This window comes from Actinosynnema sp. NPDC020468, from assembly GCF_040642015.1.
GTDB lineage: Bacteria > Actinomycetota > Actinomycetes > Mycobacteriales > Pseudonocardiaceae > Actinosynnema.
This window is the reverse complement of record NZ_JBFAEO010000039.1, coordinates 1-86,117: the sequence shown is the minus strand read 5'-3', so window position 1 is coordinate 86,117 and position 86,117 is coordinate 1. Positions and strand designations below refer to the sequence as shown.

Annotated in this window: 78 protein-coding genes; 49 read left to right on the top strand and 29 right to left on the bottom strand. The window is 71.9% G+C overall.

Going from position 1 to position 86,117, the window contains the following annotated elements:
• Window positions 1-78: 78 nt before the first annotated feature.
• The 4 genes from glgB to AB0G50_RS25715 form a co-directional block, all read right to left on the bottom strand.
• The gene (gene glgB / locus AB0G50_RS25730; protein ID WP_360113032.1) at window positions 79-2,238 is read right to left on the bottom strand and encodes a 1,4-alpha-glucan branching protein GlgB; all 2,160 of its coding nucleotides are present in this window, start codon (window positions 2,236-2,238) and stop codon (window positions 79-81) included.
• Window position 2,239: 1 nt separating this feature from the next.
• Window positions 2,240-3,568 (bottom strand): aminoglycoside phosphotransferase, encoded by a 1,329-nt coding sequence (locus AB0G50_RS25725; protein ID WP_360113030.1) that lies wholly within the window; start codon window positions 3,566-3,568, stop codon window positions 2,240-2,242.
• Between the two features lie 5 nt (window positions 3,569-3,573).
• Entirely contained in the window at window positions 3,574-5,382 is a 1,809-nt protein-coding gene (gene treS, locus AB0G50_RS25720) for a maltose alpha-D-glucosyltransferase (RefSeq protein WP_360113028.1), read from the bottom strand.
• 97 nt (window positions 5,383-5,479) lie between these two features.
• Entirely contained in the window at window positions 5,480-7,459 is a 1,980-nt protein-coding gene (locus tag AB0G50_RS25715; RefSeq protein ID WP_360113026.1) for a maltotransferase domain-containing protein, read from the bottom strand.
• Window positions 7,460-7,691: 232 nt separating this feature from the next.
• Between AB0G50_RS25715 and AB0G50_RS25710 the strand changes: the two genes are divergently transcribed.
• The 3 genes from AB0G50_RS25710 to glgP all read left to right on the top strand — a co-directional run bounded on the left by AB0G50_RS25710 (window position 7,692) and on the right by glgP (window position 15,181).
• On the top strand, window positions 7,692-9,923 hold the full coding sequence (locus AB0G50_RS25710; RefSeq protein ID WP_360113024.1) for an NACHT domain-containing protein: 2,232 nt from the start codon (window positions 7,692-7,694) through the stop codon (window positions 9,921-9,923).
• A 52-nt stretch (window positions 9,924-9,975) separates the two neighbouring features.
• Complete coding sequence (locus AB0G50_RS25705) at window positions 9,976-12,495, top strand: NACHT domain-containing protein (protein WP_360113022.1); 2,520 nt, start codon at window positions 9,976-9,978, stop codon at window positions 12,493-12,495.
• Window positions 12,496-12,622: 127 nt separating this feature from the next.
• Window positions 12,623-15,181 carry an alpha-glucan family phosphorylase gene (gene glgP, locus AB0G50_RS25700; protein ID WP_360113020.1) on the top strand — a complete coding sequence of 853 codons (2,559 nt, stop codon included), beginning with the start codon at window positions 12,623-12,625 and terminating at the stop codon, window positions 15,179-15,181.
• A 48-nt stretch (window positions 15,182-15,229) separates the two neighbouring features.
• Here glgP and AB0G50_RS25695 read toward each other — a convergent pair whose 3' ends face one another.
• From AB0G50_RS25695 to glgX, 4 genes are all read right to left on the bottom strand, one after another.
• A complete protein-coding gene (locus AB0G50_RS25695; RefSeq protein ID WP_360113018.1) occupies window positions 15,230-16,342 on the bottom strand; it encodes a hypothetical protein in 1,113 nt (370 codons plus the stop codon).
• A 35-nt stretch (window positions 16,343-16,377) separates the two neighbouring features.
• Window positions 16,378-16,767: a rhodanese-like domain-containing protein gene (locus AB0G50_RS25690; RefSeq protein ID WP_360113016.1), complete on the bottom strand. Its 390-nt coding sequence runs from the start codon at window positions 16,765-16,767 to the stop codon at window positions 16,378-16,380.
• Window positions 16,768-16,769: 2 nt separating this feature from the next.
• Window positions 16,770-17,354 (bottom strand): cysteine dioxygenase family protein, encoded by a 585-nt coding sequence (locus AB0G50_RS25685; RefSeq protein ID WP_360113014.1) that lies wholly within the window; start codon window positions 17,352-17,354, stop codon window positions 16,770-16,772.
• A gap of 270 nt (window positions 17,355-17,624) precedes the next feature.
• Window positions 17,625-19,763 (bottom strand): glycogen debranching protein GlgX, encoded by a 2,139-nt coding sequence (gene glgX, locus AB0G50_RS25680; protein WP_360113012.1) that lies wholly within the window; start codon window positions 19,761-19,763, stop codon window positions 17,625-17,627.
• A gap of 186 nt (window positions 19,764-19,949) precedes the next feature.
• Between glgX and AB0G50_RS25675 the strand changes: the two genes are divergently transcribed.
• The 4 genes from AB0G50_RS25675 to AB0G50_RS25660 are packed head-to-tail and all read left to right on the top strand — an operon-like array spanning window position 19,950 to window position 23,654.
• Window positions 19,950-20,732, top strand: a complete 783-nt coding sequence (locus AB0G50_RS25675; RefSeq protein ID WP_360113040.1) for an ABC transporter ATP-binding protein — start codon at window positions 19,950-19,952, stop codon at window positions 20,730-20,732.
• Between the two features lie 32 nt (window positions 20,733-20,764).
• Complete coding sequence (locus tag AB0G50_RS25670; protein WP_360113010.1) at window positions 20,765-21,544, top strand: enoyl-CoA hydratase-related protein; 780 nt, start codon at window positions 20,765-20,767, stop codon at window positions 21,542-21,544.
• The gene (locus tag AB0G50_RS25665) at window positions 21,534-22,499 is read left to right on the top strand and encodes a class I SAM-dependent methyltransferase (RefSeq protein WP_360113008.1); all 966 of its coding nucleotides are present in this window, start codon (window positions 21,534-21,536) and stop codon (window positions 22,497-22,499) included. The genes AB0G50_RS25670 and AB0G50_RS25665 overlap by 11 nt, the downstream gene beginning before the upstream one ends.
• Complete coding sequence (locus tag AB0G50_RS25660; protein WP_360113006.1) at window positions 22,500-23,654, top strand: class I SAM-dependent methyltransferase; 1,155 nt, start codon at window positions 22,500-22,502, stop codon at window positions 23,652-23,654.
• Here AB0G50_RS25660 and AB0G50_RS25655 read toward each other — a convergent pair.
• A complete protein-coding gene (locus AB0G50_RS25655; RefSeq protein ID WP_360113004.1) occupies window positions 23,651-24,598 on the bottom strand; it encodes a nucleoside hydrolase in 948 nt (315 codons plus the stop codon). The genes AB0G50_RS25660 and AB0G50_RS25655 overlap by 4 nt on opposite strands.
• Window positions 24,599-24,671: 73 nt before the next feature.
• On the opposite strand from AB0G50_RS25655, the gene AB0G50_RS25650 reads away from it, so the two are divergent.
• From AB0G50_RS25650 to AB0G50_RS25640, 3 genes are all read left to right on the top strand, one after another.
• On the top strand, window positions 24,672-25,103 hold the full coding sequence (locus tag AB0G50_RS25650; protein WP_360113002.1) for a GNAT family N-acetyltransferase: 432 nt from the start codon (window positions 24,672-24,674) through the stop codon (window positions 25,101-25,103).
• The gene (locus AB0G50_RS25645) at window positions 25,100-25,840 is read left to right on the top strand and encodes an acyltransferase (protein WP_360113000.1); all 741 of its coding nucleotides are present in this window, start codon (window positions 25,100-25,102) and stop codon (window positions 25,838-25,840) included. Before AB0G50_RS25650 ends, AB0G50_RS25645 begins: the two co-directional genes overlap by 4 nt.
• An 80-nt stretch (window positions 25,841-25,920) precedes the next feature.
• Complete coding sequence (locus AB0G50_RS25640; RefSeq protein WP_360112998.1) at window positions 25,921-26,589, top strand: hypothetical protein; 669 nt, start codon at window positions 25,921-25,923, stop codon at window positions 26,587-26,589.
• 1,227 nt (window positions 26,590-27,816) lie between these two features.
• On the opposite strand, the gene AB0G50_RS25635 is transcribed toward AB0G50_RS25640, so the two are convergent.
• The 3 genes from AB0G50_RS25635 to AB0G50_RS25625 are packed head-to-tail and all read right to left on the bottom strand — an operon-like array spanning window position 27,817 to window position 31,305.
• The gene (locus AB0G50_RS25635; RefSeq protein WP_360112996.1) at window positions 27,817-29,061 is read right to left on the bottom strand and encodes a glycosyltransferase family 4 protein; all 1,245 of its coding nucleotides are present in this window, start codon (window positions 29,059-29,061) and stop codon (window positions 27,817-27,819) included.
• 40 nt (window positions 29,062-29,101) lie between these two features.
• On the bottom strand, window positions 29,102-30,562 hold the full coding sequence (locus AB0G50_RS25630; RefSeq protein ID WP_360112994.1) for a glycoside hydrolase family 57 protein: 1,461 nt from the start codon (window positions 30,560-30,562) through the stop codon (window positions 29,102-29,104).
• Window positions 30,559-31,305, bottom strand: a complete 747-nt coding sequence (locus AB0G50_RS25625) for a class I SAM-dependent methyltransferase (RefSeq protein ID WP_360112992.1) — start codon at window positions 31,303-31,305, stop codon at window positions 30,559-30,561. The genes AB0G50_RS25630 and AB0G50_RS25625 overlap by 4 nt, the downstream gene beginning before the upstream one ends.
• Before the next feature lie 317 nt (window positions 31,306-31,622).
• Between AB0G50_RS25625 and AB0G50_RS25620 the strand changes: the two genes are divergently transcribed.
• Both AB0G50_RS25620 and AB0G50_RS25615 read left to right on the top strand, forming a co-directional pair.
• Complete coding sequence (locus tag AB0G50_RS25620; protein ID WP_360112990.1) at window positions 31,623-34,175, top strand: hypothetical protein; 2,553 nt, start codon at window positions 31,623-31,625, stop codon at window positions 34,173-34,175.
• Window positions 34,176-34,197: 22 nt separating this feature from the next.
• Entirely contained in the window at window positions 34,198-34,623 is a 426-nt protein-coding gene (locus AB0G50_RS25615) for a hypothetical protein (RefSeq protein WP_360112988.1), read from the top strand.
• 5 nt (window positions 34,624-34,628) lie between these two features.
• Here the strand turns inward: AB0G50_RS25615 and AB0G50_RS25610 are convergent, their stop codons facing one another.
• Together AB0G50_RS25610 and AB0G50_RS25605 are read right to left on the bottom strand one after the other, a co-directional pair.
• On the bottom strand, window positions 34,629-34,772 hold the full coding sequence (locus AB0G50_RS25610) for a hypothetical protein (protein WP_360112987.1): 144 nt from the start codon (window positions 34,770-34,772) through the stop codon (window positions 34,629-34,631).
• Window positions 34,773-34,821: 49 nt separating this feature from the next.
• Window positions 34,822-35,664, bottom strand: a complete 843-nt coding sequence (locus tag AB0G50_RS25605; RefSeq protein ID WP_360112985.1) for a DegV family protein — start codon at window positions 35,662-35,664, stop codon at window positions 34,822-34,824.
• A 277-nt stretch (window positions 35,665-35,941) separates the two neighbouring features.
• On the opposite strand from AB0G50_RS25605, the gene AB0G50_RS25600 reads away from it, so the two are divergent.
• From AB0G50_RS25600 to AB0G50_RS25565, 8 genes are all read left to right on the top strand, one after another.
• Window positions 35,942-36,724 carry an electron transfer flavoprotein subunit beta/FixA family protein gene (locus tag AB0G50_RS25600; protein WP_360112984.1) on the top strand — a complete coding sequence of 261 codons (783 nt, stop codon included), beginning with the start codon at window positions 35,942-35,944 and terminating at the stop codon, window positions 36,722-36,724.
• Window positions 36,725-36,741: 17 nt separating this feature from the next.
• Entirely contained in the window at window positions 36,742-37,701 is a 960-nt protein-coding gene (locus tag AB0G50_RS25595) for an electron transfer flavoprotein subunit alpha/FixB family protein (protein ID WP_360112982.1), read from the top strand.
• A 344-nt stretch (window positions 37,702-38,045) separates the two neighbouring features.
• Window positions 38,046-38,816: a GNAT family N-acyltransferase gene (locus tag AB0G50_RS25590; RefSeq protein ID WP_360112980.1), complete on the top strand. Its 771-nt coding sequence runs from the start codon at window positions 38,046-38,048 to the stop codon at window positions 38,814-38,816.
• Window positions 38,813-39,682 carry a lysophospholipid acyltransferase family protein gene (locus tag AB0G50_RS25585; RefSeq protein ID WP_360112978.1) on the top strand — a complete coding sequence of 290 codons (870 nt, stop codon included), beginning with the start codon at window positions 38,813-38,815 and terminating at the stop codon, window positions 39,680-39,682. The genes AB0G50_RS25590 and AB0G50_RS25585 overlap by 4 nt, the downstream gene beginning before the upstream one ends.
• 11 nt (window positions 39,683-39,693) lie before the next feature.
• Window positions 39,694-41,061 carry an MFS transporter gene (locus AB0G50_RS25580; protein ID WP_360112976.1) on the top strand — a complete coding sequence of 456 codons (1,368 nt, stop codon included), beginning with the start codon at window positions 39,694-39,696 and terminating at the stop codon, window positions 41,059-41,061.
• Window positions 41,061-42,236 (top strand): cysteine desulfurase family protein, encoded by a 1,176-nt coding sequence (locus AB0G50_RS25575; protein WP_360112974.1) that lies wholly within the window; start codon window positions 41,061-41,063, stop codon window positions 42,234-42,236. Before AB0G50_RS25580 ends, AB0G50_RS25575 begins: the two co-directional genes overlap by 1 nt.
• Before the next feature lie 5 nt (window positions 42,237-42,241).
• Window positions 42,242-43,324 carry a tRNA 2-thiouridine(34) synthase MnmA gene (gene mnmA, locus AB0G50_RS25570; protein ID WP_360112972.1) on the top strand — a complete coding sequence of 361 codons (1,083 nt, stop codon included), beginning with the start codon at window positions 42,242-42,244 and terminating at the stop codon, window positions 43,322-43,324.
• Between the two features lie 63 nt (window positions 43,325-43,387).
• Window positions 43,388-43,675, top strand: coding sequence for a hypothetical protein (locus tag AB0G50_RS25565; RefSeq protein WP_360112970.1), 288 nt, complete (start codon window positions 43,388-43,390; stop codon window positions 43,673-43,675).
• Here AB0G50_RS25565 and AB0G50_RS25560 read toward each other — a convergent pair whose 3' ends face one another.
• From AB0G50_RS25560 to AB0G50_RS25545, 4 genes are all read right to left on the bottom strand, one after another.
• Entirely contained in the window at window positions 43,676-44,338 is a 663-nt protein-coding gene (locus AB0G50_RS25560) for a hypothetical protein (protein WP_360112968.1), read from the bottom strand.
• 84 nt (window positions 44,339-44,422) lie between these two features.
• Window positions 44,423-44,728 carry a hypothetical protein gene (locus tag AB0G50_RS25555; RefSeq protein WP_360112966.1) on the bottom strand — a complete coding sequence of 102 codons (306 nt, stop codon included), beginning with the start codon at window positions 44,726-44,728 and terminating at the stop codon, window positions 44,423-44,425.
• A 10-nt stretch (window positions 44,729-44,738) separates the two neighbouring features.
• Entirely contained in the window at window positions 44,739-45,605 is an 867-nt protein-coding gene (locus AB0G50_RS25550; protein ID WP_360112964.1) for a serine/threonine dehydratase, read from the bottom strand.
• A 7-nt stretch (window positions 45,606-45,612) separates the two neighbouring features.
• Complete coding sequence (locus AB0G50_RS25545; protein WP_360112962.1) at window positions 45,613-46,113, bottom strand: DUF6584 family protein; 501 nt, start codon at window positions 46,111-46,113, stop codon at window positions 45,613-45,615.
• A 367-nt stretch (window positions 46,114-46,480) separates the two neighbouring features.
• Here AB0G50_RS25545 and AB0G50_RS25540 point away from each other — a divergent pair, with 367 nt between their 5' ends.
• Complete coding sequence (locus tag AB0G50_RS25540; RefSeq protein ID WP_360112960.1) at window positions 46,481-47,134, top strand: phosphotransferase; 654 nt, start codon at window positions 46,481-46,483, stop codon at window positions 47,132-47,134.
• Here the strand turns inward: AB0G50_RS25540 and paaI are convergent.
• Window positions 47,131-47,523 (bottom strand): hydroxyphenylacetyl-CoA thioesterase PaaI, encoded by a 393-nt coding sequence (gene paaI / locus AB0G50_RS25535; RefSeq protein ID WP_360112958.1) that lies wholly within the window; start codon window positions 47,521-47,523, stop codon window positions 47,131-47,133. The genes AB0G50_RS25540 and paaI overlap by 4 nt on opposite strands.
• A 25-nt stretch (window positions 47,524-47,548) precedes the next feature.
• On the opposite strand from paaI, the gene AB0G50_RS25530 reads away from it, so the two are divergent.
• The gene (locus tag AB0G50_RS25530) at window positions 47,549-48,097 is read left to right on the top strand and encodes a cadmium resistance transporter (protein ID WP_360112956.1); all 549 of its coding nucleotides are present in this window, start codon (window positions 47,549-47,551) and stop codon (window positions 48,095-48,097) included.
• Window positions 48,098-49,032: 935 nt separating this feature from the next.
• The gene (locus AB0G50_RS25525; protein ID WP_360112954.1) at window positions 49,033-50,427 is read left to right on the top strand and encodes a hypothetical protein; all 1,395 of its coding nucleotides are present in this window, start codon (window positions 49,033-49,035) and stop codon (window positions 50,425-50,427) included.
• 117 nt (window positions 50,428-50,544) lie between these two features.
• On the opposite strand, the gene AB0G50_RS25520 is transcribed toward AB0G50_RS25525, so the two are convergent.
• Together AB0G50_RS25520 and AB0G50_RS25515 are read right to left on the bottom strand one after the other, a co-directional pair.
• On the bottom strand, window positions 50,545-51,033 hold the full coding sequence (locus AB0G50_RS25520; protein WP_360113038.1) for an HAD-IA family hydrolase: 489 nt from the start codon (window positions 51,031-51,033) through the stop codon (window positions 50,545-50,547).
• A gap of 209 nt (window positions 51,034-51,242) precedes the next feature.
• Complete coding sequence (locus tag AB0G50_RS25515) at window positions 51,243-52,085, bottom strand: GntR family transcriptional regulator (protein ID WP_360112952.1); 843 nt, start codon at window positions 52,083-52,085, stop codon at window positions 51,243-51,245.
• A 219-nt stretch (window positions 52,086-52,304) separates the two neighbouring features.
• Between AB0G50_RS25515 and AB0G50_RS25510 the strand changes: the two genes are divergently transcribed.
• From AB0G50_RS25510 to AB0G50_RS25470, 9 genes are all read left to right on the top strand, one after another.
• Entirely contained in the window at window positions 52,305-52,769 is a 465-nt protein-coding gene (locus AB0G50_RS25510) for a hypothetical protein (protein ID WP_360112950.1), read from the top strand.
• 22 nt (window positions 52,770-52,791) lie between these two features.
• Window positions 52,792-53,040: a hypothetical protein gene (locus AB0G50_RS25505; protein ID WP_360112948.1), complete on the top strand. Its 249-nt coding sequence runs from the start codon at window positions 52,792-52,794 to the stop codon at window positions 53,038-53,040.
• The gene (locus AB0G50_RS25500) at window positions 52,950-53,306 is read left to right on the top strand and encodes an AMED_5909 family protein (protein ID WP_360112946.1); all 357 of its coding nucleotides are present in this window, start codon (window positions 52,950-52,952) and stop codon (window positions 53,304-53,306) included. Before AB0G50_RS25505 ends, AB0G50_RS25500 begins: the two co-directional genes overlap by 91 nt.
• Window positions 53,303-53,542, top strand: coding sequence for a transcriptional regulator (locus AB0G50_RS25495; RefSeq protein ID WP_360112944.1), 240 nt, complete (start codon window positions 53,303-53,305; stop codon window positions 53,540-53,542). Before AB0G50_RS25500 ends, AB0G50_RS25495 begins: the two co-directional genes overlap by 4 nt.
• Before the next feature lie 41 nt (window positions 53,543-53,583).
• Complete coding sequence (locus tag AB0G50_RS25490; protein ID WP_360112942.1) at window positions 53,584-54,435, top strand: helix-turn-helix transcriptional regulator; 852 nt, start codon at window positions 53,584-53,586, stop codon at window positions 54,433-54,435.
• 306 nt (window positions 54,436-54,741) lie between these two features.
• Window positions 54,742-56,130 carry an FtsK/SpoIIIE domain-containing protein gene (locus AB0G50_RS25485; protein WP_360112940.1) on the top strand — a complete coding sequence of 463 codons (1,389 nt, stop codon included), beginning with the start codon at window positions 54,742-54,744 and terminating at the stop codon, window positions 56,128-56,130.
• A gap of 23 nt (window positions 56,131-56,153) precedes the next feature.
• Entirely contained in the window at window positions 56,154-57,743 is a 1,590-nt protein-coding gene (locus AB0G50_RS25480) for a replication initiator (RefSeq protein ID WP_360113036.1), read from the top strand.
• 63 nt (window positions 57,744-57,806) lie between these two features.
• Entirely contained in the window at window positions 57,807-57,977 is a 171-nt protein-coding gene (locus AB0G50_RS25475; protein WP_360112938.1) for a helix-turn-helix domain-containing protein, read from the top strand.
• Window positions 57,978-58,023: 46 nt separating this feature from the next.
• A complete protein-coding gene (locus tag AB0G50_RS25470; protein WP_360112936.1) occupies window positions 58,024-59,325 on the top strand; it encodes a tyrosine-type recombinase/integrase in 1,302 nt (433 codons plus the stop codon).
• Here AB0G50_RS25470 and AB0G50_RS25465 read toward each other — a convergent pair.
• Window positions 59,286-60,692 (bottom strand): cellulose binding domain-containing protein, encoded by a 1,407-nt coding sequence (locus AB0G50_RS25465; protein ID WP_360112934.1) that lies wholly within the window; start codon window positions 60,690-60,692, stop codon window positions 59,286-59,288. The two genes, AB0G50_RS25470 and AB0G50_RS25465, sit on opposite strands and share 40 nt — an antisense overlap.
• Before the next feature lie 200 nt (window positions 60,693-60,892).
• Here AB0G50_RS25465 and AB0G50_RS25460 point away from each other — a divergent pair, with 200 nt between their 5' ends.
• On the top strand, window positions 60,893-61,918 hold the full coding sequence (locus AB0G50_RS25460) for a methionine synthase (protein WP_360112932.1): 1,026 nt from the start codon (window positions 60,893-60,895) through the stop codon (window positions 61,916-61,918).
• A gap of 1 nt (window position 61,919) precedes the next feature.
• Here AB0G50_RS25460 and AB0G50_RS25455 read toward each other — a convergent pair whose 3' ends face one another.
• Complete coding sequence (locus AB0G50_RS25455; protein WP_360112930.1) at window positions 61,920-62,411, bottom strand: N-acetyltransferase; 492 nt, start codon at window positions 62,409-62,411, stop codon at window positions 61,920-61,922.
• Window positions 62,412-62,422: 11 nt separating this feature from the next.
• Complete coding sequence (locus tag AB0G50_RS25450) at window positions 62,423-63,328, bottom strand: LysR family transcriptional regulator (RefSeq protein WP_360112928.1); 906 nt, start codon at window positions 63,326-63,328, stop codon at window positions 62,423-62,425.
• Window positions 63,329-63,401: 73 nt separating this feature from the next.
• On the opposite strand from AB0G50_RS25450, the gene AB0G50_RS25445 reads away from it, so the two are divergent.
• From AB0G50_RS25445 to AB0G50_RS25435, 3 genes are read left to right on the top strand one after another with little or no spacing between them, the layout of a single operon-like run.
• Complete coding sequence (locus AB0G50_RS25445; protein ID WP_360112926.1) at window positions 63,402-64,025, top strand: succinate dehydrogenase cytochrome b subunit; 624 nt, start codon at window positions 63,402-63,404, stop codon at window positions 64,023-64,025.
• Between the two features lies 1 nt (window position 64,026).
• Window positions 64,027-65,937: a fumarate reductase/succinate dehydrogenase flavoprotein subunit gene (locus tag AB0G50_RS25440; protein ID WP_360112925.1), complete on the top strand. Its 1,911-nt coding sequence runs from the start codon at window positions 64,027-64,029 to the stop codon at window positions 65,935-65,937.
• The gene (locus tag AB0G50_RS25435) at window positions 65,934-66,680 is read left to right on the top strand and encodes a succinate dehydrogenase/fumarate reductase iron-sulfur subunit (protein ID WP_360112923.1); all 747 of its coding nucleotides are present in this window, start codon (window positions 65,934-65,936) and stop codon (window positions 66,678-66,680) included. Before AB0G50_RS25440 ends, AB0G50_RS25435 begins: the two co-directional genes overlap by 4 nt.
• On the opposite strand, the gene AB0G50_RS25430 is transcribed toward AB0G50_RS25435, so the two are convergent.
• On the bottom strand, window positions 66,656-67,507 hold the full coding sequence (locus AB0G50_RS25430) for a putative sulfate exporter family transporter (protein WP_360112922.1): 852 nt from the start codon (window positions 67,505-67,507) through the stop codon (window positions 66,656-66,658). The two genes, AB0G50_RS25435 and AB0G50_RS25430, sit on opposite strands and share 25 nt — an antisense overlap.
• Before the next feature lie 11 nt (window positions 67,508-67,518).
• On the opposite strand from AB0G50_RS25430, the gene AB0G50_RS25425 reads away from it, so the two are divergent.
• The 4 genes from AB0G50_RS25425 (at window position 67,519) to AB0G50_RS25410 (ending at window position 72,682) form a co-directional block, all read left to right on the top strand.
• Window positions 67,519-68,430, top strand: a complete 912-nt coding sequence (locus tag AB0G50_RS25425) for a LysR substrate-binding domain-containing protein (protein ID WP_360112920.1) — start codon at window positions 67,519-67,521, stop codon at window positions 68,428-68,430.
• A 4-nt stretch (window positions 68,431-68,434) separates the two neighbouring features.
• Complete coding sequence (locus AB0G50_RS25420; RefSeq protein ID WP_360112918.1) at window positions 68,435-69,082, top strand: hypothetical protein; 648 nt, start codon at window positions 68,435-68,437, stop codon at window positions 69,080-69,082.
• A 31-nt stretch (window positions 69,083-69,113) separates the two neighbouring features.
• On the top strand, window positions 69,114-71,423 hold the full coding sequence (ligA, locus tag AB0G50_RS25415; protein WP_360112916.1) for an NAD-dependent DNA ligase LigA: 2,310 nt from the start codon (window positions 69,114-69,116) through the stop codon (window positions 71,421-71,423).
• 776 nt (window positions 71,424-72,199) lie between these two features.
• Entirely contained in the window at window positions 72,200-72,682 is a 483-nt protein-coding gene (locus tag AB0G50_RS25410; RefSeq protein ID WP_360112914.1) for an MBL fold metallo-hydrolase, read from the top strand.
• Window positions 72,683-72,692: 10 nt separating this feature from the next.
• Here AB0G50_RS25410 and AB0G50_RS25405 read toward each other — a convergent pair whose 3' ends face one another.
• The gene (locus AB0G50_RS25405; protein ID WP_360112912.1) at window positions 72,693-73,100 is read right to left on the bottom strand and encodes a protein-tyrosine phosphatase family protein; all 408 of its coding nucleotides are present in this window, start codon (window positions 73,098-73,100) and stop codon (window positions 72,693-72,695) included.
• Window positions 73,101-73,205: 105 nt separating this feature from the next.
• Between AB0G50_RS25405 and AB0G50_RS25400 the strand changes: the two genes are divergently transcribed.
• Complete coding sequence (locus AB0G50_RS25400; protein WP_360112910.1) at window positions 73,206-73,904, top strand: 3-keto-5-aminohexanoate cleavage protein; 699 nt, start codon at window positions 73,206-73,208, stop codon at window positions 73,902-73,904.
• 276 nt (window positions 73,905-74,180) lie between these two features.
• Here the strand turns inward: AB0G50_RS25400 and AB0G50_RS25395 are convergent, their stop codons facing one another.
• The gene (locus AB0G50_RS25395) at window positions 74,181-74,834 is read right to left on the bottom strand and encodes an amino acid-binding protein (protein ID WP_360113034.1); all 654 of its coding nucleotides are present in this window, start codon (window positions 74,832-74,834) and stop codon (window positions 74,181-74,183) included.
• A gap of 241 nt (window positions 74,835-75,075) precedes the next feature.
• Between AB0G50_RS25395 and gatC the strand changes: the two genes are divergently transcribed.
• From gatC to AB0G50_RS25365, 6 genes are all read left to right on the top strand, one after another.
• Window positions 75,076-75,375 (top strand): Asp-tRNA(Asn)/Glu-tRNA(Gln) amidotransferase subunit GatC, encoded by a 300-nt coding sequence (gene gatC, locus AB0G50_RS25390; RefSeq protein WP_360112908.1) that lies wholly within the window; start codon window positions 75,076-75,078, stop codon window positions 75,373-75,375.
• A gap of 34 nt (window positions 75,376-75,409) precedes the next feature.
• Window positions 75,410-76,903: an Asp-tRNA(Asn)/Glu-tRNA(Gln) amidotransferase subunit GatA gene (gene gatA / locus AB0G50_RS25385; RefSeq protein ID WP_360112906.1), complete on the top strand. Its 1,494-nt coding sequence runs from the start codon at window positions 75,410-75,412 to the stop codon at window positions 76,901-76,903.
• The gene (locus AB0G50_RS25380; RefSeq protein ID WP_360112904.1) at window positions 76,903-77,094 is read left to right on the top strand and encodes a hypothetical protein; all 192 of its coding nucleotides are present in this window, start codon (window positions 76,903-76,905) and stop codon (window positions 77,092-77,094) included. Before gatA ends, AB0G50_RS25380 begins: the two co-directional genes overlap by 1 nt.
• Entirely contained in the window at window positions 77,091-78,593 is a 1,503-nt protein-coding gene (gene gatB, locus AB0G50_RS25375) for an Asp-tRNA(Asn)/Glu-tRNA(Gln) amidotransferase subunit GatB (protein ID WP_360112902.1), read from the top strand. Before AB0G50_RS25380 ends, gatB begins: the two co-directional genes overlap by 4 nt.
• Window positions 78,594-79,111: 518 nt before the next feature.
• The gene (locus AB0G50_RS25370; protein WP_360112900.1) at window positions 79,112-79,381 is read left to right on the top strand and encodes a hypothetical protein; all 270 of its coding nucleotides are present in this window, start codon (window positions 79,112-79,114) and stop codon (window positions 79,379-79,381) included.
• A gap of 85 nt (window positions 79,382-79,466) precedes the next feature.
• Window positions 79,467-82,082 (top strand): CHAT domain-containing protein, encoded by a 2,616-nt coding sequence (locus AB0G50_RS25365; RefSeq protein WP_360112898.1) that lies wholly within the window; start codon window positions 79,467-79,469, stop codon window positions 82,080-82,082.
• Between the two features lie 125 nt (window positions 82,083-82,207).
• Here the strand turns inward: AB0G50_RS25365 and AB0G50_RS25360 are convergent, their stop codons facing one another.
• Together AB0G50_RS25360 and AB0G50_RS25355 are read right to left on the bottom strand one after the other, a co-directional pair.
• Window positions 82,208-83,392 (bottom strand): PQQ-dependent sugar dehydrogenase, encoded by a 1,185-nt coding sequence (locus AB0G50_RS25360; RefSeq protein WP_360112896.1) that lies wholly within the window; start codon window positions 83,390-83,392, stop codon window positions 82,208-82,210.
• Between the two features lie 11 nt (window positions 83,393-83,403).
• Window positions 83,404-84,249 (bottom strand): alpha/beta hydrolase, encoded by an 846-nt coding sequence (locus AB0G50_RS25355; RefSeq protein ID WP_360112894.1) that lies wholly within the window; start codon window positions 84,247-84,249, stop codon window positions 83,404-83,406.
• On the opposite strand from AB0G50_RS25355, the gene AB0G50_RS25350 reads away from it, so the two are divergent.
• Together AB0G50_RS25350 and AB0G50_RS25345 are read left to right on the top strand one after the other, a co-directional pair.
• Window positions 84,248-85,195 (top strand): 2-hydroxyacid dehydrogenase, encoded by a 948-nt coding sequence (locus AB0G50_RS25350; RefSeq protein WP_360112892.1) that lies wholly within the window; start codon window positions 84,248-84,250, stop codon window positions 85,193-85,195. The two genes, AB0G50_RS25355 and AB0G50_RS25350, sit on opposite strands and share 2 nt — an antisense overlap.
• A gap of 107 nt (window positions 85,196-85,302) precedes the next feature.
• On the top strand, window positions 85,303-85,977 hold the full coding sequence (locus AB0G50_RS25345) for a DoxX family membrane protein (protein WP_360112890.1): 675 nt from the start codon (window positions 85,303-85,305) through the stop codon (window positions 85,975-85,977).
• Window positions 85,978-86,117 lie beyond the last annotated feature (140 nt).

Here is an 86,117-nt window from a genome sequence, read left to right as displayed (position 1 = left end):
CCGTCCACGAAGGACGGGCGCAGCGGCCGGTCGATCAGCCGGCAGGTCAGGATCGCGTCCCCACCGCCGACCGGACGGTCAGGCGGTCGGGGTCAGCCAGAGGACGCCCGACGGGGGGAGTTGGAGCAGGGCCGAGGCCGGTCGGCCGTGCCACGGGGTGGGCTCGGCGGTGACCGAGCCCTGGTTGCCGACACCCGAGCCGCCGTAGGTGGTGGAGTCGGTGTTCAGGGACTCGTGCCAGGTGCCGGCCCGGGGCAGGCCCACGCGGTAGTCGTGGTGGGGCGAGCCGGAGAAGTTGGCGACGCACACCAGCACCGAGCCGTCCTCGCCCACCCGCAGGAAGCTCAGCACGTTGCCGCCCGAGTCGTTCGCGTCGATCCACTCGAAACCCTCGGGCCTGCCGTCCGCGCTGTAGAGGGCGGGCGAAGCGGTGTACACCCCGTTCAGGTCCTTCACCAGCGAGCGCACGCCGGAGTGGAACGGCGAGTCGAGCAGGTGCCAGTCCAGCGACCGGGACTCCGACCACTCGCCCTGCTGGCCGAACTCGCCGCCCATGAACAGCAGCTGCTTGCCCGGGTGCGCCCACATGAACGCCAGCAGCGAGCGCAGCCCGGCCGCCTTGTTCCAGTCGTCACCGGGCATCCGCTGCCACAGCGAACCCTTGCCGTGCACCACCTCGTCGTGCGACAGCGGCAGCACGAAGTTCTCGCTCCACGCGTACACCAGCGAGAAGGTGATCTCGTTGTGGTGGTAGGACCGGTGGATCGGCTCGCGCGACAGGTAGTGCAGCGTGTCGTGCATCCAGCCCATGTTCCACTTGAACCCGAAACCCAGGCCGCCCAGGTGCGTCGGCCGCGTCACGCCCGGCCACGCCGTCGACTCCTCGGCCACCATCACCACGCCGGGGTGTCGCTTGTAGACGGTCGCGTTGAGCTCCTGGAGGAACCGCACCGCGTCCAGGTTCTCCCGGCCGCCGTACTGGTTGGGCAGCCACTGCCCCTCCTGGCGCGAGTAGTCCAGGTACAGCATCGAGGCCACCGCGTCGACCCGCAGGCCGTCGATGTGGAACTCCTCGATCCAGTACAGCGCGTTCGCCACCAGGAAGTTGCGCACCTCGTTGCGCCCGAAGTCGAACACCAGCGTGCCCCAGTCCGGGTGCTCGCCCCGGCGCGGGTCCGCGTGCTCGTACAGCGCGGTGCCGTCGAACTTCGCGAGCGCCCACGAGTCCTTCGGGAAGTGCGCGGGCACCCAGTCCATGATCACGCCGATGCCGCGGCCGTGCAGCACGTCCACGAAGTGCCGGAAGTCGTCCGGCGAGCCGAACCGCGACGTCGGCGCGTAGTACGACGTCACCTGGTAGCCCCACGACCCGCCGAACGGGTGCTCGGCCACCGGCATCAGCTCGACGTGGGTGAATCCGGTCTCCACCACGTAGTCGGCCAGCTCCCGCGCCAACTCCCGGTAGCCCAGACCCGGCTTCCACGAGCCCAGGTGCACCTCGTAGACCGACATCGGCGCGTTGACCCACACCGTCGCGTCCCGCCGCGCCTCCCACTCCGCGTCCGCCCACTCGTGCGCGGACGCGGTGACCACCGACGCGGTCTGCGGGGGAGTCTCGGTGGCGAACGCCATCGGGTCGGCCTTCTCGTGCCACGCCCCGTCCCGGCCCAGGATGCGGAACTTGTACCGCGCGCCCACGTCGACGCCCGGCACGAACACCTCCCACACGCCCGACGAGCCGAGCGAGCGCAGCGGGGTGGCGCGGCCGTCCCAGCCGTCGAAGTCGCCGGTCACCCGGACACCGCGCGCGGTCGGCGCCCACACCGCGAACGACACGCCCTCGACCGCGCCGGTCGCCGTCTCGTAGATCCGCCGGTGCGCGCCCAGCACGTCCCACAGCCGCTCGTGCCGGCCCTCGCCGATCAGGTGCAGGTCCAGCTCGCCCACCGTCGGCAGCCAGCGGTACGGGTCGTCCAGCTCCACGACCGCCGCGCCGTAGACGACCTCCAACCGGTAGTCGCCGGGGTGCTCGGGCAACTCGCCCGCGAACAGCCCGTCCGCGACCCGGTCCAGCGGGAAGCTCTTGTCGCCGGCCACGACCGACACCGCCGACGCGCCCGGTCGGAACGCGCGCGCCACCACCCCGTCGGGCACGTGGTGCACACCGAGCACCGAGTGCGGGTCGTGGTGCGCGCCGGCCAGCAGCCGGTCGACGTCCTCGGGCGGGATGGCGTTCACGTCAGGCTCCCTCTCCAGTGATCCGGGCGATCGACGACAGCGGCACCGTCAACCACTCCGGCCGGTTCGCGTACTCGTAGGAGACCTCGTACACGGCCTTGTCCAGTTCGAACGCGCGCAGCAGGTACCCGCGCCGCCGCGGGTCGCCCACCGCCTCGGACGCCGCCTCCGCGTACCCCTCGGTGAACGCCGCCCGGTTGCGCCTGGCCCACTCCAGCGCCCGCACCGCGAGCTGGTGGTCCTCGGGTCGACCGACCAGCAGCTGGTGCGCCGCGTAGTCGAACGACCGCAGCATGCCCGCGACATCGCGCAACGGCGAGCGCAGCGAGGTCCGCTCGGCCATCGGCGCGCCGGGCTCGCCCTCGAAGTCGATCAGCAGCCAGCCGTGCACGGTCCGCAGCACCTGACCCAGGTGCAGGTCGCCGTGGATGTGCTGGATCGCGATGCCGCCCTCGGTCTCCCGGGCCGCGTCGAACGCCTCGCGCAGCGCGGGCGCGTACGGCAGCAGCGCCGGCACCACCTCGGCCACCTCGTCCAGCCGCGCCCGCATGGCGCGCACCGTCCGCTCGATGTCGTCGTCGTCCGCGAGCTGACCGCCGAGCGCGCGCTCCAGGTCCGCGTGCACCGTCGCCACCGCGTGACCCAGCCGCTGCGCCTCGCCCGCGAAGTCGCCGCCCACCTCGTCGGCGTGCAGGTCCCGCTCGGTCATCAGGTCGCGCACGCTCGTCGTCGCCATCGCCCAGCCCTCGACCGCGTCGGGCTGGAACTGCTGGAGCATGCCGATCGTCGTGGTGCGGCCGTCGAGCTCGCCGGTGATCGAACCCTGCGGCCGCGCGATGTGCTCGCAGCCGACCCTGGCGAGCGCGCGGTGCAGCACCAGGTCCGGGTTCTCGCCCGTCGTCAGCTTCCGGAACAGCTTGAGGATGTGCTGGCTGCCGAACACCAGCGAGGTGTTCGACTGCTCGGCGCCCACCGGCCGGCCGCGCAGGCCCTTCTGCACCTCCACGTCCGGCTCGCGGGCGAACACCAGCCCGTCGACCTCCGCGCCGTCCGCGATCAGGTCCAGCAGCAGGCCGGTCAGCTCGGCGTCGCCGGTCGCGTCGTAGTCGTCCACGCGGTCGGTCACCAGCAGTTGGTACGGCGCGCTGCGGCCGGGTTGGACGACCTCCACCACCACGTGCACCAGCACCGGGTCGTCGTGCAGCACGGTCGTGCGCACCGCGCGCACCGAGGTGACGGGCCGGTCCTTGCCGCCGAACCACCGCCGGTCCGGCAGCTGCGCGGGCAGCTCGGACAGCACCTTGTCCACCAGGTCTTGCGGGTCGGTCACGTCGCTCACCTCGTCTCGCCGTCGTCGCCCGCTTCCACGAGCTGGAACCAGTAGAACCCGTGCCCGGGCAGCGTGAGCAGGTAGGACAGCTCGCCGATGGCCGGGAACCGGACACCGCCGGTCAGCTCGACCGGCCTGCTGCCCCGGTGCTCGGACAGGTCGAGCTCCACCGGCTGCGGGAAGCGGGACAGGTTGTTCACGCACAGCACGATGTCCTCGTGACCGTCGGGTCGCCGCCAGCGCCGCCGGTAGGCCAGCACGCTCGGGTTCGACCCGCCGAGATCGCTGAAGTCGCCCTCCGCGAACGCGTGGTGCTGCTTGCGCACCTCGATCATCCGCCGGGTCCAGTGCAACAGCGAGGACTGGTTGTTCAGCTGCGCCTCCACGTTGAGGCCCTGGTAGCCGTAGACCGGGTCCATGATCACCGGCAGGTAGATCCGGCCCGGGTCGCACGAGGAGAAGCCCGCGTTCCGGTCCGGCGTCCACTGCATCGGCGTGCGCACGGCGTCCCGGTCGCCGAGCCAGATGTTGTCGCCCATCCCGATCTCGTCACCGTAGTACAGGACGGGCGAGCCCGGCAGCGACAGCAGCATCGCGGTGAACAGCTCCTGCTGGTTGCGGTCGTTCTCCAGCAGCGGCGCCAGTCGGCGGCGGATGCCGATGTTCGCCTTCATCCGCGGGTCCTTGGCGTACTCCGCGTACATGTAGTCGCGCTCTTCGTCGGTGACCATCTCCAGCGTCAACTCGTCGTGGTTGCGCAGGAAGATGCCCCACTGGGTGCCCGACGGGATCTCCGGCGTCTGCGCCAGGATCTCCGAGATCGGGAACCGCGACTCGCGCCGCACGGCCATGAAGATGCGCGGCATCAGCGGGAAGTGGAACGCCATGTGGCACTCGTCGCCGCCCACGGCCGGGTCGCCGAAGTACTCCACCACGTCGGAGGGCCACTGGTTCGCCTCGGCCAGCAGGATCCGACCCGGGTACTCGTCGTCGACCACCTTGCGGCAGCGCTTGAGGAAGTCGTGCGTGCGCGGCAGGTTCTCGCAGTTGGTGCCCTCCTGCTCGAACAGGTACGGCACCGCGTCCAGCCGGAACCCGTCGATGCCCAGGTCCAGCCAGAACCGCAGCACGTCCAGCATGGCCTCCTGGACGTCGCCGTTCTCGTAGTTCAGGTCGGGCTGGTGGGCGAAGAAGCGGTGCCAGTAGAACTGGCCGCGCACCGGGTCGTAGGTCCAGTTGGACGACTCGGTGTCCACGAAGATGATCCGCGCGTCGGCGTAGCGCTGGTCGTCGTCGCTCCACACGTAGTAGTCGCCGTACGGGCCGTCCGGGTCCTGCCGGGACGCCTGGAACCACGGGTGCGCGTCCGAGGTGTGGTTCAGCACCAGGTCGGTGATGACCCGGATGCCGCGCCGGTGCGCCTCGTCCAGCAGGTACACGAAGTCCTCGACGGTGCCGAACTCCGGCAGCACGGCGCGGAAGTCGGAGATGTCGTAGCCGCCGTCGCGCAGCGGCGAGGCGTAGAACGGCGGCAGCCACAGGCAGTCCACGCCGAGCCACTCCAGGTAGTCCAACCGGGACGCCAGCCCGCGCAGGTCGCCGGTGCCGTCGCCGTTCGAGTCGCTGAACGCCCGGACCAGGACCTCGTAGAACACCGCGCCCTTGAACCAGTCCGGTTGCCGCGGCGGCATCGCCGCCGACCGGAAGTCCTCGGCCTGGGGCTCCACCAGCAGTCCGTCGGCGCCCACCGCCTCGCCTGTGTGCGGGATTCCGTCGAGTCCCAGCGCGGAGTCGGGTCGTGGGTCTTCGTGCATGTGCTCCACCTTCGTCCCACCTCGTCGGGGGTGCGTTCGATCGCCCCTCCGCGCCGGCGGGCGCGTGGGGTGGCTCCGGTGTCTCCTTCGGGAGGGTCTAGCTCGTGAACCGGCGCTGCAAACCCACGACGTGCGCCGCGGCACGCCAGGGCTCGAGCCGGACGTAGTTCGACCGGCCCCAGTCCCAGGTTTCCCCGGTGACCTCGTCGTGCGCGATCAGCCGGTCGTGCCACTCGTGGCCGAGCACGGGCAGGTCCAGCCACAGCGTGCCGTCCTGGGCCTGCTGCGGGTCGAGGTTCACGATCACCACGACGGTGTCACCGCTGCCCGGGTCCTGCTTCGAGTACGCGATCAGCGCCGGGTTGTCGACGTGGTGGAACCGCAGCGTCCGCATCTGCCGCAGCGCGGGGTGCGCGCGGCGGATGGCGTTGAGCCTGGTCAACCACGGCTCGAGCGACCGGCCGTCGGCCAGCGCGCCCGCGAAGTCCCGCGGTCGCAGCTGGAACTTCTCGGTGTTCAGGTACTCCTCGCTGCCCGGCTTGAGCGCCTCGTGCTCGAACAGCTCGTAGCCCGAGTACACGCCCCAGGTCGGCGCCAGCGTCGCGGCGAGCGCGGCGCGCAGCGCGAACATGCCCGGACCGCCGTGCTGCAACGACTCGTGCAGGATGTCCGGCGTGTTGACGAACAGGTTCGGCCTGGCCTCGTGCCAGTGCGCGACGAGTTCCTCGCCGAACTGGGTCAGCTCCTCCTTCGAGGTGCGCCAGGTGAAGTAGGTGTAGCTCTGGGTGAACCCGAGCTTCGCCAACCCGTAGAGCCGGGCGGGCCGGGTGAACGCCTCGGACAGGAACAGCACGTCCGGGTGGCGGTCCTTGACCGCCCAGATCAGCCACGCCCAGAAGTCCGGCGGCTTGGTGTGCGGGTTGTCGACCCGGAAGATCCGCACTCCGTGGTCGACCCAGTGCAGCACCACGCGCAACGACTCGTTGTAGATGCCCTGCGGGTCGTTGTCGAAGTTGATCGGGTAGATGTCCTGGTACTTCTTGGGCGGGTTCTCCGCGTACGCGATCGTCCCGTCCGGACGGGTGGTGAAGAACTCCGGGTTCTTCAGCACCCACGGGTGGTCCGGCGCGGCCTGGAGCGCGAAGTCCAGCGCGATCTCCAGCCCCAGCTCGCGGGCGCGCGCCACGAACGCGTCGAAGTCCTCGATCGTGCCCAGCTCGGGGTGCACCGCGTCGTGCCCGCCCTCGTCCGCGCCGATCGCCCACGGCGAGCCGCAGTCGTCCTCGCTCGCGACCAGGGTGTTGTTGGGGCCCTTGCGGTTCACCCGGCCGATGGGATGGATCGGCGGCAGGTAGGCCACGTCGAAGCCCATCGCGGCGATCCGGTCGAGCGACCTGGTCGCCGTGGCGAACGTGCCGTGCACCGGCACGCCCGACTCGTCGAGGCCGCCAGTCGAGCGGGGGAAGAACTCGTACCAGGAGCCGAAGGCGGCGCGCTCGCGGTCCACCCAGATCCGCTGCTGCCTGCCCTTGGTCACCAGCTCGCGCACCGGGTGCTCGTGCATGACCTGCCGCACCTCGGGCGTGAGCGCGGGCGCGACCCGTTCGGGCAGCGACCGGTCCTCGTCGCGCAGCGCGGCGGCCGCGGTCGCGAGCAGCGGCTTCTCCCGGCGCCGGTCCGGCCGGCGGGACACCCGCTCCAGCAGCCGCGCGCCGGTCTCCAGGTCGTTCGCCAGCTCGTGCGCGCCCTGGCCGGCCGCGATCTTGACCTCCACGGCGTGCAGCCAGGTGGCCCACGGGTCGCTCCATGCGTCCACTCGGAACGTCCACGAGCCCTCGGTGTCCGGCACGACGGTCGCGGCCCAGCGGTCGATGCCGACGCCCACGGAGGACATCCGTGTTTGTCTCGCGACCCGGTCGTTCGGTCCGCGCCACGCGATCGTGGCGGCCACGGCGTCGTGGCCCTCTCGCCACACCGTGGCCTCGACCGGGACGTGTTCGCCCACCACGGCCTTGGCCGGGTACCGGCCACAGCTCACGGTGGGGGAAACGTCGTCGATACCGAGTCGTCCGCTCATCGGCAGCGCCCTTCTCGCCAGTGGATGACGCTTGCACGGTCAAGTTTGCCCGGTGGGACGCGGTCTCTGCTCACCGGGAGTACCACCTTCGTGTCGGTACCCCGTCTGGTTGGATCGCACACTCGAAGGTGGTCGCGATCTCGCGATGAGAGACGAATTCCCACTGCGAAGCCACGTTGTCACACGTCCGGGCGAGTGTGTGTTACCGCGATGTGGCGGTTGACTCGCGAAGGTGAACTTCGCGTGGCTGCGCGGTGTGACGGGCTTCGGCCGGCACTACCGCGCCTACCTGCTGCACAGCCTGCGCTACATCGACCTCAAAGGACTCGCGGTCGTCGGCTTCCACACGCCCGAGTTCGAGGACGTGTTCGTGCACGTGTCGCTGTCGCCGCAGACCCCGCACAACGCGCCCGCCGACCTGCTCGGCCGGGTCGACGGCGCCGCGCGGCACGCGGTGACCGACTTCCTCGACCGGCCCGCGCCCGAGGTGCTCGCGATCATCGGGGTGCCCGGAAGTGGGAAGACGACGTTGTTGCGGCACCTCGCGGTGTCCGTGTGCCGGCGTCCCGGGCGGCGGTGGGTGCCCGTGCTGCTGTACCTGCGCGACCACGTGGCGGCGATCAAGGACGGCGCGTCACTGCCCTCATTGGTGCGCGCGCGGGTGGCCAAGCACGGGCCGACCGAGCCGTCCGGCTGGTTCGAGAAGCGGCTGTCCGACGGCGAGTGCGTGGTGCTGCTGGACGGGCTGGACGAGGTCGCCGACCACGCCGACCGGCGCGCCGTGTCCGCGTGGGTCGAGCGGCAGAAGAACGAATTCCCGGCGAACGACTTCGTGCTCACGTCCCGGCCGCACGGGTACCGCACCGCGCCGGTCGAGGGTGCGAAAGTCCTTCAGGTCCGCGGTTTCACCGACGCGCAGGTCGCCCGGTTCCTGCGCGGCTGGTACCTCGCGATCGAGCGGTTGAGCACCCGGGAGACCGGCGAGCCGGTGCGGCTGCGGGCCGAAAAGGCCTCGGGTGAACTCCTGGCGAAACTTCAGGCCAACCCGAACCTCAACGACCTCACGGTGAACCCGCTGCTGCTGACGATGGTCGCGAACGTGCACCGGTTCGGCGGTCGGCTGCCGGACAGCCGCGCCGAGCTGTACCGGGAGATCTGCGAGGTCATGCTGTGGCGCCGGCACGAGGCCAAGAACCTGCCCGCGCTGCTCACCGGCGACCGCAAGGAGATCCTGCTGCGCGCGCTGGCGTTCACCATGATGGGCCGCCGGGTGCACGACCTGCCGCGCGCCGACGTGCTGGAGGTGTTCGAGCCCGGGCTGCGGCGGATGGGCAGCGCGCTGGCCGAGGACGAACTGCTCGCCGACCTCGCGTCCAACGGCCTGCTGGTGGAGCGGGAGAGCGGGGTGTTCTCGTTCGCGCACCAGACCTTCCGCGAGTACCTGGCGGCCGGGCACGTGCGCGACAAGGGCCGCGTCGACGTGCTCGCGGCCCGCGTCGAGGACGACTGGTGGCGCGAGACGACCATCCTCTACACCGCCAAGTCCGATGCCGACCCGGTCGTCGCGGCGTGCCTGGAGTCCGGGACGGTCCCGGCCGTGTCGCTGGCCCTGGACTGCGCCGAGCACGCCGCCGACCTGTCGCCCGAGCTGCGCGCCGCGCTGGACGACCTCGTCGCCTCGGCCGACCGCGACCCGGCCGTGCGCCGGCTGGTGGCGGCGGTGCTGCTCAACCGGCACCTGCGCCACGGCGTGGAGGTGGCCGACGTGCTGCTGTCCGCACCGGTCACCCCCGCGCTGCTGGCCGCCTACCGCCGGGACACGAGCGCCTCCTCGGCACCCGGTTTCGGCGTCACGTCGGCCGACGCGGCGGGTTTCGTCGCGTGGGCCGCCGCGCTGGGCGCGCGCCCGTGCCGCCTGCCGACCCGGTCCGAACTGGACCACCCGCGCGCCCGCCGCGCGTTCGCCGACGTGTCGGTGTGGTCGTCGGACGACCTGTGGGTCCCCGAGGGCGTGCCGCACCCGCACGTGGTCACCAGCACCGAGGACACCGAGCAGACCCTGTTGCAGTACAGCGGCGTCCCGCTGTGGCCGGCCGGCGGCAGCGTCGTGCGGCAGTGGAAGATCTCGCCGGAGGCGCTGGTGGACGAGGTGACCCGGGCGTCCAACCACCGGCAGGCGATGTTCGCGGCCCAGCTGTCGGTGGAGGGCGAACGCGCGTCGGCGGCGCTGCACCGCGTGCTCGACCAGGTGCTCACCGGCCGCCGCCGGCTGACCCGGCCCATGGCGACCGAGCTCAGCCGCCAGGCCCTCGCCCTGGCCCGCGAGGCCGAACGCCGCGAGGTGCCCGGCCTGATCGGCCACTACCGCAGGCTCGCGGCCGGCGTCACGCTGCTGGACCACCGGATCGCGGGCGAGGCGCCGACCACGGAGTCGATCGTCCTGGTCTCCGACCGACCGCGCTGATCACACGTCCGGGCTAGTGCGCGGTGACTCCGCGCGGCGTTGACTCGCCCGCGTGAACCTGGGTTGGTTACGGGGCTACGGCGGCCACCACCGAAAGCACCTGCTGAACACCCTCCGCTTCATCGACCTCAAGGGCCTCGCGGTGGTCGGCTTCCACACCCCGGAGTTCCAGGACGTCTTCGTGGACGTCAGCCTGCGCCGGCAGACCCCGCACAACGCGCCCTCGGACCTGCTCTCCCGCGCCGACGCGGTCGAACGCCACTCGGTCACCGACTTCCTGGACCACGCGGAGCCGGCCGTGCTGGCGATCATCGGCGTGCCGGGCAGCGGCAAGACCACCCTCCTGCGCCACCTGGCCGGGTCCGTGTGCCGCTCACCGGGCCGTCGCCGGGTGCCGGTGCTGCTGTACCTGCGCGACCACGTCGCCGCGATCACCGCCGACACCCCGCTGGCGACCGTCATCCGCACCGGCCTGAGCCGCCAGGGTCCGCGCGAACCGGACGGCTGGTGGGAGAAGCGGCTGGCCGCGGGCGAGTGCCTGGTGCTGCTGGACGGCCTGGACGAGGTCGCCGACGCCGAGGACCGCCGCCGCGTGTCGGCCTGGGTGGAGCGCCGGATCGAGGACCACCCGGCCAACGACTTCGTCCTCACCTCCCGCCCCCACGGCTACCGCGCCGCCCCGATCACCGGCGCCAAGGTCCTCCAGGTCTGCGACTTCACCGACACCCAGGTCCGCCGCTTCGTGCACGGCTGGTACGCCGCGATGGAAAGGCTCAGCACCGCGAAAACGGGCGAGGCCGTCACCCTCCGCGCCGAATCCGCCGCCGAGGAACTGCTGGCCCGCGTGGACGCCAACCCGACCCTGCGCGACCTGACCGTGAACCCGCTGCTGCTGACCATGATCGCCAACGTGCACCGCTTCGGCACCAAGGTCCCGGACAACCGCGCCGAGCTCTACCGCGAGATCTGCGAGGTCGTGCTGTGGAGGCGGCACGAGGCGAAAAACCTCCCGGTGCGCCTCAGCGGCCCGCGCAAAGAGGCGATCCTCCGCGGCCTGGCCTTCACCATGATGGCCCGCCGGGTTCGGGACCTGCCCCGTGACGAAGTGCTGGCCGTCTTCGAACCGGGTCTCAAGCGCACCTCGAGCCGGATGTCCGAGGAGGAATTCCTGGCCGACGTGACCGCGTCGGGAATGCTGGTCGAACGCGAGAACGAGGTCTTCTCGTTCGCCCACCTGACTTTCCAGGAATACCTCGCGGCGGCCCACCTCAAGGACCAGGGCCGGGTGCAGGTGCTGGTCGAACGAGTGGAGGACGACTGGTGGCGCGACACCACCCTGCTCTACGCGGCGATCGCCGACGCGGACCCGATCGTGCGGGCGTGCCTGGACACCGGCACCGCGCCGGCGTTCACCCTGGCCGCCGACTGCCAGGAGGTGGACACCGTCCTGTCACCGGACCTGCGCGAGTACTTGAACACCCTGCTCCTGGACGTCGCGGGTACCCCGGGTGACGAGGACGGAGTGCTGCTGGAGGTGCTGATCCGGCGCCACCTCCGGGAATCGGTCGCCGTCGGCGACCGCGAACTGGTGGCGAAACCCGTGAGCGGAGCGCTCTACAACGCGTTCCGCGCCGAGTGCGAGCCGGGTTCGCCCCACGTCGCCCGGGCGGAACCGGTCACCGGTGTGGACCACGGGGAGGCGACCCGGTTCGCCCGGTGGATCACCGGGAAGGCGGGCGGTCGGGTGTACGTCCTGCCCCGTGCCGGCGACTTCGAGCACGAGAACGCACGGCGGCTGCTCGAGCGGACCGGCCGCCCGGTGCGGCTGGACGACGGCCGCCCGCTCGTGCCGCCCGGAATACCGCACCCGTACCGCCTGGCACTGTCGGACGTGGTCCGGTGCCTGGTCAAGGATATGTTGCTGACCACCGGGGGGCGGAGGTTGCAGGTTCCCGCGGAGTGGGTCAGGCTGGTTTTCACCGAATACCTGCCACAGGTGGTGAGCGCCCTGCCCAAGGGGTTCCAGGGCTTGGTCGAAATCGTCGGCAAACCGGACCTGATCTCGCCGGAAACGCGCGAGATGTTCGCGCTGGGAGCGTCGGCCCGAATCGACCCGGCAGCTCGACCCGCGCCCTTCGACCACGAATCCGGCGTGTCGGTCGAGCGGTGGATGACGCGGTGCGCGAGTTCGTTGGCGGAGCACCTCGACACCATTCCTCCCGACCTGTACTCGAATCCTCCCGGATTGTTCGGACTCTGGATCTCGGCTCACGAACTGCGGCGTGCCGAGGGCCGACGACCGGCCTGGGAGGTGCGCACGACGGAGCACCTCGACCGGATCCTGCCGTCCATGCTGAGCCTCGGTGTAGGCCCCGACGACCTGCCGACCGCCCGGGCGCGCATCGATCTGTGGCGGCTGGCGGCGGAGGAGGACGAGGCGGGATTCGGCGCGGCGTGCCGGGCCGTGGCACTCGGTCTCACGCTCCTGGAACTGCGCGCCGCCGGCTCCATCCACTCCACCGACGTGATCCTCCTGGCCACTGATCGGAGGACGGCTCCACCGGTCCGGTGACCGTCGTCCGGTGGTGTGGCGAAATCGCTCCGCGGGCCTGTCTTCGCTGGTGGAGCTGTATCGGTCCCTGCATCGGTTCGGGTGATCGTTGTCCGACACCGCTGGATGGAGGATAAGGTCCGACGCCATGCGAGCACTTCGCCGGTTCACCGTCCGAGCCAGTCTGCCCGAGCCCCTCCAGGGGTTGGGCACCCTCGCCACGAACCTGCGCTGGACGTGGCACCCGCCCACACAGGACCTGTTCGCCACCGTCGACCCGGACACCTGGGCCGAGGTCGGCGACCCGCTGCGACTGCTGTCGGTGGTCGCGCCCGAACGGCTGGACGCACTCGCCCGGGACGAGGAGTTCCTCTCCCACGCCACCGCCCTCGCCGACGACCTGCACCGCTACACCACCGGGCAGCGCTGGTTCCAGCGCCGCCAGGACGAGTTGCGGGCCCGGCGCGACGAGGGGCACTCCGACGCCACCGCGCTGCCGTCCGCGATCGCCTACTTCTCGATGGAGTTCGGCGTCACCGAGGCACTCCCGAACTACTCGGGCGGGCTCGGGGTGCTCGCCGGCGACCACCTCAAGGCGGCGTCCGACCTCGGCGTGCCGCTGATCGCGGTGGGCCTGCTCTACCGGTCCGGGTACTTCCGGCAGGCGCTCTCGCTCGACGGCTGGCAGATCGAGCACTACCCGGTGCTCGACCCGCGCGGCCTGCCGCTCCAGCTGCTCACCGACCCGACCGGCGCGCCGATCCTGGTCCACGTCGCCATGCCCGGCGACCGCGTGCTGCGCGCGAAGGTGTGGAAGGCCCAGGTCGGCCGCATCCCGCTGCTGCTGCTCGACTCCGACGTCGAGGAGAACGACGAGGACCTGCGCGGTGTCACCGACCGGCTCTACGGCGGCGACCAGGACCACCGCATCCGGCAGGAGATCCTGGCGGGCGTCGGCGGCGTCCGGGCGGTGCGCACGTTCTGCGAGCTGACCGGCCACCCGAGCCCCGAGGTCTTTCACACCAACGAGGGACACGCGGGCTTCCTGGGCCTGGAGCGGATCCGGGAGCTGACGACCGGGCAGGGCCTGGACTTCGACCAGGCGCTGGCCGCGGTCCGCGCCGGCACCGTGTTCACCACGCACACCCCGGTGCCCGCGGGCATCGACCGGTTCCCCGTCGACCTCGTGCAGCACTACTTCGGCTCCGAGGCGCTGCTGCCCGGCGTGAGCACGCAGCGGGTGCTGGCACTGGGCGCGGAGGAGAACCCGGGCCTGTTCAACATGGCGCACATGGGCCTGCGCCTGGCCCAGCGCGCGAACGGCGTGTCCAAGCTGCACGGCACGGTCAGCCGCGACATGTTCCGCGGCCTGTGGCCGGGCTTCGACGTCACGGAGGTGCCGATCGGCTCGGTCACCAACGGCGTGCACGGCCCGACGTGGGCGGCCGACGAGATGTCCCGGCTGGTCGGCGACACCGAGACGAGCGCCGAGCCGGTCACCGACGCGACGCTGTGGTCGCTGCGCAACGACCTGCGCGCCAAGCTCGTCCACGAGGTGCGCCGCCGCACCCGCGCGTCCTGGCTGCAACGCGGCGCGTCCGCCCTCGAACTGGGCTGGACCGACTCGGTGTTCGACCCGGACGTGCTGACCGTCGGGTTCGCCCGGCGGGTGCCGACCTACAAGCGGCTCACCCTGATGCTGCGCGACGCCGAGCGCCTGCGGGCCCTGCTGCTGCACCCGGAACGCCCGGTGCAGCTGGTCGTCGCGGGCAAGTCGCACCCGGCCGACGACGGCGGCAAGGCGCTGATCCAGCAGATCGTGCGGTTCGCCGACGACGCGGGCGTGCGCCACCGGATCGTGTTCCTGCCGGACTACGACATGTCCATGGCCCGGTACCTGTACTGGGGCTGCGACGTGTGGCTGAACAACCCGATGCGCCCGCTGGAGGCGTGCGGCACGTCCGGCATGAAGTCCGCGCTCAACGGCGGCCTCAACCTGTCCATCCGGGACGGTTGGTGGGACGAGCTCTACGACGGCAGCAACGGCTGGGCCATCCCGACCGCCGACGGCGTCACCGACCCGACCCGGCGCGACGACCTGGAGGCGGCGGCGCTCTACGACCTGCTGGGCAACCAGGTCGCGCCGCTGTTCTACGACCGGGGCGCGGACGGCGTGCCGACCGACTGGCTCGCGATGGTCCGGCACACCCTGGCCTCGCTCGGCCCGGCCGTGCAGGCGTCGCGGATGGTCCGCGAGTACGTGGAGTCCCTCTACGCGCCGGCCGCCGCGTCCGCGTCGTCGGTGGTGGGCGAGGGCTTCCGGGGCGCGAAGGAGTTGGCCGCCTACCGCCAGCGGCTGCGCGCCGCGTGGACCCGGGTCCGGGTGCTCGACTCGGAGCTGACCCTGGACAACTCGGCCGTGCCGCCGCTGGGCTCGCCGGTCACCGTGCGGGCCCGCGTCGAGCCCGCCGGCCTCGAACCGTCCGAGGTGGACGTCCAGGTGGTGCTCGGCAAGGTCGGCGACTCGGACGAGCTGTACGACGTCGTCACGCACGTCATGACCTACACCGGCGACGGGAACTACGAGGCCGAGGTGCCCCTGCCGCACGCCGGCGCGGTCGGCTACACGGTCCGCGTCCTGCCGCGGCACGACCTGCTGGCCTCACCGGCCGAACTGGGTCGCGTCGTGCTGGCCAACCCCGCCTAGCACCCGGCGGGACCCGAGGGCGTCCCCCGAGGTCGGGGGACGCCCTCGTCACGTCACGTTCAACCGCGCGCTGGTCTCGGCGACCCGGGGCGCCCAGCCGGCCAGCGCCTCCGCCTCGCCCAACGTCTCCCGGGCCGCGGCGTTGTCACCGCCGAGCATCTGGGCCCGGGCCACGGTCGCGAGCGCGTCGGCCCGGCCGAGCCCGTTCTCGCTGGAGTGCTTGGCCTGGGTGCCCAGCTCCAGCGCCTTGGCCGCGTCACCCTCGACCAGCGCGAGCTGCGCCAACGTCCCGTTCGCCCGGTGCCTGGGGTACCCGAGCTGGATCGCGCCGTCGATCGCCCGGTGCGCCGCGCCGAGCCCGATCTCCACCGGCAGCTGACCGGCTTCCAGCGCGTTGGCCGTGGAACTGGCCATCTGCGCCATCACGAACGCCATGTCGCGCGGGGTGAGGTCGGTACGCCCGACGAGTTGGCTCACGGTGTGCAACGCCTCGGCGTGCCGGCCGCGCATGGTCAGCACCCCGACGTGGGACCCGATGGCGACCAGTAGCGTGGGGTGCGCCGCGAGCAGCCGGCCCGCGATCTCCTCGGCCCGGTCCAGCTCGCCGACCGCGACCGCGTCGGACACCTCGTTGACCATCGGCGTCGCGTCCATCTCCGCCGCCGCCCGACCCGTCAGCCGCGGCAGCGCGAACAGGAACCACCCCGGCGTGGTCACCCCGGCGCCCCGGCGCGGCACCAGCGAGTCGACCACCACGGCGAGCCCGGCCACCGCCACACCGCGCGGGAACGCCGCGTCGAGGTGGAACCAGGCAGTGGCGAGGGCGCCGACCGTCAGCAGCACCGCCACCAGCGAGGCCGCCCACAGCCGCGGTCGCACGGGCGCGCGCACGGACGTGAGCCCCACGGACAGCACCACCGGCACGCTCCGGACCACGACCCGCAGGTGCGGCCGGGTCCACGTGCGCAGTTCACCGCCGACGCCGACGACCACCAGCGACACCCGGACCCGGCAGACCAGGGCCCCGACCAGCAGTCCGACCTGGAGCGCCGCCGCGGTGCCGAGCCCGCCGACGACCGCACCGCCCAGCGAGGGGAGCGCGGCTCCCGGCTCCCAGGCGACCAGCACGAGGACGACGAGAGCCGTCAGCACCTTCCACACGAGGGGCAGACGCTACCGCCGGCCGGCCGGTTCCCTCACGTGACGGCGGGCGTACCGCCGTCGCGCACCGGGAACCCGGCCGCCGCGTACGCCCGGAACCCGCCGACGAGGTCGGTGGCGTTGGCCAGCCCGACCCTTTGCAGGTCCCGCGCGGCGAACGACGACGCGTAGCCCTCGTTGCACAGCACGACCACCGTGGTGCCGGCGTCGAACCCGGGGATCCGGTGGTCGCCGTCGGGGTCGAGCCGCCACTCCAGCACGATCCGCTCGATGGGCACCGAACCGGGGATCTCGCCCTCGGCGAGCCGGTTGTGCACCGGCCGGATGTCCACGACGAACGCGTCCTCCAGCCCCACCAGCTCCTGCGCCGTCACCCGGCGCAACCCGCTCCGGGCCTCCGCCAGCACTCCGTCGAGCACGCTCACCGTCACGGTCCTTCCTGGTCGGCCAGCACCCGCAGTCGGTCCAGCGGCAGCCGCTGCGCGGGCAGCGGCGGGATCTCGTCGGGGATGTCCGCCAGGCTCGCGTACTCGCGCGTCGGCACCAGCGGCGGCGAGTAGGCGTGCACCGAGGAGGCGGGCAGCAGTCCCTTGTTCAGCACTTGATGAGCACGTCCCGACCCGAACCCGATGGCCGCGCCGACCTCGCGGGTCGCGGACCGCACCGGACCGCCCGGGTACCGGTAGTCCTCGGCGAGCTCGCCGGTCAGCACGGTGAACGAGCCGGCCGCGCCGCCGTGGTCGTGCGGCTCGGTGCCCTGGCCGGGCAGCCAGGACAGCAGCCACAGCTCGACGCCCTCGGTGAGGCCGAGCCGGGCCCACCAGCGCTGCGAGGCGTCGAACTGCAACACCTCGAGCAGCGGGGTCGTCAGCTCGCCGGCGACGAGCGAGGTCAGGTCGCGCAACTCCCGGGGCGTCCACAGCTCCCGCTCGGGGTGGATGTGGTCGCGCAGGAGGGGCACGTCGAGCAGCGGGTGGAGATCGGCACGCGCGGAGGACAGAGAGGCCGTCACTGGAACACTCCTTGATGGCTACGAAGACCGGGACCGGTAGCGATCAAGACGCGGCGGGGGGAACGCGAATCGCGCGCTCAGCACCGACCCGGCCGCGTCGGCCTACACCGACACGACGCCACCAGGAGGAGGTCGATCGTGCGGTCACGCCAAGTGAACAACGGACGAGCCACGGGTCGATGGTGCCACGGGGGCCTCGGCCCGCGCACCCCCTCCCACCAGGAGGGATTGTCTCGCAAGCAGACTAAAACCCGTAGTCACGGCGGGTGTTCAGTCCACAGCGGACAGTGTTGGCGAAGGGCGGCGGGGGATCCGGAGCAGCAGCAACGACCGTGCCGTGAGGACGACGGGCGACCCGGCCGCGCGGGGCTCCGAAGTCGACGGCGCGCCGTCCGGTTCGGTCGTGTCGAGCACCGGCAGGTACGTCTCCCCGTACTCGACGCCGGGCAGCGTCACGGTCAGCTCCGCGTCGCCGGAGTGCAGGAGCAGCAGCCACGAGTCGTCCGACATCAGCTCGCCGTCCCGCGACCGCGACAGCGAGGTGGACCCGTCGATCCACATCCCGAGGAACCTCCTGCCCTCGTCGAACCAGTCGGTTTCGGCCATCTCCTCGCCGTCGTGGCGGAACCACACCAGGTCCGGCTCGCCGGTCGGGGTCCGCCTGCCGTCGAAGAACTCGGGTTGCCGCAGCGCGGGCGAGGACGCGCGCAGCGAGATCACCCGGCGGGCGAACCCCAGCATCGCCTCGCCCTCGGGCGTCTGCTCCCACGACACCCACGAGGTGGGGTCGTCCAGGCAGTAGGCGTTGTTGTTGCCGCCCTGGGTGCGCCACTGCTCGTCGCCCGCGGTCATCATCGGCGTGCCGGTGGACAGCAGCACCGTGGCGAACAGGTTCCGGGCCTGCCTGGCCCGCAGCGCCAGCACGCCCGGATCGGTCGTCCCGCCCTCGACCCCGCAGTTCCAGGACCGGTTGTCGTCGGTGCCGTCCCGGTTGTCCTCGCCGTTGGCCTCGTTGTGCTTCCCGTTGTAGGACACCAGGTCCCGCAGCGTGAACCCGTCGTGCGCGGTCACGAAGTTGATCGACTGCCAGGGCCGCCGGAGGTCGTCCGCGTAGAGGTCCGAGGACCCCGACAGCCGGTAGGCCAGGTCCCGGACCCCGGTCGCGCCGCGCCAGAAGTCCCGGACGGTGTCCCGGTACCGGCCGTTCCACTCGGCCCACTGCACCCCGAAGTCGCCGACCTTGTACCCGTCGCCGGTGGCGTCCCAGGGTTCGGCGATCAGCTTGCACCGGGACAGCACCGGGTCGGTGGTGATCGCGGTCAGCAGCGCCGAGGCCCGGTCGAACCGGCCGCCGCCGGGCCTGCCCAGCGTGGACGCGAGGTCGAACCGGAACCCGTCGACGCCCATCTCCGCGGTCCAGTACCGCAGCGAGTCGGTCACCATCCGCACCACCGACGGCGAACCGGACTCCAGCGTGTTGCCGCACCCGGTGATGTCCAGCGTGCCGCCGCCCGGGATGTGCAGGTAGTAGCCGGGCGCGTCGAACCCGCGCCAGGACACGTGCGGCCCGTCCGGCCCGCCCTCGCAGGTGTGGTTGTAGACCACGTCGAGGATCACCTCGATGCCGGCGGAGTGCAGCGCGGCCACCATGGTCCGGAACTCCTCCACCTCCCGGCCGGGCTCGCTCGCGTAGCCGGGGTGCGGCGCGAAGTAGGACAGCGGCGAGTAGCCCCAGTAGTTGCGCCGGCCGGCCCGGATCAGCGACGGCTCGTCGTGGAACGCCTGCACCGGCAGCAGTTCCACCGACGTCACGCCCAGCCGGACCAGGTGCTCCAGCACGGCGGGGTGGGCGAGCCCCAGGTAGGTGCCGCGCAGGTGCGGCGGCACGCCGGGGTGCGTCCGGGTGAACCCGCGGACGTGCAGCTCGTAGATCACCGCCTCCTCGAACGGCACCTCGGGCCGGACGCCGGTGTCCGGCCCGCCGGGCGAGGTCACGACCGACAGCGGCACCGAACCCAGGGAGTCGACCGGCGAGGGTCCGCCGGTCATCGGGTCCCCGACCCACCCGAGCGCCGCGTCCAGCGACGTGATCGCGCCGGACACCCGGGTCGCGTACGGGTCCAGCAGCAGCTTGGCCGGGTTGGACCGCAGACCGCGCGCCGGGTCCCAGGCGCCGTGCACCCGGTACCCGTACCGCCTGCCGGGCGTGACGCCGGAGACCAGCCCGTGCCACACCCCGAACGTGCGCTGGGTCAGCTCGATCCGCTCCTCGCTCCCGTCGTCGCCGATCAGGCACACCTCGACGGCGTCGGCGGGCGGCGCGGACACCGCGAACCGCACGCCGCCCGCCTCGGGGTGCGCCCCGAGCGGGAACGGTCGGCCCGCGAGCAGGATCGAGTCGGCAGCCATACCGCGATCCTCCCAGCACGCACCCGCCGTCGGGGGATGAGCACCTCGCGTGACGACTTCGTCACAGCACGCCGCGCCGACGCCAACCCCACCCCCCACCCCACGAGGCGGTTGCAGAACAATGACGCCAACGGCTTCGACGGGGCGAGGGTTAAGAGCGTGGAAAACGAAGATCTGGTCATCCACATGCAGGGTGTGTCGGTTCGACGGGGCAAGACCACGCTGGTGGGCGACGTCGACTGGAGCGTCGAGCTGGACGAGCGCTGGGTCGTCCTCGGCCCGAACGGCGCCGGCAAGACGACGTTGCTCCGGCTGGCCGGCGCCGAGCTGCACCCCACCAAGGGCAAGCTGCACGTCCTGGGCGAGCGGATCGGCAAGACCGACCTGTTCGAGCTGCGCCCACGCATCGGCCTGTCCTCGGCCGCCCTGGCGGGTCGGATCCCGCCGGAGGAGAAGGTCGTCGACCTGGTCGTGAGCGCCGGGTACGCGGTCGTCGGCCGGTGGCGCGAGGAGTACGACGGCCAGGACACCGGCCGGGCCGCGGCGCTGCTCGACCAGTTCGGCATCGCGCACCTCGCCGACCGCACCTACGGCACGCTGTCCGAGGGCGAGCGCAAGCGGACGCTGATCGCCCGGGCGCTGATGACGGACCCGGAGATGCTGCTGCTGGACGAGCCGGCCGCGGGGTTGGACCTGGGCGGTCGCGAGGACCTGGTGGCCCGGCTGTCCGCGCTGGCGCTGGACCCGGACGCGCCGGCGACGGTGCTGGTCACCCACCACGTCGAGGAGATCCCGCCGGGCTTCACGCACGCGCTGCTGCTGCGCGAGGGCGGCGTGGTGGCGCAGGGTCTGCTCCGGGACGTGCTGACCGAGGAGAACCTGACCAGGACGTTCGACCAGCCGCTGGAGCTGCAACGGTCGGGTGACCGCTGGTTCGCCCGCCGCAAGAATGCCGCTACCGACAGGTAACGTGCGAGGCACGCGAGGGTCGAGGAGGACCTGTGGCTGAGTTCGTGAGGCTCGAAGTCGAGGACGGCATCGGCACCATCCGGCTGGAGCGCCCGCCGATGAACGCCCTCAACAGGCAGGTCCAGGAGGAGATCCGCGCGGCCGCCCACGAGGCGGCCGACCGCGCCGACGTGTGGTCGGTGATCGTCTACGGCGGCCCCAAGGTGTTCGCGGCCGGCGCGGACATCAAGGAGATGGCCGAGCTGTCCTACGCCGAGATGGCGGCCCGCGCGGGCTCGTTCACCTCGGCGCTGCGCGCGGTCGAGGAGATCCCCAAGCCGACCGTCGCCGCGATCACCGGCTACGCGCTGGGCGGCGGGTTCGAGTTGGCGCTGTGCGCCGACCGGCGGATCGCGGGCGACAACGCCAAGGTCGGCCAGCCGGAGATCCTGCTCGGCGTCATCCCGGGCATGGGCGGCACGCAGCGCCTGCCCCGGCTGATCGGCGTGTCCAGGGCCAAGGACCTGATCTACACCGGCCGGTTCGTCGGCGCCGAGGAGGCGCTGCGGATCGGCATGGTGGACGAGGTCGTCGCGCCGGACGACGTGTACGAGGCCGCGAAGCGCTGGGCCGGGCAGTTCGTGAACGGCCCGGTGCGCGCGTACGCGGCCGCGAAGGCCGCGATCGACGGCGGCCTGGACACCGACTTGGGCAACGGCCTCAGGCTGGAGACCCAGCTGTTCGCCGCGATGTTCGCCACCGAGGACCAGAAGGCCGGCATGGCGTCGTTCATCGAGAACGGGCCGGGGAAGGCGAAGTTCAGTGGCCGCTGACCCGTCCGTCGACCCCAAGCCGCACCCGCACGCCACGGCCGAGGAGGTCCAGGCCGCTTACCGGGACCCCAAGTTGGCCAACGTCCTGTACCACGACTGGGAGGCGGGCACGTACGACGAGAAGTGGTCGATCTCGTACGACGAGCGCTGCATCACCTACGCCAAGGACCGGTTCCGGGCCGTCTCCGGCGGCGTCGGCCCGTACGGCCACGCGCTGGAACTGGGCTGCGGCACGGGTTTCTTCCTGCTGAACCTGATGCAGGGCGGGGTGATCGAGAAGGGCTCCGTCACCGACCTGTCGCCCGGCATGGTCGAGGTCGCGCTGCGCAACGCGGCGAACCTGGACCTGGACGTGGACGGCCGGGTCGCCGACGCCGAGCGGATCCCGTACGACGACGACACGTTCGACCTCGTCGTCGGGCACGCGGTGCTGCACCACATCCCGGACGTGCCCTCGGCGATGCGCGAGGTGCTGCGGGTGCTCAAGCCCGGCGGCCGGTTCGTGTTCGCGGGCGACCCCACGGACATCGGCAACTTCTACGCCCGCAAGCTCGGTCAGCTGACCTGGTGGCTCACCACCACCGTCACGAAGCTCGACCCGCTGTCGTCGTGGCGGCGGCCGCAGGAGGAGCTGGACGAGTCCTCGCGCGCGGCGGCGCTGGAAGCCGTGGTGGACCTGCACACGTTCGACCCGTCGGACCTGGAGCGCACCGCGCGCGGTGCCGGCGCGGTCGAGGTGAAGGCGGTCACCGAGGAGCTGTCGGCGGCGCTGTTCGGCTGGCCGGTGCGCACGTTCGAGGCGGCGGTGCCCCGGGAGAAGCTGGGCTTCGGCTGGGCGATGTTCGCCTACCGCACGTGGCAGCGACTGTCCTGGGTGGACGACAACGTGCTGGCGAAGGTGTTGCCGCGCGAGGTCTTCTACAACGTCTCCGTGACGGGCCGCAAGCCGGTCTAGGTGGGGTACGGGTTCTCGCTCGACGACGTGGCGCACCTGCGGTCGCAGGCCGGGTGCGCCGCGTTGTCGGCGTTGGCGGACCTGCCGCTGACGCCCGACTCGCGGCTGGCGGACGTGGCCGCCGCGCGCAAGGTCGCGCCCGACCACTTCGCCGCGGTGCTGGAAACCGTGCTGCTGCGCCGGCGTGCGGCCGACCGGCTCGACCTGGTCGACGGGCTGTTCACCGCCGACGCGCTCCAGCAGGCGACCGCGCACCGGGTCGCCGAGCACCGCGCCCGCCGGTTCGCGGGCCGGATCGCGCACGACGTCACGTGCTCGATCGGCGCGGACCTGGCGAAGCTGCCCGAGGGCTCGTTCGGCTCGGACCTCGACCCGGTGCGGCTGGCCATGGCGCGCCACAACCTGCGCGGCTCGCACGAGGTGCTGCGGGCCGACGCGCTGCGCCCGGTGTCGCGCGACGTCGCGGTGGTCGCCGACCCGGCGCGACGGGACTCGGCGGGTCGCCGCACGTGGCGCCCCGAGGACTTCCTGCCACCGCTGGACGATCTCGCCGCGGCCTACCCCGGGCGGGACCTGGCGGTGAAGTGCGCGCCGGGCGTGGACTTCGCGGTCGCGCCGTGGGCGGACGAGGTCGAGCTGGTGTCGCTGGACGGCTCGGTGCGCGAAGCCTGTTTGTGGACAAGGGGTTTGGCCACGCCGGGTGTGACGCGGCGGGCCACCGTGCTGCGGTCGGACAGTCCGGAGTGGACGATCACCGCCGCGGAACCCGACGACTGCCCGGTGACGCCGCCCGACGCGTGGCTGGTCGACCCGGACGGCGCGGTGGTGCGGGCGGGCCTCGTCCGGCACTACGCGCACCGGCACGGCCTGGCGCAGCTGGACGAGCGGATCGCCTACCTCACCGGCCCTGTGCCGCCGCCGGGGATCCGGGCGTTCCGGGTGCTCGACCACGGCCACTACACCGAGAAGGCGCTCCGCGCGGTGCTGCGCGCGCACGACGTCGGCCGGCTGGAGATCCTGGTGCGCGGCCTCGACGTGGACCCGAACCCGTTGCGGCGCAGGCTGAAGCCGGCCGGCTCGGCCGAGGCGACGGTGGTGCTGACCAGGATCGGCCGCACCCCGACGTGGGTGCTCGCCCGGGCCGAGCGCACCTAGTCTGCCTGCCCGAGCGCGCCCAGCCGGTCGAACACGAACTCCCGCAACCCCTCCACGTGGGTTTCCAGCGCGATGTCGACGCCCAGGTGCTCGCGCGACTCCAACCTGCGGTCCACCACGAGCGCGCCGCGCGCCGGCCCGAACGAGCACTCCACGTCGACCGGGAACCGCGTCGACTTCAGGATTCCCGGCCGCACCGCCTCGGCCACCGCGACCGCGTCGTGCAGCACCATGCCGTCCCAGCCGAGGAACCTCCGGTAGGTGGCCAGGTAGTCCGGCGTCAACCCGACGAGCTTCGCGCCCACCTCGGAGGTCTCGGCCAGCGCGGTCAGCCACTGCGCGCTCACCGCGCACCGCCCCGTCAGGTCCATCGGCACGACGGTGACCGGCACGTCCTCCTCGACCAGCACCCGGCGCGCGGCCTCCGGGTCGCACCACAGGTTGAACTCGGCGGCCGGGGTGATGTTGCCGCCGTCCAACCCGCCGCCCATGACCACGATCCGGCCGATCCGGGACCGCAGCGACGGGTGCGCGGCGAGCAGCAGCGCGACGTTGGTCAGCGGGCCGACGGCGGCGATCGTCACCGGCCGGTCGGCGGCCACCAGCACGTCCCGCATCAGCGTCACGGCGTCCCTCGGGTCGACCTCGCGGGTCGGCTCGGGCAGCGTGTGGGCGAACCCGGACAGCCCGTCCGAGCCGTGCGCGCTGGACAGCCGGGCCTGCGGGTGCACCAGCGGTCGGGCGGCGCCGGCGGCCACCGGCACGTCCTCCCGGCCGAGCAGGGCCAGCAGGCGCAGCGCGTTGGCGGTCGTGCTGCCCAGCGAGACGTTGCCGAACACCGTCGTCACCCCGACGAGCGACACTTCGGGGCTCGCCACCGCCAGGGCGAGGGCGAACGCGTCGTCCACGCCGGGGTCGGTGTCGAGGATCAGGGGAATCGTCACCCGGCCGATACTGCCGCACCGGAACCTGGGAGATCGTCCGCCTGTCGGGGTCGAGTTGAGCCATCCTTGTGGCGTGGTGGAACTGAGAGTCCTCGACGTCGACGAGTGGAACCTGTGGCGCGACCTGCGCCTGGCCGCGCTGGAGGAGTCGCCGGACGCGTTCGGCGCGACCTACGCGAGCTGGGTCGACGCCGACGAGGGGCGGTGGCGCAAGCGCTTGGCCAAGCCGTCGTTCAACGTGGTCGCGCTGCTCGAGGGCGAGTACGCGGGCATGGTCAGCGGCCTGCCGGGCGAGGAGCGCGTCGACCTGATGTCGCTGTGGGTGGCGCCGTTCGCCCGCGGCATCGGGGTGGGTGACGCGCTGGTGCGGCGGGTGGTCGAGTGGGCCGCGCCGAAGCCGGTCGCGCTGCGGGTGAACGCGGGCCAGGAGCACGCGAACGCGCTGTACCTGCGCAACGGGTTCGTCGAGGTGGCCGACGGGTTGCTGGTTAAAGTGCCCGGGTGACGAGCATGTGGGGCGCGCCGGTGTGGGCGCGGTGGCGGTCGCGCCGGGACCCGGCCCAGGCGCGGTTCCTGACTCTGGCGTCGCTGCGGTGGGTGTTCCGGCACCGCGCGTACACGCCGTGGTACCTGGTCCGGTACTGGCGCCTGCTGCGCTTCCGGCTGGCCAACCCGCACGTGGTGCTGCGCGGGATGGTCTTCCTCGGCCGCAAGGTCGAACTCCACTGCCGGCCCGGCTACGGGCGGCTCGAGATCGGCCGTTGGGTGCACATCGGCGACGGCAACGCCATCCGCTGCCACGAGGGTTCGCTGCGGATCGGCGACAAGGCCGTGTTCGGCAAGGACAACACGGTGAACTGCTACCTGGACGTGGAGATCGGCGCGGCCACCCTGGTCGCGGACTGGGTGTACATCTGCGACTTCGACCACGTGACGGCGGACGTGCACCTGCCCATCAAGGACCAGGGCATCGTGAAGTCGCCGGTCCGCATCGGTCCGGACTGCTGGTTGGGCGCCAAGGTCACCGTCACCCGGGGCACCCGCGTGGGTCGCGGGTGCGTGCTGGGCGCGCACGCGGTGGTGCGCGGCGACGTGCCGGACTACAAGATCGCGGTGGGCATCCCGGCCCGGGTGGTCAAGGACCGGCGCGAGGACTACGAGGCGGACGCCACCCGCCGGGCCGCGGTGGCCGACATGGCCCGCAAGGCCCGCGAAGCCCTGGAGAAGTCCCGGAACGGCTAGGGGCCCGGTTCAGCCTTCAGGGGGTACCCGGTCGCGTTTCGGGAGGCGGTGGGGGCGGCCCGGCCCTACCGTGCGGACCGATGCGCTGGTTCCTACTGGTGGTGCTGCTGGCCGGGTGCGGGTCGACTCCGCCACCGCCGCCTGTGCTGCGCGCCGACGAGGCCACCACGGCGTCCGCGACCAGGGCCACGATCACGGCCGGCGACCTCGGCCCGTCGTGGACCGCGGACCTGCCACCCCGCGAGTCCGAACCCGTCGCGGCCGACGACTGCGCGGCCGGGACGCTCTACGCGACCCTGCCCCCGGGCGCCCGCCAGACCGGAACCAGGTTCCGCTACGGCGGCACGTCCTGGTACGCCTCCAGCGCCGCCGCGGTGTTCCCGGACGAGCCCGGAGCGCGCGGCTGGGTGGAGATCCGCAAGTCGAGCGAGTACGTCGAGTGCCGCCGGGCCGAACTCGAACGCTCCCAGCGCGCCGCGGACGACCACCTCTCGGTGGCCACCCGCGAAACCACCACCGGCGGCCTGGGAGTCGGCGGCTACCAGGCATATTCGCTCTACCAGGTGAGATCGGCGGGCCAGGACGCAAACGGCACCTTCGCCCGCCACGTCTACCGCGTGGGACGCACGGTCGTCTCGGTATCGGTCGACATCACCGCCGCCCCGTCGGACCCGCCCAACCTGGGCGCCACCGTCTCCTCGGACCTGGGCCACGCCCTGGCCGCCGTCTACGCCCGCACGACCTACTGACCTTCCCATCGTTCAACAATCCCACAATACCCTGCAAGCATTGTTCAACAATAAAATCGTTGAACAATCAGACGAACCACCGACCACAGAGCAACCAGAGAAAAGGCCCTGCCACCCGCAGCCGCCTAGCGGCCAAGTGCCGCGACCCGCCGCCCACTGCCCGCCGCCCACTGCCCACTGCCGAGTACGGCTGCCCGCAGCCAAGGTCCGCCCTCAAGACCTGCCTGATCGCCCCCGCCGCCCACCTCGCCACGCCCGCCGCCTGCCTAGTCGCGCCTCGTACCCAGCCGCGCCCGCCCAGCCGAGTCTGTCGCCCGCCCAGCCGAGCCTGTCGCCCGCCCGGCCACGCCTGCCGCCTGCCCAGCCACGCCTGCCTGCGGCCGTGCCCGCCGCCTTCCTGGTCGCGCCTGTCGGTTGCATGGCTGCACCTCCAGACCCCGTAGTCCAAGCCTGCGTGCCGCCCGCCTACCCGCCTCGGTGGTCCACCCTCCAACGCACTAACCGCCCAACCACACTCACTGACCGCTTGAGTCGAACCCGCCGCCCGCCAACTGCCCGCCGACCGCCTGCGGGTCGCCCGCCGCCCGCTGCCCGCCCGCAGACTGCCTGTCGACCGTCCGCCCGCCTGGCTGTTGTGCGCCTGGGCGCTGCCCGCCCGACCACCGTCTGCCCGCCCGTGCGCCGCCCGCCGTCCGAGCACTGCCCCCACCTGGTTGTTGTCCGCCTGGCCACCCATCCGCCCGACCGCCGCCTGCCGGCCCGCAAGCCCGCCGTCCACCCGACTGCCCGCCCGACCGCCCGACCGCCCGACCGCTGCCGGCCTACCCGCTGTCCGCCTACCCGCCACCCGCCGGGCCGAGGCCCGCCCGCCTGACCGCCGCCTGGCCTGCCGCCTGTCCGACCGCTGCCCGGCTGCGCGCTGCGGGTCCGACCGCCGCCCGCTGTCCGCCTACCCGCTGTCCGCCTGCGTGCTGCCTGCCGGACCGCTGCCTGCCTGGCCGCCGCTGGCCGCGCCCTGCACCTTGATCGACACCTGGGCGTCGCTGACTGTCTGGCTCGGGGGGTGGGTTGTGGGATTGTTGGGTTGTTCGATTGTTCAACGATTCGGCAATCCAGCAATCCAGCAATCCAGCAATCCGGTGGTCCGGCAGCCTGGCGGTTCAGGGAGGCGGGGATGGGGATTGTTGGATGATGGGGTTGTTGAACAATGGGACGAAGTGGTGGAAGTTAGAGGAAAGCGTTGCCGGTTGCGATTTTGGGGCGGCCCAAGGGGTTGTGGTCCTTGACGGCGGCGCGGTGGTAGACGGCGGCGGTGGCTTGGGCGATGGTGGTCCAGTCGAAGTCGGTTGCCAGGCGGGCTTTTGCGGCCTTGGCGCGGCGGGTGGCGGACGGGCGGTCGTCCAGGACCGAGCGGACGGCGCGGGTCAGGCCGTCGACGTCGGACGGTGGGAAGGACAGGCCGGTGACCCCGTCCCGCACGACCTCGCCCAACCCGCCCGCCGTGGACGCGACCAGGGGCGCACCCGCGGCCGCCGCCTCCAGCGCCACGATCCCGAACGGCTCGTAGCGGCTCGGCAGGACCACCGCGTCCACCGCCGCCAACAACGCGGCCAGGTCGCGATCCGGCAGGTGCCCGACGAACTCCACCGCCCGCCACACCCGGTGCTTGCGCGCCTGCTCCTCCAACCACTCCCGGTGCGTCCCGGTCCCGGCCACCACGACCCGCGTCCCCCGGTGCGTCCGCCGGATCCGGGGCAGGGCCGCGATCAGGTCCTGGACGCCCTTCTCCCACTCCAACCGCCCGAAGAACAACAGCAGCGGCTCACCGGAGGGTGAATATTCCGCACGGGCCGCGGCCACGTCCGCGCTCCGCACCCGCCACCGCCGAGGCTCGATCCCGTTGTGCAGCACGGTCGCCCCGTCCACCTCGAACAGGTGCGCCACCTCGGTCGCCATCGCCGCCGAACACGTGATCAACGCGTCCGCCCGGTTCGCCAACCACCACTCCACCGAGTGAACCTGCTGGTTGAGCGTCTGCGACAACCACCCGCTGTGCCGCCCGGCCTCGGTCGCGTGCACGGTCGCCACCAGCGGCGCACCGGACGCCTCCGCCAGCGCGATCGCCGGGTGCGTCACCAACCAGTCGTGCGCGTGCACGACCTCCGGTCGCCACCCGCGCAGCACCGCGAGCCCGGCCCGCGTCATCGCGTGCCCCATGGCCAACGTCCACGCCACGAGGTCGCGCTCGAACACCAGGTGCGCCGGGTCCTCCGCGACCCGCACCACCCGCACGCCCTCGACCACGACGTCCTCGGTCGGGTGGGTGACGGCGTCGGTGCCGGTCGGCTGCCGGCACAGCACCACCACGTCGTGCCCCGCCTCGGCCAACCGGGCGGCGAGCGCGTGCACGTGCCGGCCCAACCCCCCGACGACGACCGGCGGGTACTCCCACGACAACATCAACACGCGCATGGGTGATTCTCGCATTCGTCGGGTGCGGGAAGGCCCGCCATCACAGGCCCCTCGCGTCGAGGTGTCCGAACGGCCCGTCCACCGACCGCAGCGAGGCCGCCCGGTCCGCGCCGCGCCCGGCCCGCAGCGCCGCGGCCAGTTCGGCGAACCGGTCGGCGTGCGTCTTGGCCCGGTGCCGGGCGTAGTCGGCCGCCGAGTCCTTGGTGACCATGAACGCCCAGTCGCTGGACAGCGCGAGCAGCGCCTCCCGCACCGCCTGGTCCGCGACCGGGTTCCGGGCGCCGCCGCGCAGGTCGAGCTCCAGCAGCTCGCGCAGCACCTCCTCGTTGCCCCGCACCACGTCCGCGACCTGCGGCCCGTTCCACACGTGCCAGTCCTTGCCCGCGCCCCACGACGACGGGTGGATCGTCACCGGCTCGCCCACGTGCCCGGCCTCGACCGCGCCGCGCAACGTCGTCACCCGCACCCCGGCCTCGGGCAACGCCCGCAGCACGGCCTCCAGCCACCGCGGCCCCTCGTGCCACCAGTGCCCGTACAACTCGGTGTCGTAGGCGGCGACGACCAGCGCCGGCGCGCCGGTCCGCCGCTCCAGCTCGGCGAACCGGTTCAGCACGTGCCCGACGAAGTCCTCCGCGTCCCGCGCGACCGCTCGCGCGGCGAGGGCCGGGTCGTAGGGCAGCTTGTCCTCGGGCGCGACGTCCAACCCGGTCACCCGGGCCGGCTTGAGCCCGCTGGCGTGGTCGTAGGTGTGGAAGTCGCGGTACACCGGGTCGCCCGGGTAGCCGACCTTCGGCGACCACACCCGGTAGGACACCTCCAGGTCGCGCCCGAAGCACAGCACGTCCGAGTCGCCGACGGGGCGCGCCCGCGCGGTGTCGTGGCGCAGCGACGGCCCGTCCACCAGGAACCGCCGCACGCCGGCCCGCGCGTACTCCTCCTCCATGCCGGGCGCGTACGCGCATTCCGGCGCCCAGATGCCCTCCGGGCGGGAGCCGATCCGCAGTGCCGTGTCGTCCAGCCCGGTGCGCAGCGCGAACGCCCGGACCCGCGGGTCGAGCAGCGGTTGGAACGGGTGGGTTGCCGGTCCGCCGAGCAGCTCGATCGTCCGACTGTCCACAAGGGACCGAAGAATCGGCGAGAACCCGTGCCGCCACCGGGTTTCGAACGTCTCCAGCGCCCACGCCGAGGCCCGGTGCTCGCGCCGGCCCAGTTCGGGCAGCCGGCGGGCCGCGTCGTGCGCGCGCAGCTGCCAGTTGCCGAGCCACTCGTGGGTGGCGCGCAGGCAGTACGGGTCGTCCAGCTGCGCGGCCAGCACCGGCGTGACGCCGAGGGTCAGCACGTCCTCGCGACCCTCCCGGGCGAACCGCTCCAGCAGGTCGACCACCGGCAGGTACGAGTGCGCCCACGCCTGGTGCAGCCACTCCTCGCCGACCGGCCACGTGCCGTGGTGCGCGAGCCAGGGCAGGTGGCTGTGCAGCACCAGGCAGAACGTGCCCTTCACCGGCGCACCGCCACGGCCACCAGGTCGAGGCTCGCGTCCGGCTCGTCGGTGGTGATGGTGAAGTCCGCGCTGGTCACGCCCGCCACGGCGGCCAGCAGGTCGGCGGGCCAGGCGTCGCCCTCCACCACGACCCGCACCTGGGCGTCGATGATCGACCCGCCGAACGCGGCGTCCAGCTCGCGCAGCCGGGGCCCGTGGTGGAGTCCGGCGAGCAGTTCGAGGTCCAGTCCGGACCCGGTGACCAGGTCGGCGAGCTCGGCGGGCGCGAGTTCCCTGGTGTGGAACGGGTTCAGGGGCGTGTCGCGGCCGGGGGAGAAGGTGATCCGGTTCGGGGTGGTGATCAGCAGCCGGCCGCCGGGGCGCAGCACGCGGGCGCACTCGCGCAGGAAGCCCTCCTGGTCCCACAGGTGTTCGATCACCTGGAGGTTGGCGACGACGTCCACGCTCGCGTCGCGCAGCGGCAACGAGGCGAGGTTGCCGCGCAGCACGGCGAGGTTCGGGTAGGCGCGGTGCGCGTGGGCGGCGGTGAGCTCGTCGTAGTCGAGCGCGATGACGCGGGTGGCGTGCTCGGCGATCAGCGCGGCGCCGTAGCCCTCGCCGCAGCCGGCCTCCAGGACGACCGCGCCGGCGCAGTGGTGGACGAGGTCGAGGTAGGCCGCCTCGTGCCTCCGGAACCAGTAATTTTCTTCGACTATCCCGGGCACGGTGCGTTCGCCGGTGAGGGGTAGCGGCTCCACGGTCACGCCGTCAGGGTAGTTGCTCGTTACTCGTGGGTAGCCAGCGCCTGGGTGTATCGGGTGTCACCTGGTCGTGTGTATTTATCGGGGGTAATTACCAACAGGTGATGTGGTGGTCCATTGTGCAGTCGTGAGCCGTTACTCGAAAAATGACACCATCGGGTGACGCCGGTCAGGTTAAGTTGATCTTGAGGTGGGTTGTTTCGCCTGCAAGAAGCCTTTTTCCGGACTGTCTTCAAGGTTTCCCGATGAGTCCGCTCGTGCTGGTTGCGCCGACCGGTGGTCGGTAGTCTCGGCGAATCTTCGACCGAGTGGGGCGGGCCATGGGTGCGAAAGAGACGGACATTGTTCCGCTGCACGCGGGTTTCGACGTCGTCTACCGGGGCTTCCACCGCCGACAGGTCTCCGAGCACATCGAGGGTTTGGAAGAGCGGTTGAGGCACGCCGGCGTGGACCGGGCGGAGGCGTTGGCGCAGGCGGGCGAACTGGGTCGGCTGCTGGAGCGGACGCGGGCCGAGTTGGAGGGCACGCGCGAGCGCGCGGACCGGCTGGAACACGCGCCGGACACGGTGACGGGCGCGACGGACCGGTTGCACCGGATGCTCGTGCTGGCCGAGGACGAGGCGGCGGAGCTGACCGCGCGGGCCGCGCGCGAGGCGGAGGCGTTGCGCCGGCACACCGAGGCGGAGGCGGCCGAGCGCCGTCGGGAGTTGGACGAGGAGATCGCCCTGGTGCACGCCGAGGCCGACGCCGCCGCACGCCGGGTGCGCGAGTCGGCGTCCCTGCGCGCGGCCGAGCTGGACCACCGCGAGGTGGACCTGGAGCGGCGGCGGGCCGAGGTCGACCACTACCTGCGCACCAGGGCCGACCACCTGGAGGTGGAAGGCCGGACCGTGCTCGCCGAGGCTCGCGCGCGGGCGCGGGCGATGCTGGAGCAGACCCGGGCCGAGGTCGAGCGCCTGGCCACCGAGGCGGCGGCGGACCACGCGCGGGTCGAAGCCGAGGGCCGCGCGCTGGTCGACACGGCCCGCGCGGAGGCCTCGGCCCTGGTGGTCGCGGCCCGCGCGGACGCGGACGCCGCGGGCCGGACGGTGCTCGCGCAGGCCCGGGCCGAGGCGGACCAGGTGGCGTCGGCGCTGGTGGCGGACGCCCGGGCCGAGGCGGCGGACGCCGTCCGGTCGGCGCTGGCCCAGGCCCGTGCGGAGTCCGACGCCCTGCTGGCGGCGGCCGCGGTCGAGGCCGACGAACTCGCGGCCGGCTCGGCCGGTCGGGCGTTGCTCGCGGAGGCCCGCGCCGAGGCCGAGTCGGTGGAGGAGTCGGCGCGGGTCGTGCTGGTCGAGGCGCGGGAGGCGGCGAACGCGCTGGTCGCGGCCGCGAGGACGGGTGCGGACGACACGACCCGGGCACTGCTCGCCGACGCCCGCGCGAAGGCGGACGCGGTGACCGCCGGGGCGGCGGAGCGGGCGCGGGTGGTGCTGGCCGACGCCCGTGCCGAGGCGGACGCGGTGGTGCGGGCCGCGACGACCGGGTTCGAGGCGACACGACGGGAACTCGCCGCCGCGCGGGCCGAGGTGGACGCCCTGCTGACCGCCGCCACCGAGGCGGAGGACGCGGCGCGGGCACTGCTCACCGGGGCACGGGCGGAGGCGGAGGAGTCGGTGCGGGTGCTGCTGGCCGGTGCGCGAGCGGAGGCCGACGCCGTGCTGGTGGCGGCGACCGCCGAGGCCGAGGCGACGCGAGCCGGGACCGACGAGGCGGCGCGGGTGGTGCTGGCCGACGCGCGGGCCGAGGCGGAGGAGGCGGCCCGGGTGCTGGTGGCGGGTGCTCGGGACCAGGCCGAGGTGGTGACGGCTCGGGCTCGGGCCGAAGCCGACGAGGTGGTCGCCTCCGCCGTCGCCGCGGGTGAGGCGGCTCGGGCCGAGGCGGAGGAGGCGGCCCGGGTGGTGTTGGCCGGTGCCCGGGTCGAGGCCGACGGGTTCGTCGCGGCGGCGGTGGCCGAGGCCGACGCGGCCCGGGAGCGGGTGGCGGAGGTGGTGGCCGCGGTGGCGGCCGTGCGGGCGGAGGTCGAGGTGGTCGCGCGGGACGTGGTGGGCGCGGCGAAGGCGCGGGCGGAGGCGTTGGTGGGCAGGGCTCGGGTGGAGGCGGAACAGGTGGCCGGTGAGGCGCAGGCCGGGGGTGAGGCCGTGGTGGCGCAGGCACGGGCCGAGGCCGCCCGGGTGGTGGACGACGCGGTGCGGCGGGCGGCCGGGATCGAGGCGGCCGGGCGGGCCGCGGCCGAGGTGGTGAAGGACGAGTGCGTCGCGGTGCTGGAGGCGGCGCGGGCCCGGGCCCAGGAGGTCGTCGAGCGGGCCGACGAGGAGGCCGCGCTGGTGCGCGGTGAGGCGGCGCAGCGGTTGGCGGGCGCCGAACTCGGTGCGCGGCAGGTGGTCTCCGAGGCGCTCGCGCGGCGGGCCGAGGTCGAGGCCGAGGGCGTGGTGATGGTGGAACGGGCCAGGGTCGAGGCCGACCGGGTGGCCGCCGAGGTGGCCGAGCGGGTGGCGGAGGCCGAGCGCGAGGCGGACGCCCGGCTCGTCGCGGCGCGGGACGAGTGCGCGGCGCTGCTCAGGGAGGCCCGCGAGGAGGCGGACGAGGTCGAGCGGTTGGCCTGTACGCAGTCCGGGCTGCTGGTCGCGGTCGCGGCGGGCGAGGCGCGCCGGCGGATCGCCGAGGTGAAGTGGTGCACCGACGAGCTGGTCGGGTTGCGGCAGGCCGTGCTGACCGAGCTGGCCGCCGCGCGCTCCGCGTTGGACGCGGCGCTCGACCGGGTGCCGGCGATCCCGGTGCAGGCCGACGGCCAGGGCGGTCGGCAGGCCGAGGGTCTGCGGGTCGACGCATGACCCCGGTCCACTCCCCGGAGCCGTGCCGGTGACCGGCGGCGCGGTCGCGTTCGTGCTGGGGCTCTGCGCCCTGTCGTTCGCGCTCGGCTGCGTGGTCACCGCCTACATGCTCCGCCGCCCGGAACCCGTGTGGGAGGACGTCGAGGACGCCGACCGGCTGGAGCTCACCTCCGGCGCGGGCCGCGCCGACGCGCCGGGCAAGGCCGCGCTGGAACTCGTGCCCGACCCGTCGCCCGAGCAGGACCACGTGGTCGAGCTGCGCGCCCGCACCCTGATGGCGAGGCTCGCCGAGCACGAGGCCGCGGCGAGGCTCGCCGAGCAGGGCGCGGACGAGGAGTGCCGGGTGGTGTCGTTGCCGGTGCAACCCGACCCCGAGCACTCCTCGCCCACCCGCTTGCCGAAGCAGTCCGAGCCGGTGGCCACCGAGCAGCCCAAACCGGCCGGTTGAGAGCTCTAGCGCCGGCGGAACCGGCGCAGTGCCTCCTGCGCCTTGGCGCGGTTGCGCGGGTCGCGGGCGGCGGTGCGGACCTGGTCGGTGACCCGGCGGCCCTGGGGGCTCCGGAGGAATGCGGCGATCTTGCCGAAGAACGAGGCCATGGACATCTCCTTCCCGCCCCGTCCAACGCGCAAACCCGAAGCAGGGTTCCTAAACGGGCGAAACGGTCACGCCGACCGCGCCGGGGCCGAGGTGCGCCCCGAGGGCCGAGCTGACCTGGGTGATCATGAACCGGCGGACCGACGGCACCTTGCGGCGCAACTGCTCCAGCACGCCCGCCGCCTTCTCCGGCGCGTCGAAGTGCTCGACCGCGAGGTCCACCGCGCCACCGCCCGCCCGCCGCACGGACAGGTCGACCAGCTTGCGCATCGCGCGGTCCGCGCCCAGCACCTTCTCGACCGCGGTGATCCGGCCGTCCACCATGCTCAGCAGGGGTTTCATCGACAGCGCCGAGCCCAGCAGGGCCGCCGCCGAGCTGATCCGACCGCCGCGCCGCAGGAACTCCAGCGTGTCCACGTAGATCAGCTCCGTGCTGCGGTCGTACGCGTGCCGCGCCGCCGTCAGCACCCGTTGCGCGTCGCCGCCCGCGCCGGCCACGGTCGCCGCCGCCACGACCGCGTACCCGAGCGACATGCCGCACGTCTTGGTGTCCACCACGTGCACCGGCACCCGCACCTGGCGCGCCGCCTCGGAGGCCGCCTCGACCGTGCGGGACAGCTCGTTCGACACGTGCAGCGACACCACCGCCTCGACGCCCGCGGTCGCCAACTCCTGGTAGGCCCAGAAGAACGCGCCCGGGTCCGGTGGCACGGTGACCACCTCGACGTCGTCCCGCAGCGCGTCGACCAGCTTCGGGACGGGCACCCTGGCCTCGTCGTCCACGTAGTCGCCGATGCGCACCTGGATCTGGGCGACGGTGACGCCCAGTTTCTCGGTGAGCTGCGCGGGGAGGCAGGCGGTGGAATCGGTGACTACCGCTACTCGCCTATGCATGCCCTGCAACCTAGCGCGATGTCGTAATCGAAACGCAACCGTTCGGAGATCTTGCTGTTCACAGTGATCGCCGGGTGAGCATCGTCACGCGCCACGCCGCACTGATGACGTTTGCCCTGCTGCTACTGGTGGGTAACATAGGCGTGGCTAACACCACCATGCCAACGCGTCCACCGCGTGGCAGGGTCCTACAACACACTGGAACACCCGGCGACCGGTCGAAGCCAACCGCGCCGCCCGCACTCGCCGCCCGTCCGCAGGAGGTCGAAGAGGACCCATGAACATTGTCGTCCTGGTCAAGCAGGTGCCAGACACCTGGTCCGAGCGCAAGCTCTCCGACGCCGACCACACCCTCGACCGCGACTCCGCGGACGCCGTGCTCGACGAGATCAACGAGCGCGCAGTCGAAGAGGCGCTGCTGCTCCAGGAGGCGCACGGCGGCGAGGTGACCGTCCTCGCCATGGGTCCGGACCGCGCCACCGACGCGATCCGCAAGGCGCTCTCCATGGGCGCCGACAAGGCGATCCACGTCTCCGACGCGGCGCTGCACGGCTCCGACGTGCTCACCACCGCGAAGGTGCTGGCGAAGGCCATCGGCACCGTCGACGGCTTCGACCTGGTGATCGCGGGCAACGAGGCCACCGACGGCCGCGCCGGCGCGATCCCGGCGATCCTGGCCGAGCTGCTGGGTCTCCCGCAGGTCACCCAGGTCCGCAAGGTCACCGTCGAGGGCACGACCGTCAAGGCCGAGCGCGAGACCGACGAGGGCGTCGCGCACCTGGAGGCGACGCTGCCCGCCGTGGTGAGCGTGACGGAGAAGATCAACGAGCCGCGCTACCCCTCGTTCAAGGGGATCATGGCCGCGAAGAAGAAGCCCGTGACGACGCTGACGATCGGCGACCTCGGGCTGGACGCGGGCGAGGTCGGCCTCGGCGGCGCGTGGTCGCAGGTGCTGGAGGCGGCCCCGAAGCCGCCGCGCTCGGCCGGTCAGCGCGTCGAGGACGAGGGCGACGGCGGCGCGAAGATCGCCGAGTACCTCGTCGGCCAGAAGCTCATCTGAGACGGGGAGAGGGAAACATGTCCGAAGTCCTGGTCCTCGTCGATCACGTCGACGGCGAGGTCAAGAAGGTCACGTTCGAACTGCTGTCGGCCGCGCGCCGGCTCGGCGAGCCCGCCGCGGTCGTCGTCGGCTCGCCCGGCACCGCGGGCAAGGTCCGCGAGGCGCTCGGCCGTTACGGCGCGACCAAGGTCTACGCCGTCGAGTCCGACGACGCGGCCACCTACCTGGTGACGCCCAAGGTGGACGCGCTCGCGGCCGTCGCCGGCACCGCCTCGCCCGCCGCCGTGCTGGTCTCGGCGACGTTGGAGGGCAAGGAGGTCGCGGGCCGGCTGGCCGTGCGGCTCGGCTCGGGTCTGCTCTACGACCTGGTCGACCTGGACGCCGACGGCACCGGCACGCAGTCGATCTTCGGCGGCGCGTACGTGGTCAAGGCCAAGGTCAGCAGCGGCACCCCGGTGATCGCGGTGCGCCCCGGCGGCATCGACGCCGAGGAGTCACCGGCGGACGCGGTCGAGGAGACCGTGGAACTGCCCGCCACCGACGCGGCCAAGGCCACCCGGGTCACCGGCCGCGAGCCGATCGTGGGCGGCGACCGCCCCGAGCTGACCGAGGCGTCGGTCGTCGTGTCCGGTGGACGCGGCGTCGGCAGCGCGGAGAAGTTCGACGTGGTCGAGAAGCTGGCGGACAGCCTCGGCGCGGCCGTCGGCGCCTCTCGCGCGGCGGTCGACTCCGGCTACTACCCGCACCAGTTCCAGGTCGGCCAGACGGGCAAGACCGTCGCGCCGCAGCTCTACATCGCGCTGGGCATCTCGGGCGCGATCCAGCACCGCGCCGGCATGCAGACGTCGAAGACGATCATCGCCGTCAACAAGGACGCGGAGGCCCCGATCTTCGAGATCGCGGACTTCGGCGTCGTGGGCGACCTGTTCGCCGTCGCACCGCAGCTGACCGACGAGGTCGGCAAGCGCAAGGGCTGAGCACGCACGTCGCGCGGAGGCCGCTTCCCCTTGGGGGAGGCGGCCTCCGTCGTCGTCGGGGCCGGTGATCGCGCTACCAGTCGCGCGGTGGTCGCGCCACCCGGTGACGACGGCGGCCCGCCGGGCCCGCACGGCCGCGCCCGGCGGGTAAGCACTGGTCGGACCACCGCCCCGAGCACCGGCCGGTCCGGTCGGACGCACCCGCCGGCCTCCGTCGAACCCACCTCCGGGTGATCCGGTCGATCTTGGCCCGAACAGGGCGAACCGGCGCTTAACCGACCAGCCATTGACGTGTCATCGGAATAACCCTCTCCGCGTTTCCAAGCGGTCGGTACACCAGACGCATGACGCAGCCGCAACTGCTTGTCAGCACCGGGGACGACACGGCCGACGCGCCGCGGTACTCCCTCCTCGTCGCCCGCGACAGCGCCGAGGTGGTCGCCGCGCAGAGACTCCGGCACCAGGTGTTCGCGCAGGAGATGGGCGCGACGCTGCACAGCGCCGTCGCCGGTCACGACGTCGACGCGTTCGACGAGTTCTGCGACCACCTCGTCGTGCGCGACGACAACACCGGCGAGATCGTCGGCACCTACCGGATGCTCCCGCCCGAGCGGGCGGCGCAGGCCGGGCGGCTGTACTCCGACACCGAGTTCGACCTGGGCAACCTGGCCGCGCTGCGGCCGAGCGTGGTCGAGACCGGTCGGTCCTGCGTGCACCCCGACCACCGCAACGGCGCGGTCGTGAGCCTCGTGTGGGCGGGCATCGCGCGCTACATGCTGCTGTCCGGCCACTCCTGGCTGGTCGGCTGCGCCTCGGTGCCCCTGCACGACGGCGGCTCCTACGCGGCCGGCGTGTGGGACCAGGTGCGCGCCAAGCACTACGCGCCCGAGGAGTACCGGGTGCACCCGCACACGCCGTGGGACGTCGACGGCGTCGAGCGGCCCGCGAAGACGGTGATCCCGCCGCTGCTCAAGGGCTACCTGCGGCTGGGCGCGTGGGTCTGCGGCCGACCCGCCCTGGACACCGACTTCGGCGTCGCGGACCTGTTCATCCTGCTCGGCATGGACCGGGTGGACCAGCGCTACCTGAAGTTCTTCCTCGGGGAGACATCGTGAGCCACGCCTGGATGCCGTCCTCGCCGTGCGGCGACGGCTGTGTCGACCACACCTCGGCGACCGTGGGCCGGACCCGGGCCGTGCTGCGCGCCCTCGCCGCCGCGACCGTGATGCTCGGCGGCGTGCTGCTGCTCCTGGGCGTCCTGGTGACCCGCGGCCGGGCTCGCCGCGACCTGCTGAAGTCGTGGTTCCGGTTGCTGCTGCGGGCGTTCGGCGTCCGGCTCAAGGTCGTCGGCGCGCCGCTGTTCCAGGCCACGCCCGGTCGTGGCGTGCTCGTGGTGAGCAACCACGTGTCGTGGCTGGACGAACTCGCGATCGACGCCGTGCAGCCGATCCGGCTGGTCGCCAAGAGCGAGATCCGGAGTTGGCCGGTGCTGGGCGCGCTGATCACCGGCGCCCGCACGGTCTACCTCGACCGCGAGCGGCTGTCGCTGCTGCCCGGCACGGTGGCCGAGCTGGCCTCCGCGCTGCGGGACGGCGCGGCGGTCGGCATCCACGCCGAGGGCACCACGTGGTGCGGGCTCGCGTCGGGCCGCTACCGGCCGGCGCTCTTCCAGGCCGCGCTCGACGCCGGTGTGCCGGTGCGCCCGGTCGTGCTGCGGTACCGGCAGGACGACGGCGCGACCACGCGGCCCGCGTTCATCGGCTCCGACACCCTGGTCGCCTCGATGCGCCGGGTGCTGTCGCTGCGCCGGCTGGTGATCGAGGTGCACGTGCTCGACGAGGTCGCCCCGGGTCGCGCGGACAACCGCCGGGACCTCGCCGCACTCGTCCAGAACGATTCAGAACGCGCCCTCTACGGCGACGTTTCCGTTCCCTCCCAACGGGTTCACGCCGGAGTTGACCTCCAGCGCGCTGGAGGTTGAACCATTACCGGGTGACCACGACCTCGGAAAGCCGCAAGAGCTCGCTGTGGGACGCCGAAACCCGGGGTCCCACGGCGGGCATCGTCCTCCTCGTCACCCTGCTCGCGTTCGAGAACATGGGCGTGAGCACCGCGATGCCGCGGCTGGTGGCGGAGCTCGACGGCGGCGACCTCTACGCCTGGCCGTTCCTGGCGTTCCTGGCCGCGAGCGTCGTCGCGACCGTGCTGTCCGGCCGGTTCAGCGACCTGCGCGGGCCGCGGCCGTCGCTGCTGTTCGGGCCGGGGCTGTTCCTGGTCGGGCTGCTGGTCGCGGGCGCCGCGCAGAACATGGGCGTGCTGCTGCTCGGCCGGGTGCTCCAGGGCTTCGGCGGCGGCGCGCAGATCGTGGCGGTGTACGTGCTGATCGGGCTGGTCTACGCCGAGCGCGACCGGCCCAAGGTGTTCGGGCTGCTTTCCACGGCGTGGGTGGTGCCCTCGCTGGTCGGTCCGGCGCTGTCCGGGTGGCTGACCGAGACGCTGAGCTGGCGCTGGGTGTTCCTCGGGCTCGCGCCGCTGGTGCTGCTGGGCGTGCTGCTGCTGGTGCCCGTGCTGCGGCACCTGCCCGCGCACACGCCCGCCGAGACCACCCGGCGCGGTCTGCCCGCGAGCGCGCTGGGCGCGGGTGCCGGCGTGGTCGCGCTGAGCTGGGCCGCGCAGCACCCGTCGGGCTGGAACCTGGTGGTCGGCGTGGCGGGTCTGGTCGTGCTGGCGCCGTCGCTGCGGGTGCTGCTGCCCGCCGGGACGCTGACCGCCCGCGCCGGCCTGCCGACGACGATCCTGCTGCGCGCCCTGCTGGCCGGCTCGTTCTTCGCCACCGAGGCGTTCATCCCGCTGACCCTCACCTCGGTGCACGGCTACTCGGCCATCGCCGCGGGCATCCCGCTGACCGTGACCGCGCTCGGCTGGTCCGGCGCGTCGGTGTGGCAGGGCAGGCACCCGGAGATCCCGCGCGAGCGGCTGATCCGGATCGGCTTCTCGCTCAGCGCGGTGGGCATCGGCGGCGTGACGCTCGTCGCACCGTCCTGGGGACCGGCGTGGGCCACCGCGCTGCTCTGGTCGGTCGCGGGGCTCGGCATGGGTCTCGCGATGTCCAGCCTGAGCGTGCTGACGCTGGGCGCGTCGACCGACGCCGACCGCGGGTTCAACTCCTCCGCGTTGCAGATCAGCGACATGCTCGGCTCGGCGCTGCTGATCGGGCTGGGCGGCGTGATGGTCGCCTCGCTCGCGTCGGCCGAGGCGCCGACCGCGGCGATCGTCCCGTTCGACCTGCTGATGGCGGCGGTCTCGGTCCTTGGTGCGGTGCTCACGGTGAGGCTCCGCCGGGCTACCCTGGAGGACTGATGGCCTACTTCGACCACGCCGCCACGACCCCGATGCTGCCCGCGGCGATCGCGGCGATGACGAGGGCGTTGTCCACCACGGGCAACGCCTCGTCGCTGCACACGTCGGGCCGCCGGGCGCGCCGGCTGGTCGAGGAGGCGCGCGAGGACATCGCCGACGCCCTGGGCGCCCGGCCGTCCGAGGTGATCTTCACCAGCGGCGGCACGGAGAGCGACAACCTCGCGGTCAAGGGCGTGTACTGGGCCCGCCGCGCCGCGGGCAGGCGCCGGGTGGTGGCCTCCTCGGTCGAGCACCACGCGGTGCTGGACGCGGTGCAGTGGCTGGAGGAGCACGAGGGCGCCGAGGTCACCTGGCTGGCGCCGGACGAGCTCGGCCGGATCACTCCCGAGGCGCTGCGCGAGGTGCTGGCCGACGACGTGGCGCTGGTGACGGCCATGTGGGCGAACAACGAGGTCGGCACGATCAACCCGGTGCGCGAGCTGGCCGCGGTGAGCGCCGAGGCGGGCGTGCCGTTCCACACCGACGCGGTGCAGGCGGTCGGCGCGGTGCCGGTGCGGTTCGCCGAGTCCGGCGCGAACGCGCTGACGCTGACCGGGCACAAGGTCGGCGGCCCGTACGGGGTCGGCGTGCTGCTGCTCGGCCGCGACGTGCCGACGACGCCGCTGCTGCACGGCGGTGGCCAGGAGCGCGACGTGCGGTCCGGGACGCTGGACGTGCCGGCGATCGCGGCGCTCGCGGTGGCCGTGCGGCACGCCGTCGAGAACCAGGCCGCGGCCGCGGTCGAGCTGGCCGCGCTGCGCGACGAGCTGGTCGACGCGGTGCGCGCGGCGGCGCCGGACGTGGTGGTGAACGGCGACCCGGTCGACCGGTTGCCCGGCAACGCGCACCTGACCTTCCCCGGCTGCGAGGGCGACAGCCTGCTGATGCTGCTGGACGCCAAGGGCGTCGAGTGCTCGACCGGCTCGGCCTGCACGGCCGGTGTCGCGCAGCCGTCGCACGTGCTGCTGGCGATGGGCGTCGACCCGGTCCTGGCGCGCGGGTCGCTGAGGTTTTCGCTGGGTCACACGTCGACGCGCGACGAGGTCCGCGCGCTGGCGGAGGTGATCGGCCCGGTGGTGGAACGCGCTCGGACGGCAGGCATCGCCGGTCTGAAGCGGCAGAAGGCGGAGGTGTAGCGGACATGCGGGTGCTGGCGGCGATGAGCGGCGGGGTGGACTCCGCCGTGGCGGCGGCGCGGGCGGTGGCGGCGGGTCACGACGTGACCGGCGTGCACCTGGCGCTGTCGGCCAAGCCGGGCACGCTGCGCACCGGCGCGCGGGGCTGCTGCACGCTCGAGGACGCGCACGACGCCCGCCGGGCCGCCGACGTGCTCGGCATCCCGTTCTACGTGTGGGACTTCGCGGAGCGGTTCACCGAGGACGTGGTGGACGACTTCGTCGCCGAGTACGCGGCCGGTCGCACGCCCAACCCGTGCCTGCGGTGCAACGAGCGGATCAAGTTCGAGGCGTTGCTGGACAAGGCGATCGGCCTCGGCTTCGACGCGGTGTGCACCGGCCACTACGCCCGGTTGTCCACTGTGGACGGACGGGTCGAGCTGCGCCGGTCAGCCGACGACGGCAAGGACCAGTCCTACGTGCTGGCGTCGCTGACCGCGGCGCAGTTGGCGCACGCGATGTTCCCGCTCGGCGACTCGACCAAGGCCGCGGTGCGCGCGGAGGCCGCCGAACGCGGGCTCCAGGTGGCCGAGAAGCCGGACAGCCACGACATCTGCTTCATCCCCGACGGCGACACCCGCGGCTTCCTGACCCGGAGGCTGGGAGAGCAGCCCGGCCTGCTGGTGGACGACGAGACCGGCGCGGTGCTCGGGCGGCACGTCGGCGTGCACGAGTTCACCGTGGGCCAGCGCAAGGGCCTGGGCATCGACGCGCCCGCCTCCGACGGCCGGCCGCGCTACGTGCTGTCGCTGGAGCCGGTGAGCGGCACGGTCCGGGTCGGCGCGGCGGAGCGGCTCGAGGTCACCGAGATCGTGGCGACCCGGCCGGTCACCCGGGTGCCGTTCGCCGGTCCGGTCGAGTGCGTGGCGCAGGTGCGCGCACACGGCGGCACGGCGCCGGCCGTGGCAGAGTTGGTGGGCGACGAGTTGGTCGTGCACCTGCGCGAGCCGCTGCGGGGGGTGGCTCCCGGCCAGGCCGTCGCGGTCTACCGGGAGGACGCGGCGGGTGACCTCGTGCTCGCGAGTGCGACGATCAGCACCACCGGGTGAAACGGCCGAGTGCCGTTACGCGATGATCGGTGTAAGCCGAACCACACTCCAGGAGGCCTGCCTGTGGATCTCGCGGACGCGACGCGCCGGGTGTCGACGCTGAACAGCAAGTTGAACCACCCGTCGACACAGGTGTTGGACGCCGGGCAGCACGGCAGGCTCAAGGAGGAGGTCCAGGCGCTGTACTGGGCGGTGCGGGAGCGGGTGGGCGGTGCCGACTGGCGCGGCCTGCACTCCAGGGTCGCCGACCTGATCAAGCGCGTCGACCTGCTCGACCCGAGCCGCGACCAGGACGTCTTCGTGCCGCACCAGGTCCGCGAGCCGCGTCCGGCACCCGACCGCTGCTGGTAGTCAGCGCAGGACGGCGTTGAGGGCCACCGCGCCCGCGACCAGCGCCAGGTAGCCGCCGGAGGCCACCCGCACCGCGCGGGTGCGCCGACGTTCGTCCCAGGACGTGAAGCCGAGCGCCCAGGCGAACAGGGGCAGCAGGAGCACGCCGTGCATCGCCACGCCGTGCGAGAGCTTCCACGAGCCGCCGCGCTCGGCCACCATCAGTCCGCCCGACGCCATGGCGAGCAGGAACGTGGCCGTGCCGACCCGCACGGCCCACGTCATCGACGGCGTCAGGTGCTCGGCCCGGAACGCCGCGACGGCCAGCGCCACCACGCACACCACGATCGTGATGCCCCCGACCGTGAGCAGCCGCGTGACCACCGTGTCGAACGTCGTGGCCTCGTTGAAGTGCGACGGCACCCCGCGCCACGCCTGGAGCGTGATCAGGCCGACCTCCAGCACCGACACGGCGGTGAACAGCCGGGTGAACGCCGGTCGGGCGCGCAGCAGCCCCGCCACCCACGCGTAGGTCGCCAGGGTCAGGCCGAAGGACAGCCCGAAGGTGATCGGCTTGCGCCAGGACACCGGCCCCTCCCAGGGACCGCCGTCCACCAGGAAGACCACGACGTGGAACAGGCCGGACGCGAGCAGCAGCGCCGACACCCGGTACGCGAGAGCCATGCGGCACAGCGTGCCGGTGGAGCGCCCGTCACCACGTCGGGCGACGGGCGGCTCACCGGCGTACGCCGCCGGACGTAGAGCGGCTCAGCGCGGCACGCACAGCGCGGTGGCGGCGAACTCGGCCCACCGGTCCTCGTGGGTGGCGGGCACCGACACCCAGTCGCGCATCGGCCGGCCCTTGCCGGAGGGGTCGAACAGGTGGGCGCCGTCGAGTTCCAGCGCCTCTCGGTGCGCGCGGGTGCCCTCGCCGAGGCGGCACGCGAGCGCGTCCTGGTGCAGGCAGGCGAACGCCTTGCCGCCCACGTCCTTCAGCGCGGGTTTGCCGAACAGGCTCGAGGCCTGCACGCCCGCCGACCCGAGCCGGCTCGCCAGCTCGTCCAGTGTGTCCACGGTCACCAGCCTAGGGCGTCCAGTCCGTGTTGGCCCCGCACAGCACGACACCGGCCAGGGTCGCCTCGACGCGGCCGTGCAGCCAGGCGGCGAACGGCACCGCGGCGGCGGGTTCGACGGCCAGCCGGAACTCCTCCCACAGCCGGTCCCGGGCGGCCAGCAGCTCGGCGTCGGACACCAGCACCGACTCGACGGCGCCGTCGAGGATCGCGAACGGGGTGTCGCCGACGCGGGTCGCGCCGAGCGCGGACGCGGCCACCGAGTCGACCGGCGAGTCCACCGGGTGCCCGGCCGCGAGGGCGTGGTGCAGCGCGCAGCAGTGCTCCGGCTCGACGGCCACCACCCGGCGTCCGCCCGCGCCCAGCACGGTGCCCGCGACGAGCCCGCCACCGCCGACCGCGACCACGACCGCGTCGACCTCGGGCACGTCCTGGACCAGCTCCAGCGCGACCGTGCCCTGGCCCGCGATCACCCGGAGGTCGTCGTAGGCCTCGACGTAGGTGCCGGGTGCCTCCCGGGCGGTCCGCGCCGCGTCGGCGTAGGTGGCCCCGTGCCGGATCAGCTTGGCGCCCGCCTCCTCGATCCGGCGGACCTTGCCCTCGGGCGCGGTCACCGGCACGTACACCGTCGCCGGCACGCCCAGCAGCGCGGCGGCCTTCGCGACGCCGAGGCCGTGGTTGCCCCCGGACGCGGTGACCACCCGGTCGGGCAGTTCCTCGGCCAGCAGTCGGTTCAGCGCGCCGCGCAGCTTGAACGAGCCGGTGAGCTGGAGGTGCTCGAGCTTGAGCACCAGCGGCCTGCCGTCCACCTCGACCTTCCAGGCGGGGGTGCGGCGGGCGTGCGGTCGGATGCGCTCGGCGGCGGCCTCGGGTGTCATGGGTCCATCATCCGACGATCCCGCGCCACACCCACATCACCAGCGTCACGGCGCCGACCACGAAGCACAGCAGTGCCACCACCAGGCCTAACAGCACCAGCGCGTTGACCCACCAGGACGAGTCGCGGTCGTCGGCCGTCGCGAGCCGGGCGCGCAGGTCCTCCGACACCGCCGACTGGAGCGCGGCGAGCCTGATCCGGGCGGTTTCGGTGGTGTCGCCCCCGCTGACCCAGTTCATCGCGGCGAGCCGGGACTCGGGCGTGCGGTACCCGCGTTCGAACGCGGCCACCTCGGCGTCGTCCCGCCGTTCGGCCAGGTAGCTCCACCGGCCGGCCTGCACCGGGTCGCCCAGCACCCGGTAGACCGCGGCCAGCCGCTCCCGCAGGTCGAGTCGGTCGGGGAAGCTCGTGACCAGTCCCACGAGTCGTTGTCGCGCGCGCAGCACGCTCGCCAGATCGCCGCGTTCGACTTCTTCGGCGGCCTTGCGAAGCGTCAGCTCGACAGGCATGGGCCACATCGTCCCAGTGGGCGCAACCTCGGTGGTCGGCCGCCCGTGCGGTTTACCCGTTGTTCTCCCGTTCGCGCAGGTCGGAGCACGAGGCCGGGTCACCGGGAATCGACCGGACGACGCATCGGGGTAGGAATGGGCAGTACTGCGTCCACCGGCGTCCGCCGGACCTTCTCCGCATTTCTCGGGGAATAGCGGATCGTGCGTTCCGGAACCGGGAACGACCCGTTCGCGCACTTGTGGGAATCGTGAACCTGGGTAATTTCTTGGGTCGTGGTGGACGCCGCCGATCCCTTCCGCGGACCGGCCGGTCCCACCGCACCGCAGGCCGTCGGTCCGCGCCGGTCGGCCCGAGAGGGGAACGAGCATGCACACGCCGACCCGCGGCGGGAGAAACCTGACCGAGCAGCGCGGCGAACTGGTGCGCAAGTCCTACCTCGGGCCGGACGCGGAGGTGCGGCTGGCCACCGAGTGGACGGCGCTGGTGGGGTTGCGCGGGCGGTTCCCGGCGCCGCTGCCCGCGATGGGCACCGACCGGGGGCTGCTGATGAGGTTCGTGCCCGGGGTGCCGGGGCACGTGGCGGTGGAGGCCGGGTTGGCGGATCGCGTGCTGGCGCTGTGCGGCCGGCTGCGGCTGGAGTTGGACTCGGTGGAGGTCGCGGGCCTGAGCGGCAGCGGCGTGGTCGTGCACGGCGATTTCGGGCCGCAGAACCTGCTGGTCACGCCCACCGCCGAGGACGTGGTGGCGGTGGTCGACTGGGAGTGGTGCAGGCTCGGTGACCCGGTGGAGGACCTCGCGTGGGCGGAGTGGACCGTGCGGGTGCACCACCCGGCGGCGGTGTGCGCGGTGGAGGCGATGTACGCCGCGTACGGCGCGCGGCCGGCGTGGTCGGCGCGGTGGGACGCGATGATGGCCGCGTGCCTGCGGTGCCGGGATTTCTGCGAGCGCGGCGGGAACGCGGCGGGTGTCGCGTCGTGGGACGAGCGGATCGCGCGCACCGCGACGTTCCGGGACCGCTAGGCGGGCGGTGATTTCAGCGTCCGGCTGCGGCCGCGGAACTCGGCGACCACTTCGTCGCCGCGGCGCACCGTGATGTCGTAGATCCCGCTGCGCCCGCGCCGGTGCCGTTCGACGGCGTCGGCGGTGAGTTCGTCGCCTTCGCGGACGGGGGCCAGGAAGTCGATTTCCGCCTGGGCCGCGACGGTCGGTTCGCCTTTCCGGTTGCAGGCGCACGCGAAAGCGGTGTCGGCGAGCAGGAACACGTACCCGCCGTGCCCGATTCCGTGTCCGTTCACCATCTTGTCGGTGACGGTCATGGTGAGCGTGGCCCGACCGGGCGAGAGGTGCCGGGCCCGGATGCCGAGCGCGGCGGAGGCGGCGTCGTTGGCGAGCATGTCGACGGGGTCCATGTCCGGGCACTCTAGGGTTCGGCCCGTGGACTTGGCGGCGGTCGGTCGCGCGGTGGGCTTGTTCGCCGCGACGAACGTGGACGACGTGGTGCTCCTGGCCCTGTTCTTCGCCCGCGGCGTGCGGCCGTGGAAGGTGGTGCTGGGCCAGTACCTGGGTTTCGGTGCGATCCTGGCGATCGCCGTCGCGACCGCCCTGAGCGCGTCGTTCCTGCCGCCGGCCGTGCTCCCGTGGCTCGGCGTCGTGCCGCTGGCCCTGGGCCTGCGCGCGGCGTGGCAGGCGTGGCGCACGTCGTCCGACCCCGACACCGCCCCGACCGCGGTGGGCGTCTGGTCGGTGGCGGCGGTGACGTTGGCGAACGGCGGCGACAACATCGGCGTGTACGTCCCGGTGTTCGCCACCACGGGGATCACCGGCTACGCGGTGGTCTTCCTACTGCTGGTGGCGGTGTGGTGCGCCCTCGGCCACTTCGTCGCCACCCGCCCCGCGGCCACCCACCTCCTGACCCGCTGGGGCCACGTGCTCCTGCCCGCGGTGCTGATCCTGATCGGCGTGCTGATCCTGACGTCGGGCTGACCCGGTCCCGACCCGGGGTTCGCGCTGCGGACAGGGGAACCCCGGACGACCCGACGACGGCCCAGCGGGGCCCGCCGTCGGAGTTGGTGCAGGTCGGCCGGTGAAGCCTTTGAAGATGTCGGTGTTCTCCCACCGCGTCTGACCGGGCCAGCGGCGAAACGGGCGTTCGTGCCCCTGACCAGCGCAGACCCACCCGGTCGCGTTCCGTTGCATTCCAACATTCCACAACGTCCCACGGCCCAGAGACGGCCTGGGAGTCCACTCCCGACACACGGGCGTCACCCCACAGCGAGCCGCTTGGGGTGGCGCCCATCGGCGTTCCAGCGCGATCCCTCGAAGCCGCGGAACCCACCCGTTGGCAAGGCGGCGAAGCCGTCGCGGCAGCCGATCGCCCAGACCAACCGGGAAGCCCGCTGACCGCGCGATCGTCCCTCCCCAAGCCACTGGGAGCTGCCTCCGGCTTGGGCCTGGTGCTGCGCGCCGCCGGCCAACCGCCCGCGCCGACTCCGCGCGCGGTCGCCGGGCGGAGCGAAGCGGGAGCCCGGCGTGCCGCGATGCGGGGAGTCGGCGCAACGCGAGTACCACCCAACCGCGCGCCGCCGCCGGCGGCGCGCCTTGATCTGATAGAGCCAAATTCGGCAAGACGAGCGAAGAACCCGCCATCCTGTATGGCGTGTGACCATACGATGTGGGTGTTTCGTGCCTGGGAGCGTGGTCCGGTGTGTGTCCGCGTAAACTAAATGATTGCCTATCGATCTGCGTGTCTTGGTCTTCGGCTGAGGCATCGGACATCAACCGTCAGATTGTTGCCGAAGATCTAGATACGAACCCCATAGCGGCATGTACCTGTCGAGCCACTGCATAGAACTGGTACGGCGGCACGCCACGGCCTTCAGGGTCCAGCGCCACTGGCAGCCGATCCGTATACTCAGGTGGTGACCGTACGCCTGCCGTCTCGCTACGAGGACCTTGACCCTGCGTTCCGGGGACGGCTACGTCCCAACCGCCCCCTTGTGGAATTGGTGCAGAAGGCCGCTCGCGCCATGGCAATATCGGGCGGAATTCGCTTTCTTCCAATTTACGGTAGAAGTGGTTCAGGGAAGAGTTCTGCGGCCCGTGAACTAGGTCCGCACCTGCCCGAGGCTAAAGTTGTCGAGCTTTCCCGTGCGGCCATCGGTTCTCAGGCGGCACTACTCGAAGAGATCCGGAGTGTGTTCGGACGCCGTGACCAACCTAATCTCGTTATCGCGGTTGTGGATCAATACGAAGAGCAGGTGGCGGAGTCCTCATCGGTGCCATCCCAGTTCGTAGAACGGCTGAGCCTCCTCGATCGAGGCGAACTGCGGCAGATGCCGGTCCTCTTTGTTTGGCTCACTACTAGCCAGAGTTTTCAGCGCGAGCTGGCGTCGGCGACCAGTCGAAATGAGCGCATTCTTCTAAGCAGTGACTTCGAACTTGTAGGGCCAGAGCAGTCAGACTGGGCAGAGATCGTTGAGGAAACTTTTGCTTTCCATAATCAGGAGCAGCCGCTCGCCGACTTCGAGGTCCTACGTGAGAATATTGAGAAGGTTGCGGACACTGCTCCCACTCTTGGTGCAACGATTGAGGGCGTAGGAGAAATGCTGGCGGGTCAAGTGTCAGGGCTACAAGACCTGTCGCAGTATCATGTCGTAATGTTGTGGCCAGTCGCGGATGGACTGCGGATTACTCGGGTCTCTGGATTCACTAATGCTCGTGACGGCTATAAATTGGATTGGAATGCCTTCTATCGGGAGCTTAATGAGGAAGACAAGCGAACTCTCCCGCTGTCGGAGTTGAACAGGGCCAGGCTGTATTTCGATGTCAGGCTTGTGCCAATCGCGGCGGCCGACCTTCATCCACTATGCAGGAGGTTGGAAGATCCGGACTTCGTTCCTAGTCAGTCTTATCTTGACCGGTTTCGTAATTCGCATTTCTTCTCCATCGTAAATGAGACTTGGAATCCAGCGGTTTATTCACCTCTGCGTGAGCGCGAGTCCAATCGTGCGACGCGAGCCCGAGATTGGTACGAGGATGGGATAACTGAGAGTCCAACTCTTTTGGGTCGTAGGATTGCCAAGTGCCTAACTGCTCTCGGCTTGCAAGCCGATTATGAGCGTACTATCAAATCGAGCCACTCCACCGTTCGTGCCGACGTGGTGGTCGACCGTAGGGACAGCAAGCAGCTTACCTGTATCGTTGAACTAAAGGCATTTTCAACTGAGAATACCCGCCCGTCCTCTATTAAAGATGCAATTAGGACTACGCTCAAGCGTCATGCACAGTTGGCGGGTTTTATAAGTCGGCAGTAAGTTTCTTTTGGAAACCTAGCTTATCATAGTGTTGCTTGTTCGGCTTTATATCTGCGAAGAATGCAGCTTTCGATGTCGTGGTAGGCGCTGTTCGATGGTGCCTTGTTTTGGTTATTCTTAGATGGGAAGCCATGCCTGGAGTCTCATGCTTGTAACCAGGCACGCCGCCCCGTCTTTCAAGCTGGTAAGTTTGGCTACTTTGTTTGCGTATCCGATCGCGATAACTTTTGCCGCCCGACTGGCCCGGATATCGGTGCCTGAGTCACCGACCAAGAGTGCGCGCGACGCAGACGTTGACAGGTGGTCCAATGCTTGGTTTATGAACTGTGGGGACGGTTTAAGCTGGTCGATTTGCGGGCCGTTTCTAGCCGACACGTAGTCGGTAATTGAGTGGAGGTCGTGCCTCCTAAGGTAGGCGGTCACTGCGGCGGTAGAGTTGTTGCTGACGATGGCGAGGGGTCGGCCACGGTCGTGCCACGCTCGCATCAGGTCGTGCGCGCCGGCCGTCGGCTCGGCGCTGTGGACGGCTTTAATTTCGTAGGCGCTTAGGACTGCTTCGACCTCGCGCGCCTCGGTGTCGCCCAAGGTCGCTGCGTACCTGAGCACTTCGAATGGGTCTTCCGTATCCGCCAGTTCGCGGGGTGGCTCAAGTCCGTCTCGTACTAGAACGTCCCGAAGTTGGGCTGCGACATAGTGTGCTGAAATTCCTGCGAAGACGGAACAGATCGGGCCGTCGAAGTCCAGGAGGAGGGCATGGGCCTGTGACAAAAGACGCCGCAGTGTTTCGACGTCGTCCACAGGGACGGCATTCGAGGTCACCGGTCGAAGTCCTCCGCGATAGTATTCCACAGGCTGTCGAACCAGGTTCGGGCCTGTTCTACGTATTGGCTGCCGGTGCTGGTGTCGTCGTCGTTGGCGCTGTGGTGGAAGAGGATTGCGTCCTTGCCCATGAGGTCGTAGATGGCTTGGGGTTTGCCGTCCAGGGAGAGGACGTGTTCCTTCACCGGGTAGAAGCCGAAGAAGGCTTCTTCGTTGTTGATCAGGTAGAGCTTGAACAGCGGGGCTGCCGGGTGGACGCGGACTTCGGCGGTGGCTTCCTTGACCAGGCCCAGGGTGCCCAGTTCGGTGACGTTGTCGATGATGGACAGCGTGTGGCGGCGCATGATTTCGGCTGCGCGGGCTCGGAAGGCTGGGCTGTCGGCCTTGTCCTCGACGGTGGAGGGGACCGACCACGGGACGGTGGGGTCCGGCACCAGGATGCGGACGTGGATCGAGTCCGGGGTCAGGCGGCCGATTCGGATCTTGTCCAAGGGTTCTTGGATGACGCCGTGGAGGGTTTCGCCGGAGAAGCCTGCGAAGTCGATCGTGACGTGGTCGGCGGCGAAGGCTCGTTCGATGTGTGGGCGGAGTCCTACCGGGCGTTCGGTGCGTTCCCTCACGAACACGCCGCTGCCCTGTCGGGAGACGATCAGGCCCTCGTCACGCAGCTCGCGTAGGGCGTTCTGGACCGTCATCGGCGCCACGTCGTACTTCTTGGCCAGTTCGGCGCGGGACGGGAGCTTGTCACCGGCCTTGAAGACCTTGGTCAGGATGGCGGCTCGTAGGGCGTTCGCCACCTGCATGTATGGCGGTCGCGGGTCGTCTGGATCGAGGGCCATCGCTGTCTCGTCTCTCCTGTGCCTGGCTAAAGCGGAGCGTGAAGTGTTGTCAAGCGGATGGCTCCATGGTCGCAGCAGGTGCCCAGCTTGGCTAGCCAGCCTAGGAAGCTAGCTCGGAGGCTGGGTGCCTCGTGGAGCTTGACTTGGCTAGCCATGCTGGCTTACCTTCGATCTGTCTAGCCCAGTTAGGCGGGCTAGCTAGGCGACGGAGGTAAGGCGATGGCGGTTCCGTACGGCACCCGGTTCGACGCTGCGTTCGAGCAGGTCTTTCCGATGGGGGCGCTCATGGTCGGGGAGGTCGCGCCGGACCTGGAGTACCTGAGCGCCGAGGACAAGGGGCGCGGTAAGCAGGCCAAGCAGCGCGTGGACGAGCGCAGCGGCCGGCGGCAGTGGAAGGTCGTGGTGACCGATCCGTCCGCCGAGAAGGAGCGGGACGCGTCGGTGACGGTCGTTCTCCTGGCCGACGTGCAGCCGGTGCCGCCGCAAGCGGTGCAGGTGATGCCCGGGGTTGAGGTGCGGCCCGTGGCGTTCGAGGGGTTGACGGTCGAGCCTCGGGTCATGGGGGATCGGTACAAGTATCAGGGGTTCACGATCCGGGCCACGGGGTTCGCCTCGTCCCAGGCCGGGGCGACCTCGCGGCGGGCCTCGGAGAAGGCTCCGCAGGGCGATTCGAAGGCGGCTTGAGGTGGTGCGGCCGTCTCGTGAGGTGGTCGCCTTGTGGAACACCGCCTACGTGGGGTTGGTGGAGTCGATGTTCGCCGAGTCCACATCGGACGGTTCGGTCGACTTCTCCCGGTTGGCTGCCGGGTATGCCGTGGTGGGGCAAGCTTGGCGGTTACTCGCGGCCGACCTGGCGGTGCCGCTGTGGGCGCGTCACGCCTGTGCGGTCGCTGCCGAGGAGTTCGAGCGTCGGGCGCACGTCGAGTTCTCCCGGGTCGGGGGTGGCGGGCTGTGACCACCCCCAGGCGGAACCTGTGGAAAGCGGCGTCGGAGGTGACGACGTTGATGCAGGCGCACGAGCTGTTGAGTCGGTTGATGCCTGCCCCGGACTCGGAGCCTGGCGTCTTGAGGGCGTTCTACCTGCGCAGTGCGAAGGTCTACCTGCGGGTGGCCGAGGTCGACCGTGGACACCACCACGAGGCGTTGTACTGGGCTGTGCGTGAGCGGGAGAAGGGCGAGGAGATCGGCGATGCGCTGCCGTCCGAGGAGGTCGGCGGGTGAGTGCTTCCCGGTACTCGGTCAAGCTTCGGTATTCGACTTTCACGAAGGCTGCACGGCTCGCCGGCTTCAAGTCGGATTACGTGTTGGCCTACAAGATGGGCTTGAACCGGTCGACGGTGATGCGGGTGCGCAGCGGTGAGTTGCAGCCTGGCGCTGCGTTCATCGGTGGGGCGTTGGCGGCGTTGGCGCCGATGCAGTTCGACGATTTGTTCGAGGTTGTCGAGGTGAAACCGTGATGGGGCCTGTGCCGCAGAGTGGGGTGAGGATTCAGAACCGGATGATCGGTGAGGCGGTGCGTGACGCTCGCCAGTTGTTCGGGTTCAACGGCGACCAACTCGCCGAGATGGTGGGGTGGTCGGCGTCGAAGGTGTCGCGCCTGGAGGCCGGAGTTCGGGGGTGTACGACCGAAGATCTGTCGCACTACCTGGGGATGTCCGGTGCGTCTCCGGCGGTGTTCCGGCGGGTGATGGACGTTCACCGCCAGGTGGGCAGCGACCTGTTGGTGCATCGGCACGCGCCGGCCGCTCCGGACCAGGTGTGGACGCTGGTGCGGTGTGAGGCGGCGGCGTCGTTGGTGGTGGCGTACGAGCCGACCCTGCTGCCAGCCTTGGTGCAGAACGAGAACTACGCGCACTTCGTGTTGGCGTCGTCGGGGGTTGAGGACGCCGGCGAGGTGCGGGCGTTGGTCGACGGGCGGATAAAGCGGCAGCGGGTTCTGTACGGGCCGGGTGCGCCGATGTTCGAGTTCCTCGTTCCGGACGCGGTGTTGCGCACGATGGTCGGCGATCACGGGACGATGGAGGACCAGTTTATGCATCTGGTTCTGTTGTCGCAGAGGGACAACGTGTCCATCCGCGTCATTCCGGCCGGTGTGCGGGGCGCGGCGTGGTTGCGGGGTCAGTTCACGCTGATGGAGCACGAGGCCTATCCGGCTGTGGTCCACCTGGAGTTGGACACGACCAGTGCCCTGGTCGACACCCCCGACGCGGTGAAGGTCTACCGCGATCGGTTGCGCAGGCTTCGTGCTGCGGCCCTTGATGTGCAGGGCTCGCGGGAGTTGCTGCTCGGGTTGGCGCACGAGTACGGCGCGTACGGCACTGACTCCGGCGGCGATTCCGGGTCCGTTTAGCCGGATTCTCGAACGCGTCTTCCTTTTCGCTGGTTGATGGGAATCGCGGGGGCAAGCCCGACGTCTTGGAGGGCGAGGGTTTGCCTCCCGCGATCCGTCGACCGGTTTCCCACATTCTCTTCCCAGGACAACGGGGGATTCCGGCGTGGCAAGGATAGCGGTGTGTTGGGTGCGCGCGTCAAGTGGTGGCGTGCGCACAACAGGGTGTAGGTCGTTCACTCGATCGGTGCACGGTGGTGCGCGATGAGTGGCCGGTGGGTGGACCCGGCTCCGTTCGAGGGTGTTCGGCCTCGGGTGCCGTGGTGGGTGTTGGTGCCGGGTAAGGCGAAGTGGTTGGCCGCACTGGTGTTCCTGGCGTGGCTAGTGGTCATCGGTGTCGTGCGCCTAGTGCTGGTTGTGGGCCGGTATCCGCTGTTCGTGTGGGTTCCGGTGGTCACGGCCTGGTGCTCGTTGAGCTTCGGGGTGTCGACGCTGGTTCTGGTGGTGTTGTCGCTGGTGGCGGCGTTGGTCCTCTGGTTCGGCCTGTACCCGGTGTCCTTCCGGCGGCACTGCTGGTTGCGTGTGTTGACGGAGTGGCGGCGGGCGACGGTGTACGTGCCGCGGTGGCGGTCGGTGATGCGCCTTGCCGAGTTGTCGAAGCGGGACGGAAGGCGCGAGTACCGGCCGCGGTTGGGGCGGGTTCGCTCCGAAGGGTGGCGGGACCGGGTTCGGGTGCGGATGGTGCCGGCGCAATCCCCTGAGGTCTGGGAGTTGCGGCGGGAGGGGTTGGCGCACGCGTTCGGTGCCCGGTCGTGTCGGGTGCGGGTGGTCCGTCCGCGTGTCGTGGAGTTGGACTTCGTGCACTCGGACCCGTTGGCGCGCCCGGTGTCGGTGCCGGCGTTCCCGGACGTGGTGGACCTCAAGCGGGTCACGGTCGGGGTCACCGAGACGGGCAAGCCGTGGCGGTTGCGGTTGCTGGGTTCTCAGGTGCTCGTGGTCGGGGTGCCCGGTGCGGGCAAGGGTTCGGTGTTGTGGTCGCTGGTGTGGCAGCTCGCCCCGTCGGTCCGTGACGGCTTGGTGCGCCTGGTGGGGATCGATCCCAAGGGTGGGATGGAGTTGGGCCAGTGCCCGGACGCGTTCGATCGGGTGGCGTACGACAACGGCGCGGATGCCGTTGCCCTGCTTGAGGAAATCGCCACCGAGGTCAAGGACCGCGCTACCCGCTATCGGGGCGTACGGCGGTTGTGGGCACGCTCCACGGGCGAGCCGTTCACCGTCCTAGTGGTCGATGAGCTGGCGGACCTGATCGCCTACCAGCCGGACAGGCAGCTCCGGGAACGCGCACAGCGCGCGATCCAGACGATCACCTCCCAGGGACGCGCCCCCGGCTACGCGGTCGTCGGCCTCGTGCAGGACCCGCGCAAGGAGGTCGTCTCCTTCCGACACCTGTTCACCACCCGGGTCGCCCTGCGGCTGGACGAACCGGGCCAGGTCGACATGGTCCTGGGCGACGGCGTCCGCCAACGCGGTGCCGCCGCACACGAGATCGGCGAGGACACCCCCGGTGTCGCCTGGACCAAGCAGGACGGCCAGCGCGAACCGGAGCGTGCTCGGGCCTTTCACGTCACCGACGACGACCTGGACACCTTGCGCCGGTACGTGCGGCCGGCGGAGGTCCGGGCGTTCCCGACGTCTCCCGAGGGGGTGGCGGCGTGAGCGGGGGGACGCGGGCGGAGCGGATGCGTCAGCCGATGGCGCTGGACGTGGTCAAGGCCGCCGCCGAGCAGCACGGGGTGTGCGTGCGGCCGTTCACGATGGAGGTGCAGGACCGGGCGACCTTCGAAGTCCGGTACGTGGCGGTGCCCTGTGGCTCCACTGTGGAGAGCGTGTGCGGGCCGTGTGCCAAGAAGGCCAAGGCTTTGCGGATGGCGCAGTGCCGTGAGGGCTGGCACATGACCACCGAACCCGACTTCACCACCGACCCGCCCGGTCGGGACCACACGGACCTGATGACCTACCGGGCCGACCTTGTGCAGGCGTACCGGGAAGCCGTCGACGCGGGCGAGGCCGGCCATGCGGACGAGCTGCGGGACGAGATCCACTCCGTGGACGACGAACTTCGGCAACTCGGCGTCCGGGGCCGTTTCCCCACGCCCGATCTGCCTGACCGGCTTCCGGTGAAGCGGTCCACGAAGCGTCGGCAGGATTCGCCGGACCTGCCCCGGCGGCGGGTGGAGAAGCGCACCCTGGGGCGGGAGTTCGCGGGTGGGTATCGGCCGTCGATGTTCGTCACGCTGACCCTGGACACCTACGGGCGGGTCCGCGACGACGGCACCCCGGTCGACCCGGCCACGTACGACTATCGGCGGGCTGCCCGGGACGCGGTGCACTTCGCCTCGCTGGTGGACCGGTGGTGGCAGAACCTGCGCCGCGTCGTCGGCTGGGACGTCCAGTACTTCGCCACCGTGGAACCCCAGCGTCGGGCGGCGCCACATCTCCACGCCGCGCTCCGCGGCTCGATCCCACACGACACGATCCGCCTGGTCACCGCGGCCACCTACCATCAGGTCTGGTGGCCGGCCCACGACCAGCGCCGATACACCGTCGGACACCCGCCGGTGTGGGACGTCCGCGCGGAGAGCTTCGTAGACCCTGACACCCGGAAACCACTGCCGGCCTGGGCCGATGCCGTCGACCAGGTGGACGAGCCCGCCCACGTCGTGCGCTTCGGACGACAGGTCCACTCCAAGGGCATCCTCGGCGGCTCGCCCGAGGCCAGACGCCACATCGGCTACCTCACCAAGTACCTGACCAAGTCCATCGGCGAAGTGGTCGAACAGACCACCCAACGGCAGCGCGCTCACGCGGACCGACTCGCCGACGAACTCGCCGTCACCCCTTGCTCAGACCGCTGCCCGATCTGGCTCCTCTACGCCGTCCAACCACGCGGGGCGAACTCCCGTACCAACCCCGGCCACTGCAAGGGCCGCGCCCACCGCCGCACCACCCTCGGCCTGCCCGGACGTCGGGTCCTGGTGTCGCGGAAGTGGTCAGGCAAGACGTTGGCCGACCACCGGGCCGACCGGAAGCGGTTCGTCCTCGAAACGCTCAAAGCCGTGGGCGTCGACAAGCCGGAACCGGACACGAGCCAACTCGTCTGGACGAAGATCCAGCCCGGCGACCCCAACGTGCCTCCCCGCGCGCACCTGCTCATGCACGCCATCGCCCAACGCGTCACCTGGAAAGCCGAATACGACCGCGCGTTGCTCGCGGCGACGGCCGGCTTAGTGGACCCGGATGTTTCGGCAACCGCGTCCGCAGCAGCTTGACCAGGTGTACCGGGGGATGACATGGCCGCCAGACCGCGTCGCACAGCCGTCGAAGTGCTGTGGATGCCGAACGACCTCGCTGACTACCTCCGCTTGACGGAGGCGACCTTGAGCCAGTGGCGGCACAAGGGGTACGGGCCTCCCTATTTCCGCGTCGGCAAGCACGTGCGCTACCGCCCCGACGAGGTTCTGAACTGGTTGGCCCGGCAGGAAACCGACCCGAACGCCGCGTGACGGCACCGAAGGGAAGAACGTGGCCGGTCATATCCAAGACCGCTGGATGCGGATCAAACGGGACGACGGAGGAAAGCCGCTGACCGACGAGAAGGGCAAGCGGATCAAGGAACGCGATCCGGAGCGGTGGGGGAAGGGCGACCGCTACAAGGTCCGGTACTACGACCCCGACGGCAACGAGATGTCGGAGTCGTTCCCCGATCGGCAACTCCGCAAAGCTCAGGCATTTCTGACCAAGATGCAGCACGACGTGTTGGCGGGCGTCTTCATCGACGCGAACGCCGGGAAGGTCAACTTCAAGACGTACGCGGAGAGTTGGCTACAGGGTCAGTCGCAGGACGCGGCCACCCGGCAGACGCTGCGCAGTCGGCTCCGGAGTCAGCTCTACCCGTTCTTCGAGAAGCGGAACATCGGCTCGGTCAACGCGGAATCGGTGCGGGATTGGCTGGCCTGGCTGCGGGGGCGGAACCTGGAGGTGTCGACGCAGGCCGTGTACTTCGACACCCTGTCCTCGATCCTGAGCGCCGCGGTGGAGGACAAGAAGATCCGCGTCAACCCCTGCAAGGCGCAGAGCGTCAAGAAGCCCAAGCCCGCGGTGCGGAAGGTCGTGCCGTGGCCCGAATCCCGGCTCAGAGCGGTGCAGCTCGCGCTACCGCCGAGATTCGCGCCCACGGCGGAACTGGGGGCGGGCTGTGGGCTGCGGCAGGGCGAAATCCTGGGCTTCTCGCTGGACGACGTGAACCGCGACGAGATGCTGATCAACGTCACCCGGCAGATCCGGGTCATCGGTGGCGAACTCGTGTTCGCCCCGCCCAAGGGTGGCAAGACGCGGGTGGTTCCGCTGGCCGTGGGAGTCCTGGAAAGGCTCGACCACTACGCGGAGAACTTCGAGCCGGTCGTGGTGACCCTGCCGTGGCTGGAGCCGTCCGGGCGGGAGGTCACGGTGGCGCTGCTGATGGTCGGCAACGCCGGTCGGCCGTACTCCGGGAGCGCGCTCAACGAGGTGGTGTGGAAGCCGGCCTTCAAGCGGGCCGGCCTCGCCTACACGACGAAGGGCGACGGTATGCACGCCCTGCGCCACCTCTACGCCTCGATGCTGCTCGGCCGGGACGTGTCGATCAAGGAACTGGCGGAGTACCCGGGGCACTCCGACCCGGGGTTCACGCTGCGGACGTACACCCGTCTCCTGCCGTCGAGCCGTGCTCGCGCGCGCAAGGCAGTCGATCAGGTGTACGTCCGCAGCGGACAGGGGAACCCCGGACGGCCCGACGACGGCCCAGCAAGATCCACCGTCAGGCTTTTTGCAGGTCAGCCGGTGAAGCCCTTGAAGATGTTCGTGAACTCGTAGGTCGACTGCGAAATGCTGCTGCACGTCGCCGAGATGCCGCCGCCCGGGCAGCCGCCGTTGTCGCGGCCGGCCGACCAGAAGCCCAGCAGGCCGATGTGGTTCGTGTTCGCCCACGAGACCAGTTTCTGGGCGTGGGCCTGGGTGAAGATCTTGCCGTTGTAGTTGCGGCCGATCATCGGGGTCACGCCCAGCATCTTGCGCAGGTCCGCGTCCGACTTGGCGGGCCAGATCTGCTTCAGCTGGCCGAGCGAGGCCTGTGCCGCGGCGATCACCGCGTCACCCCAGTCCGAACGGGACGAGCCGAACTCCATGGTCATCGGGTTGACCAGGACGTTGAGGCCCTTCGACGCCGCGTTCTGGAGGATCTGCACCGAGTACGGGTCCATGCCGTAGTCGTCGCCCTGGACGCGCATCGTGTAGCTGATCGCCGTGCCGCGCTCGTCCTGGAGCTTCTTCAGCGCCGTGTTGACCACGTCGTGCGGGATCGACGCCTCGACGTCGACGTCCAGGTGGTTGCTGCCCACCGCGTCGAGGATCTTCTTGTAGGCGCCCGCGAGCGCGTCCGCCGAGGAGCAGGTGTACTCCAGGTACGGGCCCGCCGCGCCGCCGGTGGCCACCACGACGTCGCCGCCGAGTGCCTTCAACGCCTTGACGTCGTTGATGATCCGGCTGTCGTTCAACGGGATCGTGCCGCCCCACGAGGGGTTGCAGCCGCTGCTGTCGGCCAGCGCGAACGCCAGGGTGAACACCTTCTGGCCGGTCGCCTTCGCGATCGACTCCAACGACGGCGTGGGCATCGTGATGTCCACGTACGGCGCCGACTTCAGACTTCCCGGCAGGGGCGGGTTCGACGTGGTCGTCGTCGTCGTCGTCGTGGTCGTGGTCGTGGTGCTGGTCAACGTCGGCATGGTCGACGACGGGGGAGTGGTCGTCGTCGTGCTCCGCGTCGTCGTGGTGGTCGTCGTGGACGGGGACCCGGCGCAAGGCGCGCCGTTGAGCTTGCAGTTCGTCGGCACGCCCGAGCCGTTCACCAGGAAGCCGAACGAGGCCGACGCGCCGGACGCGACGGAGCCGTTGTACTCCCGGTTGGTGAAGGCGTGGTGCGAGCCGCTGCTCACGAGGGTGGCGTCCCAGTAGGACCCCGGGGTGCTGCCCGAGGGCAGGTCGAACTCCACCTTCCAGCCGGACAGCGCGCTGCCGCCCGAGTTGACGGTGAACTTGCCCTGGTAACCAGAGCCCCAGTTCGAGTCCTGGGTGAACACGGCGGTCGGGGAGGCCGCGGCGCCGGCAGGGGCGACCAGCAGCAGACCCGCTCCGACGGTCGCGGCGACGGCCACCGCCGCCGCGCCGAAGAACTTGGATTTCATGGCACTCGCTCCCACGTGACAGGGGTATGGGAGTGGTGCGGGGACGTGGGGCGCGGCACGCCCCCACACCACGTACGCAGCGGTGCCCGCAACTGTCAGCACCGACAAGGTGACGGTAGGTGGCCTAGACCACCGCGTCAATGGGTCTAGACCTTTTCGCTCGCCGCGGCCGGTTCGCGCGGGGTGGGAGACTGGTCCGCGTGGATGTCAAACCCCGGCCGCGCGCGCCCTGGTCGCCCGGCGTCGCGACCGCCGTCGGCTCGCTGCCCGGAACCGACCCGCTCGAAGCCGCCCGCGTCGTGCTCGGCGAGCTGCCCACCCTCCCCCACCTGCCCGAACTCCCCGCGCGCGGCGTCGGGGCGGACATGATCGGCCGGACCGCCGGGCTGCTCGTGGACATCCCCGTCGAGGTCGTCCCGTCGGGTTACCGGACCGCCGCGCACCCCGGTCGCGACCACCGCCGCGCGGTCGACCTGCTCCGCCGCGACCTCGACGCGTTGGACGAGGCGTTGGCCGACACCCGGCCCGAGGTGCTCAAGGTCCAGGCCGTCGGACCGTGGACGCTCGCCGCGAGCCTCGAGCTGCCGCGCGGCCACCGGGTGATGACCGACCGCGGCGCGCTGCGCGAGTTGGCGGAATCGCTCACCGAAGGGCTGAAGATCCACCTCGCCGAGGTGGCCCGGCGCACCGGCGCGCGGATCGTCCTCCAACTGGACGAGCCCGCCCTGCCCGCGGTGCTGCGCGGTCTGCTGCCGACGCCGTCCAAGCTGGGCACGGTCGCCGCGGTGCCCGAGCCCGAGGCGGTGTCGTTGCTCAGGGGGGTGGTCGAGCAGTTCGAGGACGTGGTGATCCACTGCTGCGCGCCGAACCCGCCGATCTCGTTGCTGCGCGGGACGGGCGCGGCCGCGGTGGCGTTCGACCTGACGATCGTGGACGGCAAGGGCACGTGGGACGAGATCGGGGAGGCGTGGGAGGAGCGGACGACGCTGTTCCTCGGCCTCGTGCCGAGCACCGAACCGGCCACCCCGCCGACCCTGAAGGCGGCCGCGACACCGGCGTTGACGCTGGTGGACCGGCTGGGCTTCCCGCGCGAAACCCTGGCGACGCTGGCCGTGCCGACGCCGACGTGCGGCCTGGCGGGCGCGGGTCGCGGCTGGGTCCGGCAGGCCCTGTCGCTCACCGGCGACCTGGCCGAGGCGTTCGCCGAACCGCCCGAGAGCTGGTGACCTACAGCTCCTCGAACGGCCTCGCGTAGCGGAACGGCCCCGCGAGGCCGGGGCGCCACGCGGTCAGCGCGCGGGCCTGGAAGTGCGGCGCCCACTCGGCGACCGGCGGCGTGATCCCGAGGTCCGCCGCCGGCCCGAAGCCGAAGCGCGAGTAGTACGCCGGGTTGCCCAGCAGCACGACCACCGGCTCGTCCAGCGCGTCCGCCGCGCCCAGCACCGCGTGCGCCAGGGCCGACCCGACCCCGGCCCGCTGGTGGTCCGGCCGCACGCTCAACGGGCCGAGCCCCACCCCGATCGAGGCACGCGTGCACACCACGTGCCCGACGACCTCGCCGTCGACCTCGGCCACCAGCGACAGCGCCGGGATCCACCCCGGGTCCGTCCGCAGCGCGTCCACCAGCCCGGCCTCACCACCCGGCCGGGCGGCGAAGGCGGCCTCGGTCACGGCCCGGATGACGTCGACATCGGCGGTCGTCTCGCGTCGGATCAGCACGGACGAGGAGCCTACGGCTCGAGCAGCCGCACGCCCGCGGGCATTTCCGCGCCGCGCAGGTACCCGGTCAGCACGCCGCGGAACGCCCGCGCGGCCGACGTCGGCGCCACGTCCGTGCGGTGCGCCAACGCGATCGTGCGCGAGGTGCTCGGCGTCAGCGGCGTGCCGTGCAACGACCGGGCGGCCAGCACCGTGCTGGGCACGATCGCCACGCCCAGCCCCACCTCCACGAACCGCAGCACCGCGTCCATCTCGCCGCCCTCCACCGCGAACACCGGCTCGAACCCGGCCCGCCGGCACACCGCCAGCGTCGTCTCGCGCAGGTCGTAGCCGGACCGGAACATCACCAGCGGGTGCTCGCGCAGGTCGGTCACCCGCATCCGGGACACGCCGAGCGGCTCCGCCGACGCGACCACCAGCTCCTCCCGCAGCACGGGCGCCACGGTCAGCGCCCGCTGCGCGTCCGCCGTCGACTCGATCACCAGCGCCAGGTCGAGCTCACCGGCCTCCAGCGCGCCGACCAGGTCCCGCGACCCGCCCTCGGTCACCACCACCCGGATGCCCGGGTACGCGTCGTGGTAGCGCTTGATCACGTCGGCGAAGATGCTGCCGCACAGGCTCGGCGTCGCACCCACCCGCACCCGACCCCGCCGCAGCCCCACCAGCTCGGCCACCTCCAGCCGCGCGGTGTCCACATCGGACAGGATCCGGCCGGCGACCGGCAGCAGCGCCTCGCCCGCCGGGGTCAGCGCGACGTTCCCGCGCGCCCGGCTGAACAGGTCCGCGCCCAGTTCCCGCTCCAGCGCGTGGATCTGCTTGGACAGTGAGGGCTGCGCCACACGCATCTCCTCCGCGGCCCGGGTGAAGTGCCGCGTCCTGGCCACTGCCAGGAAGTACGCGAGCTGCTGGAGCGTCATAGTCCCAGACTATCGTCGGGCAGCCCACGATGTATTGGACGACTTGACGAGTGCGTTCCTACCGTCGACAGCCGTGGACACGATTCGCTTGTACCGCAGCACGATCGGCAAGAAGGCCGTCATGGCGGTCACCGGTGGCGTGCTGCTCCTGTACGTGGTCGCGCACATGGTCGGCAACCTGTCGATCTTCACCGGCGGCCTGGACGACTACGGCCGGTGGCTGCGCGCCGTCGGGGTGGTCTGGCCGGTGCGGATCGGCCTCCTGGCGGCCGTGGCACTGCACTTCGCCGCCGCCTACCAGCTGACCGCCCGCTCCCGGAAGGCGCGCGGCCGGTACGCGCACCGGCGCCCGGTCCAGGGCGGCTACGCGGCGCGCACGATGCGCTGGGGCGGCGTGATCATCGGGTTGTTCGTGGTCTACCACCTGCTCGACCTGACCGCCGGGTACCTCAACCCGCACGGCGTCGAGGGCGAGATCCACGCCAACGTCGTCGCCGACTTCCGGCACTGGTACGTGGTGCTGGCCTACGCGATCGCCGTGCTGGCACTGGGTTTCCACCTCCGCCACGGGGTGTGGAGCGCGGCGCAGACCCTCGGCGTGACGACGTCGAGGGTGCTCGGCCTCACCGTCGCGATCGTGGTGTGCGGCGGTTTCCTTTCCGTTCCCTTCGCCGTAGTCACCGGAGTGGTGAGCTGACATGTACACCCAGGGCGACCCGATCGCCGACCACCGCACCCCGTCCGGACCGATCGAGAGCCGGTGGGACCGCCGGAGGTTCTCCGCCCGCCTGGTCAACCCGGCCAACCGCCGCAACCGGCACGTGATCGTCGTCGGCACGGGCCTGGCCGGTGGCAGCGCCGCCGCGACGCTGGCCGAGCTCGGCTACCGCGTCACGTCGTTCTGCCACCAGGACAGCCCGCGCCGCGCGCACTCGATCGCCGCGCAGGGCGGCATCAACGCGGCCAAGAACTACCGCAACGACGGCGACAGCGTGCACCGGCTGTTCTACGACACGGTGAAGGGCGGCGACTTCCGCTCCCGCGAGTCGAACGTGCACCGGCTGGCCCGGATCAGCGTGGAGATCATCGACCAGTGCGTGGCGCAGGGCGTGCCGTTCGCCCGCGAGTACGGCGGCCTGCTGGACACCCGTTCCTTCGGCGGGGCGCAGGTTTCCCGCACGTTCTACGCCCGCGGCCAGACGGGGCAGCAACTCCTCCTGGGCGCCTACCAGGCGCTGTCCCGGCAGATCGGTGCCGGCCGGGTGGAGATGCACCCCCGCACCGAGATGCTGGACCTGGTCGTGGTCGACGGCCGGGCGCGCGGCGTCGTGGTGCGGTCGCTGGTCACCGGCGAGGTGACGACGCACTTCGCGGACGCGGTCGTGCTCGCGACCGGCGGCTACGGCAACGTGTTCCACCTGTCCACCAACGCCAAGGGCTGCAACGCCACCGCGATCTGGCGGGCGCACCGGCGCGGCGCGCTGTTCGCGAACCCGTGCTTCACCCAGATCCACCCGACCTGCATCCCGATCAGCGGCGACCACCAGTCCAAGCTCACGCTGATGAGCGAGTCGCTGCGCAACGACGGCCGGGTGTGGGTGCCGCGCGACCCGCGCGACAGCCGGTCGCCCGACGCGATCCCGGAACCCGACCGGGACTACTTCCTCGAGCGGATGTACCCGAGCTTCGGCAACCTCGTGCCGCGCGACATCGCCTCCCGCGCCGCGAAGAACATCTCCGACGAGAAGCGCGGCGTGTACCTGGACTTCGCCGACGCGCTCGCCCGGCTGGGCCGCGGCGTCGTGGAAGCCCGCTACGGCAACCTGTTCGAGATGTACGAGCGCATCACCGGCGAGGACCCCTACCGGGTGCCGATGCGCATCTACCCCGCCGTGCACTACACGATGGGCGGGCTGTGGGTGGACTACGACCTGCACAGCACGATCCCCGGGCTGTTCGTGATCGGGGAGGCCAACTTCTCCGACCACGGCGCGAACCGGCTCGGCGCCAGCGCGTTGATGCAGGGCCTGGCCGACGGGTACTTCGTGCTGCCCGGTGTGATCGGCGACTACCTGGCCGACGCGCCGTTCGGCGGCCTGACGCCGGACCACCCGCAGGTCGCCGACACGGTGTCCGAGGTGCGGGGCCGGATCAAGACCCTGCTCGCGGTGGACGGCGACCGGACCGTCGAGTCGTTCCACCGCGAACTCGGCAGGCTGATGTGGGACGAGTGCGGCATGGAGCGCTCGGGGCCGGGGCTGCGCAAGGCGTTGGCCCGGATCCCGGAGCTGCGCGAGGAGTTCTGGCGGCGGGTGCGCGTGCCGGGACGCGGGCACGAGCTGAACCAGGAGTTGGAGAAGGCGGGCCGGGTGGCCGACTTCTTCGAGCTGGCCGAGCTGATGTGCGTCGACGCGCTGCACCGCGAGGAGTCGTGCGGCGGGCACTTCCGCACGGAGAGCCGGACGCCGGAGGGCGAGGCGGTGCGCGACGACGACCGGTTCTCCTACGTCGCCGCGTGGGGCTGGACCGGCGTCGGGCAGCCGCCCGTGCTGCACAAGGAGGACCTGGTCTTCGAGCACGTCCGACCGAGCACCCGGAGCTACGCGTGAAACTCACCCTGCGGATCTGGCGGCAGCACGACGACGACGGCCGGCTGGTGGACTACGAGGTCGACGGGTTGTCCGCGGACATGTCGTTCCTGGAGGCGCTGGACGTGCTGAACGAGCGGCTGGTGCTCGCGGGCGACGAGCCGGTGGCGTTCGACCACGACTGCCGCGAGGGCATCTGCGGCGCGTGCGGCGTGATGATCAACGGTGTCGCGCACGGGCCGGAGAAGGCGACCACCGCGTGCCAGTTGCACCTGCGGCACTTCCGCGACGGCGACGTGCTGACCGTGGAACCGTGGCGCGCGCAGCCGTTCCCGGTGGTGCGGGACCTGGTGGTGGACCGCTCCGCGCTGGACCGGATCGTGCGCGCCGGCGGGTACGTGAGCGTGTCGACGGGCAGCGCGCCGGACGCGCACGCCCTGCCGGTGCCCAAACCCGACGCGGACACCGCGTTCGAGGCGGCGGCGTGCATCGGGTGCGGCGCGTGCGTCGCGGCGTGCCCCAACGGGTCCGCGATGCTGTTCACGGCGGCGAAGACGACGCACCTCGGCGTGCTGCCGCAGGGGCAGCCCGAGCGGTACTCGCGGGCGCGGGACATGGTCGCCGAGCACGACGCGCTGGGATTCGGCGGCTGCACCAACGCGGGGGAGTGCACCTCGGTGTGCCCCAAGGGGATCCCGCTCACCACCATCGCCCGGCTGAACGGGGACCTGTTGCGCGCTCACACCACGCGCAGCGCCAGGTAGCCGAGCCCGACCACCAGCACCGTCGACAGGAACCCGAGGAGCAGCGCGCGCGGTCCGGTCCGCAGCAGCACCGCGGGCCGGACCGCCGTGCCCAGCCCGAACAGCGCCGCCGCCGGCAGCACCGTCGTCACCACCCCGACCACGTCCAGCACGCCGGCCGGCACCCACCCGGTCGACCGGACCGCCACCATCGCCAGGAACCCCAGCAGGAACGCGGGCGGCGCGGTCCTCTTCCGGCCCACCAGCGCCACCACGGGCGCGAGCAGCGCGACCCTGGTCAGCTTCACCGCCATCGCGGTCGCGAGCCCGGCGGGCCCGGCCGCGGCCGCGACCTGCGCCACCTCGTGCGTGCTCAACCCGATCCACTCCGGCGACGCGCCCAGCAGCGGCAGCGCGATCATGGTGAGCGTGCCGTAGAGGGTGACCAGCGCGACGCCGGTGGCCACGTGCTCGTCGTCGCGGTCGACCACGCCCTCCACCGCGGCGATCGCGGACGCGCCGCAGATCGCGAAACCACCGGCCACCAACAGGGTCAGCCCGCGCGGCAGGCCGAGCCTGCCGCCGAGCCAGACGGTGCCGGCGAACGTGCCGCCGACCGTGACCGCGGCCGCGAGCAGCACGCCCGGGCCGAGGTCCACCAGTTGCCCGAGCGAAAGCCGCAACCCCAGCAGCACCACCCCGAGCCGCAGCAACACCCGGGTCGCCGCCGAGAGGTCCGGCAACCACGACCCCGCGAGCACACCCGCCACCAACGCTCCGATCACCACGGCACCGAGTCTTCGTCGGCACGGCGCGTCCCGGTAGGCGGAGGTGCGCTCTGGGGTCATACCCTGGGCCTATGACCCCGGACCTCGAATCGCTGCGCCTGCTGGTGCTGGTCGGAGAGCTGGGCAGCGTGGGTCGGGCGGCGCGCCGGTTGGGCGTCGCGCAGCCGTCGGCGAGCAAGCGGCTGTCCACACTGGAGCGCCGGCTCGGGCTCGTGCTCGTGGACCGCGGCCGGCGCGGCTCGGCGCTGACCCCGTCCGGCGTCGTGGTCACCGAGCACGCGCGCCGGGTGCTGGGCGAGGTCGACGGCCTGGTCGCGGCGGCGCGGGCGTTGCGCTCCGACCGGGACGCGGCGCTGCGGGTCGCGGCCAGCATGACGGTGGCCGAGCACCTGGCGCCGTCGTGGATCGGCGAACTGCGCCGCGCCGACCCGGACCTGCGGGTGGGGCTGCGGGTGACGAACTCGGCCACGGTCGCCGAACTGGTCCGGGACGGCGCGGTGGACCTCGGGTTCGTGGAGGCGCCCGGCCCGCTGACCGGGTTGTCCTCGCGCCGGGTCGCGGTCGACCGGCTGGCCGTCGTGGTCGCGCCCGACCACCCGTGGACCCGTCGCAAGCGGCCCGTGACCCCCGCCGAACTCGCCGCCACGCCGCTCGTGGTGCGCGAACCCGGGTCGGGCACCCGGGACACCCTGGACCACGCGCTTCCGGGCTGCGCCGTGGCGCTGGAGCTGGGTTCCACCACGGCCGTGCGCGGCGCGGTGGTGGCCGGCGTCGGTCCGGCCGCGCTGAGCGTGCTGGCCGTGTCGGTGGACCTGGCCGAGGGCCGGCTCGTGGAGGTGCCGGTGGCGCTGGACCTCGGGCGCGTGCTGCGCGCCGTGTGGCCCGCCGGGCGCCGGCTCGTCGGTCCGGCCGCCACCCTGCTCGCGCTCGCGCTGCGGCGGTCCGGAACGCCACGTCGGCGCGCGCCGTCCGTAGTTCAATGAGGGCATGAGCTGGTTCCGCCGACCTCAGCCGGCACCTGTCGCCGGGCACCTGCCCAACCCCGCCGAGGCGGCCGAGGCGTTCTGGCGGCGGTGGCACGACCTCCTGCCGGTGGTGAGCGCCGCGCTCGGCGACCGCGAGCCGCAGCGGGTGGAGAACGAGCTGTGCGAACTGGTCGCGGGCGTGCACCCGGACCTGCACTTCGCGCTCGAACGCGGCCACCGGGCCATCTACGCGTTCGTGCTGAGCGGCCAGGAGGACCCGCGGCTGCGCCCCTACACCGACGCCTGGATCGCCGCCGCGCCCGCCGAGGACATGATCTGGGAGTACCACGACTCGGTGCCGCCGGTGCCCGACCCGACGCTGGTGACGGTCAACCTCGGGCCGCGCCGGATCGCGCTGGCCGACGTGCGGCTGGCCGTCGTGGTGGACGACGGGTTGGTCGACGTGGCGGTGTTCCACCCCGGTTTCGCGGCGCTGGACGACGCGGCCCGGCGGACCCTGACGTTCCTGCCGCTGGACGTCACCCTCGGTGAGCGGGTGGCCGCCGAACGGCTGGGCCGGGTCGAGACCGCGGCCGCGGAGCCGTCCGGCGCGATCGGTCTGCTGGAGTTCCGCGAACTGGTGCTGGGCCTGACCGAGGATCCCTCCTGAAATTGTCGTACCCCCTGGTTACGCTCCACCCGTGACCAGCAACGACCAGTCCGGCACCCCGGTATCCGTCGAGGACGTGCCCGCCACCGCGCGGGAGGAGCACGCGGCCCTCGCGGAGGTGGTGCGCGGGCACCAGTTCCGGTATTACGTCCTCGACTCGCCGACGGTGAGTGACGGCGAGTTCGACGCGCTGCTGCGCCGGTTGGAGGAGCTGGAGGCCGCGCACCCCGCGCTGGCCACGCCCGACTCGCCGACCCAGCTGGTCGGCGGCACGTTCTCCACCGAGTTCCAGGCGGTCGACCACCTGGAGCGGATGCTCAGCCTGGACAACGCGTTCACCCGGGACGGGCTGCACGCGTGGGTCGAGCGGGTGGAGAAGGAGGTCGGCGAGGGCGCGCACTACCTGTGCGAGCTCAAGATCGACGGCCTGGCGATCAACCTGCTGTACCGGGATGGTCGGCTGGTCCGGGCCCTGACCAGGGGCGACGGGCGCACCGGCGAGGACGTGACGCTGAACGTGCGCACCCTGGGCGACGTGCCCGAGGTGCTCACCGGCACCGAGGAGTACCCCGTCCCCGCGCTGGTCGAGGTGCGCGGCGAGGTGTTCTTCGCGGTCGAGGACTTCCTGGAGCTCAACGCCCGGCTGGTCGAGGAGGGCAAGCCGCCGTTCGCGAACCCGCGCAACACGGCGGCCGGGTCGTTGCGGCAGAAGGACCCCAAGGTCACCGCGTCCCGGCGGCTGCGGATGATCTGCCACGGCCTCGGCCGGCGCGAGGGGTTCGAGCTGGTCCGCCAGTCCGAGGCGTACGAGGCGCTGCGCGCGTGGGGGCTGCCCGTGTCGGCGCACACGGTGGTGCTGTCGAGCTTCGACGAGGTGTGGCGGCACGTCGAGCACTGGGGCGGGCACCGGCACGACGCGGCGCACGAGATCGACGGCGTGGTGATCAAGGTGGACGAGGTGTCCGCGCAGCGCAGGCTGGGCAGCACCTCGCGCGCGCCCCGGTGGGCCATGGCGTTCAAGTACCCGCCCGAGGAGGCGACGACGACGTTGCTGGACATCAAGGTCCAGGTCGGTCGCACCGGTCGGGTGACGCCGTACGCGGTGATGGAGCCGGTGAAGGTGGCCGGGTCGACGGTGGCGCGGGCGACGCTGCACAACGCGTCCGAGGTCAAGCGCAAGGGCGTGTGGATCGGCGACCGCATCGTGATCCGCAAGGCGGGCGACGTGATCCCCGAGGTGCTGGGTCCGGTGGTCGACGTGCGGCCGGCCGACGCGCGCGAGTTCGAGATGCCGTCGACGTGCCCGGAGTGCGGCCATCAGCTGCGGCCGATGAAGGAGGGCGACGTCGACATCCGCTGCCCGAACGCGGCGGCGTGCCCCGGTCAGCTGCGGGAACGCCTGGCGTACCTGGGTTCGCGGTCGGCGCTGGACATCGAGGTGCTGGGCTACGAGGCGGCGGCGGCGCTGGTCGAGGCGTCGTCGTACGGCGACGAGGGCGACCTGTTCGCGCTGGACGCGGCGGCGCTGCTCGAGGTCGAGCTGTTCCGCACCCAGGCCGGCGAGCCGACCGCGAACGCGGTGAAGCTGCTGGAGAACCTGGAGGCGGTGAAGCAGCGTCCACTGTGGAGGGTCCTGGTCGCGCTGTCGATCCGGCACGTGGGCCCGACGGCGGCCCGCGCGCTGGCCCGCGAGTTCGGCTCGATGGAGGCCGTTCGCACCGCGTCGGAGGAGGTCCTGGCCTCGGCGGAGGGCGTCGGCCCGACCATCGCGGCGGCGGTCGTGGAGTGGGCGGCCACCCCGTGGCGGCAACGGGTCGTGGAGAAGTGGGCGGCGGCGGGCGTCCGCATGGTGGACGAGCGCGACACCACCGTCGCCCGCACCCTGGAGGGCTTGTCGATCGTGGTCACCGGCTCCCTGCCGGGCTTCTCCCGCGACGAGGCCAAGGAGGCCATCCTCTCCCGGGGCGGCAAGGCCGCGGGCGCCGTCTCGAAGAAGACCGCCTTCGTCGTGGTCGGCGAAGCACCGGGGAGCAAGGCGGACAAGGCGATCCAACTCAAGGTCCCGGTCCTGGACGAACCGGGCTTCCGCGTCCTGCTCACCGAAGGCCCCGAAGCCGCCACCGCCGTGGCCACCATCGGCGACCCCAACGCCCCGGACCCGGACCCGACCCCCGACGACGCCTCGGCCGACAAGCCACCCACCACCCGCACACCCCGGTCCCGCAAGCCGAAGCAACCCCCGGCCGCCGACCCCTCTCCGGCCGAACCCGCCCCCACGACGCCCCCGGAGGTCGAGCCGGAGCCGTCGACCACCCCCGAGGAGGCTCCCGCGACCCCGTAACCCCCACCGCGCGGAAAACCCGCCCGGGCACCGCGCCACACCCACAACGGTCGAGCCTGCGAGCCATCCCAGCCCACAACGGGGAGTGCGGACTGGCCTCGCCCGGACGCCCAGGCCTGCCAAGCAGGTACGCCGCGCCTCGACTTCGGTGACGTGCCGAGCCTGTGCGCCCATGTCTGCACGCGCGCGCTGCGGCCGAGCCCGGACGCTCAGGCCTGCCAGGCAGGTGCGCCGCGCCTCGACTTCGGTGACGTGCCGAGCCTGTGCGCCCATGTCTGCACGCGCGCGCTGCGGCCGAGCCCGGACGCTCAGGCCCGCCAAGCAGGTAGGCCGCGCCTCGACTTCGGTGACGCGCCGAGCCCGTGCGCTCACGTCCGCACGCACGCTGCCGCCGAGCCCGCGCGCTCGACAGCGGCTCCCACGCGGCTCGCGGCTCGGGCCGGGAGCCGTGGCTGCGGCCGCGCAACCGGCGGGTCCGAGCGGAGGTCTCCGAGCGGGGTGTCCGCGCCGCTCGAGGCTCGGGTCGGTGTGCCCGCGTGGCTTGAGGCTCGGGTTGGTGGTGTGCCCTCGTCGTCGGCGCCCGTGTGTCCACACGGCCGTACCTCGCCGCTGCGCCCGTGAGCCGCTGCCCCTGCGAGCCGGTGTGTCCGCGAGTCCCTGCGTCCGCGTGTTCGCGAGTCCTGCTGCCTGTGCCCGCCGCCTGTGCCTGGTTCCCGCGCCGGGTCGCCGTGGTGGTCGCACTGTCCATTCCGGACTTCCGTCCTACCATCGGGAGCGTGCGCGAACTGGCGCCCGGCGTCCACCAGGTCGACCGGGGATTCGTGAACTCGTACCTCGTGGAGGACGTGCTGGTGGACGGTCGGCGTGACGTCCGCGGCGTGCGGGCGCACGTCCTCACCTGCGCGGGGCACGCGGGGCGGACCACGTTGCCGCGGTGGGCGGGTGTCGGTGAGGACCTCGACGTCACCGGCCACCTCACCGAAGGTGACGAGGTCGGGGGGTTCACCGTGCTCGACGTGCCCGGCCGCTCACCCGGTCACCTCGCGCTGTGGCGGTCCCGCGACGGGGTGTTGATCTGCGGGGACGTGTTCTTCGGCTTCCCCCGGCCCATGCCGCCGCCCCGGCTGCTGACGCCCGACCCCGGGCGCAACCGCGAGTCCATGCGGCGGTTGCTGGCGTTGCGGCCGCGGTTGGTGCTGTTCGGGCACGGGCGGCCGTTGCGGGACGTCCACCGGCTCGAGCACCTGCTCGACCGGTGACCGGCGGGGGCTAGAACCGCTCCACGTAGCGCTTCTGCCACGGTGTCTCGACCGCGCGCCGCCGGTAGTGCGCCCGGGTCCACGCCACCGCCTCACCCGCCGGCACCCCGGCGAGCACCGCCAGGCACGCGATCACCGTCCCGGTCCGCCCGACACCGCCACCGCACGCGACCTCCACCGCCTGCCCGGCCAACGCCCGCGCGTGCAGGTCCTCGATCAACCGCCGCGCCTGCGCCCGGTCCCGCGGCAACCGGAAGTCCGGCCAGTCCAACCACCCGGACTCCCACTCGACCACCGGGCGTTTCCCCAGGTAGAGCCCGTACTCGGGCAACGGCCCCGCGGGCAGTCCGGCCCGCTGCCCCCGTCCCCGGACCCACCCGCCGTCGGGCAACCGCACCGCACCCACCAGTTGCGTCATCCGACCATCCTGCCCCGGCCCGAAACGCCGGAAGCGCGGCCCACCCCGCGAATCCGACCCGAACGACGTCGAGCGCCGCGCCGCCCGGTGTGCTGAGCTGGACCCGTGCTCCAGGCCTGCCTGAACGGCGCCCGCGAGGCCCGTGCCCACCCCGCCCTGCCCGTCTCGCCCCGGCAGCTCGCCGCCGACGCCGCTGCCGTGGCCGAACTCGGGGTGCGGCACCTGCACCTGCACCCGAGGGACGCCGTCGGGCTGGAGGTGCTCGCCGGGCCCGAGGTGGCGACCACCGTCGCGCACGTCCGCGCCGCCGCGCCACAGGTCGAGATCGGCGTGACGACGGCCGCGTGGATCGTCCCGGACCCGCGCCGCCGGGCCGAACTGGTCCGCGGCTGGGCCGGGCTCGCCGCCGGCCGACCCGACGTCGCCTCGGTCAACGTGCACGAGGACGGTTGGCTCGACACGGCCGAGGCGCTGCGCGCGGCGGGCATCGGCGTCGAGCTGGGCGTGTTCCACGAGCGGGCCGCGCGGACGTTGCGCGACACCGGGATCCCGGACGGCACCCGGCGCGTGCTGGCGGAAGTCCAGCCGGGCGAGGGCGTCGACCAGGCGCGGGCGCTGCTGGACCTGCTGGAACCGCTCGGCAAACCGATCCTGCTGCACGGCGAGGACGACAGCGCCTGGCCCGTGCTCCGCCTGGCCCGCACCCTGGGCCTGGACACCAGGATCGGCCTGGAGGACACCCTCCTGACCGAGGACGGCACGCCCGCCACCGGCAATGCCCACCTGGTCGACCTGGCGAGCTGACCCCGACCGCGCCAAGATCGGGCCGAGTCAGGACCCGATCGGGCGGCACGACGGCCGCCGGCCCGAAACGCGTGGCCGCGCTCGGCGACACCCCTGGTCGGTCGACTCGGCCGGGGCAGGCGTGGCTCCGGGCGGACTTGGCCGCGCTATGAGGACACGACCCGCGTGGACGGGGCCGGGCAGGTGTGAGCCCAGCGGCCGGCACTTCTCACCCGGTCGGTGGGGTGGTTCGGCCCGGCGAGGCCGGTGCGTCCGCCCACCGCGTCGCCCGACCGCTCAGTCGGGCAGCACCACGGACACGATGCCCGCCAGGTGCGCCAGCCGGGCGACCTCCGCCGCGCGCCACATCGGGCCGCCCGGACGGCCCACCAGCAGCACCCGGTCCGGCTTGCCCAGCGGGGTCGCGGCGAGTTCGGTGCCCAGTTCGCGCCACGTCTCCGGCACCCAGCCGTCCTCGCCGTCCAGCACGGTTGCCCGGGCGAGCGGCATCCACGGCGGGTCGTCCAGCACCGTTTCCGGCGCCGCCGAGGAGGCGGTCAGGCGGTGGACGCCCGCGGCGTCGTAGGAGAAGACCACCGCCCAGCCCGCGCGGATGATCCGCGGCACGCCCTCGGTGAAGATCGCGAGCCCGCGCGCGGGCTCCTCCGCGACCTCCTCGACCAGTTCCAGCTCGCGGTGCGTGTTCAGCACGCCCGCGTACGGCCGGACCGCGTCCACCTCGACGCCCTCGATGGACTCGGCGGCGGTGATCAGCACGTCCGGCAGCCGGCCCGACGGCAGTTCGACCACCAGGTCGTCGATCGCCACGCCCGGACTGCGCTCCACCACGTCCACGCTGAGTATGTCGGCCCCGATCTCGCCGAGCGCCGTGGCGACCGCGCCCAGGGTTCCGGGGCGGTCCGGGAGCTGGACCCGGATCAGGAAGGACACGGTGCACGCCTCCACGCTGTAGTGATCCACGCTGCGGTGGGGATCCACGCTGTAGTGAACTCGCCGGTCGGTGATTCTCGCAGACGCGGCTACGCTTTCCGACCCACCGGGCGCGTTGCGCGCCGGTGAAATCGCCCGCCCCGGCGCGGCGGGTCGGACAACCCGGTCGGAGCGAGGCCTGACCAGCCCATAGACTCGGTGGGTCCACATCCCGAAAACTCGACCCACGGGGGTTGACGAGGTGCCCAGCATCTCCCGCGACGAGGTCGCGCACCTGGCGAAGCTGGCCAGGCTGGCCGTCACAGACGACGAGCTGGACCTGTTCGCCGGCCAGCTGGACGTGATCCTCCAGTCGGTGGCCCAGGTCGGCGACATCGCCACCGCGGACATCCCGCCCACTTCGCACGCCGTTCCGCTGACCAACGTGTTCCGCGAGGACGTGGTGCGTCCCGGCCTCGGTCAGCAGCAGGCGCTCGCGGGCGCCCCCGCCGCCGAGGACGGACGTTTCCGCGTCCCGCGAATCCTGGGTGAGGAAGCATGACCGCCGACGTCCTCTTCTCCGCGGAGGCGGACCGATGACCGACCTGATCCGCCACAGCGCCGCCGAACTCGCGGCGAAGATCGCCTCGCGCGAGGTGTCCGCCGTCGAGGTCGCGCAGGCCCACCTCGACCGCGTCGAGCAGGTCGACAAGGCGGTCAACGCCTTCCTGCACGTCGACACCGAGGGCGCGCTCGCCGCCGCCCGCCGGGTCGACCGGGACCTCGCCGACGGCAGGCCGGTCGGCCCGCTGGCCGGCGTCCCCTTGGCGCTCAAGGACGTCCTGACCACCGAGGGCGTGCCGACCACCGTCGGCTCGAAGATCCTCGAGGGCTGGAAGCCGCCGTACGACGCGACGGTCACCCGCCGGCTCAAGGAAGCCGGTGTCGTGATCCTCGGCAAGACCAACATGGACGAGTTCGCGATGGGCTCCTCCACCGAGAACTCCGCCTACGGCCCCACCCGCAACCCGTGGGACCTGGAGCGCATCCCGGGCGGCTCGGGCGGCGGCTCGTCCGCGTCGCTCGCCGCGTTCGAGGCGCCGCTGGCGATCGGCACGGACACCGGCGGCTCGATCCGCCAGCCCGGCGCGGTCACCGGTACGGTCGGCGTGAAGCCCACCTACGGCAGCGTGTCCCGGTACGGCCTGGTCGCGTTCTCGTCCTCGCTGGACCAGGCGGGCCCGTGCGCCCGCACGGTGCTGGACGCCGCGCTGCTGCACGAGGTCATCGCGGGCCACGACCCGCTCGACTCGACGTCGATCGACGCGCCGGTGCCCCCGGTCGTGGCGGCGGCGCGCGAGGGCGCGAACGGCGACCTGTCCGGCGTGCGCGTCGGCGTCGTCACGCAGTTCTCCGGCGAGGGCTACCAGCCGGGCGTGCTGCGGTCGTTCGAGGCGGCCGTGGAGCAGCTGCGCCGGCTCGGCGCCGAGGTGGTCGAGGTGTCCTGCCCGAGCTTCGACTACGCGCTGCCCGCGTACTACCTGATCGCGCCGAGCGAGGCGTCGTCCAACCTGGCCCGCTTCGACGCCATGCGGTACGGCATCCGGGTCGGCGACGACGGCACGCGCAGCGCCGAGGAGGTCATGTCGCTGACCCGCGAGGCCGGTTTCGGCCCGGAGGTCAAGCGGCGCATCATGATCGGCACCTACGCGCTCTCGTCGGGCTACTACGACGCGTACTACGGCTCGGCGCAGAAGGTCCGCACGCTGATCACCCGGGACTTCGCGTCGGCGTTCGCGACCGTCGACGTGCTGGTGTCGCCGACCACGCCGACCACGGCGTTCCGGATCGGCGAGCGCACCGGCGACCCGATGGCCATGTACCAGGCCGACCTCTGCACGATCCCGGCCAACCTGGCGGGCAACGCCGCGATGAGCGTCCCGAGTGGACTGTCCGACGAGGACGGCCTGCCGGTGGGGCTCCAGATCATGGCGCCCGCGCTCCAGGACCACCGGATGTACCGGGTGGCGGCGGCCTACGAGGTGGCGCGCGGCCCGTTCGGCTCCGCGCCGGACCCGGTGGTGGCGTGATGCGCAAAGCACGCGGAATCCTCTCGCTGCTGGGCGCGGCCGGCGCCGCCACCAGCGCGTTCTCCACGTTGAAGTCCGCTCGGGGCAAGAACGACAGGCTGGCGCTGGTCAACGCCGCCGCGAGCATCCTGGTGGCGGTCACCGGCGCGGCCCTGGCCGTGCGCGGGCTGCGGAAGGACGGGAAGGCATGACGGCCGTGGCCGATCTCATGGACTACGCCGAGGTGATCGAGCGCTTCGACCCCGTGCTGGGGTTGGAGGTGCACGTCGAGCTGCACACCGCCACCAAGATGTTCTGCGGCTGCGCGAACCTCTTCGGCGGCGAGCCCAACACCAACACCTGCCCGACGTGCCTCGGCCTGCCGGGCGCGCTGCCGGTGGTGAACGGCACCGCGATCGAGTCCGCGATCCGCATCGGCCTGGCGCTGAACTGCTCGATCGCGGAGTGGTGCCGGTTCGCCCGGAAGAACTACTTCTACCCGGACATGCCGAAGAACTTCCAGACGTCGCAGTACGACGAGCCGATCGCGTTCGACGGCTGGCTCGACGTGACGCTGGACGACGGCGAGGTCGTGCGGGTCGAGATCGAGCGCGCGCACATGGAGGAGGACACCGGCAAGTCGCTGCACGTCGGCGGCGCGACCGGGCGCATCCACGGCGCGGAGCACTCGCTGCTCGACTACAACCGGGCGGGCGTGCCGCTGATCGAGATCGTCACCAAGACGATCACCGGCACCGGTGAGCGGGCGCCGGAGGTGGCGCGCGCGTACGTGAGCGCGTTGCGGGACCTGTTGAAGGCGCTGGACGTCTCCGACGTGCGGATGGACCAGGGTTCGCTGCGCTGCGACGCCAACGTGTCGCTGATGGCCAAGGACGCCACCGAGTTCGGCACCCGCACCGAGACCAAGAACGTCAACTCGCTGCGCAGCGTCGAGCGGGCGGTCCGGTTCGAGATGACCCGCCAGGGCGCGGTGCTGGCGGCCGGCGGCTCGATCCTCCAGGAGACGCGGCACTTCGAGGAGGCCACCGGCAGCACGCGGTCCGGCCGGGTCAAGGAGACCGCGGAGGACTACCGGTACTTCCCGGAGCCCGACCTGGTGCCGGTCGCGCCGTCGCGCGAGTGGGTCGAGGAGCTGCGCGGCACGCTCCCCGAGCTGCCGTGGGAGCGGCGCAAGCGGATCCAGGACGACTGGAAGCTCACCGACGCCGAGTTGCGCGACCTGGTGAACGCGGGCGCGGTGGACCTGGTGACCGCGACGGTGGACGCCGGCGCGACGCCGGTCGAGGCGCGGTCCTGGTGGGTGGCCTACCTGACCAAGGAGGCCAACGGCCGCGGCGTGGAACTGGGCGAGCTGGCCATCACGCCCGTCCAGATCGCCAGGGTCGTCGCGCTGGTCAACGCGGGCGAGCTGACCAACAAGCTGGCGCGCGAGGTCGTGACGGGCGTGCTGGAGGGCGAGGGCGAGCCGGAGGCGGTCGTCGAGGCCCGCGGCCTGAAGGTCGTCAACGACGACTCGGCGCTGGAGAAGGCGGTGGACGAGGCGTTGGCCGCCCAGCCCGACGTGGCCGCCAAGATCCGCGACGGCAAGGTCGCGGCGGCGGGTGCCATCGTCGGCGCGGTCATGAAGGCGACCAAGGGCCAGGCGGACGCCAAGAAGGTCCGGGACCTGATCATCGCGCGCTGTTCGTAACGCGATCGCGGGATTGTCCGAGGGGTGGGCCCAACCGGCCCGCCCCTCGTTCGCGTTCCGGGGGTGAAACGGCGCGGCGGGTGCCGGCGATCAATTCCGAGAAGTCGTTCCGGCACGGGTTTCGACCGTGGTCGAAGAGTGACCCGCGGTGTTCGGTGCGACCGTTCGGTGCAATCCTCGATAAGCCGTTGGGATGTGTCGCTTCGGTGCTGGATCAGTATTCCGTGTGACGTAGGTCGCGGCATTCCCTGTATTTGCGGGCCGATAGTTGCCTACATTGTGTTAAGACGATCCGCCGTTCGAGTGGTATCCAGGTGAACTGACCCCTGTCGTTGCTGGTCAGCGGCGTCCAGAATCCGAGACGTGATTGCGCTGCGTAAATTCCTTCCTCACGGGTGCGTCCATCTGTGTCAGGCTTGAGCCGTTCGGAGCGGCGGGGGGCCGCTCGAACGATCATTCCGATGGACCACGGAACGGTTGACCCGAGAGGGTCTCTGTTGTAGGGGAGGACAACACAGATGTCTGTTACCGACGAGAAGAACACCCTCGTTCCCGTCGAACACACCACACCGGTCGAGCCCGCCGAGCACCCCGGCGCGCCCGTCGCGTCCGCCGTGACGACGGCGGAGGGCGTGGACGAGCAGGATGTCCCGGCCGAGCCGGTCGGCCTGCCGACGGAACTGGCGGACCTGCCGAAGACGCCGAAGCCGGCGCACGAGGGTGACGACGACTGGACGATCCAGGACGGGCCGTTCAAGCCCGGTTCCGAGCCCGTCGCGACGAACTGATCGCGAACCCGGCGATCGAGTGGCCGCCGACCGGGCGGTTCCCACCGTCCGGTCGGCAGTGCCGACAGGGTGATTGTGTTTACATATGGACGTGCCAGGCCAACCCAGAGCCGACCGGGTCGGTGCCGTCGACCGGGCGAGGGACCTGCACCGTCGGGGCAAGGCGGCGGCGACCGCCGACCGGCACCCCACCGCCATCCGCCTCCTGCGCCGCGGCCTGACCGTCGCCGAGTCCGCCGCGGACGACGTCTCGGCGCTCGAGGTGCGCGCCCGCATCCTCAGCACCCTCGCGTTCTGCGTCGCGGAGACCTCCAGCCTCGACGACGGCATGGCGATGCTGCTCGACCTCCGCGTGGAACTGGTGGACTTCCCGGATCCCGCGCTGCGCGAGGAACTGCTGAGCCTCGTGGACCACAACCGGGCCGTGCTGCTGTGCCGGGTCGGTCGGGTGGCGGACGGCATCCCGCTGTTCGACTCGGCGGTCGTCCACACCGAACGCGGTCTGGCCAAGCACGTCGGCGACCCGACCGGCCTGGTCGACTGGTTCGTGACGCAGCTGTCCAACCGCGGCAACGCGCACGGCATCGTCGGCAAGCCCGACCTCGCGGTCAAGGACCTCAACCGCGCCATCGAACTGGCCGCCCAGCACGGGCTGCACGCGCGCGTCGGCATCGCCACGCACGCCCTGGGCAACTTCCTCCAGCGCACCGGTGACATGCCCGCGGCACTGCGCCGGTACGAGGAGGCGAACCGGGTCTTCACCCGGCACGAGCCGGGACTCCTGCTGCGGCTCCGGCTGGACCAGGCCGAAGCGATGCTCAGCGTCGGACTCGCCGACGAGGCCGGTCGACACCTGGACGAGGTGCTGCCGGAGATGCGCCGCCAGCGCATCGTGCAGGACCACGCCGAGGCCGAGCTGTTCCGCGGCGCGGCCGCGCTCCTCGAGGGCGAACTGCGCACCGCGCGCCGGATGGCGTCGTCGGCGAACCGCAGGCTGGTCCGCCGGGGCAGTCCGGGCTGGGCCGCCGTCGCCGCGCTGATGGTGGTGCGGGTGGACGTGCAGCGCGCGCTCGACGGCCGGGTGCCCGCGAAGCTGCCGGCCAGGGTGCTCGACCTGTCCGGTCAACTGGCCTCGTTGCGCCTGCGCGACGAGGCGGCGACCGCGCGGATGCTCGCGGTGCGGCTGGAGCTCAAGCGCGGTCGGGTGGACGAGGCCGCCACGCTGCTCGACCTGGTGCCCAAGCCCCGGGCCATCGCGCCCATCGACCACCGGATGCTGCTCCGGCTGTGCCGCGCGGAACTGGCGCTGGCCAGGGGGAACCCGCGCGGCGCGCTCGCCCAGGCCAAGGCCGGGTTGACCGAGCTCGGCCGGATGCGCGACCGGATGGGCGCCGTGGAGCTGGTGTCCGGCACCGCGTTGCACGGCCGGGAGCTGGGCGACCTCGCGGTGCGGGTGATCCTCGACGGCGACGACTCGGCGGCGAACGCGCGGCGGCTGTTCACCTGGCTCGAGCGCACCCGGGCGCAGATGTACCGGTACGACCCCGTCGAGTCCACTGTGGACACCGAGCTGCGGGAGCGGATCGCCGAGGTGCGCAGGCTCAGCCGGGCGCTGATCCGGGCCCGGCTCGACGGCGCGCCGACCTCCAAGCTCGAACTGCGCTACGCGGCGGGTCAGCGGGACGCGATGCGGCTGGGGTGGAGCGCGTCGCCGTGGGGCAAACCGCGGCCGGTCGCGACACCCGAGGACGTCGCGGCCCGGCTGGGCGACCGCGCGCTGGTCAGCTTCGCGCACTCGGCCGACGACCTGGTGGCCGTGGTGATCGTGGCCGGGCGCACGAGGCTCGTCCGGCTCGGTCCGGCCGGGCTCGCCATGGAGGCGGCACGGCGGTTGCACGCCGACCTCAACGCGCTGGCGCCCGACCACCTGCCCGCGCCGCTGGCCCAGGTGATCTCCGCGTCCGCCCGGCGCGAGGCCGAGAAGCTGGACGACGTGCTGCTGCGCCCGCTCGCGCCGCTGGTCGGCGACCGGGAGTTGGTGATCGTGCCGACCGGTGCCCTCTACGTGGTGCCGTGGGCGACGCTGCCGTCCTGCGCGGCCCGGCCGACGGTCGTGGTGCCGTCCGCGACCGCGTGGTTGTCCACGACCCGTGAGGAGCGCGTGCCGACCAACGGGGTGCTGCTGGTGCGCGGGCCCGGGTTGCAGGCCGCGCAGGGCGAGATCGACAGCCTCGCCGGGTACCACGTGGACGCGAAGCTGCTCGGCGTCGGCGACGCGAAGGTCAACGCGGTGCTGGAGGCGTTGGACGGGGTGGAACTGGCGCACATCGCCGCGCACGGCGAGCACGAGCAGGACAACGCGCTGTTCTCCCGGCTGGAACTGGTCGACGGGGCGCTGTTCGCGCACGAGGTCGGGCGGGTGCGCCGACCGCCGCACCGGGTGGTGCTGGCCGCGTGCGAGCTGGCGCTCAACCGCATCCGGCCCGGTGACGAGCCGCTGGGGTTCGCCGGGGCGCTGCTCGCCGCCGGTGCGCGGACGGTGGTGGCGGCGTCGAGCAAGGTGGGCGACGAGCCGTCGGCGGCCGCGATGGCCGAGTTCCACCGCAACCTCGCGGCCGGGGCCTCGCCCGCGGTGGCACTGGCGGCGGCGGTGGCGGTGGATCCGTTGCGGCGGCCGTTCGTCTGCCTCGGGTCGGGTTGAGCCGGGGCGGTCGGTGCCTCGGCCGGCGGGCCGGTGTCGTCGGGTGATGTTGTCCGATGGGCACCGGGTTCGCGCGTGGTCGGGCGGGCGCCTCGTTCGGAGGGCACCGGGCGGTGCGCCGAAACCTAGTCCTTGCTCCCGCCCTGGTTGTCCGGGCGCACGATGATCACCACTCGGTCGTCGCTGGACACCGGGGTGCCGCCGGGGTTCTTGTTCACCGTGCCGACCAGGGCGGTCTTGTCGTCGAGCGCGACCATCGGGCCGAGCCGGCCGAAGGCGTCCTCCTTCTCGAAGGCGGGCTCCGGCTTGCCGGTGAAGCTGCCGTCCGGGTTCATCGGCAGGAACAGGGTGCCCGGGGTGTTCGAGGTCGCGAGCCACACGGTGTCGGTCAGCGACGCGCAGCCCGCGACGCCCGGCTTGTCCGGCCACGACCACGCGGGCGCGGCCAGCGGCTTGCCGGACTCGACGCGGTAGAGCGCGTCGGAGGTCGGGGTCGCGTCGGTGACCCACGTCTTCGAGCCGTCCGCGGCGACGCACAGGCCGCCCGGCGAGTGCAGGCCCGAGGTCAGCACGCGGGAGCCCGCGGTCGGGTTGCCCTTGGCCGGCTGGCCGGAGCCGTCGATCCGGAGCACCTTGCCCGCGAGCGAGGCCGGGTCGGCCGCGTTCGCCGGGTTGCCCGCGTCGCCGGTGGCCACGAGCAGCGCGCCCGACGCGTCGTAGGCCAGCACGCCCCGGTTGCCCGTCGGGCCCTTGGGGATGCCGGTGAGCACCGGCTTCGGCACGTCGCCCGGCGCGAGCCGCATGACCCGGTTGTCGGTGGCGGTCGTGACGTAGACGTAGACCAGCTGGTCCTCGGGGTAGGTCGGCGACAGCGTGAGCCCGGTGAGCCCGCCGTCGGCGGCCGCGTCCACCTCGAACTTCGCGACCTCGACCGGGTCGACGTCCTGGGTGACCTTCAGCAGCCGACCGGTGGTGCGCTCGGTCGCGAGCGCGGTGACCACGCCGGTCGACTGGTTCACGTCGGTCAGCGCCACCCCCGACACCGGGTTCAGGCACGTCGCGATCACGGCCCGGTTGAAGTCCTTACAGCCCTGGGGCGGTGGCACGGAGGTGGGTGTCTGGCCCTGCTGCTGACCCTGGCCCTGACCCGGTGACATCTCGCCCGGCAGCTCCGGTTTCGGGCCCGCCTGGGGGGTGAGCTGGACCTGGGCGCTCCACCCGGCGGGGCCGGGCTGCTCGGGGAAGCTCGCGCAGCCGGCGGCCAGCAGGCCGACGGCGGAGCCGATCAGCACCGCGCGGAGTCGTGACACGAGGACCAAGGTTAGGCGCGCGGCCGTGAACGCGAGGTGAGCAGGTCGTCGAGGGCCTGGTCGACGGTGTCCGCGCGGCGCAGCAGCAGGCGCAGTTCCTCGCGGACCACGGCCGGGTTCTCCAGCGGCAGGAAGTGGGTGTTGGGCAGCAGGCGGACCCTGGCCTGCGGCAGCGCGGCGGTCTGCTCCAGCACGCTCGCCGGGTTCGCCAGGAGGTCGTAGCGGCCGATCAGGACCGTTGTGGGGCACGTCACGCGGTGCGTGGCCGGTCTCGGCGCTTCGCCGAGAGCGAGGGCGAGGGTGAAGTACCAGCGCCAGTCGTGCTTCAGGAACCGCTTCAGGGGTGCGGTCAGGGCGAGGTCGGGCAGCGGCACGCGGTGCAGGACGCCGTCGAGCAGCGGACCGGCGGCGCGCAGGGCCCGCGCGGTCGTGACGCCGAGCAGCCGGCGCAGGTCGGCCGGGACCACCGAGGGCAGGACGCCGGTGAACGAGTCGCCCGGCACGCCCGCGACCAGCAGCAGACCCGCCACCCGTTCGGGGTGTCGGACGGCCAGTTCCACGGCCACCGGGACGCCCATCGACCAGCCCATGACCACACATCGGTGCACCTTGGCGTCGTCCAGGACGGCCAGCGCGTCGGCCACGTGGTCGGACAGGCCGATGCGGGACTCGTCCTCCGGGCGGTCCGAGCCGAGCGTGCCGCGGTGGTGCCAGCTGTGCACCGTGGCCGGCAGGTCCGGCCACGCGGCGGGCACCGCGCCGAGGCCGGGTGAGAGCAGGACGTCGGGCCCGTCGTGACCGGTGCGCCACGCCGTGATCCGCGTGCCGTCCGCGGAGAAGAGGTCGTGCTCGCGCATGGACCCGAGTTTGCCGTATTACGGTGCCCGCGTGACGGTCACGGTGTTGGTTCCGGATGAACTTGGCGTGCGGGTGCTGTCGGAGGTGCCGGGGGTGACGCCGGTGCTGTACTCGGCGGCCGACGCGCTGCCGCCCGAGGCGGAGCGGGCCGAGGTGCTGGTGCCGAAGTTCCTCTACGGCGTCGACCCGCGCGCGTTCCTCGCCCGGTTGCCCGCGTTGCGGCTGGTGCAGCTGATGAGCGCGGGCGCCGAGCGGTTCATCGACGTGGTGCCCGAAGGGGTGATGTTGTCGACGTGCAGGGGAGCGCACGGCGGCAGCACGGCGGAGTGGGCGATCGGGGCGTTGCTGGCGATCTACCGGGACTTCCCGGCGTTCGAGGCCGGGCGGTTGGCCCGGCGGTGGGACTACCACGCGACGGACACCTTGCAGGGCAAGAAGGTGCTGGTGGTCGGCGCGGGCGATCTGGGTGAGCAGTTCGTGCGGCGGCTGACGCCGTTCGACGCGTCGGCCGAGCTGGTCGGGCGGACGGCTCGTGCCGGGGTGCACGGGATGGACGAGCTGCCGGAGTTGCTGGGGCGGTTCGACGCGGTGCTGGTCGTGGTGCCGCTGACCTCGGAGACGGTCGGGATGGTGGACGCCAAGTTCCTGTCCTGCATGAAGGACGGCGCGATCCTGGTCAACGCCGCTCGCGGGCCGGTGGTGGACACGGACGCGTTGGTGGCGGAGTTGGTGGCCGGGCGGTTGCGGGCCGCGTTGGACGTGACCGAGCCGGAGCCGTTGCCCGAGGGGCATCCGTTGTGGGCGGCTCCCGGGTTGTTCCTGACTCCGCATGTGGCCGGGTCTTGCACGGGGCACGCTGAGCGGGCGTATGCGGTGGTGGCTTCCGAGGTGGCTCGGTATGCGCGGGGGGAGTTGCCGGCGAATCTGGTTCGGGGGGAGTACTGAGGGTCCCTTTTGTCGGGTTTGGCGGGTGTATGTAGGCCGTTCGGGTGATACCGGAGGGCGGAACGGACGCTCGCGGATGTCGGCTGAAGCTCCTAACGTGCGGGTTCGTGGCTACCCAAGACGACGGCACCTACCCGGTTGGTGGAGGGGCGCACCACTTCGACGACGGGACTACCTCGTTCGATCGGAAGACGAGTGCGTTCGACACGGCCGGGTACACGCCGATCGAGCAGGTTGACTCCTCCTACGGGAAGGGGGGTGTCGGGGGCTCGTCCGGGCGGGTTCCCTTTCGGTGGACCGGTAGTGCGGATGTCGGGTTGTTCGTGTTGCGGGTCGCGCTGGGTGGGGCGTTTGTCCTGCACGGGTTGCAGAAGGTGTTCGGGATGTTCGGCGGGCCCGGGATCGACGGGTTCGCTCGGACGTTGGAAGGGGTTTTTCGGTTCGACCAGGCTCGGGTGTTGGCCTGGGTGACCGGGGTTGTCGAGCTGGTTGGTGGGGGGTTGTTGGTTCTCGGGTTGTTCACGCCGCCGGCTGCTGCTGCGGTGTTGGCCGTGATGGGTGGGGCTATTTATTTGCGGTGGCGTGGTGGGTTCTTTGCTCCGGATGGGGTGGAGCGGGAGGCTGCGTTTGCCGCCATGGCGTTTGCGGTGTTGTTTGCGGGGCCTGGGCGCGCGGCGTTTGACTATGGGCGGCCGTGGTTTCGGCGGCCGTTGCCGTGGGCGCTTCTTTGTTTGTTCTTCGGGGCTGTTGGGGCGGCGGCGGTTCTGTACTTTCTTCATTGATGTTGTGGGTGGCGGTGGGGTGTGGGGTGCTGTTTAGGGCGTAAAAGCGTCCTCGCCGGACGGGCAGCGCCTCCGGGGGTTAGGGCGTCGTGTTCTCCCCGTATGGCCTGCCGGAGGCAACCACATGCGTCAAGGGGGCA

Bases quoted from the DNA above. Each gene is read 5' to 3' on its own strand.
- AB0G50_RS25515 (WP_360112952.1), bottom strand. From the start codon at position 52,085: ATGGCCCTCGATCCAGACGACCCGCGACCGCCATACATGCAGGTGGCG.
- gatA (WP_360112906.1), top strand. From the start codon at position 75,410: ATGACCGACCTGATCCGCCACAGCGCCGCCGAACTCGCGGCGAAGATC.
- AB0G50_RS25380 (WP_360112904.1), top strand. From the start codon at position 76,903: ATGCGCAAAGCACGCGGAATCCTCTCGCTGCTGGGCGCGGCCGGCGCC.
- AB0G50_RS25420 (WP_360112918.1), top strand. From the start codon at position 68,435: ATGAGCTGGTTCCGCCGACCTCAGCCGGCACCTGTCGCCGGGCACCTG.
- AB0G50_RS25540 (WP_360112960.1), top strand. From the start codon at position 46,481: ATGCACACGCCGACCCGCGGCGGGAGAAACCTGACCGAGCAGCGCGGC.
- AB0G50_RS25620 (WP_360112990.1), top strand. From the start codon at position 31,623: ATGGGTGCGAAAGAGACGGACATTGTTCCGCTGCACGCGGGTTTCGAC.
- AB0G50_RS25575 (WP_360112974.1), top strand. From the start codon at position 41,061: ATGGCCTACTTCGACCACGCCGCCACGACCCCGATGCTGCCCGCGGCG.
- AB0G50_RS25475 (WP_360112938.1), top strand. From the start codon at position 57,807: ATGCCGAACGACCTCGCTGACTACCTCCGCTTGACGGAGGCGACCTTG.
- treS (WP_360113028.1), bottom strand. From the start codon at position 5,382: ATGCACGAAGACCCACGACCCGACTCCGCGCTGGGACTCGACGGAATC.
- AB0G50_RS25675 (WP_360113040.1), top strand. From the start codon at position 19,950: ATGCAGGGTGTGTCGGTTCGACGGGGCAAGACCACGCTGGTGGGCGAC.
- AB0G50_RS25510 (WP_360112950.1), top strand. From the start codon at position 52,305: ATGGCGGTTCCGTACGGCACCCGGTTCGACGCTGCGTTCGAGCAGGTC.
- AB0G50_RS25365 (WP_360112898.1), top strand. From the start codon at position 79,467: ATGGACGTGCCAGGCCAACCCAGAGCCGACCGGGTCGGTGCCGTCGAC.
- AB0G50_RS25560 (WP_360112968.1), bottom strand. From the start codon at position 44,338: ATGGCTCTCGCGTACCGGGTGTCGGCGCTGCTGCTCGCGTCCGGCCTG.
- glgX (WP_360113012.1), bottom strand. From the start codon at position 19,763: ATGGCTGCCGACTCGATCCTGCTCGCGGGCCGACCGTTCCCGCTCGGG.
- AB0G50_RS25600 (WP_360112984.1), top strand. From the start codon at position 35,942: ATGAACATTGTCGTCCTGGTCAAGCAGGTGCCAGACACCTGGTCCGAG.
- paaI (WP_360112958.1), bottom strand. From the start codon at position 47,523: ATGGACCCCGTCGACATGCTCGCCAACGACGCCGCCTCCGCCGCGCTC.
- AB0G50_RS25480 (WP_360113036.1), top strand. From the start codon at position 56,154: ATGCGTCAGCCGATGGCGCTGGACGTGGTCAAGGCCGCCGCCGAGCAG.
- AB0G50_RS25470 (WP_360112936.1), top strand. From the start codon at position 58,024: ATGCGGATCAAACGGGACGACGGAGGAAAGCCGCTGACCGACGAGAAG.
- AB0G50_RS25355 (WP_360112894.1), bottom strand. From the start codon at position 84,249: ATGCGCGAGCACGACCTCTTCTCCGCGGACGGCACGCGGATCACGGCG.
- AB0G50_RS25640 (WP_360112998.1), top strand. From the start codon at position 25,921: ATGCGCTGGTTCCTACTGGTGGTGCTGCTGGCCGGGTGCGGGTCGACT.
- AB0G50_RS25595 (WP_360112982.1), top strand. From the start codon at position 36,742: ATGTCCGAAGTCCTGGTCCTCGTCGATCACGTCGACGGCGAGGTCAAG.
- gatB (WP_360112902.1), top strand. From the start codon at position 77,091: ATGACGGCCGTGGCCGATCTCATGGACTACGCCGAGGTGATCGAGCGC.
- AB0G50_RS25465 (WP_360112934.1), bottom strand. From the start codon at position 60,692: ATGAAATCCAAGTTCTTCGGCGCGGCGGCGGTGGCCGTCGCCGCGACC.
- AB0G50_RS25635 (WP_360112996.1), bottom strand. From the start codon at position 29,061: ATGCGCGTGTTGATGTTGTCGTGGGAGTACCCGCCGGTCGTCGTCGGG.
- AB0G50_RS25550 (WP_360112964.1), bottom strand. From the start codon at position 45,605: ATGACACCCGAGGCCGCCGCCGAGCGCATCCGACCGCACGCCCGCCGC.
- AB0G50_RS25425 (WP_360112920.1), top strand. From the start codon at position 67,519: ATGACCCCGGACCTCGAATCGCTGCGCCTGCTGGTGCTGGTCGGAGAG.
- AB0G50_RS25450 (WP_360112928.1), bottom strand. From the start codon at position 63,328: ATGACGCTCCAGCAGCTCGCGTACTTCCTGGCAGTGGCCAGGACGCGG.
- AB0G50_RS25350 (WP_360112892.1), top strand. From the start codon at position 84,248: ATGGACCCGAGTTTGCCGTATTACGGTGCCCGCGTGACGGTCACGGTG.
- mnmA (WP_360112972.1), top strand. From the start codon at position 42,242: ATGCGGGTGCTGGCGGCGATGAGCGGCGGGGTGGACTCCGCCGTGGCG.
- AB0G50_RS25405 (WP_360112912.1), bottom strand. From the start codon at position 73,100: ATGACGCAACTGGTGGGTGCGGTGCGGTTGCCCGACGGCGGGTGGGTC.
- AB0G50_RS25605 (WP_360112985.1), bottom strand. From the start codon at position 35,664: ATGCATAGGCGAGTAGCGGTAGTCACCGATTCCACCGCCTGCCTCCCC.
- AB0G50_RS25610 (WP_360112987.1), bottom strand. From the start codon at position 34,772: ATGGCCTCGTTCTTCGGCAAGATCGCCGCATTCCTCCGGAGCCCCCAG.
- AB0G50_RS25440 (WP_360112925.1), top strand. From the start codon at position 64,027: ATGTACACCCAGGGCGACCCGATCGCCGACCACCGCACCCCGTCCGGA.
- AB0G50_RS25545 (WP_360112962.1), bottom strand. From the start codon at position 46,113: ATGCCTGTCGAGCTGACGCTTCGCAAGGCCGCCGAAGAAGTCGAACGC.
- AB0G50_RS25715 (WP_360113026.1), bottom strand. From the start codon at position 7,459: ATGAGCGGACGACTCGGTATCGACGACGTTTCCCCCACCGTGAGCTGT.
- AB0G50_RS25590 (WP_360112980.1), top strand. From the start codon at position 38,046: ATGACGCAGCCGCAACTGCTTGTCAGCACCGGGGACGACACGGCCGAC.
- AB0G50_RS25370 (WP_360112900.1), top strand. From the start codon at position 79,112: ATGTCTGTTACCGACGAGAAGAACACCCTCGTTCCCGTCGAACACACC.
- glgP (WP_360113020.1), top strand. From the start codon at position 12,623: ATGCGAGCACTTCGCCGGTTCACCGTCCGAGCCAGTCTGCCCGAGCCC.
- AB0G50_RS25490 (WP_360112942.1), top strand. From the start codon at position 53,584: ATGATCGGTGAGGCGGTGCGTGACGCTCGCCAGTTGTTCGGGTTCAAC.
- AB0G50_RS25430 (WP_360112922.1), bottom strand. From the start codon at position 67,507: ATGACCCCAGAGCGCACCTCCGCCTACCGGGACGCGCCGTGCCGACGA.